This is a genomic window from Pseudoalteromonas sp. McH1-42 (assembly GCF_022347845.1).
Taxonomy (GTDB): Bacteria; Pseudomonadota; Gammaproteobacteria; order Enterobacterales; family Alteromonadaceae; genus Pseudoalteromonas; species Pseudoalteromonas rubra_D.
On the sequence record NZ_JAKRFU010000013.1, the window covers coordinates 115,344 to 230,686 of the forward strand.

Genomic DNA, 115,343 nt, shown 5'->3' on the forward strand with positions numbered 1-115,343 from the left:
CCCCTGCCCAGGCTCACTTTGCACTTCCAGATCGACCCCCATGTTTTCCAGTAGCTGCTTGCACAAGGCCAGGCCCACTCCGGCGCTATCAGCAATAGCGCGCGGCGCACCAAATGTGACAAAAGGTTCAAAGACCTGTTGTTGCTGAGCGCGACTCAGTCCTATGCCTGTATCTTTCACGGCAACCCGCAGTTGATGACGATTGGCACTCAGGGCGTAACCAAAAACGATCAGCTCAACCGAGCCGTGTTCCGTATACTTAATGGCATTAGAAAGCAGGTTTTTAATCACCAAAGTGAAGGGGTCTTTGTCTATCATGACCAGCAGATTGGCATCAACGCCTTGTATTGTCAGGGTTAGTTTCAGGTGTTTTTTCTCCGCCAGAGGCCTAAAAAAGCGGATCTGCTCCTTCAGGTGTGTCGCGAGATTGACTGGCTCCACTATGGTATTGGGCACAGCCCCCCGCGCCTGCAGCAAAATTTGATTTGCCAGATCCGACATCGACATGGCGGTGGCAATAATCACATCACAAAACTGCCCATGCTGCTGCGGTTCCCTGGGTACCCGTTTAAGTAACTCCGCATGACCAACGATGGCGTTTAAGGGCGTTCTGAGTTCGTGGCTGAGTAACGTCAAAGAGCGCTCTTTGTGCTGCGCAGCAAGTTCTGCGCGATGGCGCAATTCATGTAATTCCTGTTCACGTCGCCCGCTGCACAGTAAGCACAAGGAAAAACACAAAATCAGAGGCATAACGATAACGGACACGGAGAAAAACTGATTTACCCAGTTATTGGTAATCAGGCTGTCATGCTGCGTGTAATGATGGAGCATCAATAAACGCACCGTAAACACGATAAACAGACAGACACAGGCCAGTGCAAATGCCCAGTGTGCTGGCGAAAAACTTTGCCACTGACGCCTTTGACCCAACCACAAAGCGCGCAGGCACAGAATCATGCTCAGCGCCCAGCCCATGTAATTTAAAATCACCCTGGCGATAAAATTAGCGTCAAGGTATGTGTAATACACGTAGCCCGGAAAAAAGATCCCTGCCAGTAGCCACCAGGGCCAGCTCAACCGGGGGACTGAGAAAAACTGTTCACTGCCGCGACTCAAACAATATAAGCCAATAAAGATCAGACAATTTGAGACAAAAATGGTCCAGGTCACGGACAAAGAAAATGAGGCGATGAAGATGCAACCAAATGCAGTACAGACTGAAAAGCTGGCCCATAAACGGGTTCCCAGCAAACGGCGATGAATAAACCAGTTAACCAGCATAAACAGCGCACACACGCATGACGTCAAAGCCAGGATCTGTAAAAGTTGTTTCGGATCGCCCATACCGCATCAAACATCGTCGTAAAGAACTACTAGTATAGTATTAATTTTATGCTAGCCGGAAGCAAAATCTAATCCATCTAACATTACACGGGATTACACCTCACCCTTTACTCTTAAAAAATCACACTAAAGCAAGCCGATCCAACGTATCGGATCATCTTTTCGGCTGTCATAAGGCTTTAGCGACAACCGCCTAACATGATAAGCTGATGAAAAACTTACCGAGTTCGCTATGCGTCCCGAACAATCCTCCCTCATTAATTTGCATCTGGCAGTGCTGCTGTTTGGTGGTACCGCGTTATTTTCCAAGTTAATCTCTCTTTCTGCACTGGACATCACTGTGTATCGCACCGCCATCGCCTTTATCACTCTGGCGTGCATTCTCAAGTTTAAAGGCAGTGTATTCAAACTCAGGGAAACCAAAGACTACGCCATTGTCGTACTGTTGGGTGTCTGTGTCGGGCTACATTGGGTGACTTACTTTGCTGCGATGCAAATGGCCGGGATAGCTGTCGGGGTCATTGCCTTTTTTACATATCCGGTGATCACTGTGCTGCTTGAGCCCCTTTTTTTCAAAGGTAACATTAAACGCAAAGATATCTTTACAGCGGCGGTGGTAATGTGTGGTATTTATTTACTGGTGCCGGGCAGCGATCCAGGTAATCAAATCACTTTGGGCATAGCAACCGGAGTGTTTTCCGGGGCACTCTTTGCACTTAGAAATTTACTTCAGAAGAAACTTTTTTCCAGTTACGGCGGGCCACACACCATGTTTTATCAGACCCTGGTTGCCAGCCTCATGCTATGTGCCTTTGTTGAAGTGCCCCCCTCCGATTTAAGTACTGAAAACCTGTTCCTGATTGTCCTGGCTGGGTGTATTTTTACTGCAATCCCCCATGCGCTATTTGCGTCCAGTTTGCGTTACTTATCAGCCACTACCGCGGGGCTGATTTCTTGCTTACAGCCCTTGTATGCGACCGTGTTGGCTTATATGCTGTTGGCAGAAACCATAACACTCTCCACGCTGGCAGGAGGCATACTGGTAGTCAGTGCTGCCTGCTATGAGACGTGGTCGATCACAAGGAATAAGCTATGATCCAAGTTTTTGCACACCGAGGTGCCAGTGGAAATTACCCCGAAAACTCTCTCAGTGCCATTCAGGCTGCACTGGAGGTGGGCGTCGACGGCATAGAACTCGATGTGCAAAGTTGTCTGGATGATTACGCCATCATTCATGATACCTGGCTGGATCGCACCACCAACGGCCGGGGCAAGGTTAACGAAACCAGTCGTGAGCAGCTGTCTCTGTTAAGACTCAGTAACAACGAGCCCGTACCGACACTACAACAAGTGCTGGATACAATCGGCCAACAAACCACTATTAACCTGGAACTCAAACATACCTTCAGCCTGGATAAGTTTGTTGCCACCATAGAAGACAATGTACAGCGTGGGGTGATAGCTCGCCATCAACTGCTCTTGTCCTCTTTTGATCACCATCAGTTGTTATGGCTCAAGCAAAAGCTGCCCTGGGTCAGGATCGGGGCACTGACCGCTTCTATTCCGCTTACATTTGCCCAGTTTGCCCAGCAACTTCATGCTGAAAGCATCCATATGGACAAAAACTTCATTAACCATGAATTTGTTCAGGATGCCAAACAACGCGGCCTTAAAGTCCTGGCTTACACTGTCGATAAAGCAAAAGACATTGAATTAATGTTAGATTATGGCGTAGACGGCATATTCAGTAACTACCCCTGTTACGCAAAAATGGTCGTGCAACAACAACTCAACCATACATCTGAGGTCGATTGACAGAGCTGACCATATGCTGGATTATGCCGCTTGCTAAAATAAATTGCTTAACCTGTAAACAGTTGCACCTGCCAGGTTTACTCTATACTGTATGCTAAACGGCACAGTGAAGAGCCTAATATGAGTTTGTACATGCGCATCTATAATTTGATCGAAGAATCTTTGTTCTTCACCCTGACCCGCAAGATTTTTGGCAATCTGGGGTTTTTGTTAGTTTTTCAAATCATCACATTAGTGTGGCTGCACAGTGAACAGGCTGAGCAAAGCAGCTCTACCGGGGTTTTCTGGTTACTGGCTTTGATATCGGTTGGCGCCTTTATCTTCACCTTTTTCTATATGCGCTACCTGATTGTCCGCCCAGTACAGGCTATGCGCGACACGCTAGAACAGATCAACCGTCAGGACGGCGATCTCACTGCCAGACTGCCACAATTCACGTATGACGAATTCCGTGACCTCAGCGAGCAATACAATACCTTTACGCAGCATCTGAGCGAGTTGCTGGCTGCGACCTATCAAAGCGCCGAAGCGGCGAACCGCAGCAATCAGCAGGTCACCGACTCCATGAAGCAAACCGCTTTACTGGGTAGTCAACAAATAGATCAGGGCGACACCATTATCGCAGCCAGCGATCAGGTTACGCATAGCCTGCAAAGCATAGTGCACAACACCGATCAGGTTTATCAGGCCAATACAGAAAGTCTGCATTTTGTGCGTGGCTCTTCACAATCGTTGAGTACCCTGGTTAAAGAGGTTCAGCAAATTACCCACCTGTTGGGCAGCTTTTCATCCACCGTTGCCGGATTAAAAGAAAACAGTGAGAACATTCGCAGTATTTTGAAAATGGTCGAAGAGTTCTCCGATCAGACCAACTTGTTAGCGCTCAATGCCGCCATTGAAGCAGCACGAGCTGGAGAAGCGGGTCGTGGTTTTGCCGTGGTGGCCGATGAAGTGCGCAATCTGTCGGTCAAAGTTAACGATGCCACCCGTCAGATCAGTGATTTTATTAACCAAATGGATGTGTTAGTGGGCGAGACTCATCAGGAATCAGAACAACTGATAGATCATTCCAGCTCTGCAGAACAGGCCATCCGCACCACCTCTCAGGGGTTTGCCGATATGTCTGAGGACTTTGAGCGCAACCAGTCCCAGTTGGAAGAAATTGTCAGTGCCGTCCATCAGCTTGAATCAACTCAGCAGCACACCCACGAGTCAGTACACCGCATTGTTGAGCTCGGCCAATCCGCCAAATCACAGATTGATGCAGCATTACAAGATTGTCAGGATGCACAGCAGCGCTCCACGCAAACCCAGCAGGAACTCAAACGCTTCGTCTGAGGGCCTGCTCAGGTCCCGGCTTACGCCCTGTCGACGTCAAATGCTATCACTTCTTTAAGCTGTTTCTTTCCGGTCGCCAGCATCACCAGACGATCGACCCCTAATGCAACGCCGGCGCAGGCCGGTAATCCTTGTGTCAGCGCAGCCAAAAAGCGCGCATCTTTGGCCACAGGGGCCAGCCCCATCGCTATGCGCTGCGCATTATCTTCATCAAAGCGGGCACTTTGCTCAACGCCGTCGGTTAATTCGTTAAAGCCATTGGCCAACTCCATACCACGATAATAGAGTTCAAACCGACCAGCGACTCTGGGATCCTTATCATTGAGTTGCGCCAGCGCAGCCTGAGAAGCAGGAAAATGGTAGACAAAACAGGGCGCCTGCAGGCCAATCAAAGGTTCAATCTCCATACAAAACAGCAATTGCAGCAGCGTATCACGATGTTGCTCTTGCTCAGCAACGTGCGCATGGCCACGCTGGCTGGCCAGTTGCCTCAATTCCTCCATTGAGGCACTCAGCGGGTCCAGGCCCAGATGGGTAATAAAGGCCTGCTGATAGCTCAATGACTCGGCTTCAGGGCAACCCAGGATGGCCTGCATCAAGTCATTGACTTCCGTCATGAGCCTAAACTCATCGAACCCGGGTCGATACCATTCCAGCATCGTAAACTCAGGGTTGTGATGTCGGCCAGATTCTTCATTTCGAAAGGCTTTGCCAACCTGGTAAATTGCGCCACTGCCCGCCGCTAACAGGCGCTTCATGGCAAACTCAGGTGAGGTTTGCAGATATAACGGCGTGCCAGTGGCGTGACCCGGGCCGACAAAGGTGGTTGCGAACGACGCAAGATGTACATCCGTCACCGAAGCTTGTGACAGACTGGGGGTTTCGACTTCCAATACCTCACGCTCAGCGAAGAAAGTGCGAATTTTAGCGAGGATCCCGGCACGCTGACGCAAAGTATCAATACTGGCACTGGGTGCCCAAACAATATCAGAGACCGGATCAGGCGCTGAATGACTCATAATAACTCCAGACAAAAAATCCCGGCAATAGCCGGGATCTATAGGTAACTTGTCAGTCCCAGTCCGCTTGATTTAAGCGCGGCCAGGCCACAAAGTATATTCGCTTACTTTACACGACTCACATATTCGCCGCTGCGCGTATCTACTTTGATCACTTCACCAATTTGTACAAACAGAGGTACGCGTACCACAGCACCTGTGCTCAATGTCGCAGGCTTACCACCGGTACCGGCTGTATCGCCTTTCAGGCCAGGATCTGTTTCTGTGATTTCCAGCTCGACGAAGTTAGGTGGAGTAACGGCAATGGGGTTACCGTTCCAAAGCGTGATAGTACATACATCGTTTTCAACCAACCATTTTACCGCTTCACCCAGTGCTTTTTCATCTGCCGCGATCTGCTCAAAGGTTTCGTTGTTCATAAAGTGCCAGAACTCACCATCTGTGTACAGATAAGCCAGATCTGTGTCCATGACGTCCGCACCTTCAACCGATTCACCAGACTTAAAAGTTTTCTCTAAAACTTTACCTGAGATCAGCTTACGGATCTTAACGCGGTTAAACGCCTGGCCCTTACCGGGCTTGACCACTTCATTTTCCAGGATGGAGCAAGGTTCTCCATCGATCATAATTTTTAGGCCGCCCTTGAATTCGTTGGTGCTATAATTCGCCATCGTATCCTCTAATCTTTGTATTTCGAGTAATAAACCCGCTAATGATACAAATAAATGAAGTAAATTTGCAGACTAACTGGCAAAAAGAATTGGCGAATGTCGTCACCAGTGCGGATGAGTTGCTCAGGCTGGTTGGCCTGGAGAACCATTTTAGTGAACAGGACTTAGCCGCTAAACGTTTGTTTCCACTAAGAGTTCCACGCCCCTTCATCGCTAAAATGCGTTATGGAGATGCACAGGATCCCTTACTGCTGCAAGTGCTCCCTCAGCATCAGGAATTCCTGGCCAAAGCCGGTTTTAACAAAGATCCGCTCGACGAACAGCAGGCTGCGCTGCCCGGGCTACTACATAAATACCGTTCCAGAGTGCTGTTAATGCTGAAAACCGGCTGTGCAGTAAACTGCCGTTACTGCTTTCGTCGCCATTTTCCGTATCAGGATAATCAGCTCAACAAGCGCGCTTTGCAGCCAGTTTTCGATTATCTGAATGCACACCCTGAGATAAATGAGGTCATTTTAAGTGGTGGCGATCCGCTGATGGCCAAAGATGACATGCTGGCTTGGCTGCTTGAGCAGCTCAGTGATATTCCCCATCTGACACGCCTGAGAATACACACCCGATTACCTGTGGTGATCCCAGCCAGAGTGACAGATACACTGTGCGAAACCCTGAGTCATAGTCGCCTGAAACCCGTGCTGGTCAACCACATTAATCATGCCAATGAAATAGATGTGCACTTTTCAGCGGCCATGCAAAAGCTGCGACGCGCTGGGGTGATGTTGTTAAACCAGGCAGTCTTATTGAAAGGAATTAACGACACTCTGGATGCACAACAAGCACTGAGTGAGGCGCTATTTAGCGCGGATGTATTACCTTACTACCTGCATGTGCTGGATAAAGTGGAAGGTGCGAGTCACTTTGATGTGACGGAGCAAACCGCTATTTCGCTCATGCATGACTTGCTCGAAGCGCTCCCCGGGTTTTTGGTACCCAAATTGGTAAGAGAAATCGGCGGCGAACCAAGTAAGACGCCGATTGATTTGGGACTGAGCCCAGCCTGATACTGCACATAAGCAAAATGCTTACATATTCAAGTCGGGCGCAATCTATCAGCGCCTACACGTAGACGTTGATATTGTTGCCCATAGTGGCCGTGGTTGATTTTGCTGGTGCTGAATTACCAGCAGACTCAATTAAGGCCAGGGCGGCTTGTCCATCTGCTTTTTGCTGCTTTTTGGCTAGCTGCGCGCTCATTACTTCGCCGCTTTGCCCCGTCCCAGACATAGCAGGTAGGTTACTTCCGGATATATTCATAAGCTTATACCTGACAAGATTGATGGATCCAAGTACAATATCGGCCAATTCCCGTAAGTCTTTAGGAAAAATATGCAAGCCGTTATCGAAAAGCTGAATGAAAATCTAAAACTCGTTTACCGTCAAGCACTTGATGCCGATAAAAAATTAGACGAACTACAGCAGCAAGGTCACGGAAAATTCCAGGCGCTATTTCCTGAAGACGCCGGCTTTGATTTTGCCGCCAAACGTTTCAAGCCTTACGTGCTTGATGTTGCAGCGGACGTCGAAGCATTGGGTCAGGCGCAGCAGCTAGACGAGGCGCAACTGAAAAAGGCAGTCTTCAAGCTACAACAGCTGATCCAATTACTTGCGACTTTCAAGTAAGTGCATGTAAGTTCGGCAATGGCAGCATCATCCTTGCTCTTTTGCCGCAATCTCATTTTTGTACCACGCACTTAGCAGTCGTTTGTCGTAGTAAAACTCACTGTCTCGTCCCGTTCGCACCCGATCCATAAAAGACAGATCTTTCAGCACCTTCTCCTGCGCCTGTGCCACAACTGCGCCATTATTATCGGTCAGCGTATAGCTTATCTTAAGGCGTGGGAAGAAAATGGGCTTCACAATACGAATATCATGCATGTTGAAGCGCACATCACCCGCCAGATCAATATCATCAAAAGTGATATTTAGCTGGTAGCCATCAGGTGCCTTGGCCATCAACTTACTCAGGTGCTTTTCAAATTGTGAGGCAATCCGTTTGTGATAGCCCGCTTTACTTTCATTGGCCGGTACCACATCACGATAATCATTAAAGTCTCGCCACGTGACATTCGCTTCTCCTGCCAGCGCAGCCAACGGACTCAAGCAAACTAGCGTAATTACATGTAAACATTTCATGGTCTTCTCCTCACGATTGCCAACCCATCTGCGGTCGCATTGATACATTCAACCTCTAAATAGTCTGCATTTTTTGCTGAACGCGCAATGAAAGGTAACATTTGACGACAAATTGATACCAATCCACTGACTTTAGCGGACTGGTATCTATCTCGTGCGTTACGACTTCACCGAAATGCGATACAACAGCGCATATAACACGGGCACAACGCCTAATGTCAGTATAGTTGAAAACAACAAGCCCCCCATAATGGCCAGTGCCATAGGCTCCCACATTTCTCCACCACCCAGGTAAAGCGGCACCAGACCCAATACAGTCGTGGCTGTGGTAAGCAAAATAGGACGCATGCGCTGTTGCGCGGCCTGAATAATCGCCAGGACCGGGTCGTCTCCCTGATCCAACTCGTACTTAATCCGCTCCAGTAATACAATGGCGTTGTTAATCACAATGCCCGCCAATGAGATGATCCCCAGTAAGGTCATAAAGCCAAAAAATGACTGCCCAATCAGCAACCCAGCAACCACCCCAATAAAGCCCAGAGGAACCGTTGTCAGCACAATGGCCGACTTACGCAATGAATTGAACTGACCGACCAACAAAATCACGATAATGAAGACTGCTATTGGCATTTTCTCAGCGATAGACTGATTCGCTTTACCAGAAGATTCGGCTTCACCACCCAGCTCATAGCTGTAGCCAAACGGCCAGGATTTTTGTTGCTCCTCCAGCCAGGGCTTAAGTTTAGAAAAGCCTTCATCAGCGGTTATACCGTCCAGCTGAGCGCCCACAGTGACCGACTTCAGGCGGTCACGCCGCAAGATCTGGGCGTTCTCCCACACCACTTCAATATCAGCTACCTGCTTCAGCGGCACCGATTTACCCGAAGCCTGAGAGTACACCACCATGGCTTCCAGCTTACCGATATCCTGTCTGTCAGCAGCCACCGAACGCAAAGTGACCGGAATAAGCTCATCCCCTTCGCGATAACGGGTGAGCTCCAGACCACTGAGACCGGTTTGCAGTGAACTTGCTATGTCTTTACTAGAGACACCCGCACGCCGCGCGCGCGTCTGATTGATTTTGATCTGTAATTTCTTGATTGGCAAACCCCAATCGTCACTCACGGCTTTCAATCCCGGTGTGTTACGCATTTGTGCTTTAAGCTCATTGACCAGTCCCGTCAGCACGTCGATATCACTGCCAGATAAGCGTACTTCAACCGGGTTATCGATGGGTGAGCCGTTTTCTATCTTACGCTGCTTGATGAGCAAATCGGGATGACGCTGTAATGCATATGTCTCGATTTTTGCCATCAGCTCATCAATATGCCGATATGAGGTGGTCGAGACTATCATCAACGCATAGTTTGAGCTGGCCGGTTCCGGCGTATGCGTCAGCAGGAACCTGGGACCACCATTACCCACATACGACACCCAATCGGTAACCCCTTGTTCACGTGTTTCGTTGACTTTGAGGTCGCGCAGTAAGAAGGCTTCCATATCTTTAACCATAGCTTCAGTCGCACTCAGGCGTGTGCCAATGGGTAGCTCCAATTCGACTTTAAAGTAGTCTCGGTCTGAGGGCGGGAAAAACAACTTAGGCACCAACTGTAATCCCTGCAATGCCAGGAAAAACATCAATACACACCCGGCAAGTGTCATCCAACGATGCTTAATCAGCCCCATCAGGATCTGTTTATAAGTTAAATAGATACCTGCATCGTAATTGGCGGCTTGGGATTTAACCCGAGTAAACAGCACACACAGCATGGGGATCATAGTCATTGCCAGTAACCAGGAGCACAATAAGGTAATAGTCACCACTTTGAACAGGGATGCGGTGTATTCTCCCGTGGCGGATTCTGCCAGAAAAATCGGTAAAAACGCAGCACCTGTGGTCAACGAAGACACCAGCAGCGGCACTTTTAGCTCATCTGCCGAGTCAACCGCAGCATCAACCGCGGACTTGCCTCGTTCCATCTGCACCATGATGCTTTCTGACATCACAATCCCGTTATCAACCAGCATGCCCAGCGCAATGATCAGCGCAGCCAGCGAGATCTGATCGATGCTGATGTCAAAAAAGGACATCGCCAGTATGCCGAATACCATGCTCATTGGGATCAGGCTGGCGACTATCAACCCAGTTCGCAAGCCCAAGCTGAACAGCATCACCACGGTCACCACCAGTACCGCCTGGATCAGGTTCGACACAAAATCATCAACCTTTTGCTCAACCTCTCGCGGTAGAAATGACAGTAGCTTAAAGTCCACCCCTATCGGGTAAACAGATTCAAGATAATGGATCGCATCGAGTACTTGCTCACCCAACAGCAGGTTATTACCGCCGTGGCGCATGGAAATGGCAATCGTCATCCCCTCTTTGTCTGCCACTCGCACTTTAACCTTTGCTGGGTCGACATAATCGCGGTACACCCGGGCGATATCACTGAGCAGGATCACCTGCTCTGACCCTGTGATATTAATGATGGTACCGGCAATGTCTTCCACCGATTCAAAGTTACCACTGGGCTCAAGCGCCAAGGTTTCATCATCAATAAAAATGGAGCCGCCTGGATTAACAATATTGCGCGCTGCCAGTTGATCTTTCAGTTGTCCGGGCGAAATCCCGAGTGATGCTAGTTTGGCATTTTCAAATTCAATGAAGACGCGCTGCTCCTGTGCACCGAAAATGTCGACTTTTGCGGCTTCCGGCAACCTCAGCAGCTCATCTCTGACCTGCTCGGCCACTTCTTCCATCTCACGATAGGAGTAACCCTCCGCAGTCAGCCCGATGACAACGCCAAACACATCGCCAAATTCGTCGTTTACTATGGGTTTTTGCGCATCGCTGGGGAGGTCATTTTCGACGGTTTCAATCTTGCGGCGTAAATTATCCCAGATAGGCCGCATTTCCTTGTAGCTTTCTTTGATATTAACACTGACGATCGAAACACCGGTTTTAGAAGTACTTTTAACAAAGTCCAGCTCCGGAATTTGCTGTACCACCTTTTCAATTTTGTCGGTTACCAGTTCTTCAACCCGCTGCGGGCTTGCACCGGGAAAGTAAGTAACAACCTGTGCGGTTCTGATAATAAAGCCAGGATCATAGTCTTTAGGCATCTTATTGAACGCCACGATGCCGAAAAACACCAGGGCAAAAATCAAAACCCAGGTTGTGCGATTATTCTCTAATGCTAATCGGGTGATGTTCACTCACGACCTCCCTGGAATTTCACAACCTGCTGATCGGTCACTTTACTCATACCTGCGGTCACCACGTGTGTGCCTGCTGTCACACCGGAGATCACCGGGAAGCCCAGCGAAGAGACCTCTCCAATCTGCACCGGCGTTTTGGTCACTTTACCTTTGCCGTCACCGAGCGAGGTAACCGTCCACACATAGTGGCCTTTGTCGTCTTTCAGCACCGTAGATAAAGGCAAATAGAGGCGGGATAACGCTTCACTGGGTGCACTGGCCATGACTTTGGCCGTCATTCCCGGCAAAATGTTATATCCGGGAGGAGGTAACATGCCGAGCGTGACCTCATAGGTTTTTGTCACCTCATCGGCCTGGGTACTGACCTCTACAAAAGTCAGTTCAAAGCGCTTGCCTTCTATCGCCGCAAATTCTGCAAATACCTGCTTCGGTGTGTCTTTGCTGACGTGGATCATAATACTTTCCGGTACATTTACCTTCAGATTAATATGCTCTATGTCCTGTAAAGTCGCCACGACTTGCTTGGCCTGCACTTCTTCGAATTGTTCAACATGTGTGCGCGCAACAATCCCCGAGAATGACGCCCTGAGCTGGGTATAGTTCAGGTTGTTTCTGGCATTGGCCAGCTTCGTTTTGGCACTGGCAAATTGCGATTTAAGCAGATCATAATCTGACTGACTGATGGTCCCGGTCACAATCAGTTGCTCACCCCGCTTAAAATCGGCTTCTGCTTTTTCAAAAGCCGCTTGCGCTTCCTCCACCGCTAGTTTGTAGTCGGTATCATCTACCTTTGCTATCACATCTCCTTGCGTCACTTCCTGGCCTTGTTTTACATTCAAGTGCGTCAATTCTCCAGACACTTTGAACGACAGATCAGCGGTGCTGGCTGCATCAACCACAGCCGGAAATTCCTGAAGCGGCCCAAAATTATTAACACTGAGCTCGATCGTTCTCACTGGCCGCAATTGTGGTGCTTTATCAGCCGTGGTCTGTGGCTCAGAGCACGCGGACAGAACAGTCGCCATAACGCCGGCTAAAAGGAAGGTGTGCTTTCTTATCATAGGTGATCACCACTATATCGTTTTTGATTTACTGATTGCTGTAACAAAATTATCTATCCAGACGTCGAGTACGGCTTTTACAGCCTGGGCATTTTCATCGCCATTTTGCTTTACGACTGACTCTACCGCTTTGTGGGCAGACATCATCAGAACAGGTTCCTGACTGTCCCCCAAATAAAACATGCTCTCCAGTGACACAGATGTCACAACCTCTGACTGTTCGGTTGCCATCAGATAGGCACTTTTGCCGGCGCTATATACCAGGCGAACCGGAATAAAGTCGCGTACTTCCATTTCACTCGGTGCAAATTCAATTTGCGTAAACGCACCGCGGATCGTCAGTACATCCGGACCAAGCACCTGTGGCTGCTCAAGCAAAACCTGATAATGCACAGAGAGCTTTTGTTGCAGCTGGGCCTGCATATAGATACTTAATTTGGCCACATCTGCCGGGCTGAGCGAAACTTTGGCTTCGTCATTGAGTTGCAGCCATACTTCAAAATGTGGCAGGTAAATGGTGCGTATCTGTTTCAAAGCACCATTTTTAAGCTGTTCCGATACGTACAACGCGGTATCGGGATACGTATCAGAGGGTTTTAAACGCTGATAATCGGGTAAAAACCCTGAGCGTGTTGTCTGCTGGGTGCTGGCGCAACCGGTAATGAACAGGGCCAGGATAGCCCAGATCGCAATGTGACGCATCGCCAAGTCTCCGTTTGATATTCAATCTGTATTTAATACATCAGTCCCGCGCAACAGTCTGATCTAAGGTGTTAAATGATGTTTTCACAGCTGGGTCATGAGCCTCTTTTAAAAATAGCAGCCTTTTGCCAGTGTGTGGCAACAATTACCAATAATGGTTCAAATTACCGCGCCACTTTTCCTTATCTGGGGACGAATGATGTGGCACAGCCTTTAGTCATTTTTGTTGCCCCCAGCTCTTGCAATTCACAAAGCGCGAACCCAAAGTCCGGGACCCTGAGTCTTCTCCCACCTAAGGCTCGCGCATCCATATTATGGATTGGAATGCGAGTTAAACGCCTTCAACAATCAAACGCGTATCTGGTAAACATGCCAGATGCGGGATCGCTAAATCCGGGCGCTCCATGCGATTAAGCGCATTTAGTGCCGCAGCAATAGCCCCCTCCTGCCAACCAGGTAAAGACGAAAGCTGATCACCAACAATGAAGAAGTTGGGTTGTGTTTCACTGCCGTCTGCCGCTTTCACTGCACTGCCCTGCGCCAATACGTTGAAATGGTGTACAGCCTGATCGCCGACCACATGCCACTGGGCCCAGCCACCTTTGATATATGGCATATTTTGCCAGGCAATCGCCAGACCATGCTCCAGACCATCACCAAATGCCTGACCGAACAACTTCGCACCTTCACGCGCTTTGTCCAGACGCGCCTGCACCGGTAACTTACCCCACTCATAAGCAATTTCAGAGAAGTTATAGGCTCCGGTGAGTACGCCTTTTTGATCATGGTAGGCCGTGGAGGGATACCAGATCTGTGTAATATCGTTGTCCGTCCAGGAGATCCCGCCAAAGATAGGCACTACACCAATTTCAGAGTCCGGCACACTCAACACGTCAACGTTCGCACAATCATCATGCACTTCTTTAACCTGACTACCCTGCCATAAATAACGATCTGCCTGCCAACCCACTTTGGTCGTACATGCCAGGAACTTAGCCTTGTAGCCGCCATGATCATCGACAAACTGAGACTGATAGACAGCCTGTAATGCAGATTTAAATTCGCTGTTGAGGCCCACCTGGCTATTTGGATCCTGAAGCGTTTCTGACAAGATCTCTTTCAAGAAAGGCATGGCCATGTTGCTGAAGCAGTAATCCGCATAAACAACGTCAAGATCGTCAGTACCTACTTTCGCGATAGAAATCGCAAACTGCTGACGCGATGCATCCCAGTCAATCTGTTTTACCGGACTGTTCAACAAAATGGTGCCACCCAGAGTAGCGACTTGCTGGGCAAAGGCATGCTGCACCTGATCCATCCCGCCGACCGGCTGAAACAGCGTCGACTGCCAGAGGAAATCAACAGGCTGATAAAAACGTGTTTTGTCCCAAAACTCTGAGCCAAGTAAGCTGTCGAAACTCAAAGGCTCCGCAATCGTTCCGGCATCCACGCCTGGCAATTCAGTGTAGCCCGCACGAGAGCGGCCATTTTCCATGCCATCTTCACCCGCCGTCACAACGTATTTCCCCTCATTGGGACCACTGGGTACCAGCTCACCAAAACTGATCATTAACTCCCTCAATTGCTGGGCACGACGCTCAATATCCTGTGTGCTCACGCCACATTCAGTGGTTTTGATCAGCTGCTCAGCATTTTCAAACACCATCTGAGCCAGCCACCCCCGGGTATTGTGATCAAGACGGCGATAAACCAGCGGCAAACCCGCAAAGCTGTCTGACATCTGCACTAAGTTCGACTCGCTGTTCATGACATAGACTTCCACATCCACACTGAATTGCTTCAGATAAGACAGCAGACGTTTGTGGCTGGAGGGAATGCGGCCAGGACCTGCATTGAGATAAGGTTCTGCATCACCCTGAGGTCGGTCAAAACGCACCACCTGTGGCTGTCCGGGTTTAGAATGAAACAGCTGACTGTCAACATCTTCAATTAAGGTATCCCCAGTGCGCAGACTCAAACAACGTCCCCCGGTGCGGTTTTGTGCTTCCAGTACCGTTACTTCCATACCCGACTGTTGCGCTAACAATTCGTAGGCCGTCGTCAGGCCGGATACACCCGCGCCAATGATCACCGCTTTCTTGCCCTGATATTTGTGTTTGGTCAGGGTCACCGGACCCGGTGTGACTTTAAGCTGCTGATTGGTCGCGTCATCGAGCGCAGCATGGGCTCTGGCTTTGGGGTGCTGTTGAAAAAAACGTGCGCGTGATTGGTGTTCTGCCATGAGTTGCTCCTTAATAAACACCTGCTCCAGGCCAACTCGATACACACAATGGCAAGGTTACACTGTCGCTCCATTGAGAGCCGACCTGGAGGTCTGGAAAAATAATTTATCCCTACTACCCACAGACTCCAGTAAGGGTGACTAGCCGTGTCGCTCAGGCTGACATATTGCTAAAGACCTGGTAGCGATCACGGCTTAGTAACTCTAGTCCAGTCCGCTCAGTTCTGCTCACTCAACAGGAGAATAACTTGCCACCAGCGACGACCAACAATATGAATGATGCTATTTAAAATTGGCCATTTGTCACTATAACCCGCCCAATATGGCCATATCTATATCAGCCAAGATTGAAAAACCTATCAAATTAACCGATTAAAAATGGAATTTGCATTGCGCGTTATCGTACAGCCCCTTCAGGCAAGGATATTGAATTTTGGCTAATACGCCCTAGTGGTTGTGGTTTTGTTGGGTCTGTTGATGAGAACGCTGGTTGTGTCACTGTATAGAATGGAATTTATCCTGGCCTATTTATGCATGGCGCCAGCCTGCTATCAGAGCCTGCCATGCCTTTCTCGGTGTCCTGTTGTTTGTGCCCGTGTTTATTGTTACTCACTGCGTCATCAAACAACTGCAGGCAGACGCGTTTGGGCTAAGTGCCCTGTGCGTCTGTATAGCGGTTGATCAGTAAACTGGCGACCTGCTGCTTAACCGCACGCTTATCGTCCGGGTCAACGCCAAAACGCTGAGCCAATAAAGCAATTTCTTCATCGGTGAGATTAAACGACAGGCGTTGCCTGGTTTTTTTCGATTTAACTTCTAAATCCAGAATCTTGCGGATCATATCCGACGGCGTTAACTCTTCATCTATTGCCTGCTTCTTCAAGCTTTTCTGAACTTCTGTCGTTAAATCAAAGGCCATTTGGGTGGCCCGCAGCGCCCGTTCCTGACGCTGCCATTTGGCTTGTTTATCTGTCACGAGCTTGCTCCGGGAAACAACTCCACAATATCACTGAGCGGTCGGGTAATCGTCAGGGAAACTTCAGTCTCACCTCCGTCCCAGACCTCAATATTGATACTGTGTTTCTCGTCAGACGATATCAGTTCTATCACCTCACAGACGGCGCCACTTTCGTCCTGATAACGTGGCAATGTCTGGCCACGATAGTCCTGTTCATAATAATAAGCAACATAAGGGGCTTCACTTTGCTGGTAGCTCTGCCCCAGGAAGCGCTCAAAAGCGGCCGGCTTTGTGTGTGTTTCGAGCTGTGTCAGGAATTCTTCATCGAAGATCCGGGCAAACTCATCGAGGGTAAAAATCGCATCCACATCATCGCGCTGGATCTTCACCGAAAAGTTAGCAAACTCTTCACCATCATCCTGCTCAATCTGCAAAAAAACCGCTCTACCAGATTCTGATTCAAGCACAAATTCATAGTCAGCACTGTGCTGGTATTGATATGTCTGCACTGCGATGACCTTGAGTGTCTGGCCTTTTAGCCAGTCAGGATAAGCAAATGAATCTATCACCGTCAGCATATCACCGACTCGTAAATCGCGGGCATGATCAAGCTGACGCTCAGGAGCCTTTTTAGATTTGAAAAAACCAAACATAACTCACCTTTTAAAAAACTAGAGCAAGCAAAAAAGGAGGCCAGGCCTCCTTTTTTCACTTCGGCCGCATTACTTTGCTTGTTTAGCCTTAATGCGATCCAGAATATCATTGCTCTTTTGGGTTGTACCTATACCAGCTTCCGCCATCTTGGCTTTCAGGTCAGCACCAGTTTCAGCAGCTTCGAGCTCTTTGGCTGCGGCCAACTGATCTTGTCTGTCCAGCTGACGTTGCTTAATACGCTCCAGAGACTGACGTGCATTTACCATAGACGACTCATTGGTGTTGAGTGTGCTGTTTACTGCCATGGTGGCCTTTTGCACGCTTTCTGTGGTTTTCACCATCGTCAGTTGGCGTTGGTTTTCTTTGATCGACTTTTCTGCATCCTTCACCTGCTGCTTAAGCAGAATAACATGCTTAGTAAAGCCATCCAGCACTTGCTGATGCTCTTCTTTCTCTGTTTCAAATTCACCAATTTTCTCGGCAATTTCTACCGCCAGTGCCTCATTGCCTTGTTGCAATGCCTGACCTGCATAATCTTCATGCTCGGCAATGCTCTCGTCCAGTGCCGCCAACTTACGCTTGGTTTGCATTTCTTTCGCCATCACTTCAGTCAGGCTTTTCTTGGCTTTCGCCAGTGCGTTTTTCGCATCAGCAATTTCTTGCTCAAAAATACGGATACCATTAGCATCGACAATCGACTCACCCACTTCACGGGCACCACCACGCACTGCGGTAAATAATTTCTTTAAGATACTCATCTCACTTCTCCACTATTAATCTTTCAAATACACAGTCACAGCATCCAGGGCTTCAATGGCATTGTCTGCCAACGTGACCAGTTCGTGCGTTATCTCATCGATGGAGGAGGAAACTGCCAGTGCACCAAAGATAGCGTACTGTGCATCAATTTTAGCAAACGCACTCAAAGGGATCGGCACATTGAGTTTTAACAATGCTTCATTTAACTCGTTCAATAACTCAGGCTTCACTTCATTTTCATTAAACAGATAGCTGATACACACTAACTGCTCTTCGGTCTGAGTGACAAAGATCGGTAATTCGTCATTTCCCTCAACAATCACTTGTAATACATCCTGTTCACCTTCATTCGCGATCAGGAAGGATTCGAAGTTAGCACCTTCAGTTTCAAATGATGCCAATTTGATTGATAACTCGTTTAATTCCATCTTTCTTTACCTTTTCGTTTTGACATATTATGTCTGAGTTAAGATTTGCATGTGCGACATAATATGTCAACACTATTGCGTTAATTTTTATACAACTCATCTTCCGTTTGCCATGCCTGACGATAGTAGTCATACAGTACGCCAGTTCCTAAGCGATTGACCTCAATCTCTTTATTCCTATCAAAAAAGTGATTTGGAAAAACAAAAGAGGACAGTAAATATTTTTTGCTGACCCAGTTACTGGCAACCGGTAATGCTTCAACTGCTGCAATTCTTGCACTGGCTGACTGACCCGTTCGGGTTGCGATGGTCCATCCCCACTGACCAAATGAAGGAATATTCTGCTGATATTGTTCAACATGGCTAAATCCAGCCTGTTTTACCGTTTTTGCAATGCTGATAAAGGCATTTTTAGCGTGATAGGGAGAAGTAGACTGGATAGCCAGCGCCCCATCCGGTGCGAGTAGTTGTCTGACATGATTATAGAAGTAGTCACTATACAGTTTGTTCAGATCCGGGTGATTGGGGTCGGGTAGGTCGATGATAATGGTATCGAACTGCAGACCCCGATCCAGCATGCTTTCGATTTCCAAAAAAGCATCTGCCACAATGACTTCTGCCCTGGGATCATTCAGTGCGTTGTGGTTCAGCTGAACAAGCTTGGCCGTGATCTCTGGGCGTGATTCAAATTCCTGCCCCTGCAGGCCAAATAGCGACAGTAACTGACCATCCAGATCGATCAGGGTGGCACTGTGCACTGGCCACTTAAGTACATCACGCAGCGCCAAACCGTCTCCTCCACCAATGATCAACACCTTGTCGTGCCGGTTTGATGCCAGCATAGCCGGATAGACCAACATAGTATGATAGATTTGCTCGTCTATTGATGAGAACTGTAACCGGCCATTTAAAAATAAATCATTGATGGGTGCCGACTGCGTCCGGCTGAGGCGCTCTGTGATCACCACATGCTGATACTTAGTTGACTCTGAATAAATCACTTTGTCTTTGTATAAGACGTTACTGAGATCCTTCATCCAACCGCTACCCTGGTGCAAGATAACCGCGAAGATGCCCAACAATAAGAGATGACAGATCAACAGCAACTTTGCAAAACGTACAAACGCAAAGTAACGCCATAAAAAAATCAATCCGGCCACGATATTGAATAACGCCGTCCAGGCAGCAGCTTGCATGATCGGTAATGCCAGCATGATTGTCACCCAGATAGCAGCACCTACCCCTGCTCCGATATAGTCAGCGCCATAAATGGTGCCCGCATTATTTTCTAAAAATCGACCGTATACCTGCTGACGAATACGCGCAATTAATGGAATTTCCATGCCAATCAAAATGCCGAGAATAAGCCCAAATATATAAGGTAAAAAGCGGGCAAAATCCTGTAGCAGCTGGAGGGGCCTACCATCGAGTATGCTATCAGGCGGCAGATTATAAAGCGTAGAGAGCGTGTGTGGTAAGGTGTAGGTCAGGGCAATAATACTGGCTATGATTAAAATACTGCTCATGCCTAATAACGCAATCACACTCTCCAGCCAGGCAAAGGCAGTGAAAGGATCTTTAAACCAACGAGCTAAAAATGCCCCAATCCCCATGGCCACTATCATAGTGCCAATCATGGCATAGATGGCACTTTCCACCGAGCCAAGCACCCTGCCTGCGTAATGCGACAGTAAGTATTCATAGATCAGACCACAGCCAGCCAGAATGGCCATAACACCGATCAGTAACACATCGTGACCAAACAGCGACATGCTGCCGGTCACTTTAGATTGATTTGGCGGTACCGATACACTCAAGAATTACGCACCTAACAAGGTGGCCATGGTTACACCCACAGCAAAAGAGACAGCCGCAGAGATGGTTGCCACACCAATGTTCTTTTGACGATTAACTTCATCAGAAATATCTGTGCCCGCCAGGATCACCTTGATCATCACCAGATGCAACAAAGCAAACAACACGATACTGCCCAGTGCAGCAATACTCCAGTAAATCAGGCTACTCGCCATGTTATCAGCAACATAGGGTGCCAGACCAGACGCCGCAGTGAGCGCCAATGCAGCCCCAATGAGAAATCCGGCATAACGGATCCCGACCGCAACATTGTTATCCAGGATAGCTTGTTGCAGACAATCGCCATTACGATTAGTACGCTTGAACAGTTGCACACGATATTGACTCACCAGCAACATACACACATTGCCAATGACAAAGGCGACGACCACAATTGGCAAGCCGTACCAGCCTTCAGTCAACACCCAGAGTAACGCTGAGCGGATCACGATGGCGACACTAACCACATGACCAAAATCAATCAGGGCTGAGGTGATGTTGCCTTTAATGATTTCGCTGTGCAGATCGACTTTACGCAGTGCCACTTTATCCTGAAAAAAGTGGCCAAGCTTGATCAATACAATACCAACCAGGCCATAACCCGCCATTTGCATCGCCTCCTGGGTCAGTGTACTGGCAAAGGCACCACTGGTGATCCCCGTCAATACAATGGCCAGTCCGGTCAGGCCACCGGCAAAGCTCAGGCCAAAAGCAAAATTGTCTCGCTCGGTAATTTCATCATTGGCATGCAGGTTGGACACCCACCCTTTGATATATTTTAAACTCACGAACAGGGCAATGATCACCGCCATATCGATGAGAAGTGCCTGTAATGTCCAGGCTGTTAATCCGTTAAATTGATACATGTGTTAACTCCGCTATCTGATGCGCTACTTGCCCCGGCTCACGCCGCGAGAGGTCCGGTTTGAACTATTGCGAATTGAGCCCGAGCTCGACTTAGCTCTCGAGTAGCTGCTTCGCGATACTGCTGATGGGGTATGACTGGCACGGCTAAGACCTGAAGCGCCCGCCTTTCTTTTCGCATAAGGACTGGTAAATTGTCGTCCCTGCCGCTGATAAGATTGTCGCGTACGCTGCTCTATTGCGCTTTGACGTTTATAGCCCTGATAACTGGTATAGCGTTTACGGCCATAGTCGCTGTAATAGCTGTATTTACGGCGCTTGCTCCAGCTGTCATATTCAACATCTCCCACCAAATCACCCAGCATCCGGTACATGCCATACCACATCCAGAAACTGGTGCCATTAGAGTTGGTCTGCCATTCGCCATAGTTGGCATTACCAACCAGTTGGTTCCCTACTGCGGGTTGACCATTACTGGCAGCCTGCTCTGCAGACTGACTAATGGCACCAACCCGAGCCAGCGTCCCATTGGACATATCGGCGAGTACGTTAATGGGATCAGTCAGTGCATCATTAAACAGACTCAAAGAAGCGGCTTCTTTGAGCAAAATTGCCTGTTCGATGATCTCATCACTGCTCATGCCCGGTTGGGGAGATTTCAGCGCCTGATAGCGAGAAAGTAAGCTCTGGTACAAAGGACCACCACTGGTTGCATCCTGTGCAATCAGCTGAGCAATATTGTTCAGTTGCGGATTTTGCTGGCCCAGCACATTGCCATATTCAACCAGGAGGTTAGCATTGCGCACTTGGTTTTTATCCAGCGCATCACCTAAGGTATTGATGGCACGGGACGCGTCCTGAAGTGAGTGGGTAATTGTCTGCTGGATGCGTTCCTCTTTCGACTCACACCCGACCATTAAAAACATGATACAGAGCAGACTTATCAGTTTCCAAACTTTAAAATCGGACATTCATTGTCACCTAATCTACCTTGATACGAATTCAGGTTTTCTATTCTACATAATTGCGATGGATAACCAAGCGACAAAATTAGCTCAGGCAATAAACAACATATCCCGGATGCCGATAAAACCTATTCTAGTGGGCCATACTCTTGATTGGTCATATTAAAATGGTGACAAAATGCGAGAGACGAAAATGTAATATATCGACGATAAAACACTTCTCTCGTCTCATATAACGCGAAGCAAATCTCGCAGACATAGCATGTGGGCAGCGTAATCTTGCCCACAGCGATAGTCCGTATAGCAACCTAGAAAGTGACCAACACCTCTACATCATCGCCTGAATATAATGCGGTATAATTGATGATTGCTGGCTTTTCGGCGCCCGGACTCATCATATTGGCACTACACCAAACTTTTTGTAATGCAGTGTCCTCTGAAGACTGAGCAATCTCAGAATATCGCAAATCTTGTTGCTCAACCGCCTCATCGACAGCATCCAGCACCGTTGCCAGCTCGGTTGAACGGCCCTTCACTTCAACCGCACGCTCATATGTGATTTCGCCAGATTTACCAGCTTGTGCCAGCATCACATCAAACAACTGTGATTTGACTTCATCTTTGACGATATCATGGACCAATTCCATCACATCCTCATCGTCACATTGAGGCAATTCTGTCTGTTGTGAGTCGCTGCCACATGCAGCAAGTAGTAATAACGCCGGGATAGTTAGCAAAGAAGTGAGTGCTTTCATTATCGTCCTTATAATTATCTATAAAATAGTTAAGTGCCTGCGGCATAACTGCCGTGTTGTATGCCGCAGGCTTGGCAATAAAACCTGTCCGTTAGCAATTGTCCTCGAGCAGGTCATAAATCAGATCTTCCAGGTCCTCCAGACTATCTTTGTCGATAACCAGGCGGGCTTTTGATTCATCTAAATCGAGTGCTTCGGCAAAAAAGCCTTTGAAGCCCCGAGCTTTGCGATCAATTTCAAAAATGACCTCCAGCTGACTGCCACGGTTGAAAAAAACAATCTCTACTTCATCGAAACGGCCATGGAATTCGCCGGCAAAGGTTTTGAACTCCAGCTCCTGTACGAATGGCAGACGAGAGAAGGAAGCCTCTTCAATGCCTTCACAGTCCGACTCATACAATTTGAAACCCAGTTCTTCCATGCTATCGATAACGGCTTGTTGCAGCTCGGTGGGAACAACGCGGATATAATCTCGGTCGGACTTATCCAGCGCCATGTCGATGTCAAGATTGGTGGCAATCCAGGTTTGAGACTCACCGACGGTGATAGGCGTTTCCAGGTCTAAATCGAATGCAAAGGGGATATGTTTTTCGTCACCAGGCTCAATGGTAAAACGCTCATTAATACGAAACTTGGCTAGGGTGTGTTGCTTAGTGACCGTTTCCGACTCACCTTCATTGTTTTCTCTTTCAATGGTGTAAGTACACATCACTTTGAGATCGATTTTGTTGATCTCCTGAGCAACTTTACCTCCATTAATTTTAACTGTGCCGGAAATTTCCTCGCCAGGAGCAACCTGATGGTGATCTAACAACGTGTCTACTTTTGCTGCGCCAATACCCACAGCGCCAAGTGCTTTTTTGAAAAAAGACATATTCATCCTTATTGATCTTATTCCCCTCTATCAGTGAGGGTTTTCAGCTTCGATTATAGAAACGAATATAAAATCGTCAACCTAAGTTTTATTTCAGAAATTTTTCAACAAAAATACTCGGACCAACAAATGCTAATTAATCACGTCAATTACACCTAACATTGATAAAATACCAACAAAAATACAGTGACTTATGAAAATTAAGATGGGGATTAAACGACCCAACCTTACTCCCACACTCCAGTTATTAATTTATTTATATCACTCTAATTTTAGAATAAATCGATTTACACCTATTTAAGCAGAGATATCGCACATTGAAGATCAGTATTTTCTTCACCCTCTTATCACCGCATTTATATTCACCAGGGAATCTTACATGCATAACGTGAAAAACCCGGCAAAGCCGGGTTTTTTAAAGCATTACAAACTGAGGGTAATTACGTCATGCCGCCCAATAATTCTCAACCATATGATTTTTATGTAAAATCAAACAGCAGATATGACAACCATCCTAAAAGTGAATTGTACTTACAATACCCACCATGCTTGTTAAGAATTCAAGGTTTCACTAAGCTCTTTAAGCTTTATTCCTTTGCTATATGTCAACGTTACAGATGTTGGAGTTACGTATATACAATTTATTTCGGCGTAGTCTGGAACTGGGCTGTGGTCTTTTCGACGGCCTATGACAGCTTTAGCAAAAACATCCCTCTTTTGTTAATGGCAATTCCATTCAAAAATTGTTGCAGTTTTATGGGGGAGTTACAGTTTATTGAACAGATCATATCTTCACACGTCCCAGTCAGTTGCACAGACGCATTCACAGACGATGCAAACATGAGTGCAGATACCAACATGACACCCACCGGGAAACACGCAAGCCTAAAAGCCGCGAATATTTGACGCCTAATCATAGGAATAGCCTCCTATAAAACTGTGGGATCTGAAAAACTGTGAGAAGCCATAACGCGATTTGTACGGACAACGTTAGGTCATTCTTCGAAGGATGCGGTCTTTCAACCAGAATTGGTGATATACAACCGCCGTTAAATGCAATGCGATGAGAAAAATCAGTGCATAGCTTGCATAGATGTGGACGGATGTCATCACGGCGGCAAGGTCTGGATACATACCAAAAACAGCTGGAATCGTTACGATAGAAAAATAGCTGAATGCCACCCCATCTAAAGCCGAGCCAAGCCACCCGCTGATGGGTGTGATAAGCGCCAGTGCATATAAAGAGAAATGCGCAGCAAAAGCAACTTTTTTGAGGTGCACTGTACTATCAGCGCTTGTTGTGGAACTATTTAATGCTCTCCAAATAAGGCGTGGAAGCATTAATATTATGACTGTTAGGCCAAAGTTGGCATGCCACCCAATGAGTTGCTCGAACTGTTCCCATCCAGAGTCGGTATCAAGGTCAACCCATATCCACCAGATGCCAATAGCCATTGCTGGAATAATAAAAAAAGCACTTGCCCAGTGAAACACTTTCGCTAGTTGCCCATACCCCTGATTATCAATTTTCAATGTTGCTCTCCTTGTTAATTAGGTTGATAACCAGTCGGCGGCCACAGTTAGTGTTGTCGACTAAGTAACCACGTTATTCTGTTCATCAACGGTCGTATTAAAAATTCTGCGAGCATCACCCCATACAGCAAGCTTTGCATCGAGAACAATATGTCATTCAGGGACATTGATTGGTTGGAAGCTTGACTGCCGTAATAACCAGCCTCCACGACTTCGGTCAACGTCCAAATCACGCCAGCGGTATAGCAATAAACCAATACACGTCGTAGCACTGGCAAATGCGCCTGAACAAGCAGTTGATCTTGCGGTTGTTTGAATATCCAAACGACCGTGCCAAGCGCATTTACTGTTGCTTGAAAGCCACTGCTCATCATAGATAACCCAAAGACAGTCAAACCAATGAATAATGCATTCATCGGATTGATGAAAATCTCGGGGTTCTTCCATTCCCATGCGACAAGCAAACTGCACAAACCCACTATACTTAACAACCCAACCATCCCACCGTAGTTAAGCGTGCCATCACCCACTTTTTCAGGATAATCATGTAATAATTCGGATGGCGTCATGTTTAGGGCAGCCGCTATAGCTAGCTTTGACTCAACTGAACATTTGCCGTCTTTTTCAATGCGCTGAATGGTCCTCAGACTCAAACCTGTTACGGACGCTAGTTTTTCCTGAGACCAACCATTTTCAACTCGCATTGATTTGAGCTTGGTTGGCGACACCGTCGATTTAACCGCTTCTTGCATCACAAATACCTCACTGACCTAATTTTTATAGCTAATAAGAGTATGACAGCGTTACGACAAACGTACGTCATTGGCCGCCAAATAGACCATTCGAGACACTAAATAGGAGAAGATATTTGACTGGTAGGGGATTGATAGACGCAAACTGTATTTAAGTAGAGGTCGACGAATTCTCTCGCTCAAAATACATTCTTTTGGGCACAGTTCGAACTTCCACTATACGTACAGCCTGTGTAAAAGCTCATGTTTTTATTGCAGATATAAGTCCGGGCACGCCCATGATATTCATCATTCTTTTGAAGTTGTAAGCCAAGACCGGTGTTGTGATTCAATAAAACCGGACACTCTTTTAGGTGGTGTTATTACCACTCAACGAGAAGTGTCTATAACCAGAAAGCGTCGTACTTTTACACAGGAATTTAAGGTGGAAGCCGCCGCCTTGGTACTCGATAAAGGATAGTCAGTGCCCGAAGCATGTCGGTCTCAGGATATTGATGAAGCGGCTTTGAGGCGCTGGATCCAGCAGCTGAAGCAAGAACGTGGTGGTGAAAGACCTCGCCCCGAGGCTCTAACGCATTAAAAGCATAAGATTCAATAGTATGACGCGAAAATTAATCGTTTGGAACGTGAAAAGGCAATACTAAAAAAGACTACAGCTCTCTTGATGTCAGACGAGAAAAACAATACTCAATAGTAGGCCAGTTAAGTGAGCTTGAGCCTGTTGAGTTGATCTGCGAAACCTTTGATGTTCCACGTTCAAGTTATTGCGACTATAAACATAGAGTGAAGTCGATCAATACCGATCAACTTATGTTACGAGCCAGGATAAAAGAGCTCTTCACATTAAGCCGGAACTCAGCGGGCAGTCGAACAATCATGGCAATGCTGGCTGACTCAGGAATAAAAGCAGGCCTTTTCAAAATCAGGCGCGTTATGAAGGTTATGCAGCTCATATGCACGTAGCCTGGTTGATACAGTTAGAAAAAACCTAAAAAACACCCTAAATTTTTAAAACATAATGAAATTCTTTGAGGCGCAATGAAACATGCAAAAAACAAAAAGCCCCGTAAAACGAGGCTTTCAGCTAAATATTGAGCTTCAATGAGTTACATTGAAATATCGATGGGATGATTACATCATGCCGCCCATGCCACCCATTCCGCCCATGCCGCCCATATCTGGTGCAGCCGCTGCTTCTTCCTTCGGAATTTCAGCAACCATGGCTTCTGTGGTGATCATCAGGCCAGCTACAGACGCTGCGAACTGCAGTGCAGAACGCGTTACTTTAGTTGGATCAAGGATACCCATTTCGATCATGTCGTCGTATTGACCGTTAGCTGCGTTGTAACCATAGTTACCTTCGCCGCCTTTCACTGCGTTAACAACCACAGAGGCTTCATCACCTGCGTTTGATACGATTTGACGAAGTGGTGCTTCCATCGCACGTAGCGCAACTTTGATACCGTGGTTCTGATCTTCGTTGTCGCCAGTCAGAGATTCGATCTTGCTCGCAACGCGAACCAGTGCAACACCACCACCTGGTACCACACCTTCTTCAACCGCTGCGCGAGTTGCGTGTAGTGCATCTTCAACGCGGTCTTTCTTCTCTTTCATTTCTACTTCAGTTGCTGCACCAACTTTGATCACTGCAACACCGCCGGCCAGTTTAGCCATACGCTCTTGTAGTTTCTCTTTGTCGTAATCTGAAGTGGCTTCTTCGATTTGTGCTTTGATTTGCGCAACACGGCCGTCGATGCCTTCCTGCTCGCCCGCACCATCAATGATAGTCGTGTCATCTTTAGTGATAACAACGCGCTTTGCAGTACCCAGGTCTTCAACTGTTGCTTTCTCAAGCTCCAGGCCAATCTCTTCAGAAATAACCGTACCACCAGTCAGGATAGCGATGTCCTGAAGCATTGCTTTACGACGGTCGCCAAAACCTGGCGCCTTAACCGCTGCAACTTTTACGATACCGCGCATGTTGTTTACAACCAGAGTTGCCAGCGCTTCACCTTCCAGGTCTTCAGCGATGATCAACAGAGGCTTGCTGGTTTTTGCAACTGCTTCCAACGTTGGCAGCAATTCACGGATGTTAGATACTTTTTTGTCAACCAACAGAATGTGTGGGTTGTCCAGTTCAACCTGGCCTTTTTCCGCGTTGTTGATGAAGTAAGGAGACAGGTAACCGCGGTCAAACTGCATACCTTCAACAACGTCTAATTCGTTCTGAAGTGACTGGCCTTCTTCTACAGTGATAACACCAGACTCACGACCAACTTTTTCCATTGCTTCAGCAATGATGTCACCAATTTCTTTGTCAGAGTTTGCAGAGATAGTACCTACCTGAGCAATCGCTTTAGCGTCTGAACACGGAACAGATAGCGCTTTAAGTTCTTCAACCGCAGCAATCACTGCTTTGTCGATACCGCGCTTCAGATCCATTGGGTTCATACCCGCAGCGACTGATTTAAGGCCTTCGTTCACGATAGCTTGTGCCAGTACCGTTGCAGTGGTAGTACCATCACCCGCCGCATCGTTTGCTTTAGACGCCACTTCTTTTACCATTTGTGCGCCCATATTCTCGAACTTGTCTTCCAGTTCGATCTCTTTTGCAACAGATACACCATCTTTAGTAATGGTAGGTGCGCCGAATGACTTATCCAGTACCACGTTACGGCCTTTTGGACCCAAAGTTACTTTTACTGCGTCTGCCAGTACGTTTACGCCTTTAAGCATTTTAGTGCGGGCATCGCCTGCAAAACGAACTTCTTTAGCTGCCATGATATTTATTCCTCTAAATTCTTTCGATTAACCGTTAAATGTTGAGTGCGACGACCGGGCTTACTCTACAATGCCCAGGATGTTATCTTCGCGCATGATCAGATACTCCTGACCTTCGATTTTTTCTGTTTTCTCAACGTACGAGCCAAACAATACTGTGTCGCCCGCTTTAACTTGTAATGCTCTCACTTCACCATTGTCCAACACGCGGCCGTTGCCCACAGCAACCACTTCACCACGGGTTGATTTTTCAGCGGCAGAACCAGTTAAAACGATACCGCCAGCAGACTTTGTTTCTTCTTCAAGACGCTTAACAATAACGCGATCATGTAAAGGACGAATGTTCATGTGTTTAGTTCTCCTAACAGTTTCTGAACAATGACAGAATACATAGTGTAAGATGTTTGCCCGCTCAAACAGATTCGTTAAAAAGGGGCTAACTAATTAATTTCTAAGTTGCTTCACGTTATGGGGGTGGGCAAAACAAAATCCAAGCATTTTTTTCAATTTTTTTAGTCTTTACGCTTAAACTCACCCTCTAAGGTGGTGTTCCCTTCATCACGCTGCGATTGCTCATGACCAGAAGTACGGCCGGCAAACGGGTCAAACTGCTGCTCCTGTTGTGCCGAATGTTGATTGAACATGCCACCACTTTGCACCTGAACCGTGGCACGCTGCAACAGAGCCTTTGCCAGCTTCTGACGTATGGCCGGTGTGAGCAACATAAAGCCCAACACATCGGTCATAATACCCGGTGTCATCAGCAGCACACCGGCAATGATCACACAAATCCCGGCAAACAGATCACTGGCAGGAAGCTGACCTTGTGCCATTTGTTGCTGCACATTCGCGTAAGCACCCAGACCTTGCTGTTTCACCAAACGTGCGCCCAATACCGCTGTCAGGATCACCAGTGCCAGTGTGGCAAATCCGCCAATGACGTCACTGACTTGTAGTAACAGGGCTATTTCAGCGATGGGAATAACAATAAAGAGTAGAAAAAGGACTTTAAACATAAGATCTCCAAAATAACTGAAATAGATGTATGGGTCCTCGGGTCTTATTTCAAGCCCGCGCATCAGGTACTGCAAAGCACGCGACCAATGCGCTGAAAGAGCAGGTGAAGCGCTTGGGATACCCGGCATGTTTGGTTACACTAGAGCAAATTTAGCTCAAGTGAAAGGATAACCATGACGACGCCTTACCGATTGGTCATGACCACCTGTGGCACTCAGGCTCAGGCCCAATACATTGCCAGGCATTTGGTGGCAAATAAACAGGCAGCCTGTGTGAACATTTTGCCAAGCGTTGAGTCCATCTATGTGTGGCAGGGCGAGGTCACTCAGGACAGCGAGTACAAGTTAATGATTAAAACGCATGCTGACTTAGTCGAGGCTGTCATGGAGACCATTCACCGTTTGCACCAATACGATGTCCCTGAAATTCAGGTCATCGAAGTCTGTGCGGGATCGCGGGACTATTTTAACTGGATTGATGAGGTACTGAATTAATGCGAATGCTGACGCGCTTTTTACCCAGCGGCATACTGGCCGTTTTAACCGCCCTGTTGATGCTGATAAGCACCAACAGCCAGGCGGCAGGCAATGCCACTGTGCTCGATAGCTTGCTAGCTCCTAAGCAGCAAACGTTTTTACCCGTCGAAGAAGCCTTTAAGTTCGACTTCGACCAGCAGGGCAAAGTGCTGTTTACCGGCTGGGATATTGCCCCCGGCTACTACTTATATAAGAAGAAACTGGAGATCATTGCCAAAGGCGCTGACATCACGGTACCCGAATACAGCCAGGGGGAAATGATCGAAGATGAATTTTTTGGTAAAACCGAAGTGTACTTTGACCAATTTGCGGTGATCTCCCGGCTCAGCAATATCACCGACGGTGCGGTGGTCAAAATACGTTATCAGGGCTGTGCCGAAGCGGGGCTATGCTACCCGCCAGAAGTGATCACTGTCCCTTTAACTGCCTTAGTCAGTGCCGATGATGATGCAACCCCACCCGCCACCAAAGCAACCAGTCAGCCGGATGCCTCTTCTGGTAATGATGACGACCTGAGCTTCACTGAACGCCTGGCACAGCAATCACTACTCACCAACCTGGCAGTCTTTTTTGCGGTTGGCGTGGGTCTGGCATTTACCCCTTGTGTCTTCCCGATGTTTCCAATCCTGTCTAGCCTGATCGCCGGGCAGCAACATCTGTCGACCAAGAAAGCATTTAGCCTGTCTTTTGTTTATGTTCAGGGCATGGCCGTGACTTATGCGGCGCTTGGACTGGTTGTTGCCTATTTTGGTGGCCAGGTACAGGGCTATCTGCAACATCCAGCGGTGCTGATAAGCTTTAGTTTACTGTTTGTATTACTGGCCTTTGCGATGTTCGGCTGGTACGAAATCAAACTACCCAGCTCCATGATGAGCAAGCTGACTGAGATCAGTAATCAGCAAAGTGGCGGCAACTATGTCGGAGTGTTCTCCATGGGCGTGTTGTCAGGCCTGATTGCCTCACCTTGTACCACGGCCCCTTTGTCTGCGGCCCTACTTTATGTGGCTCAAAGTGGCGACTTTATGGTGGGCGGCCTGACACTGTACGCGCTAAGTCTGGGGATGGGTCTGCCACTCCTGTTGCTTGGCACCTCGGGCGGAAAACTGCTGCCTAAAGCCGGGGGCTGGATGGATCAGGTCAAAACCCTGTTCGGTTTTGTCATGCTGTTTGTGCCTTTGATCCTGCTTGAGCGGATCCTCGACTTTAACATTATTTTGGGCATGGCATCAGTGCTGGCAGTGGCAACCGCTCTGTATTTGCATCACTGGCAAAGCGGACAGGCTCAAGGTAAAGGTAAAACTGTACTCTGGGCAATGGCAACCAGCTTATTTATCGTCGGCTTACTCACCGCAAGAAGCGTGGTTTTTCCGGACACTAACACTGCCCCGGTCAGCATTGCGCAGAATGAAGACAAGCAAGGTTTCCGACTGCTGGACGACCTGGCTGCACTGAACGTTGCAGTCGAGCAAGCCAACAGCAAAGGCAAAATTGCCATGGTGGATCTATATGCAGAGTGGTGTGTGGCCTGTAAAGAGTTTGAGAAATACACTTTCCCAACCGAGCAGGTGCAGACCCAGTTTGCCTACTTCGATACCTTAAAACTCGACCTGACAGAAAGTAACGACACCACCATAGAGATCATGGAAGCGTTTACTGTGTTCGGTCTGCCCAGTATTTTGTTCTTTGATGCGCAGGGCAATGAGATCCCCGAACTGCGTGTTACCGGGTTCCAGGACGCTGACGAATTCGCCGCGCACCTGGAAAAAGTACGTCAATACGTCCTGTAACCTGCCTTTTTAGCGAGTGATCCGCTCCCCCAGACACAGAGGCCTGAAGATTTGCCTCTGTGTCTCGTCTCTTCTTATGCTGATTAGACCAGTATTTTGCTGCTATTTACCTTGAACTCTCTATAATAGTTCGCGAACGTGAGAAATATTTGCTATTTACTGTGCATACGCTTAAGTTAACAAGGTCTTTGCTAATAAAAGTCGCTTTGTTTTCTAAATAAAGGAATTTCACGCATTATGTCTACAAATTTAAAGATTTTAGTCCTGAATGGCCCAAACCTGAATATGCTGGGCCGACGTGAGCCGGATAAGTACGGCACCCGGACCTTAAAAGACATCATGCAGGACCTCACACAAAGCGCAGTAAATTACGATGTTGAGCTGAGTCACTTTCAAAGCAATAGCGAAGCCGAGCTGATCGATCATATTCACGCACAATATGATCGTGTTGATTGCATCATTTTCAATCCGGCGGCATTTACGCACACCAGTATTGCACTGAGAGATGCCTTATTGAGCGTCAGCATCCCGTTTTATGAAGTGCATTTATCAAATGTCTATGCACGCGAGCCTTTTCGTCACAAATCCTACTTCTCGGATGTGGCGCAGGGGGTGATATGTGGATTAGGTGCGCTGGGCTACGAAGCGGCATTGATGGCCGCCGTAGCCAAGCTGCGCAAACAAGATAACTCAAATTAACTAACAGGCGGGTCAAGTTATGGATATTCGCAAGATCAAGAAACTTATCGAATTAGTAGAAGAATCAGGCATTGCAGAGCTAGAAATCACCGAAGGTGAAGAGTCTGTACGTATCAATCGTCACAGCAGCGCACCGGTTATTGCTCAACCACAGCAGTACTCAGTACCCACTGCGGCACCAGCACCAGTAGCAGCACCAGCTGCGCCAGCTGCGCCTGCTGCCGAGGCACCTGCTGCAACCAATGACACACCAGCTGGCCATCAGGTGAAGTCACCTATGGTTGGTACTTTCTACTCAGCTTCTTCACCAACGGCTGCTCCGTACGTAGAAGTAGGCTCAAAAGTCAACGTAGGCGACACCCTGTGTATCGTTGAAGCGATGAAGATGATGAACCAAATTGAAGCTGACAAAGCCGGTGTTGTGAAGGCGATCCTGCTTGAGAATGGCGACGCGGTTGAGTTCGATCAACCTCTGTTCATCATCGAATAATGCCCCTGGAAGGTTAACACTATGCTAGATAAAGTAGTCATTGCAAACCGAGGCGAAATTGCGCTTCGCGTATTGCGTGCCTGCAAGGAGCTGGGGATTAAAACAGTTGCGGTCCATTCGACCGCCGACCGTGACCTCAAACACGTGCTACTTGCAGACGAAACCATTTGTATTGGTAAACCAGCCGCCAGTGAAAGTTACCTGGATATTCCACGCATCATTGCTGCAGCTGAAGTTACTGATGCCGTTGCCATTCACCCGGGCTACGGCTTCCTGTCTGAGAATGCCGATTTTGCCGATCAGGTTGAACAGAGTGGCTTTATCTTTATCGGTCCAAAAGGCGACACCATTCGTCTGATGGGTGATAAAGTGTCAGCGATTGAAGCAATGCGTAAAGCGGGCGTCCCGTGTGTACCAGGTTCAGATGGTCCGCTAACGGATGACAATGAGCGCAACGTACAGATCGCGAAGCGTATCGGTTACCCGGTGATCATCAAAGCTGCCGGTGGCGGTGGTGGTCGCGGTATGCGTGTTGTACGCTCTGAAGAAGAGCTACTTGACTCAATCGCACTAACACAAACTGAAGCCCAACAGTTCTTTGGTAATGGCATGGTATACATGGAGAAATTCCTTGAAAACCCTCGTCACATCGAAGTACAAGTACTGGCTGACGGACAAGGTAATGCTATCCACCTCGGTGAGCGTGACTGTTCAATGCAACGTCGTCACCAGAAGGTTGTGGAAGAAGCGCCTGCACCTGGTATTACTGCAGAAATGCGTAAGTTCATTGGTGACCGTTGTACGCGTGCGTGTATTGAGATCGGCTATCGCGGTGCAGGTACGTTCGAATTCTTGTATGAAAATGGTGAATTCTACTTCATCGAGATGAACACGCGTATCCAGGTAGAGCACCCGGTGACTGAAATGGTGACTGGCGTTGACCTAATCAAAGAGCAGCTGAAAATTGCTGCAGGTCAACCCTTGTCTATCACTCAGGATGATGTTGTGATCCGTGGCCATGCAATTGAGTGTCGTATCAATGCTGAAGATCCGGACAATTTCATTCCGTCTCCAGGCAAGATCACACGTTTCCACCCAGCCGGTGGATTGGGCATTCGCTGGGACAGCCATATTTATGCTGATTACACAGTACCGCCGCATTACGACTCAATGATCGGTAAGCTGATCACTTACGGTGAAAACCGTGACGTGGCCATTGCCCGAGCGCGTAACGCTTTGAATGAACTTGTGATTGACGGTATTAAAACCAATACCCCGCTACACAAGAAAATTCTGGCGGACGAAAACTTCCAAAACGGTGGCACAAACATCCACTATCTGGAAAAGAAACTGGGCCTGTAAGCCCGTTTACGCAGGAGCCAATGTGCTCCTGCGTGTTTTACCTTCTCCGAGCCCTCTCCTAGCCATTTTCAGAACTTACTCTTTATTTTTCATTGCATCAGGGCGTCTGTTCAGTCACTTTAAGACTATCATTTCTCTCATCCGCAGACTGGCTCTGTAAAAGGGAACCCTATGCCTTTAACCAGCTTTTTACGTTTGATCTGTTTGGCAGCAATCTGGGGCGGTTCATTTTTGTTTATGCGCATTGCCGCACCGACCTTTGGCCCTGCTTATTTAATTGAATTCAGAGTGAGCTTCGCCGCACTGGCGTTGCTCGTGATAGCTTTGTATCTGAAACAATATCTGCACTTTCGCGCCCACGCCCGTCACTATTTTATTTTGGGTTTGCTCAATACCGCGCTGCCTTTCGTACTCTTTGCCTATGCGGCACAAACCCTGACGGTTTCTATGTTGGCAATTTTGAATGCCACGGCGGCCATTTGGGGTGCCTTAATCGCCTTTTTCTGGCATCGAACACCCCTTTCCATCAAGTCCCTGATCGGCATGGTGCTGGGGATATGCGGCGTTGTCATCTTAGTTGGCTGGGACGAGACACTGGTCTCAGAAAAGCTGATTTGGCCGGTCCTGGCAGGTGTACTTGCTGCGGTCAGTTACGGGGTTGCGAGCAACTATGCTAAAAATGCGCCCCAGATCGCCGCGTTTGATAATGCCCATGGCAGCATGTGGGCCGCCGTCGTCTGGCTACTGCCACTGCTGCCTTTCATACCCATGCGGGCAGTGCCAGATAGTACCGAGGTCTCTGCTGTGATTGCCTTAGGCGTGATCTGTACCGGCATTGCTTACTTGTTATATTTTCGATTAATTTCAGAGGTAGGCGCAGCTTCTGCGCTATCGGTTACTTTCTTAATCCCCCTGTTTGGCATTATCTGGGGCTATCTGATATTAGACGAGCAGGTTGGGCTTAATACATTAGGCGGGATGGTGCTGGTATTAACGGGGACTATGCTGGTGACGGGTTTTTCACCCGCCACCTTGCAAGCAGAGCGCACTGCGCGCTCCCAGTAAAGCATATATGGCTACTGAAAGACCACGTTTTCACTGCCCGGTAAGGGCTTAAAACGACTCAGTAGCTTTTCACAGTCTTCCAGGATCTGTGCTTCAAGACGCTCTTCAGCACGCCAGCGCTGCGCATCCATTTTGTAGATCTCTTTCTTACTGTACTTTTTACGCGCCTCATGGGTTGGCATTTCTTTAACTTCTTCGTACATCTCATGCACACCCGGGTAACTCTGACTCAGCTCGACTTCTTCATCAAAGCTGTACTGAGACATCAGTACCCACACTCGCAAACAGCCCTCAGAGTACTCACACTGTTTCTGCTGCATCGCTTTGGCGATCAGGTTGATACTATCGGATAGCTTAGCATTTCGTTCCTGACGAGAACGCGCCAGCTTCTCTTTTTGCTCCTGCTGCAATTTTGCTATCGTGTCTTTCTGAACTTTCAGCTGCCACAGCAGCTTGCCGGCATAAAAGGCCAAACCGGCAATGATCAACGCGCCTACCACAATCGCGGCTATCCACATAGTTTAACGCTCCTCGTCTTCGTCTGTTAACCACTCATCAGCCAGATCATTACTCATCCACTGATCCAGCTCATCTTCCTGAGCCATATCGGCTTCTTCAAACTCATCATCAATACCCAGTAACTCGCATAACGCCTGGTGACGAGCCACCGACTTATTGAAGTACTTAGCATCTTTGCCTGTCAATAGCTCACCACGCTCATGACGCTCTAACAGCGCCATCAGACGCTCATCATTTTCCAGCTGTCGCAGCTCTTCTTCCGGTGTTAATGTCACCTGCGCCACTTTCTTCAGCTCCACCTGAGGCTTCAGGTCACGATTTAACTTCGGCTGACTTGGCTGCTGAGACTGAGGGACCAGCGCAACAGGCTTTTTACTGCCCGCACGCGGATCCTTTTTACTGCCCGTGGTTTGACTCTCCTCCACTTTGGCTTCCTGTGCATTACGCGAGCCAGGCTTTTTACCCTTATGCTTTTTAGAACGCTGATCTTTCAGTGCTCTGAGCTCCTTCAGCTTTTCTTTGCTGAGTCTGGGAGTACCTATATTACCCACTTTACGGGATTTTTTCTTTCTCGTCATACTAGTCTTTACTCATTCTTCGCTATCGCTTAGTCAAAATGATGACATCATTGCCGATCACTTCAACCTGGGTATTAAATTGCTCTGCAATATAGGCAAACGTCTCCCGGCTAAAAAACGCAATATGGGTTTGATCGTTTTTATAATGCCAGGTTGCAAAGCGTGCCGGATCTATTACCAGTTTCGTCATCAATGCTAAAGGCGCACCAGGTTTCAACATGGTTAACAGCCGATGCAGCACTGTGCCTGGCTGAGCCAGATGCTCAATCACTTCACTACACGTGATAAAGTCATACTGGTGGTCCAGCACTTTGGGCTCATCGGCATAGTATAAATCATAGACGGCCATCCGGTGTCCCGCCTCGGTCAGCATTTTTGCCAGTAAAGGGCCCGGACCACAGCCGAAGTCCAGCCCGGATTGCGCAGCTGGCAAGCGAGCACACAAGGGCTCAGCCAGTCGGGATAAAAACCGTCTGTAGCCAGGATCCATCAGGCTATTTTCATGACTATCGTAAATGGCTTTTTCCTGCTCAGCGCTCAATCGCTGTTCGGGGGAGACAGATACCAGCTTGCAGCGCTGACACTGCCAGTAGTCTCTGAATTTGTCCTGATGGTAATGCGTCAGTGAGTCGCCTTCACAAAGGCCACAACGCCATGACTGAGGATTTTGCAACTGAGATAAACCGAAATGCCTTAAAGGCTGTATTGTAACAGCAATCAATTAGTGAACAAATATGCACGAAAAAATAAAAAAGCGGCAGAGATTGCTCTCTACCGCTTACTAATCTGAGCGTCACAAACTGGACACTTCTCCCTTCGACTTTTAAGTCATTGTTATTTTTATTGTGGTATCTTCCGTTTTGTTTTTGTTGTCACTTCCGTGAACACTTTCCATATTGTTATTGTTATCAAACTTCCAATGCATTTTTTATTGTCGGTCTTCCTGACGCTTTCTTAATCATCCTGTGTATTCACAACTGAATACTCAACTATGCCACCGACGCTTCCGATACGAATTGTCCCTGTTTTTGTATTATCTGGCGACAACGAATAATCTACGCCGATCTGAAACAGTTACAACTAAACAATAACAAAATTATTACCTGAATATTTTGAAACAACATCAAATCAATTTTATTACAATAGGTTACAACTGAACACAAAATGAAATTAAGTCAAGTCGTACAGATCGCATAGGTACATATCCTACATCATCATTGAGATATATCTCACAATCCAAGATCAAAAAAAGGCAGCTCAGTTGCTGCCTTTTTTACAATACCCAGCGTTTACACTGGGTTAGTTTTTCATCTATACGACTTTAGTGTAGGCCACCCAAGTACTTAGATAATACTTCAATGTCTTTATCAGTCAGTTTCTTCGCGATATCGCTCATCATACCGTTTGGATCGTTGTTACGATCGCCGCTACGGAACTTTTCAAGCTGTGCCTTGATGTACTCAGGGTGCTGGAATGAAATTTTCGGGAACTTAGACAGTGAGGTGCCGTTACCACGTGGACCGTGACATGCGGCACAAGACGGAATACCGCGCTCAGCATCACCGGCAGTGTAAAGCTTCTGACCAACTTCAACCACATCTTCTGGTGTCGTGCCAGAAGACATTGGCAGAGACGCAAAATATGCCGACAGGTCTTTCATGTCCTGATCAGACAATGGCATTGCCATACCGCTCATCACAGGATCCATACGCCCTTCTTTACCACCAGACGTCATACCCAGCTTGAACTCTTTCAATTGCTTGTATAGGTAATCGGCATGTTGGCCGGCGATTTTCGGATACATAGTAACAGGAGCATTGCCATCCGGACCGTGACACGCCGCACAGGTTGCAGCTTTTGCTTTACCGGCTTGCGCATCGCCATCAAATGCTGCGACGTTGCTGGCTGACAAGGACCCTAGCAACATAGTTAAAGTTAATGCTATTTTTTTCATGGTAAATTCTCTGTTTCCGACCCTGTAATTTTGACCCCAGCCGAAAAAGCCTCGTTTCTTTTACTGCGTGGGCAAATCTTATTTGAGACCGACTGACCAAGCTTGCTAAATGTGCACTAATTGGCACAGCCAAAGTCAACGGACTCGAGTTTTACGTTGCAATTGCTACATTCTACACGATATTAATTTCTCTGGCACGTTTTCTGCTCACATTAAGCCCATAAATTATAGGGATTTGACCTGGATTAAGTTTCCCATCCAGGGCATAGCGTAAAAACTCACCCAGGGTGAAGATTTTATCGGCTTTTGCTTTAGCAACCAAGTATAATAAAATAGACAATAATGAGATCAATCCCCTTGAGGAGTCGAAGTGCTAAAATCCCGCATGCCGTATAACCGTGCTCAGTTTGTAACGAGTGCCCCAGATATTTCCCGATTACCCGCCGATACCGGTATTGAAGTAGCGTTTGCTGGACGCTCCAATGCGGGAAAATCCAGTGCACTGAACGCTCTGACTGATCAGAAACTGGCACGGACCAGTAAAACGCCGGGCCGTACTCAGCTCATTAATACTTTCTCGCTGGACGAAGACAAACGCCTGATTGACCTACCCGGTTACGGCTTTGCAAAAGTACCGCTTGAAATGAAAAAGAAGTGGCAAAAATCACTGGGAGAATACCTGCAAAAACGCCAGAGCCTGAAGGGCATCGTGGTATTGATGGATATCCGTCACCCACTGAAAGACCTGGATATGGACTTGATTAACTGGGCCGCAGGTAGCGACATTCCGGTACTGGCACTGTTAACTAAAGCCGATAAGCTCAAGCAAGGTAAGCGTAAAGCAGAGGTACTTCAGGTTCGTAAAGCACTAGCTGAGCTCAATGCCGATATCACCGTCCATGCATTTTCGTCGCTCAAGGGTCTGGGGCTCAAAGAACTTGCCTGGCAGCTGGACGACTGGTTCCTGGGACCATACGTCAAAGAAGACGCAGAGCAGGATACCCCTTCGGCCTAATCATAAGACTCAAAGGCCGCCCCCCCTGGCGCGGCCTAGCCAATCACAAATGACGTATTCGCCGACGTCAACACAAACTCGTCATCCCGAGACTGCGCCAACTCAGCCCACTGATAATAGACCGAACGACTAATTCGTGCCGATAAGCCATAATTGAGCATCAAATACGGAACTGGCTGACCCTGATAGGATTTAAGCACCAGAGGAAACTCACTGCAAACAGGCCATAACCGGCCCAAGTTATCCTCTGCGATTAAAGTCGTCGACAAACCCAAGGTTGGGGCCAGGTTACAATACTGCCAGCTCACAATCACAAAGGGGCTATCTGCAACTTTTACCGGGCACGTCTCTGCGGGTGATTTGAGCAGGTACTGGCCCTGCTCATAACACAACACACTGGCGAACAGCCTGACCAACCCTGCTCGGCTGATCGGGGCGCCTTCGTGAAACCAGCGACCTTGTGCATCAATTTCAAACGCGCCGACACCACATTCATCCGCATGCCAGCGCCCGGTCGGGGCATGCTGCGTGACATAGTGGTCGATCAGCGCCTCAGTTTTACTCACTGAACACCAAATTAAACGTGACAGGTACAGCGGTGGCAATGGTATTCAGACCAGCAACTTTACGCAACGTTTCGATACCTGCATCCAGACCAAAATCACGGCTGTTAATCAGTACGGCACGCAATGGCGTAACCTGAAGTTGTTGAACGCCTTTGTTGACCACCAAATCAACATTCAATGTCGCAACCTGACCATGCAAAGCAAGCGTGACGGGCACTTTACGAAGGATCTGCACACCCGGCTTTAGTGCTTTCAGGTGCTGGCTAACATTCGCAGTGATCTTAGCTTCAGGAAATTTAGCCACGTTAAACAACATTTTTTGCATGCGCTCATTGCGGATTGGGATGAGGCTTTCAATGCTGCTCAGATCTAATCGCAAATCCAGCTCGCCGGCTTTATTAATTGAGCCTGCTAGTTGTTTAAAGTGGTGGTTTTCGGCAACACTGCCCGCCTTAATTGAGGTAAAGCTCACATCGCTGTGTGTTGCATCCAGTTGCCATGCCTGGGCAAACTGAGCGGACAAGCCAAGAACAGAGAAAAGAAGAGGTTTAAGCATGACGTATTCCTTGAGAATGAAAACGCTCATATTAACTGCTTATCTTGAACAGATGCAATGCCAGTGTCCCTAATAATGGCTTGACTTTCGACGGGATTATTTGCAGATTTTGGGATGAATTAAAGAAAGAAAAATCGGCTCGCACCATTCACATTGCGAGCCGTTATAGCAATCTGGGGAGAAGCTATCAATACACTGTATCTTCACTAGGAGAGATACATCATCAACAGGATGTCCTACAGGAAGAGGACGCGCGCACTGTAGCAAATCACTTAGGGGAAATAAACCATCAAAAGCAAGTTATGCGCCAATTTGATATTTTTTAAACATCAAGCTGCGCATTTTTACCTCTGAGTTACACCAGATACATTTGCAAGGCCCGTCATTACTGGGATCTGAGCAATAAAAAACACGGCCGGGGCCGTGTTTTTTTACCAATAAGGGAGGTTAGTGGGCTTGTTCCCAGTTGTCGCCATGGTCAGCTTCTACCAGTAACGGAACATCCAACTCGGCAGCTTCACTCATCAGCTGACACACATGCTCACTATACTGCGCCACTTTGTCGGCCTTAACTTCAAAGACCAGTTCATCGTGCACCTGCATCAGCAGTTTAATGTCACTGTCCTGCTGTGTTGCCAGCCACTGAGCCACTTTGATCATGGCCTTTTTAATGATGTCTGCCGCGGTGCCCTGCATCGGGGCATTAATTGCAGCGCGTTCAGCCGCTTTACGACGTGCACCATTACGGGCTTTGATATCAGGCAGATACAAGCGTCGGCCAAAGAGGGTTTCGACATAGCCCTGATCAGCTGCCTTCTCGCGTGTTGATTCCATGTACTCCAATACACCCGGGAAGCGCTCAAAGTACTTATCCATATAATGCTGTGCTTCGTGACGCGGAATATCCAGCTGTCTGGCCAGGCCAAATGCACTCATGCCGTAGATCAGTCCGAAGTTCACCGCCTTGGCTTTGCGACGCATGTCTGACGTCACGTCTTCGAGCGGCACAGAGAAAACCTCTGAAGCGGTTGCACTGTGAACATCTTTGCCCTCAGCAAACGCTTTCAGCAGGCCTGCATCCTGAGACAGATGTGCCATGATCCGCAGTTCAATCTGACTGTAGTCCGCCGCCATGATCACATGATCCTGATCAGCCACAAAGGCCTGACGAATGCGACGCCCGGCTTCGTTGCGGATTGGAATATTCTGTAAATTTGGATCTGTCGAGCTGAGTCGGCCTGTTGCCGTCACGGCCTGATGATACGAGGTATGCACACGTTGTGTCTGTGCATTGACCATCTTAGGTAGCTTGTCGGTATAGGTCGATTTCAGTTTGGCCAGACCGCGATGCTCGATGATCAATTTCGGCAAAGGGTAATCGTGGGCCAGCTCCTGCAAAACTTCTTCAGCCGTAGACGGGGCACCTTTAGGGGTTTTCTTCAATACAGGCAGTTCAAGTTTATCGAACAAGATTGCCTGTAACTGCTTAGTCGAGCTGAGGTTAAACTCTTCTCCGGCCAGCTCGAAAGCTGCCTGTTCCAGCTCTTTGAGTCGCGTTTCAATGGTGTGACTTTGCTGCGCTAGCATGTTGCTGTCGATTTTAACACCGGTGCGTTCAATCTCAGACAACACACTGACCAGAGGCAACTCAATCTCTTCAAAGACGTTTACCAGCGTCGGATGCTGCTGTAATTGCGGCCATAAGTGCTGGTGCAATCGCAAGGTAATATCGGCATCTTCAGCGGCATAAGGTGCGGCTTTATCAAGTTCAATCTGGTTAAAGGTCAGCTGGTTTTTACCTTTACCGGCAATCTCTTCAAAACTGATATTTTTATGACCCAGATACTTCAGTGCCAGCGAGTCCATATCATGGCGCGTGCCCACACTATTGAAGACGTAAGACTCCAGCATAGTGTCAAAGGCAATACCATTGAGCTCCAGCCCGGCACGTGCCAATACGCTCTTGTCGTATTTGAGGTTTTGCCCGACCTTTTTATAGTTGGGATCCGCCAGGATCGGACCAATCAGCTCAAACACCAGCGCCTTATCCAGCTGTTCAGGTGCGCCCATATAGTCGTGACCCAGCGGCAGGTACGCAGCTTCACCTGCGGCAACAGCAAAGCTCATACCGACCAGCTCAGCCTGCATATAGTCCAGGCTGGTGGTTTCAGTATCAAAGGCAAACAGTTCAGCGTCACGCAGCTTGTCCAGCCAGCGATCCAATTGTGCTCGCTCCAGGATAGTCTCATACGCAACCTCAACCGGTGGCGTCACCAATGACGCTTGCTCTGTATCAGCGGCCGTTTCTGGTGCACTTTGACCATCCAGTAACTCAGCAAGCCAGCGTTTGAACTCACACTGTCCATACAGCGCGATCAGCTGATCTTTATCCATCTCCTGGATCTTGAACTGTTCCAGGTCCTGCTCAACCTCACAGTCCAGTTTGATGGTCGCCAACTCATAGGATAATTTAAGCTGTGCTTCATTTTCGGTCAGCTTTTTCGACATGGTCTTGGAGCCACGGAAACCCAGATCGGCGATTTTGTCCAGGTTAGCGTAAAGCTCGTCAATCGACCCCAACCCCTGAAGCATCGCCAGCGCCGTTTTTTCACCCACACCAGGCACGCCCGGGATGTTATCTACTTTGTCGCCCATCAGCGCCAGATAGTCGATGATCAATTCCGGTCCAATGCCAAATTTATCCACCACCCCTTGTGGGTCCAAAATGGTGTTAGTCATGGTATTGATCAGAGTCACATGTTCATTGACCAGCTGAGCCATGTCTTTATCACCAGTGCTGATCAGCACATGTCTTTGTTGTTCAGACGCCAAACGGGAAAAAGTGCCAATGACATCATCCGCCTCTACCCCTTCAATACTGACCAGGGGCAGGCCCATGGCACGAATAATATCGTGGATCGGCGCGATCTGGGTGCGCAGATCATCCGGCATGGGTGGACGATGTGCTTTATATTCACTGTACATCTCATTTCTGAAAGTCGGCCCTTTGGCATCAAACACCACCACCATATGGCTGGGCTGATATTGCTTGAGCAAGCTTTTCAGCATGTTGATGACACCATAGATGGCGCCTGTGGCTTCTCCTTTTGAGTTGGTCAGGTGCGGTGGCGCATGATACGCGCGAAATAAGTACGACGAACCATCGACCAGGATCAGCGGGTTTTCAGGGATCTGAGACATAGTTATTGGGATCCTAAAATTGGAAGTTTTAAATCTGGGTTAGCATGCCATAAGGGCGAGCATAAAACGAGTCTGATACAATCCAAAACGGCTCATGAAAAATGGGGATGGCCTGTGGATAACTTTGTAGATAAACAGGGGCTATCGGCCCAAACCTCAAAAAAAGATCTAGGATAGAGTTGTAAAACAATGAATATAAAAGGAAATTTCTTTTTACTCTTTTATATGCTTTAAGCTAAGATTGTGGACAGTGACTTTGGAGTCAGTTTACAGCCAGTGACTGAGTGGCTATAAATTCACCGCTTTTCCTCAGGCGGAGGCGTATACTAACACAAACGATCAAAGATCAAAGCAGATCCTTTATATTTTTTTCTTACTAGCGTAATGACAAAATTGCATATATTGAAATTTAAAGACCTTAAAAGGAGATCCCGATGAAACAAGTAGCGATCATTTTAAGCGGTTGTGGCGTCTTTGACGGTGCTGAGATCCATGAATCCGTACTCACTATGCTGCACCTTGAGCGCCAGGGCGCCCGCTATCAGTGCTTTGCACCGGACATTGAGCAGCATCATGTGATCAACCACCTCACCGGCGAAGAGCAGGATGAGCAACGCAATGTTCGAGTAGAAGCAGCACGTATTGCCCGTGGCGACGTGGCATCACTGGATACACTCGATGCCAATGCCTTTGACGCACTGATCTTACCTGGCGGCTTTGGTGTAGCTAAAAACCTCTCTGACTTTGCTTTCAAGGGCGCTCAGTCTAGCGTTCTGGCTGCAGTCAAAGAAAGTTGTCAGGCTTTTAACCAACTCGGAAAACCGATTGCTTATTTATGTATTGCACCCGCGCTGATTGGTCATATCCACCCTGCAGGCACGCTTGCTACCATTGGTAATGACGAGGCCACCGCACAGGCAGTTGAAGCTTTAGGTGCCAGTCACGTGAATTGTGGTGTCGCTGATATCGTGGTCGATGATACACACAAAGTGATCAGCACACCGGCTTACATGCTGGCAGGCTCTATCAGTGAAGCATCCGCTGGTATTGAAAAGGCCGTGCAAAAGCTACTTGAGTTCGCATAAGTCGAAGCTTAGGCGGTGACACGCCGCCTATCTCTGCGCTTTATGCTCAAAAAACCAGCAAAACTGCGAAATTTCTCCTCACTGAACCCAACGATTTTTTGCCCTAACGCAATAAATTTTATTTTTTAGTCGCTTATAATCAAGTTTACGTTTTATAAATTAGTTGGTGACGTTATAATCGGCTTAATTCCGTCATCCATCGTGATAGATCACGTTCAATTTGAAGTGAGCAAGGTAAATGAAGAAACTTTCAGCAGCACTGTTATTGCTATCTACTGCGGCAATCGCACAGCCATTCGACAATTCTTTAACTGAAGAAGCGATTAAAAAGCGCCTTGAGCCGGTTGGCTCGGTCTACTTGGCGGGTGCCGAAGATACTGCTGCAGCGGCCCCTACTGGCCCACGTACAGGCGAGCAAGTGTATCAAGCTTCCTGTTTCGCGTGTCATGGCACAGGCGCACTGGGTGCACCTAAAACAGCTGATGACTGGGCACCACGTCTTGCTAAAGGCAACGACGTACTGCTAGACCACGCGATCAATGGCTTCAATGCCATGCCTCCTCGTGGTACGTGTATGGACTGTAGCGATGACGAAATTGCAGCAGCCATCGATTTTATGATTAAGTAAATAATCATCGCTTGGGGATGGGCAATACATCCCCTTCAATAGGCGCCTCTTGTCGCAAAGTTCACGACAAATATCACCATATTGTTATTAAAATTTTGCACTTGACCCCTCATTGTAAAAATGAAAATATAAGAACAATAAATAGACAATAACAACTCTTGGTTTCATCATTGGAAGATCCCAGCGTCTTAGTTCGCAAACTGACTCGGAAAAACCACCGTTTAGAGTCCTTGCTGAAAAAATACAAACAACACTCTCACTTGCAGCATGCCCTGATCCAGTTATCCGAGCAGGCCAGCACAGTTGCGGAGTTGACGCTGCTATATCCCGCGATCCATAGCATTTTAGAGCAATACCTACCGAGCAAAAGCTTTTATGTTGTGCTGCAAAACCAATTCACTCAGGGGCTGGAGCTGTCTTATTTTGTCGATGAAAAAGATGGCATTTCAGTGCCGCTGCATGAAGCAAACCACTTCAGCCAGGGCATAACGGGCTACGTTTTTAAAAACCGACAGACTTTGTACCTCAAGCGCCAGCAGATGGAGCAAATGAGTGCACAAGGCTTGTTTAAAGCGCTCGGCACTCAGGCTGAGCACTGGGTCGGTGTGCCTATTTTCCGCGAAAAAACCATTATCGGTGTCATGGTGTCACAAAACTATGCGCCGGATCAGCATTACAGTGAGCAGCAGGTAGAATTACTCGAAGTCATGTCCCTGTACCTGGCAACCGCCATTGAACGGGTTAAAAAACGCGAGTTGTTAGAATCTGAAGTTAAAATTCGTACCCGTGCTCTAATGCAAAGTAACGAGGCACTTAATACTGAAATAGAGCAACGTAAGCGGGCACTGGAACGCCAGCAAATCCTCTTTAAAATCGCGGAGCTGGCGACTCAGTTCAGTGATATCGACGATGTATACCAGCAAGTTCACCAGATCATGCGGTCCATTACCTTTGCTGATAACCTGTTTATCGCATTGCATGACAAGGCCTCAGACTGGCTCAGCTTCCCGTACAGCGTGGATGAGATGACTCAGTACAAACCGCGTCCATTTGCCAATGGTTACAGCGAGTTAGTGATCACCACTGAACGCAGTCAACTGATAGACACCAAGCGGGCACAGGTATTGATCGACAATGAAATCGTCAAACGCCCGGACAATTATCAGCTACAAAACGCGGCAACCAGCTGGCTGGGCGCACCGCTGAAAACTGCCAAAGGGGTCATTGGTCTCATTGCCTGCCAGGCATATAACCATGAGTACGAATATAATCACGAGGATGTTGAATTAATTTCATTTGTCTCGAATCAAATCGCCTCAGTGTTACAAACGCATCTCGCCAATCAGGCGCTCAAGGCCAGTAATCTGGAACTGGAGCACCGGGTCGCGGAAAAAACCAAAGAATTGCGCCAGACCAATTTACATTTGCAGATGCAAATCGAGGAAAGAAAAAAGATTGAGCAGCAACTCTATCATGATGCCCACCATGACCCGCTGACGACGCTGCCCAACCGGTTGTTATTTTTGACTCAGCTGGAAAAAACCTTACAAAAGTACCAGCGTTATCCGGAAAATAATTTTGCCGTGCTGTTTATCGACCTGGATAAATTCAAGGATATCAACGATGAGCTTGGGCATCAGGCAGGTGATCAGTTTTTAATCTGGGTCAGTAAAGCATTTTCAGAATGTATTCGTGAGCACGACTTATTAGCCCGTCTGGCGGGAGATGAGTTTGTGATCCTGCTGGATCATCTGAGCGATCGCCAGCAAGCAGAAGACGTTGCGAAACGCCTGATCAGAGTCATGCAACAGCCGTTCTGCATGAAAGGTCTGTGCATGCAAAGTGGTGCCAGTATTGGTATTACTTATAGCAACAAAGACTACAAAGATACCGATGAGATTATCCGCGATGCCGATGCCGCCATGTACTACGCTAAGAATGCCGGTCGTGGTCGTTATGAGTTTTATCACCCACTGCTCAGCGCAGCCAGCACACAAAGCAAACAAACGGAATATCATCACCTGAGTGCCCTGCCGATCCATTTTCGCAGCACTGAGATTGTCAATATGGCCAACCATGGCCAGCACATTGTGATGCTCGAAGCCTTTGGCGAACACCCGGTTTTGGGCAGCACCAGTTTCGATATCCTTAAGAAATTTGCTGCGGCGAAGGATGAGCAGCTAAAAATAGAAATGCAATTGCTCGGCCAGGCACTCGAACAGGCCGGGCGCGTCGCCAAAGCGCACACTGCCGATGTGCTGTTTGCCTGCTCCTGTGCGATCCTCGAAAGCACCACTTTTACAGAGCTTAAACAATTATTGAGTCAACGCACCAGCCACCTGTGCCTGTTGTTTGATGAAAGCGAAATCCGCTACGCCTCCAGTATGCAGCTCGAAAACCTCAAAGAGCTGTGCAGCCTGGGTATCGCCGTGGGCCTCAATGATTTTGCCAAAGATCGCTGCGATCTGGCGCTGCTCAGTCAAATTGATTTTAAATATCTGCTGCTCAGCTCAACATTCAGCAAACGGGTACTGCAGCAAAACAGCTATGATGTGCAATTGCAGGGGATCCTTGCAGTCACGGCTCTGAAAGCCATTCAGGTCATCGCCAAGGGCCCTGCAATCCTGAACTTCAGGAGTTTACTGGAACGCCACGGGCTGAGTTTATTTTTTGGTAAACAACAGAGCTTATCAGGCACCAAGCCAAGCGAAGTGCCCTCCTCACACGAATCTCTGCCGCTTTAACGTTTCAGCATCGCACGCAGATTCGCAACCCTGGCCTGACCTTTCTCCATACGTTCAGACTGCGACTGTACGGGTTTTTTGCCCTCATTTTGAATGTCATCCTGTGGCATTTCCTGAACAAACCGGCTGAGCTCTGGTGTGATCTGCTCACCAAACTGACGACGGCTTTTGGCATAGGTCATGGTCAACGTTTGCTGTGCACGCGTTACGCCCACATAGGCCAGACGCCGTTCTTCCTCAACATTATCTTCATCGATGCTGGTCTGGTGCGGCAGTAGCCCTTCTTCCATTCCGACCATAAAGACATGGGGATATTCCAGGCCTTTCGAGGCGTGCAGCGTCAACAGTTGCACCGCATCGCTGTCGTCTTCTTCTTCGTTACGCTCCAGCATGTCTCGCAGTGTCAGTTTGCTGACCACCTCAGGCAAAGTCATGGGCGGATTATCCGCATCGCCGGTCAGCATATCACTGATCCAACGATACAGTTCTGAGACGTTCTTCATGCGCATTTCGGCGGCTTTCGCGCTGGGCGATGACTCATACAAATAAGCTTCGTAATTGATTTCTCGCACCATATCTTTGACCGCTTCGAGTGTGTCTCCCCTGGTTGCTCGGTCACTCAATTCAACCACCCAACGGGCAAATCCCATCAACGCATTCAGACCGCGACCACTGAGGCGCTGTGGTAATTCAGGCTCAAAACACGCGGCAAATAAGCTGATGTGTTTATCGTTGGCCAGACTGCCGAGTTTCTCCAGGGTAACGGGCCCTATCTCACGTCGTGGCGTGTTGACGATCCGCAAAAAAGCATTGTCATCATCCTGATTTACCAGCAGGCGCAAATACGCCATGATGTCTTTGATCTCACTGCGAGCAAAAAACGACATACCGCCGCTAATTTTATAAGGAATGCGGTTCGCCATCAGGGCTTTTTCGAACACCCTTGCCTGGTGGTTACCCCGATACAGAATGGCGTAATCACGATAGCTGGTCCGCTTCATAAACTTGTGCGAAATGATCTCGGCTACGACCCGTTCGGATTCATGTTCTTCATCTCGGGTCGCAATCAAACGCAGTGGATCCCCATAGCCCAGTTCACTGAACAGCTTTTTGTCGAATTCATGGGGGTTATTGGCGATCAGAATATTCGCCGCTTTGAGGATCCGCCCGGCACTGCGATAGTTTTGTTCCAGCTTAATGAGGCGTAACCCCGGAAAATCTTTGCTCAGCAATACCAGGTTTTGTGGCTTGGCACCACGCCATGAATAAATGGACTGGTCGTCATCCCCTACCACGGTAAAGCGGGCGCGCTCGCCCACCAACAATTTTACCAGCTGATACTGGCTGGTATTGGTATCCTGATACTCATCCACCAGCAGATAACGAAAACGGGCCTGCCAGCGTTCTCGCACTTCGACGGAACTGTTTAGCAATAAGGTGGGGATCATGATCAGATCGTCAAAATCTAACGCGTTATATGCCCTAAGCTGGGTCTGATAGCGAGCATAAAGCTGTGCAAATAACGCCTTTTGTGCCTCTCTGGCTTCTCGGATAGCGCGCTCAGGCTGGATGAGTTCGTTTTTCCAGTTGCCAATCTGCATTTTCAGCTGATTAAGCAGATCTTTGTCACGATCCAGCTCTTTTTCTGTCAATTCGGCCAGTAACTGATTCGTATCCTGATCGTCAAACAAAGAAAAACCAGGCTTATAACCCAACGTTTTCACTTCTTTTTTTATGATTTCCAGCCCCAGCGTATGAAAGGTCGATACCCACAGGCCTTTGGCTTCTTGTTTACCCAGCGTCTGTGAAACCCGCTCCCGCATCTCTTTAGCAGCCTTATTGGTAAAGGTCACTGCCGCAATGTTACGCGCCTTGTATTCACATTTTTGTACCAGATAAGCAATTTTATTGGTGATCACCCGGGTTTTACCAGAGCCGGCACCGGCCAGTACCAGACAGGGTCCGCTGATATACTTAACAGCTTCGTCTTGTTTCGGGTTCAGTTTCATATTCTGTGATCACCTTTAGTCAATAAGCTGCTAAGTTTACCGTAATGCTCAAGTGGATCCCAAGCGCTTTTAACCGGTGACCGCTTTAGGTAAGATAGAGACAATAATCAAGCTTAGAGGCCAGCCCATGATCAACCCAGCAAAAATTGAAGAAATCGCCAAGCAGATCTCCAGTAACATGCCACAAGGTGTGAAAAACCTTGCAGACACTTTTGAAAGCAAAACCAAACAGGCTATTCAGAATAAACTGGCAGAAATGGATTTTGTCAGTCGTGAAGAGTTTGATATTCAGAGCAAAGTACTGATCAAAACCCGTGAAAAGCTCACCGAACTCGAAGCAAAAGTCGCCGAACTAGAGGCTAAGCTGGCAGCACAAGACAGCGACCAGCCAGAACAGTAATCCCTACAACTGGTATCGCCTGGCCAGATCGACCAGGGCCCGTTCATAGTGCGCTGCCAGTTGCTCTTCCTGCTCTATCTGAGTATTCAGCTCTTTGAGCAAGCCATCCGCCAGACCATACACCCAACCGTGAATGGTTAACTTTTGGCCCCGCGCCCAGGCATCCTGCACCACATTGGTTCGACAGACGTTTCTGACCTGCTCTATCACATTCAGCTCACATAATGCATCACAGCGTTGGTCAGGGTGTATTTCACTGAGCATCGCCTGATGCATCTCTTTGACATCGCCGACATGGCGTAGCCAGTTATCAATCAAACCCAAACGGGCATCTTCCAAAGCAGCACGTACCCCACCACAGCCGTAGTGACCCACGACCAGTACATGTTCAACTTTCAGCACCTCAATGGCGTACTGCATCACAGACAAACAGTTATGATCGGTATGCACCACCACGTTGGCCACATTGCGGTGGACAAACAAGTCTCCCGGCATCAAATCAACAATCTGGTTGGCCGGCACCCGGGAGTCCGAGCAGCCAATCCAGAGATAATTGGGATTCTGCTGCATGGATAATTTGGCAAAAAACTCCGGATTATTGGTCTGAGTCTGTTTCGCCCACTGGCGATTATTATTGAGCAGATGTTGCAGCTGGCTGTCAGACTGGCACATGGTTTTTCCTTATTTTGCTGATTGACACCGTGTAGCCTGGATCAAGATATTTCTTGGCGTCAGTGATTTATGACAAAACTCCGAGAGGCTGACATCATACCCAGCCTGTTCAAGATATAACACCCTGTCGAGCACCAGCCACACTTCTATGGCGCGACGAAAGGCATGGCGCACCAGCTCGATGCGCTCAGTGATACGCTGACGTGCACGCCCTTGTGCCAGGTAATAGTCAGCATCAAAGTGTGCCGGTAAGTCTAACTGCTTTTGCTCAGCTGCCCAGTGACAGAAATCAACAAACGGTCCGGAAAAAATCGCCTTGTTCACGGAGGGCACACTGAGGTACTGAGTATCGCCAGTCACATCACGGCGCAGCGCATCAAAGGCTAGCCGCCACTGGACCTCTCGTTTACGTACTTTCGCGACTCTTCCTGGCGCAGTAACCGTCTCCTGCAACGCCAGTTTCATGTCACTGTGTGACAAATCCAAAGCACTGTGCGCTGCAACGTCACTCATCGGCTGGTAGGTGGGCTCAGTAAACAGATGATAACAGCAGGGTGACAGGCTGATCTGCTCGCACTGTGCAGCGCTCGCCTGCTCCATAAAGGTCTGATGCAATCGACCGCAGGCATGCAGTGCAACGGCCTGCTGTCGTGGTCGAAAATACTGTGCAATCGGATCAGTAAGTACATCGGCACAATGAAAGGTCATGGCCAACTTTTGTTGCTCGGCACTGTGCTGACCTTGCTGGCATAAGGCCGCCTGTAGCTCAACACTGTCAACATGCTCTGCGCCCAGATACGCCAGCAACCTGCCCAGGTGTCCTTTACCTGCGCACCACTCCAGCACTGGCAGCTTTGGCTGATATACCTGCGCAACGAAGTCCTGTAACTGAGTCAACTTACGGCCCTTGATACCGTTACTGAGCCAAAACGGAAACTCAGGTCGACTCGCGACCTCCAATGCCAGCGCCGTCAGCGTTGGGAGCGTGTGTAATACTGGAATATAAGGTGTAAGAAACGCTATCAGTGACTCAGGATCCCGATCCAGTGCCGTCACGTCCTCATCACTCAATGACAACAACGCCTCTTCCAGTTCAGGCCAGGGAATGTCGGTATGATCGAATGCCAGTAATTGCCAGTAGCGACGCGTGTCTGTGAGCAACGCATCCAGGGCTAAAAACTGAGAGGAAAAGGAACTGTGCATGCTGGCCACCGATACCGAACTAACTAAAGGGCGCTCATTGTATGCGCTTGCGCCCATCTCGCAAAGTACAGGCGGTTATTTTAAAGTAAAACGCCGATGACGAAAGAAGATCAAATGTATGTACATGGGCACACAGATCACACCCACTATCGCTGCAAGGGTCAACATCCAAGACCAGCTATCTTCTTCCTGATCCGGTTCGGTATAAAGAAACTGATGTTTTTGTTCATGAAAGTCAGCAAGATCGAGCCGATAAAGCTGAGCAATCCACAACCAGCGAGCCTGAGACATGGCACCCAGTGCAATGCCTGGCGCTTTGATAAAGGGCATCAGCTTATCGGCCTCGTTTGCCAGCGCAGAAATGCTCTTGGTGGTTGCATACTCAGCTTTAGTGACCGCCAGCGCTTCATCGGGGTTACTCATGGCATAGCGCCAGCCCTGTAAGGAGGCACGGCGAAAGCGGGCAACCGTTTGCGGGCGATAATTCAGGACATCTTCCGAGGTAAATAAAATGTCCGCATAGACGTTCAGACCAAAGTGCTTAGGGCAGATCTGCCGGGTGGCTGTGCCCTGCTGTGCCAGCTTAAAAGGCTCATTGGAAATATAGACCTGCAAGGCATCAAAGCGCCCGGCAACAAAGTCTTTAATCGGTTCCAGCCCGGCATACAAGGGTAACTGCGGGACGTCTATCCCCGCCCGCTCCAGCATCACCACCAGTTCAGCCCCCTCAATTCTTCCAAGGTGGCTGATCTTTTTCCCCGCAAAATCTTTGGGAACATAGATATCACTATCTGCACGTACCATCCAGCAATAAGGAGAAGACTGGAAGATAGCGGCCAGGGCCACCAAAGGCTTGCCCTGCAAGCGTTGTTGTAAAATACCTGAGTGGGTCACGCCAAATTGCGCCTGACCTGACAACACTTTAAATTGCTCATCCGGGTTATCCGGATCGGCAGGCACGATTTTAACGTTTAACCCCTGCTGGCGATAAAAACCTTTGTTGAGGGCCATATAATAACCGGCAAATTGAAACTGATGGGTCCATTTGAGTTGTAGTGTCACCTCTTCCAATGCGCTAAGCGCACTGCTCCACCACAGCGCTATGGCCAATACAAAGTGATGATAACTCATTGTGATACGCGCCCGGAGCCTGCCCTGTTACAACTATAGAAGGCGCCGGACGGAATGCAAAACTAGCTGACGCGGCGATCCGCCTGCATCATGTCATGCTGAAGGTACTGCCTGAAACACGGATTGTCGGTCTCTTCCTGGTACTGATAACCCAGACGCTGCAAATGCTCATCAAACCGGGCGCTGTCTTGTGCGCCCAGTTCAAACGCCGCCAGCACATTCCCCTGCGCGGCACCATGATTACGATAGTGAAACAAGGTAATGTTCCAGTTACTCCCTAAGGTCTCTAAAAAGCGCGCTAAAGCGCCGGGATACTCTGGAAACTCGAAGCGAAATAACCGCTCACTCAGTGCTACCGGCGGCTTGCCACCAACCATATAGCGGATATGTAGCTTAGCCAATTCGTTGTCGGACAAGTCAGTAAATTGGTAATTCGCTTCACTCAGGCTGGTTTTAAGCTCCTGCAACTCCTGTTCACCGCCACGTAAACCGACCCCTGCAAAGATCTGTGCGGTATCGCCACCGGCGTAACGATAATTAAACTCCGTGATTGCCCGGCCAGACAAAGTGTGACAAAAGCGCTTAAAGCTGCCTTTGGATTCCTCTATGGTCACACCCAGCAGGGCTTCACTGCGTGCACCCAGTGCCGTACGCTCAGCAATATACCGTAAGCGGTCAAAATTCAGATTCGCACCGGATAACACAGCAGCCAGTGTTAAGCCCCGCTCGTCGCGCTCCTGACACCACTTTTTAAGCCCGGCCGTGGCCAGTGCCCCGGAAGGCTCAGCGATAGCGCGGGTTTCAACGAAAATATCCTGTACCGCCGCACAAATTTCATCTGCACTGACCGTGACCACGTCATCACAGAACTGCTCGGCAAGACGAAAAGTCTCACTGCCAATGCGCTTCACCGCCACACCATCTGCAAAGCTGCCGACTCGCTCTAGCTCCACCGGCCGCCCGGCTTCCATCGCAGCCTTCAGGCAGGCGCTTTCTTGCGCTTCCACGCCAATCACACGGATCTCCGGACGCAAAGACTTGATATAAACCGCCATCCCAGCCAGCAAACCGCCCCCACCCACCGGAATAAAGACCACATCCAAATGATGAAGTTGCTGCATCAGCTCTCGTGCGACGGTGCCTTGACCAATGATCACCTCTTTATCATCGAACGGTGGCACAAATACACCCCCTTGTGACTGACACAAAGACTGCGCATACTCCTGAGCGGCATCAAAGTGATGACCATGCAGCACCACTTCGCCTCCCTGATTACGCACTGCATTGACTTTGATCTCAGGTGTCGTGACTGGCATCACAATGATGGCGCGATGGCCCAGGTGTGCGGCGCTCAATGCCACCCCCTGCGCATGATTACCAGCGGATGCTGTAACGACCAAACTGCCAGTAGGAAGCTTGCTCAGTTTGTTATACGCCCCACGCAGCTTGAATGAATAGACGGGTTGTTGGTCTTCGCGCTTGAGCCAGATCTGATGTCCGAGCCGGGCTGAAAGCCCGCTCAGCTCGCTGACCTCGGTTTCCCGGACCAGCGGCGAGACATTGGCCTGCACTACAGCACGAAAATAATCGAGCTCTTTTGCCACCATGATTAACTCAATGCCTCCAGCTTCTCAAAATCGCGTACTGCACCTTTGTCAGCACTGGTAGCTAATAAGGCGTAAGCTTTCAAAGCCGGGCTGACATAGCGTTGACGATCTAATGGTTTATAAGCCATTTTGCCACGGGCCGCCTGCTGCTCTTTGCGTGCCTCGAGTTGCTGTGCATCCAGCAAGACGTCGATGCTGCGTGCTGGAATATCAATGCGAATGATATCGCCATTTTCTACCAGTGCCAGCGCCCCCCCACTGGCCGCTTCAGGAGAGGCATGGCCTATCGACAAACCAGACGTCCCGCCGGAGAAGCGACCATCCGTCAATAAAGCACAGTCTTTATCCAGTCCCATAGATTTGAGATAACTGGTTGGATACAGCATTTCCTGCATCCCTGGCCCACCTTTTGGGCCTTCGTAGCGGATCACCACGACATTGCCCTTTTTCACCTTGCCACCCAGGATCCCTTCAACGGCATCGTCCTGAGATTCAAACACCACAGCCGTGCCTTCAAAGCACAGCATGTCATCTTCCACCCCCGCACTCTTAACGATACACCCGTCCAGTGCCAGGTTGCCGGTCAACACCGCCAGCCCGCCATCCTGACGAAATGCATGTTCAACACTGCGAATACAGCCACCCTCGCGATCCAGATCCAGCTCGTCCCAGCGACATTCCTGACTCATTGCCTGGGTGGTGCGTATGCCTGCGGGACCAGCACGATAGAAAGTTTGAGCACGCTCATTGGCCGGATCGGTCGCATCCCAACGCTTGATAACTTCACCCAGCGTGCCACCTGCAACATGACCCACCGCCAGATCGAGTTTGTCAGCTTTGGCCAGTTCATTAAGGATAGCCATAATGCCACCGGCCCGGTGAACATCTTCGATATGATATTGCGGCGTTGCCGGTGCCACTTTACATAAGAAGGGGGTTGTGCGAGATAAGCGGTCGATGTCAGCCATATCGAACTCAACTCCCCCTTCTATTGCAGCGGCGAGCAAGTGCAATACTGTGTTAGATGAGCCACCCATTGCAATATCTAAGGTCATCGCATTGGTAAACGCGGCCTGATTAGCAATGTTACGCGGCAGTGCCGCCTCATTATCTTTCCCATAATACTCATCACACAACGCCAGGATACGCTTTGCTGCGCCTTCATATAAGAAACGGCGATCGGCATGCGTGGCCAGCGTGGTGCCATTGCCCGGCAATGCCAGTCCCAGCGCTTCCAATAAACAATTCATTGAGTTAGCCGTGAACATCCCGGAACAAGACCCACAAGTTGGACAGGCTGAACGCTCAACTTTATCTGAGTCTTCATCACTGACGCTGGGATCGGCTCCTTTGACCATGGCATCGACCAGGTCCAGTTTAATGTCGATATCAGCCAGGCGCGTTTTGCCCGCTTCCATTGGTCCGCCAGAGACAAAGATCACCGGGATATTCAACCGCAGTGCCGCCAGCAGCATCCCCGGGGTGATCTTATCGCAGTTTGAAATACACACCATGGCATCCGCACAGTGCGCATTGACCATATATTCTACAGAATCAGCAATCAAATCTCGCGACGGCAAGGAATACAACATGCCGCCGTGGCCCATTGCAATGCCATCATCAATGGCAATGGTGTTAAATTCGCGCGGCACGCCGCCGGCTTCGCGGATAGCGTCCGCCATCAATTCGCTGAGTTGGTTGAGGTGCACATGCCCGGGCACAAACTGGGTATACGAGTTCACCACCGCCACAATGGGCTTATGAAAATCACTGTCGGTCATCCCGGTGGCGCGCCATAATGCACGGGCACCTGCTTGTTGTCTGCCTTCAGTGGTTGTTTTGCTGCGTAACTTTGCCATGTTGACCCCTTTTCCAGTTTGCGCTGCCCCATCTGGCAACGGCTTTCCTCATTCCAAAATATGTATGCCGGACCAGTCAGCCCGGCAAGTATGCGTTAATGTGCTGGCCTTAATCGTTTACGTAATCCAGCCAGCCTTGCGGATCCTCACTTTGTCCTTTCACCAGATCAAAGTAAGCCTGCTGCAATTCTGCGGTGATAGGTCCGCGCTGACCATCACCCACCTGGATCTGATCAACACTGCGCACCGGTACCACTTCAGCTGCGGTACCCACCATAAAGAACTCGTCTGCCAGATACAGACCCTCACGCGCGATTGGCTCTTCTCTGACTTCATAACCACGCGCTTTGGCCAGGTGCATAATGGTGTCACGAGTCAGACCCGGCAGAATGCTCGCCGTGGTTGGCGGGGTATAGATGATACCCTTGCGGATCACGAAGAGGTTCTCACCAGCCCCTTCACTCAAATAACCATTGACATCCAGTGCGATACCTTCAACATAACCGTGACGCTTGGCTTCTGCGGTGATCAGCTGAGACGACAAGTAGTTACCACCTGCTTTTGCTGCTGTTGGCATGGTATTCGGTGCCAGACGCTGCCAGGAGGAAACACATGCATCAACGCCATTTTCCAGGCTACCTTCTCCCAGATATGCGCCCCACTCCATCGCTGCGACAGTGACCTCGGCCCGGTGTGATTTTGGATGCACACCCAGACCAACGTGGCCTAAAAAGGCAAATGGACGCAGATAGGCATTAGTGAAGCCATTCTTTGCCACCGCGTCTTTACACGCCTGCATGATCTCTTCCTGCGTGTAAGGGATCTCAATACGATAGATTTTGGCCGAGTCAAATAAACGCTGAATGTGATCCTTCAGACGGAAAATAGCCGGACCCTTTGGCGTATCGTACGCGCGGATCCCTTCAAATACGGAGCTACCATAATGAATGGCGTGACTGAGCACATGCGTGGTTGCTTGCTCATATGGGATCAATTCGCCGTTGTGCCAAATGTATTGTGAAGTTTGTGTCATTATTTAAAACCTTATTTATTATATTGCCTGCTGTAGTGTGTGCAGATCGACTGATTGCACTTCAACAAGCTTATTTAATTGTGACGTCAATAGATAGATAGGTTTGTCACTATCTACTGTCATTTTGACGTGAAATAACTCTTCGTGGCCCTGGAGCTCTAGTTGTGTCAGGCGAAACCCGCGATGACGGGCGACGCGCAAAAAACGCTCGACTGCGATGGCTTGATTGTTTACCGCTACGGTGAGTTGATGTTTCATGGTATTCGCTCCGTCAAAGGAAATAAGTTTAGTTTTGCTGCTGCGTTTGCGTCAGCATTTCATGATTAGCCGCGCCTGGCGGTACCAATGGCCAGACATTTTCTTTGTCATCGATGCAGGCATGCAATATATAAGGTCCTGTGGAAGCCAGTAGTGCATCAACTGCACCATCGACCTCATCAGCACGGATGATGGTCTGACCCGGGATCCCAAACACAGCCGCCAGTTGCACAAAATCCGGGTTGTCTGACAAATTAGTCTCACTGTAGCGACCATCGAAAAAGAGCTGCTGCCACTGGCGTACCATACCCAGACGTTGGTTATCGAGAATGACAATTTTGACCGGTAAATTATTACGTCGTATGGTTGCCAGCTCCTGAATATTCATCATGATGGAGCCATCGCCAGAGACCGTGATCACCATGTCATCAGGCCGGGCAACCTGGGCACCAATGGCAGCCGGTAAACCGAACCCCATAGTCCCGGCTCCCCCACTGCTCAGATGGTTACTGGGGTGACTAAAGCGCATATGTTGTGCCACCCACATCTGGTGCTGACCCACATCGCAACACACCACCCCAGTATCCGGCATCAAGCGGCTCAGGCGATTGAGTAAATAAGGTGCAAACACTTTGTCACCGGGATAGTCATAGCGCCAGGCGTGCTGCTCAGCCAGTGCGCTGATATGAGCACGCCACGGCGCCGGGGCCAATTCGCCCTGCAATAAAGGCAATGAAACTTTCAAATCGGCGATCAGTGAAGCCGCGGCAGGTTTACGCTTACCAACTTCGGCCGGGTCAATATCCAGGTGGATCACTTTGGCCGCGGCGGCAAACTTAGCCAGATTACCAGTTACCCGATCGTCAAAGCGTGCACCGATACAAACCAGCAAATCACATTCTTGCACTGCCAGATTGGCAGCCTGACCACCGTGCATTCCCAACATACCCAGGTCGTAGGCATAATCAGGTTTTACACTGCCCAATGCTTTCAAGGTCGACACCGCAGGCATCTGTGTACGCTGCAAAAAGGCCATCAACTCAGCTTGTGCATCTGCACTGTGAACACCGCCCCCCACATAAGCAACCGGCTTTTTCGCCTGAGCTAACAACTCGTTAGCTTTGTCCAACTCAAAGCTCGACAGCGGAGTTGGCTGATGCGCTTCGGCCTGCCAGCCATGAACAGGGACCTGTGCCTGTTGGATGTCTTTAGGGATATCAACCAATACTGGGCCGGGGCGGCCCGACTGCGCAATGTGCATGGCCTGTTGCAACACCTCAGCCAGGTCTTCACCCCGCTCGACCATAAAGCTGTGCTTGGTACAAGACAACGACATGCCCAAGACATCGACTTCCTGAAAAGCATCTGAGCCAATCGCTGCGGTAGGCACTTGTCCGGTGATCGCAAGCAAGGGCACTGAGTCCATCATGGCATCAGCCAGCGCCGTTACCAGATTGGTTGCGCCCGGACCTGAGGTCGCAAAACACACACCCAGCTTGCCTGTACTTCTGGCGTAGCCAACCGCCGCGAAACCGGCGCCTTGCTCGTGACGCGTCAGGTAATGCTTCAGTGGCGCACCGTATAACGCATCGTAAATCGGCATGATGGCACCACCCGGATACCCGAATACTGAACTCACCCCTTGTTTTACTAACATGTCTATTACCAATTGTGCGCCTGTCATTGTTTTGCCCATTGCCCTTTGTCTTTGAATTTGGCCCTAAAACGAAAAAGCCCCCCGAACTTTTCAGTGCGGGGGGCTTTTTGCTAATACTTTTCGAACAGCACTAACCAGCCCCCGCGGTAATAATAATCACCACGTTGATAATCACGACTAGTAGAGAAACTGTTTTTAACATGTCACTGCTCTTCTGAAAAAACGAATACCTTGCACACGCGCTAAGCGCTCTGTTGTGCTCTTTTTCTATTAGTAACCCGTAGGCCCCCGACAAGTCAACCCTAAAAATTATGCTCATTTCCTTAAGCAAATCACGCAAAAACAAAATAAAATTCAAAATAACACCAAAAAAAAGGATAAAAAATACCAAAATCTAACTCCCTATCTGGAATAAACTAAAGTGAACGTTTTTTCCCACACGATTCATTCTTGCTCATCACAACATTAAATTTTTATGATTTACTCCGGGAATTGATTATGATGTGCCCAGTTTTGAACATTTGGAGGGAACCATGCCTCACTTTATTCGTCTGACACAGTTTATCTGTGCACTCTTTTTGTTGCTCCTCAGTCAGGGTGCTATCGCGCAGCCTGCACTATGGAGTGTAGAAAAAAACGGTATCACGTCTTATCTGTTTGGTACTGTGCACGTTGGAGATAGCGCAATGCACGGCCTGGATCCGCGTATAAAAGCCGCCATAAAAAGCAGCCAGACAGTGGTCGTCGAACTCAATACCGAAGCCATTAGCCCCCTGGAGCTACAACGCAAAACCTTGCCTTTTATGCAGCAAAAACCGGGGAGTACACTGAAAACCAGCCTGTCTCCGGTGACCTATAAACAAGTGAAAGATTACCTCTCTAAGCGCAAAATCGATATCGCGCTATTTGAAAGCTATCAGCCCTGGTCTGTTATGCTCACCATTCTGCAACTGGAATATCAACAAGCGGGATTCAGTGAAGATTATGGCATTGATAAGCAAATAATCGAGTATGCCACCCACATCAAAAAGCCCATTATGGAATTGGAAAGCCTGGAGCAACAACTGGGCTTATTCAGTACTTTGGGCGCTCAAAACGACGCCATGATAGCCGATACACTGAAGCAAGTTGAGGACTTTGAGCAATACTTCACCCAAATGATAACAGCCTGGAAACAAGGCAATTATCAGAAACTAAATACCTTTTATAAACTGAGTTTTGATGACTCCGAGTATGGTCAGCATGCCGAGCAAGTCATGCTCATTCAGCGTAATAACAACTGGGTAGCGACATTGACACCTAGGTTGGCCAAATCAGCGCATTTTATCGCCGTGGGTGCGCTACATTTACCCCAGCAGCATGGACTGCTTACTCAGCTAGCTGAACGAGGGTTCACCGTTCAACGGGTCAAGTGATGCACTTATAAAGCGACTTTTTTACGTCGCTTTTAAACCTTTGTGTTTTAGCCCGCGTCATACAGATATCAATACGACAGAATGGAAGAACAACAGGATGAGAAAAAAACTGATAACTGCGGCACTGTTGGTGCTAAGTGCCACCGCTCAGGCTAAAGAGTCACGCACATTAACACACTCTTTTGAACTGGCCGACAGCACAGAGCTCGAGATCCAGTTTCCGATTGGTAAATTAGAAACACACACGCATTCAGGCAAAACCATCGAGGTCACCATTGAACTCGAACCCGTCGAGCATGACATAGATAAAGTGACGGATGCACTGGAAGACTTGCAGCTGGCAAGCCACCGGGCAGGCAACGAGCTTAGCCTGCACCTCAACAGTAAATATGTAAAACAACACTGGACAGTAAAAGTCCCTGAGTCGATGGAGCTGGATGTCGAAGTGGATGTCGGCAATGTCAAACTACTCGGATTAAACAATGATGCCGATGTCGAAGTGGGAGTCGGCAATGTCACGATAGAAACAGACGCCAAAGACTTCCGACGTGTGCGATTCGATTCCGGAGTCGGCAAAACCAAGCTATCCGACTTGCCAGGTAACGCAGAAACGGAACGCAACATGGTCGGTGAAACCTTACGCTATCATGGCCAGGGTGAGCATAGCCTGGACATCGAAGTCGGTGTTGGCAACATTAAGTTGCGTCGCTAAGGGTCAGAATTTTGTGCAGGGCGCGCTCCAGCGCCCCTTTTTCAACAGGCTTAAACAAATAATCGGTCGCGCCAAGCTGCACGGCCGATTTAATGGCCTGCTCTGAGGTATTCGCAGTCAGTACCAAAATTGGCGTCGACAACATCAGCGTCTGACGGATCTCTTTAATGGCTTTAAAACCATCCATAATCGGCATATTCAGATCCATCAGGATCACATCAAAAGACTGGTGCGCCAGTACCTCTATGGCCTGTCCACCATGGCTCGCATGAATACTGGTTAGCTCCATGTTATCCAACATTTTTTCAATGATTTTGGCATTCAATTGATTGTCTTCCACCAACAACACTTTATGGCGGGCCAGTCCGCTTACCGGCTCCGGCTCCGGGAGTCGCTTCAGCGGCAAGCTCAGCGATGCTTTTGTGCCATGCGGTTCACAGGGTAAAAAAGTCAACTCACCAGACATAATCGCCAGCAACAAGTTACAACGCGCTAACCCCAGTTGCAGCCCCTGATAATGGTGCCCGTCCGGGCTAGTCCCCGATGCAGACGCTTTGATCTGCGCCACGTTAAATCCGGAGCCACTGTCTTCTACTTCACAGTAAAAACGCCAGTTCAACTCATCTTCTTCCGGATTGACTGGCTCCACGCGGGCGGACAGCCTCACCGTGCCCTGCTCGGTGAATTTAACAGCATTATCGAGTAGCTGACCAATGACCCAGCTCAGGCGTTCATGATCACAGGCAAATATTTTTTCGGTATGGCTACTAAAGTGATAGCTAAAATCCAGGCCTTTCTCTCTGGCCAACAGACGATAAGTAGCAACAGGCTGACCCAGGGTATCGGTCAGCCTGGCCGGGTGACAATTTAACTCTGGTTGCTGTTCGTCAGACAAGCGATTGTAGTCCTCCACAGACGCGATCAGCGCCTTCAGTTGCTGGGCCGCTTTATTCGCTTGGGCAAGGTAGCTGTCACGCTGTGATTCCTGATACAAATGCAGATACCCCAGCACGGCCTGCAAGGGTGTCCGCAATTCATGACTGGCACGGGCCAGAAACATGGCGCGACTTTGATTAGCATGTTCTGCTTTGAGACGCGTTTGCTGCAAGCGGTCTATCGCGCTGGTGATACTGCGTTCCATGGGGAAGAATATCCACTTAATCTCAGCGAGCAGCAAAGCCAACCCCAGTAACCACATTAGCAGCTGCAGGTTTCTCAGTTTCTCAAGCTTTTCATTGGTGAACTGCTCAAACAACAACACCGCATGATCTAAGTCCTGCAACAACAGTTGAGAGCGGGTATGGATCTCCTGGATCTGATCCAAATTAGGCTGATTGGCAACCCCGGACAACAACGCCACATATTGTCTTAGTTGCTTGTCCAAATCACCCGGCTGCGCAAAATACCATTGATAAAGCTCTGCATTCAGGTGCTTGTATTGCTCGCCATCGCGCAGGAGCAAAAAATCATGGTTCGCTTGCATAAGCTGCAGCGCATTGTTCAGTGCCTGACGATCTGCCGTCACATTGTGTTCGCGCATGATGATGACATACTCCAGATGCAATGCCGCCTTTTGCGACAACATGCGCTGCATACCTGCAACATTGATCACTCTGGCAACCTGCTTTTGCTGCTCCAGCAGATACAAGGTCAGGCCCGTCGTCATCGTCAACACCAGCAACATGATCACCAGCGCGACCAGGTACTTCAGGCGATAGCGTGTAACCAGATTGTCCAAATTATCCCTCCCAAAAACCAGCCAGATCATCCAGGCGCCAGACTCTTTCCCAGTTTAGATTAAATTTCAAACTTTTGCTGAGAGTGACTTGACACCCAGACGGCCAAAATGTTTCAATGCGCCCGTACCCTATTTTATCCAGACGGCCATGCATCTAAAAAGTGTGGACGTCTTAGGGCTGGAAGAGGTGCGTTATTCAGGTATTTGAGTGGAGGAGAGCAAACTCCCGTGAAACTCAAAGAGGGGAATTAACGCCGAGAAGCACTGCGCTTTGCTTGCGTACTGCTTCGGGCGACTGGGTTGAATCCCAGCGACTGTCACCAACACATTTGGTGGAGAGCTTCTGGTCTTAGAAACAATATGGCCAGCAGCCTATTCTTTTTAAGTCCATTGCTCTTCGAATTTTAAACGGTTCGGAGTAGGACACTTTCCTGACTACCGGACCAGCAAGAAGTTCGGTAGAGATGAAATCACACATTCAGTTATCTGATCAGTTATCTGACTACCCGTTATGGACGGCCCTTGTCACGCCTTTTGACGCGTGCGATCAGGTCGATTATCACAGTTTACAGCAACTCGTTGCTCAGCAAGTTGAGGCTAACAATGGTATTTTACTGCTTGGCAGTACCGGAGAAGGCCTGGCCCTGACTCTGCCCGAGCAGAAAAAAATCGTTGAGTTTGTCTGTGCACTTGCGCCTCAGGTACCTATTATGGTTGCCGTCGGCGGCATCAATCTGGCTGCTCAGCTGGAGTGGGTCGAGTTTTGTAATACCCAAAAGATCGACGCGCTGTTGCTCGGCTCCCCATTATACGCCAAACCCGGTGTTGTTGGTCAGACCCATTGGTTTGATACGCTGCTCAGTGCAGCAAACGTCCCCTGCATGATCTACAACGTACCAGGACGTAGCGCCGTTGCCATTGCACCTGAAGTGCTGACGAATCTGGCACATCATGACAACCTGTGGGCGCTCAAAGAAGCCAGTGGTGATATAGCCACGTTTGAAGCGTTTCGTCGCGCCTTACCCAGCCTAGCGATATACAGCGGTGATGATGCATTGCTGCCTTACTTTGCACAGGCAGGCGCAGCCGGATTGGTGTCTGTGGCATCGAATGCCTGGCCCAGCCAAACTGCCGAATTTGTCCGCCGTGCGCTCAGTGGCACCAGCCCTAACCTATTCACCACCTGGGCCGATGCCATCAGCAGCCTGTTTGCCGTTGCCAACCCTATCCCGGTAAAGACACTGATGCATTTACAGGGCACGCTGACGACGCCCCATCTGAGGCCACCGCTCACACATCTGGAATTAACCAATCATGCGGCACTGAATGCTGCGAACGAACAGATTTTATCCTGGAATTAAGAGGCTCCCTATGACCTGGTCAACACTATTAGATAATTTAGAAAATGGTTCACAACGTGCTGCAAACCAAGACGAACACGGCAACTGGCATGCTAATGTCGAAGTCAAAGAAGGTATTTTAGCGGCTTTCCGTGCGGGTCAAAATACCGAATACCCGGGTGGTTTTGTAGACAAAGACAATCTGGCTCCCCGTGGTTTTGCCGCCGAAGATGCCGTCCGTATGGTGCCCGGAGGCAGCAGCGTACGTCGTGGTGCTTATGTTGCTTCTGGCACTATCATTATGCCACCAGCCTATGTCAACATTGGCGCATACATTGATACCGGTACTATGGTCGACAGCCACGCACTGGTTGGGTCTTGCGCCCAGATTGGTAAAAATGTGCATTTAAGTGCTGCTGTTCAGATTGGCGGCGTATTAGAGCCAGTCGGTGCCAGCCCGGTCGTGGTTGAAGACGATGCGTTCATTGGTGCAGGCTGTGTGCTGGTTGAAGGCGTAGTCGTAAAACGCGGTGCAGTGCTGGCACCGGGTGTTCGCCTGTCTGCCAGCATTCCAGTGTATGACTGTGTGAATGAGCGTACCCTGGAAAAAGGGGAAGCCATTCCGCCTTTTGCCATTGTGATTCCGGGGTCGCGTCCAGCATCCAGTGACTGGGCCAAAGCACAGGGGCTGAGCATGTCCTGTGCACTAATTGTGAAATACCGTGACGAACAAAGTGATGCGTCGTTAGAACTCGAAGAGGTACTACGCTAATGACCACACTGAGTACGCCACTGCGTGAGCAACTGACTGCACTGTGCCCTGATCTGGACATCCCATTTTTCGTCTACGACCTGGATGCACTGAGCGCACATGTTAATCACCTGACCACCCAAAACGTGGTCAAGCTCTGGTATGCCGTTAAAGCCAATCCGTTATCCAGTGTCCTCAAAACACTGGACACAGCCGGCTTCAACTTTGACGTTGCCAGCCGGGGAGAGCTCACACAGGTATTGGCCCAGGACATTGCGGCCGAACGCGTACTCAACACCGGGCCGGCCAAGTCCCCGGCCCAGATCCAGCATTTTCTCGATGCTGGTGTCACCACCTTTGTTGCTGAAAGCCTGAATCAAGTGCGCTGGCTGAACGACGCAGCACAGCAGCATCAGCTGACGCTAACTGTGCTACTTCGCGTGCAGCTGCGCTGGCCGGCAGGAGACAAAAATCCACTTGGCGGCGACAGCCTGACCCCATTTGGGCTCGGCTGTGACCAATGGCAGCAACTGACTTTACGTGACTACCCTGCACTGGATTTTGCAGGTCTGCATATTTTTCAATGGGGTAACATGCTCGACGCCACCAAGCTGGCCAGCCTGTGGCAACAAATGGTGCCCCCACTGACTGAGCTGAGCCAGCAGCTGGGTATGACCCTGAGGATCTTAGATCTGGGTGGCGGATTAGGGGTGCCTTACGAGTCAGGCCAGCAGGCACTCGATTGGGATCAAGTCATCGCTAGTCTGGCCAAAATTAAAGCCGAAGCGGGCGTGCAGGAATTATGGATGGAGCTGGGTCGCTACGCCGTGGCGCAGTGTGGCTACTACCTTAACCCGGTGGTGGAACAAAAATGCAATTACGACGAACATCAGCTCATCCTTGCAGGTGGCATCAACCACCTGTTGCGACCGGCCGTGACCAGCCAGGCCTTTCCAGCGCAGGCACTACGTGCATCTGATACTGCTCAGCGCCAGTATCATTTGCATGGCCCATTATGTACAGCCCTGGATCACCTTGGTACACAAAACTTGCCTGACGATCTCGGCTATGGCGACTGGCTGGTGTTTGACCAGTGTGGTGCTTATGGCTTCACAGAAAGCATGCCGTACTTTCTGTGTCATGAGCTGCCCGCAGAGTACGTTTTCACTCAGGGCCAATTGTCCTGTATTCGTCACAGCGAAACCGCCGACTATTATCTGAGGTAACTATGAACACTATCACACAGCAACATATTCAGGTTGGTGAAATCGCCAATGGCCTGCCTTTGACTATCCCGGTCTACCGTTTGCAAGGTAATGGCACAGGCCCGAGCGTCTACATTCAGGCCAATATGCACGGCGCGGAGGTACAAGGCAATGCAGTGATTTATGCACTGCTTGAACAATTAAAGCACCTCACTCTGGCGGGTGACATCACTCTGGTGCCCTATGCCAACCCGATCGGCTGTAATCAAAAATCGGGGGAGTTTACGCTGGGACGATTTGATCCCATTACCGGCATGAACTGGAATCGCATGTACCATGACCACAGTGATCAGGTACAGCGCTGCCTTGCTGAGCACGGTGAAGCTTCCGATGCGGCACTTATCGCTACCTTCCGCGAACAACTGTGTCAGGCAACCGATGCGTTGCTTGATGCGCCGGCACATACACTAACAACTGGCAAGCGCATTGCACTCACACTGCAGAAGCTGGCGCATCAGGCTGATATTGTACTGGACCTGCATACTGGCCCTATCTCGGCGAAGCACTTATATTGCCCAGAATACGCCACAGACAGCGCGCGCTATTTTGACATTCCTCATGTGCTGCTGATCCCCAATGAATTTGACGGTGCGATGGATGAAGCCAGTTTCTGCCCTTGGTGGCAACTCAGCACAGCCTTAAAGGCACAAGGCCGAGACTTAGCCGTGCCCGTTGAAGCCTTCACTGTCGAATTAGGTTCACAGGAAAAAATTGATCTGGATGAAGCCGTGCATGATGCCAACAGCATCCTCAGCTACCTGACACACAAAGAAGTGATAACAGATGGCAACCATCAACCAAAGAACATCAAACGCTACGCCTGTGCACTGAAAGATTACCTGACCTTCTATGCGCCCATGGGTGGCATGGTGGAGTATAAAGCACAGCTCGGTGAACACATCAAAGCAGGGGAATGCATTGCGCGAATTTTGCGCATGGAGCAGTATTTATCGGAAACGCCTCTGCATAGCCTCACCTTGACACAGGATGCCATTGCGATCTTGCATTTTGCCTCAGCCAGTGTCAACCAGGGTACTGAATTATATAAATTTTTCACAAATTACTATGAACTATAGTGGATTCATACGAATTGGTCGGGGTCCAGATTAGATGACGACAGAATGAAGTAACGAATGCGTGAGAGTAGGTGAGCAAATCCTCACTTGCTAAGGTGGGGCGGCAACCTAAGTTGCCGCCGGCCTTTTTATCCCAATTTGCTTAATTAACCGTCCCATTTTGAGGCGAGAAAATATAGTCAATAACGCCGCTCCCGCGCCCTGCTATCGCTGAGGCACCTTCGTCCATATAGGTGAGGCAAAAATTTGCGAACTTATACCTTAGGTAAAGATTCTAAATGAGAAATTTTTAACACAGATAGCGCCTATTTGCTCCGTCAAATTGAAGACGTATTAAATGAAATTGGTATTAATCTGGCATGCAGATCTCAAAGCGTCCAGAATAACAATCTCGACCAGTCGGACACCCAAGGAACACCGCGGTATCACAACCTAGTGATTCACAAGCCGGATGGCCCGATGCACCACCAGCTACATGCGGTGTCTGAGCCAGGCCCAGTTGTTGGTTATTGCTCAGTTGCTTAATACTTTTTTTGTTCAATGATATTTTCATTTCAATCTCCTTTTATGCAGTGTGCCTAATTAACCTAACGCCAAGTTGAACAAAAATCAACCAACCACTCCTTGACTAAATATATTGCTGACAATTTTGCCCTTCTTAGTTTTTTCTTTGCCATGATACTATGATGATAATTTGCTTTTGACTAAGGACTGCACTGCCTATGAAACTCAGGATACTCGCTTTTTTATCTTTACTAACCCCTTCTGCCCTGCTCGCCAATGAACAAAACGCGAAGGACGATCTGGAGTTGATAAAACAATGTGTGCTGAATGAGATCATTGCGGGTGATCAACAACAAACGATTGAGCAGCTCAAACTCTACTGTCAGAAGCTGCAAGAGACACGCCTCAGCAAACTGGATCGCCGCATGGCACGAGAAATGGTCACAGAAAACAACCGCAATGTGCTGACACCGCACAATCGCAACTACATTCTGCCCGTGACTTATGTAAAAAACCCCAACTCTCGCCCATTTGATGGCTTAAAGGCCATTCAGGAAGAAGAAGGGGAGCCACTCGACCACATGGAAGTCAAATATCAAATATCGATGAAAGTGCCCCTTTATCGCCATTTTAAAGACAAAGATCAGGCGGTGTATGTCGGGGTCACATTGCAGTCCTATTGGCAGCTATACAACAAAGATATCTCCTCGCCATTCCGTGAAACCAATTACGAACCGGAGATCTTCTGGATCAACTTCCTGGATGATGACAATGTTTTGTGGGGCGATGAAATGGCCATCATTTTAGGCGCATCACACCAGTCGAATGGCCGCAGCCAGCCTAACTCTCGCTCCTGGAACCGCCTCTATGCAAACTTTATCTGGGAGTACGAAAGCTTCGTGTTTAGTTTTAAACCCTGGTACCGCCTACCTGAGGACGACAAGCCCGAGCCATTGGCTGCAAAAGGAGATGATAACCCGGATATTCACAAGTACATGGGCTATTTTGAGCTCAGTGGTGCTTATCGTCACGGCGACCATGAGTTTGGTTTTATGACCCGTAACAACTTCAACAGTGACAACCATGGTGCAGTGCAACTCGACTGGTCGTTTCCTTTGCTTGGCTCCTCACGAGTGCGAGGCTATGTGCAGTATTTTAATGGCTATGGCGAGAGCTTGATTGACTACAACGCACACATTCAGCGGCTGGGTTTGGGTATTGCGGTAACCGATCTGCTCTAAGCACAACCAAGATGGCCTGCATAGGCAGGCCATCCGCGCATTATTTGATGACCACGAACAGGCCTTCAAACTTCGCAACTAACACGTCACCGTCGTAGATGTTCACCGGCACACGATACTTAGCTTTACCCTCTTCGTTGAGCGCATTCAGTTCACCACTGCAATCAGCCAATGTGACTGTGGCACTGGGAGCCGTGGTTAAAGGTTTAAGGTACTGAATATTAGCATCTGCCAACACAATATTGCCTTCCAGAGCCAGCTCTTTGAGCGCCAGATACGTCGCGCCCCACCCGGTTAAAGTGGCCATGCTGTAAACCGATCCGGCAAACATCGAATTATGTAGGTTCAGATTCGCTTTCAGATCTGCGCGGGTTGAAAACTGCCAGTCGGTGTAACTTTCAACCTTGATCCCCATCGCATCACTGATAGGGATCGACTCTCGCCAGGTATCCTGTAACACCTGGGTCCACTGTGGATGGCGGAACCAGCCAGGCTCTGAGGGCCGTTGCTTAACCATTTTCCAATGTTGTACATCGCCATAAGACAGATGGGCTTTTTCAATCATCTGATAACCGTGACGCTCATAAAAGGCTAAAGCACGTTCACGGGCAAACAGCACCAGCTCTTCCGCCTTCTGCGTCCAGGCAATTTTCTCCAGCTCATGCAGTAATCGACTACCAAGATGATGACCACGGTGCGCTTCATCAACGGCCATATAACGGACCTGCGCTTGTTGCTGATTGTTAAAATGCAGGCGTGCCACACCCAGCACCTGACCTTCGTTATTTTTGATATAACGATGCTCCGCTTCCTGCTCCAGATCATCCTGCTCGCTGCCTCTGGGCTGATCCCAGGGTGCCCGCAAAACCTGCCATCGTAGTTGATAATACGCTTGCCAATCTTCACTGCTCTGTGGCGCTGTTATTTGAAACATGGTGACTCCTGTGCTTTTCCTGTCGCTGCGGGATGATGTGCCCGGCTCGTGCAAACTGGTCCCCCATTTTAGCGGGGAACTTTTGTCTAATTTATGGACCTTACCTTACAAGAAAAGTGTGCAACTGGGAATGATCGGCCAGATTTGGTCAATTTGTCATGTAAATTCAACGAAACGCGGTGGCAGAACTGTGAAGCCAAGCTATGCTGATGTAACTATGCAAGATTTTATAACTGAACCCGGCACCATCAGTAACGAGTTTGTGCACCAGAGTCATCAACTCGGGCACCTGCTGTATTGGCATAAGCATGGCAAAGTCAGCATACAGGTACGCCAGGAAAAAACCTTACGCTGGTTACTGATAAACGACACACTGCAATCCGTGATTGAGCTCAATCATCCGGAGCGGCTGCTTTTTCCGCATTTGCAGATATTAGCAGCGCTGTGGCAAAAATGCCCTGCCCCGGGCAAGGTGCTAGAATTAGGGCTGGGTGCAGGTGCTATCCGAGATTATCTGCACATCAGCTATCCGGATTGTCAGATTACCTCTATCGACAATAACCCTGACATTATTCATTGTTATAAGCGCTATTTTGGTGGCGATCCCATCTCAAATGTCAGTTGCAGCGATGCCTATCAGGCACTGGAGAACAACGGCCATTATGACTGGATCATCCTGGATTTGTTCAGTCAGCTTGACGCCCCCCGGTTTTTGTACGAACACAAGTTTTACACACAAATTCGTGCCACTCTCAACGAGGGGGGACGCTTGTATATCAATTTTCTTGCAGAGCACGATTCACAGCTAAAACAGCTCGAACATCTTCTTATTACTAACTTTGGTAAAAAACCCTTCGTACACAAAGTACCGGACTACGCCAATCACATTATTTCTCTGACGCGCTAAGCGCAGACCTGTTTACACCGATAAATTAAAAGTCACAGGACCATCATTGCAAAGACTGACCTGCATATCTGCGGCAAAGCGGCCGGTCGCAACACGCAACCCAGATGCCTTTGCCTGAGCCACAAAATATTCGTAAAGCGCCTCAGCCTGGGTCGGCGTCGCTGCAGAGGAAAAGCTCGGGCGCATGCCTTTTTTGGTATCCGCTGCCAACGTAAATTGAGATACCACCAGCAACTCTCCTTCTATGTCTCTCAGACTCAGATTCATTTTGCCCTGTGCATCGGTAAAAATACGGTAGTTACTGATTTTATGTAGCAAGCTGTCTGCGCTTTTTTGATCGTCGGCCTTTTCCACGCCGAGTAATACCAAGATCCCCTGGCCAATTTGACCAACACACTCACCTTCGACCACCACACTGGCCTGACTGACTCTTTGAATTAATCCCTGCACTGTTACCTCAATGGTTTGCGGATAGTTGATAAAGCCCCTAATGTGCCAGCTTGCACAGCAGCAGATCAGCGGCGCGACGTATGGCTTCGGAATATACTGCATTTGTGGCGCAGTGCCCAACTTCTTCGAGGATCAATAACCGTGCATTCAGTTGTTCCGCGAGTGCCTGCGCCATCGCAAAACGACAGACATAGTCGTGACGACTATGGATCATCCAGACAGGCAGACGCTTGAGTTTGTCAGCATACGCAAAGATTTGCTGCTCCTCGATAAAGCAGCGTGAGTGGAAGTAATGCACCATGATCCGGGCCTGCTGGACAACCGCCTGTTCATGGTCCAGCTGATAACGCAATGCCTGACTGCCAATGCTCAACTGACGGTCCCAGTCATGCCATTGTTGCGCAGCGCGCCGCACGGCGACTTCATCATTACAGTGCAACAACTGGCTATAGCGCGCCAGCACCGCCTTATAGTCCCCTTCCCCTTGGCTAAAAATTTGATAACGCTCCGGGTAAAACTGCGCGCCCACACCGCTCACACCATACAGCCACTGTAAATCGCTCTGACACCCCAAAAAGGTCGCCCAGAGGACCAAGCCCTGCACGCGCTCCGGGAAGCGCTGTGCGAACAACAGCGCTAATGTGGCACCCCAGGAGCCACCCGCCAGCACACACTGACCGATCCCTAAATAAGTCAACAAACAATCTATGTCCTGCAGTAAATGCTCTGTGGTGTTGTGGGTCAGTTGCTGGGGCGAGGACTGGCCACATCCGCGCTGGCTAAATAAGATGATCCGATAGCGTTGCGGGTTAAAATAACTGGCCGAGCTACGGCACAAGCCGCTGCCCGGGCCACCATGGCAGATCACCACAGGCAACCCGCTCTCCAGCCCAAACTCTTCAACATGTAGCTGGTGCCCATCGGACACCGCCAGGTGAAAACTACGTCGCGGAGACTCCAGCCGATATAATTGAGTCATTGCACACCTCTTTATTCTGGTGTGTCTTGTTCCTCACATTCCTTTTCGGACAAACAGGCAGTAAATTCAGCCCCTAACAGCACCACCATCCAGGACAAGTACACCCAAACAAACAGGATGGGCACTGTCGCCAGGGCACCGTAGATCACCTCATACGAGGGGAAATGGCTGATATACAGGGCAAAGCCTTTTTTAGTCAGTTCAAACAATAAAGCCGCAAAAAATGCCCCGGGTATCGCTGCCTGATAAGACACGCGTGTATTTGGTACTAAAGTATAGAGCATAAAAAAGCCTGCCATGGAAATAACATAGGGCAAAAGCTTCAATAAAAAGCCACTAAAGCCCGGGATCCCCTGATCGGCAAACGACACCAAAGACACAATATAAGAGGTCACCCCTATGCTGGCTCCCAATAATACCGGCCCCAATGTCAGTACCATCCAGTATATCGCGAAGGAAATCATCATCGGTCGGGACTTTTCCACTCGCCAGATACGATTGAGTGCTGCGTCCACGTTGCGGATCAGTAACAGGGCAACGGCCGTCAAAAAGCCAATCCCCACCGCAGTCATCTGATTGGCATTGCCGGTAAAGGCACTGATATGGGCTTTAATGGTATCAGTCGAAGTCGGAACAAAATTCGTAAAAATGAAATGCTCTATGGCGTCGCGTGTATCCTGAAAGCCCGGGAACGCCGTAAATATCGCCACCCCCACCGCCACCAGGGGGATCAAAGACAGCAAGGTGACATAAGCCAGATAGCCAGCATTGATCATGAGCTGATCTTGCTGGCAGCGCTGATAAAAGCGCAGCCACCAGAGCGGCTGAGCGTTTAAAAACAGTTTGCTCTGCTGCCTCAAATGCAACAGGCGCTGTAACCATAATTCATTCATCATTACACAGGTTTACAGAGTGAGTTTTGCACATCTTACCAATCCCAGTCATAATTCATAGAGTCTCAATTAAGTATAAGCCGTTCTGTTTCAACCGCATTAGGAAAGCCGATGAACAATTCTGTGATAAAAAAGAGCCTCGTCATCTTCACCCTGTGTTTGCTCAGTGCCTGTCAAAGCGCCTACTATGCCGCCTGGGAAAAAGTGGGTGTGCACAAACGTGAAATCTTAGTCGATCGGGTGGAAAATACCAAAGCAGCACAACAAGCCACGCAGCAGGAGTTCCAGTCTGCACTGGAGCGCCTGACGACCCTAATCAACTTTGACGGTGGCGAGTTACAAAGCGTCTATGAACAACTCAATGATGACTATCTCGCCAGTGAAGCCGCAGCGCAAGATGTCCGTACCAACATAGACAAAGTCGAGGATGTTGCCGAGGCCTTGTTTGCGGAATGGCAGGACGAGCTGACCCAGTATTCAAGTGCCAAACTGAAACGTCAGAGTGAACAAAAGCTCCGTCAGACCCAACGTCAATTTGATAAGCTACTGAGATCAATGCGTGCCAGTGAAGCAAAAATGCAGCCCGTACTGGATTCTCTAAAAGACAATGTGTTGTACTTAAAGCACAACCTCAATGCGCAGGCGATTGCTGCCATCAAAGGCGAGTTTAGTGGGTTAAAACGAGATATTCAGTCACTGATCACCGATATGAATCGCTCTATTGAGGATTCAAATGCCTTTATTGCCAGCATGAACAATGCCAACCAGCTATAAACGAAACGCCATGTTTTGCAACGGTTAACGCTGTCAGTTAACCGTTGCTACCGAGCTACTCGGCATAGATCACCTGCAAATCACAGTTAAAGATGGGGATGGCGGCATAACTGCGATGGCCCATTACCTGGTACGTGAGGGCAAGTTTCTCACCAAACATGGTTTTTACGGTATGCGAGGTCATCTGATAGGCCTGCTGCATCGCGCCACGGCCATCATTCCAAATCAGCGTTAAATAGGGGGCATTGTATTGCCACTTACCTTGCGTCACAGTCCCGGCGAGGATCCAGTCTCCGCTCGTTTTCAGCTCAATCTGAAAGGCGTCCATCTCGCAGTCGTGGGAATGGACCACGTCAGGTAAGTTCACCGACGTCATTTCCCCCGGAAAGTACAGACCGTAATTGCCCTCGCTGAACCGATGAAATTCGCCGTTAAAATCCTGCACATCGAGCCCTGTGTACCCTAACGCATGTACCACCTCAGACAATTGTGAGATCAGAACCGCATTTTGGTCCGCCGGAAAACGATTCAGGCGGACAGTATCACCATCACTGTTGTATTCTGGAGGCACCGGCAGATCATTCAGGACATAATGTATATTGGCCTGCTCTAACTGGCTGACCAATCTCTGCTGCTGTGTGTCGTCCAAAGATGCGTGGAATACGTGTACCACAGGCACAGTGCTGCAGGCGCTCAATAACACACACCCAGCCACAGACCATACTTTCATGAAATGTCCTTGTTCTTATTATTATGGTCTGAGTAAACCACAGCAGCGTGACATCTGTCCATTGTGTCGTCGCCACACTCGGTATCAGTGGCTACGCGTCAGCCAGTTTTGTACCGCCGATTTGGGATAGACAATTTCTTTAAATAAGCGATGACGCTCAAATGTCAGGTCACTTTCCTGACTGGGTAAGCCGGCCTGTACCTGGCTGTGGTGTTCATTGAATCGTGAGATCAGTGTCAATTTGTCTCGGCCCTGATTGAGCTGAGTATTGAGATAGCCACGCACATCATCTGCTGTCATTAATCCGGATGCCTCTAAGTTCATCAGATCTTTTTTTAATGCAGAACGGATCCCCATGGTGTGTCTCCTGTTGTCATAATTTACAAAAGCCGCAGCGAATGACTGCTAAAAGCGACGGCTCAAAACCGCCCGACTCCGATCGGCGTGCAAGATACACACCAAATGCTGCAATTACATTAAAGACACGGTGATCAGCGAAAAAGTTTCGTGGTTCACCGCAGCGTCGCGCTATACTGTCGCAAAACATCCAGTGAGGTTGTGATATGAATCAAGAATATATCGAAATAGAGCTTGAAGAAGAGCCAATTGAACTTTGTAACCTGTTAAAAGTATTAGACTTTGCAGAAAGTGGCGGACAAGCTAAGCAGCTGATTGCGGCTGGATTTGTAGGCGTCAACGGTGAACTTTGTACGGTTAAACGCAAGAAACTGTACGCCGGAGACACCCTCTATTTTAACGAAGAAACCTTTATGCTGACCCTGGCAGAGGGCGCCGTGCCCGCCGAGCGCAGCCAGCCCAAACCACCCGCTGCGCACCAAAGCAGTGCACCATCAGCCTCTGACAAAAGCAAAAAGCCAAGTCAATCTGGCAAAAAGAAACGCAATAAGCAAAAAAACAACGTCGACAGCGTGACGGGCCGCAAGCCCATTTCATTCGGATAACCGGGGGCATACGGCATGAGTATCTGGTACCGCCCAATTACGTTAGCACAGTGTCAGGCGCTGGATGAAGGACTTCATCAAAAAGGCACGCTTATGCAAACGCTCGGGATCGCCATCAGTGAAATTGGCGATGATTATCTGGTGGCCACCATGCCGGCGACCCCTGCACACCACAACCCGCTGGGTATGGTACACGGTGGGGCCAACGTCGCACTGGCCGAGACCGTTGCCAGTTATGCAGCCAACTTTGTGGTCGACTTCGAGCGCTTTTATTGTGTCGGACAGGAAATCAATGCGAATCACCTTAAAGCATCGCGCAATGGCATCCTCACCGCAACGGCACGGCCTTTACATTTGGGCCGCCGCACCTCCGTCTGGGAAGTGAAAATCGTCAATGCCCGTGGCGAACTTTGTTGCGTCGCTCGTATGACCGCCGCGGTCGTTGAACGGCGATAACAATAACGTCTGTTTGATGTAGCGCAACGCTTTTTATTGTTTAAAACCGCACAATAAACTTAGCCCAAACCCGGAGGCTAAGTTCATGACCACACAAAAACGTCTGATTGTTATTCTGCACTGTGTCATTGTATGTGGACTGTTGCTCATTTTTACAGGCCACACACTGCTGAGCGCTCAATGGCTGGCTGAGCAGGGACCCACAGGTTACGTATTAGGCGCGGCCTGTATTGCCATTGGCCTGATCTGCTCATTACCAACCAAGATTTACCTGACAATTTTGCTGATGCGCAGAGAAAAGCCAGACTGATCCAGGTTGCATGGTATCTTCCAGCCACACCCAGGCTTTTGCCTATGCGCAGGCATTTCGTTACACTTTTACCTTTCAGTCGCTCACTCACACAGTATCATGGACCATGTAGAAACAGTCATCATTGGCGCAGGCGTTATTGGCCTGGCCATTGCCGCACGCCTCAGTCGGACCCGCTCCGTCCTGGTCATCGACCAAATGGGACAATTTGGCGAACACACCAGTAGCCGTAACAGCGAAGTGATCCACGCCGGGCTCTATTACGACGAACACAGCCTCAAAGCACGCTTGTGTGTCCGCGGTAAAGCCTTGTTATACGCCCATTGCGCGCGTTTCCATGTGCCAGTAAAACAACTTGGTAAAATCCTGTTTGCCCGCACAGAGACAGAACACGATAAACTGGCTGCCATCGAGGCGCAGGCAAAGCGCAATGGGGTATACGATCTGACGCCGCTCAGTCAGACCCAGGTTGGGGATATAGCACCCGGATTATCTGCCAGCACCGCGCTGTTTTCTCCGTCCACAGGCATTATCGACAGTCATCAGTTTATGCTGTCACTGGTTCACCAACTAGAGCAAGCGGGTGGCAACCTGGTCTGTCACACACGCTTTGAGTCTGCCGAACACACAGCCAGTGGGTTTCACGTTACGCTGGATTGTGACGGGGAAGCCTTTGCGCTTAGCTGCGATACGCTGATCAACGCTGGAGGCCTGTTTGCACAGGATAATGCTAAACGCATCCATGGTCTGGGTGAGCACCACATTCCACAAAGCCACCTGTGTCGCGGTCAGTATTTCTCCTATCAGGGCCATCACCCATTCAGTAATCTCATCTACCCGATGCCTGAACAACATGGTTTAGGGATCCACGCAACGTTAGACATGGCCGGCCAGCTGCGATTTGGACCCGACACGCACTTTATTGATCACCTCGATTACCAGCTTGATCCTGATGCCAAGGCCCGCTTTGTTGAGGCCATACAAAGCTACTGGCCCGCATTGGACCCTGAGCGACTAAAGCCGGACTATGCCGGGATCAGGCCTAAGCTATCTCGGGACAAAGGACAGGATTTTGTGATTGAGGGACATCAGCACCATCAGATCAATGGACTCATCAATCTGTTTGGTATCGAATCACCCGGACTGACCGCCAGCCTGGCGATCGCCGAGTATGTCGAAGCGCAGCTCTGAGGCTATAGTTCCTCCAGCTTTTTACTGCGCTCCTGCATCAATTTTTCGATGTTCTGCGCGTCCTGCACCAACTTTTTGATGTCGGCCGGGCTCATGTTCGCTGGCAGATCTTTGGGAATGCGGCCGGCATCTTGCTGCACCTTAAGCTGTTTAAGAATGTCGGTGTTTTCAGCTGCCATAATGGTTATTTTGCTGGGGTCTAAAGTCATTTCTTCACTTTGTCCACGGGCATTCGGTCGATCTGAATAGTGCCAGTTGCCTTGTGCGTCCTGCCATTTATAGATTTTGCCAGGCTGCTTCTGTGGTGCCTGCGCATCTGAGCTGCTCACCATATCTACGGCTTTGTCTAATTGTTGCTTTGACTCATCGAGCATGTGCTGAGCCTGGGTTTGTGCTTTGCCCAGAATATCATCCAGGCTCAACCAGGTACGTCCATCAGGACGCTTGAGGACAAACAGTGACGCCACGCCGACCAGCATCACCATAATTAACAGATAACTTGCGTACTTCATTGCGGCACTCCTTTTATATCGAGGCCATACTTTAACAGTATAGAGTGATATTCGGTAGAGTGACGAAAACGCACAAAGAAATCACGAAATTGTGCACAGCCACGTAGCCCCTGTTTGGAGTGATTAAATTGCAATTGCAAAGGCGCGGTATCCACCACTTTATGTATCTTGAGCGCGCTGATAAATTTTGGATTACTCAATTGCAACCAGCGAATAGCAGGTAAGCTCATCAAAGCAAAGCGACGATCTTCTTTCACTGGCGACGCCAGCGCAGCCAGCATCTCTCGCTCTGAATAAAATAACTTTTGTTGCAACAGTCCCCGTGTCAGAGCCTGCTCAACGGTCGGGTAGGTGTAACCAAACCGGCCAAGCATAATGAACCCCTGATAACCCTGCTCGGGCACAGTGGCCCCCTGATGTGTGACTAATACATCCTCTACCCAATATAGGCCCTGACTCCAACACATGGGCGTATTCCCCCGGTACCAGGATTCAGACTCCATCCGTACTTGAATTTGATCATGACTGATCAGCTTTTTCGACCGCTCTTCCGGGATATACGCTACCTGAACCGGCTGCCCATCTGGAGTAAAGTGTGCCAGCAGCTCAGGTAACACACCTGGACGGGCTGGGTCACCGGTGACAAACGGTGGAAACGCGTTATAGGGCAAAGCGACACGCAATACCGGCAAGTCAGCCCCATTCAGTGACTGAGCACTGACGCTTCCCGAAGCCAGCCACCACAACAGACCAACCAGACAGTATATTGGGCGCATCTCATTTACCTGCTCATTTCCTTCATGAATCACAGTGTAGCTTTTGTGATTCAATAGTGACAAAAAAGCGGACTGAGCTAAGTGGCAAAGTCCGCTGTTTGTCTATGCTATCTGGCAATGCGTTATCAAATGCCGTCGCCATCAATGTGCAAGCCACACTCCCGATTCAGACCAAAGAAACGCGTATCTTCTTCACTCATACCCGGCTCAAGTTTACGGGTGGTATGGACATCGCCCATAGACACATAGCCCTCATCCCATAAAGGGTGGTAAGACAAACCGTGTTTAGTTAGGTACTGATACACATCACGGTTGTGCCAGTCGATGATAGGGTACACTTTCACCGTGCCACGGCTGATCTCTAAGATCTGCTTGTCCGCGCGGGTTGAAGATTGCTGTCGACGTAAACCACTAAACCAGGTCCCGGCCTGTAACTCATTCAGAGCACGAGTCATCGGTTCTACCTTGTTCAGCGTGTTATAGCGCTTAATGCCGTCTTCACCCTGCTCCCACAGCTTGCCATATTTGGCTTCCTGCCAGGCCGGCCCCTGCGCTGCGCGGTACACTTTCAGATTCAACTGCAGTTGTTCCGTCAGTTCATCAATAAAGCGATACGTTTCCGGGAACAAATAGCCGGTATCGGTCAGAACCACCGGAATATCCGGACGCTGACGGGTTACTAAGTGCAGCATCACCGCTGCCTGGATCCCAAAGCTGGACGATAAAATCGGGTTATCTGGCAAGTTTTCCAGTGCCCAGATCACGCGTTCTTCAACACTTTTTTGTGCCAGCATGCCATTGGCATCATTCAATAAAGCCTGTTGTGAAGCCTTATCCAACGTCAGGATTTGTTTAAAGTCACTCATTACTCATTCCCAGTATTCCTCCACCGCTAAAAGCCGTGGTCAGGGGCGCTGAGCGCCCACTTCATTATGCATGGAAGTCGGTTTTAGATACCTTCACTTCCGCCACAATTTCCTTACGGATCACAAAGTCACCAAAACACTCATCCGGCTGACGCTCTTTGGCCCATTGACCAATCAGCTCATCCAGCGCCGGCAGGTATACGTCTTCACCGACGTTTTCTAAATACAATTTCGGGATCCGTGTACCGGCACGGTTACCACCCAGATACACGTTGTACTTACCCGGTCCTTTACCCACAAAGCCAATTTCTGCCAGCATGGCGCGGCCACAGCCGTTTGGACAACCGACAACACGTAAAATGATGTCATCATCAGCAATTTCATGCTTCGCCAGGATCGCTTCGGTTTTTTCAATCAGGTCAGGCAGGTAACGCTCTGCTTCCGCCATCGCTAGCGGACAAGTCGGCAATGAGACACAGGCCATTGAGTTCTTGCGCTGCTCCGTATGCGCCTCATCGATCAGGCCATGTTCGCGTGCCAGTTGTTCAATTTCCGCTTTTTGCTCTGCCGGTACACCTGCAATGATCAAGTTTTGGTTTGCTGTCATGCGGAAATCCCCCTGGTGGATCTCGGCAATCTTGCGACAACCAGTCTTCAGAGGCTTATCTGGATAGTCCAGGATCCGGCCGCTTTGAATAAAGACCGTCAGGTGGTGCTTACCATCAATGCCTTCTACCCAGCCAATGCGGTCGCCACGGTGGGTGAATTCATACGGACGACTCGGTGCAAAGGTCACACCGGCACGTTTTTCTACTTCCGCTTTAAACGTATCTGTACCAAAGGTATCCAGCGTATATTTGGTTTTCGCATTCTTGCGATTCGCACGGTTACCCCAGTCACGCTGTACACCAACCACGTGTTCGGCTACCGCCAGGGTGTCGTCCAGGCTGATAAAGCCAAAGTCATCCGCCTTACGTGGATAGGTATTTACGTCACCATGGGTCATGGCCAATCCGCCGCCCACCAGGACGTTGAAGCCGACCAGCTTACCGTCTTCGGCAATGGCCACAAAGTTCAGGTCGTTGGCGTGCACATCCACTTCGTTATTCGGTGGAATAGTCACTGTGGTTTTGAACTTACGCGGTAAGTAAGTGCTACCTAGTACCGGCTCTTCTTCGGTGGTTTCCTGCTTTTCACCGTTGAGCCAGATCTCGGCGTAGGCACGGGTCTTTGGCAGCAAATGCTCAGAAATACGTGCCGCCCATTCATAGGCTTCCTGGTGCAGTTCAGACTCAACCGGGTTGGTGGTACACAGTACGTTACGGTTTACGTCACCCGCAGTGGCGATGGAGTCGATGCCCACATCGTTCAGCGTCAGGTGCATTTCTTTAATGTGTGGCTTAAGTACACCGTGGAACTGGAAGGTCTGACGCGTGGTCAGACGAATGCTGCCATACTCGGTTTTTTCTTCCGCAAATTTGTCTATCGCCAGCCACTGATGCGGCTTGATGATCCCGCCCGGCATCCGCGCACGCAGCATCACGTTGTGCATTGGCTCAAGCTTCTGTTTGATACGTTCAGCACGGATATCGCGGTCATCCTGCTGATACATGCCGTGGAAACGGATCAACTGGAAGTTGTCGGCAGTAAATCCACCAGTCAGCTGATCGCCCAGATCGGTTTTAATGGTGCCGCGCAGCAGGTTGCTCTGAGTTTTCAAACGCTCGTTATCAGACAGTTTGGCGTTTGGGTCGAGCTTACTGTTGGGTTTGTAATCGCTATTGCTCATCTTTATTCCTAAATTCTTACACTGTGACGGTGTGTACAGACTAATCCCGCAGGATTAGTACACGTCTTTTTGATAGCGACCCGCGCTGCGTAGCTCTTTGAGATACTCTTCAGCTTCCTCGTCGCTCTTACCTGCATACTGCTTAACGATGTCCACTAATGCCTGATGAACGTCCTTGGCCATACGGCTGGCGTCTCCACATACATAAAAATGCGCACCATTTTGCAACCATGTGTATACGTCCTGACCCTTCTCACGTAAACGGTCCTGAACGTAGATTTTGTCCGCCTGATCACGACTAAAGGCCAGATCAATGCGATTTAGCACGCCCGATTTCACGTACTTTTGTAATTCAACCTGATACAGGAAGTCCTGGGTAAAGTGCGGGTTACCGAAGAACAACCAGTTATCACCCTCTGCATCACGCGCTTCACGCTCTTGCAGGAAAGCACGGAATGGTGCGATACCAGTACCAGGGCCTACCATGATCACCGGTGTGTTGTCGTCTGCTGGTAAACGGAAGTTGTCGTTATGCTCGCTGAACACTTTAATTTGCGTGCCTTCCTCAACGCGATGCGCCAGGTAACCAGAGCAACCGCCCTGATGAGTTTCACCAAAAGCGTCAAATTCCACCAACCCTACGGTCAGGTGCACTTCTTCCTCGACTTCAGCCTGGCTCGATGCAATGGAGTACAAGCGTGGCTGGATCTTACGACAGCTGTCCACGAGTGCCTGTGCACTCAGCGTACCTGGCTGTTGTTTGATGATATCGAAAATCTGGCGCGCTTCGATGTACTCGCGCAGCGCCGCTTTGTCGCTCACCAGTGCACCCAATTCTTCATTACTTGTTGCAGCCGCATATTTTTCGACAAAGCCAGGGTAAGACTGCGTCAGTTCCAGTTTTTCAATCAACGCAGTGCGCAGTGTTAGCGTCTCAGTACCCAGTGTGACTTCACTGTCCCCTTCCAGCGCAAGCAAGGCAATAACTTCGTCGACACGTTGCTCATCGTTAAGGAAGAAAACGCCCATTGAATCACCTGGCTGATACGCAATGTCAGACCCTTCCAGTGAAATTTCTACATGGCGTACATCTTTGGTTGAATCACGACCAGTGATCTTTTGTACCACCGAGATTTCTGCGCTGAACGGATTCTGCTTAGTGTATTGGCTGGCATGGGCACCGGCCGTTGCCAGTGGCATAGCGACCACATTAGCACCCGCATCCGCCTGTTGTGCTTTCAGCGCAGGCTCAAACGCATCCAGGGCACTGTCAATCCAGGCTGTTGCCTGATCTTCATAATCGACATCTAAATCAGCACGTGCAACGACAGACTCGGCACCCAGTTTTTGCAGGCGCTCTTCAAAATCAATGGCAGTCTGACAGAAGAACTCATAGCTTGAATCGCCCAGACCCAGTACTGCGACTTTAACATCATCCAGTTTCGGGGCTTTTTTACCTGCCAAAAAGGCATGCAACGTCTCAGCATCTTCGGGTGGTTCACCCTCACCATAAGTGGACACCGCAACGGCAATAAACTGTTCTTTCTTCAGGGCTGAAGGTTTGTAGTCAGCCATATTAACCAGCTTGGTTTGCAGGCCACGTGCCTTTGCTGCACTCTCTAACTGCGCCGCAACGCCTTTGGCATTGCCCGTCTGAGAGCCATATAAAATGGTCAAAGGCGCCGCTTCAGAAACCGCCGCAGGCGTCTGTCCTAAACTCCCCGCAAGCGCGGCGGTGTTGGCATTGGCAGCCAGATAACCACTGACCCAGGCTTGCTGGATCGGATTAAGCTCCGCCACTAACCCCTGTAATTTTTGCAGTTGTTCTTGTGTCAGCGGACTGGCCGCGGCACTGAGTTGACTTAACAACATGATGATTGTTTCCCCATAACCCTTATATAGCTTGCCCCGCCGAATTGCCCCGGCGGTTCCACCCGCGCACATAGATGCAATTCGGTCATTTTCTTAGCATGCAGGATACGCAACTCACCGCGCGACAAAAAGAACAGTATCTGCTTTGTTATTCCATTTGGTTATGGATATTCAAAAACTCCAAATAAAACAGATTAAAAATCATTGTACCGATTTACACAATACATAAGTTAACGACAATGTAACAAAAATCCTTTAAACTCCCACTCGGTTTTTTACAACCAAACAACAATGATAAGTACAAAATAGAACACGGGAATAATAAAATGATTACAAAAAAACAGGCTTCGTGCCTGACAAAGCGTCTGGTGGGCAGTGCCTTAGGCTTGCTCAGTACCATGACATGGGGACAGGTAAATAATGGAGATTTCGAACAATGGCAGCTGGGTAAGCCCAGCAACTGGACCACCATTGACTCGGGTATCTCTTTGACTACCGAACAAAATCGCGTTCAAAGCGGACAGACAGCAGCCGCCGTCAGTGTGCTCACCACAACGCAGGGGAATACGGATCTGACACAATCAGTATCCGTAGAGGCCGGTAAGACTTACACCTTCAGTACCTGGGTGTATCATACTGAAGGCGGTGTCAGAGCTCGCCTGGTAGCCGACGGTTATCACAATTATTCAGACCCACAGCAATTAAACCAATGGCAACAACTGCGCCACGATTATACGGCCACCAGCAATGGCCAAATCACCGTGGGCCTGCGTTTTTACGATGTCAGCGGGTTTGACGGCAACGAAACCGTCTATGTCGATAACTTTCAGCCCAGTGGTGCTGCAACCACACCACCGCCAGCCGGAGGAAGCTGCCAGGATCACGCGCTCACTTTCAGCCTGACCACAGACAGGTATGGCGAAGAAACCAGCTGGGTCATTAAGAACGCGTCGAACGCGACTGTGGCCAGTGGTCAAAATTACGGGGCCAGCCAGAACTACAGTGAAGCGGTATGTTTAACAGATGGTTCATACACTTTTACGATATCTGACAGCTATGGTGACGGCATTTGTTGCAGTTATGGAAACGGTTCATATAGCCTGACAGGCCCATCCGGGACGCTGGCGTCGGGTAGCCAGTTTACTTCTTCGGCTTCGCACAGCTTCACGCTGGGCACGGACAATGGAGGTGGCGACGGCGGTGGTGATTCCCCGACTGGTTACTATAGTGCCGCAGCAGGGTTAAGCGGTTATGCGCTTAAAACAGCACTTCATAATATCATTGCCAGCCATAACAATCAGGGCTATAGCGCTATCTGGTCGTTCATCGATCAATACGAGCGTGACCGCTACTTCGAGAACAATGGTACTGTACTGGACCGTTACTCAGAAAAACCAACCGGCACCGACAGCCACGAGTTTACAGCGGTGAGCGATCAATGTGGTACCGCCCGCACGGAAGGCGACTGCTACAACCGTGAACATTCGTTCCCGAAAAGCTGGTTTGGTGGCAAGATTGAGCCAATGAACTCGGACATTCATCATATCTTTGCGTCTGATGGCTACGTGAACAATCGTCGCAGCAGCTTTCCATTTGGCGAGGTCGGCAGCAGTACGTATATCTCCAGTAATGGCAGTAAAGTAGGGAATGGTTCTGGCATCGGTTACAGTGGCACCGTGTTTGAACCAATCGACGCGTTTAAGGGAGACTTTGCCCGCGCCTACTTCTATATGGCGACCCGCTACCAGGACCGCATTGCCAGCTGGCAAAGCTACTCCACGAATGGAGATGCCGTGCTCAATGGCAGCAGTGATCAGGTATTTGAAAGCTGGGTTGTCACTATGCTCAAACGCTGGCACCTGGCAGATCCAGTTGATGCACTGGAACGAGCCCGCAATGACGGTGCCTATCAATTCCAGGGCAACCGCAATCCGTTTGTGGACCACCCTGAATTTGTAGAGAAGATTTGGTAATTTATACCAATTTATTGATATGAATGGGGTTCAGCGCACAAGGCAGTGGCTGAACCCAGCTAAAAAAGGCGGACACCTGTCTGCCTTTATTCCACTTTTAGCCCGCCACCGCGTAAAATCAGCCGGACGGTCTGAGTCACTGTCTGGGACAGTATTCCCTGACGGGTTGTCAACCAATGAAACAACGCCCCGACTAAAGCATTAAGCAATGCCTGACTCACCGCTTCTATATGCTGCGCGTTGCCTCTCGGGCCAAGCCAGTGCGCCTCATCCATATCGCCAATAAAAGCCGCGAAAGTATCTCGTGCTTTCTCTAAATCATCCTTGTCCCGTTTAAGCAATGCACTGAACTCATCAGTATATTCACACTTAAACAAAATGACTTCCTGAAAGGCAATCAGTGCTTCTGATTGTTCCAGTGTCTCAAAATAAAAGGCGATTGCATCAATCAGGTTCGCCGGGCTGGGTGTCAGGGTTTCTAGCTTTTGCTGGGCCGCCTCATCCAGTGGCAAGGCATATTCCTGAGTAATGGCCTCCAACACTTCCAACTTATTTTTGAAATGCCAGTAAAACGCCCCTTTGGTAACGCCTGCGGCCTTGGAAATGTCCATCAGGGTGGTATGCGCGACCCCTTTTTCACTGAATAATTGTAGCGCCGATTTGATCAGCGCCAACCGCGTCTGTTCGGCTTCTTCTTTGGTTCTTCTGGGCATCAGTTTGTTCCAACATAGTGTTGAGCAGGCTTTTCGGTTACTGGTCGCGAGACTAGCATGTACATTGCCGGTATGACAATCATTGCCACCAGCGTCGATGCCAGTAAGCCAAAGATAATCGCGAAGCACAACGGGAACCAGGTTGGGTCGCTTAATCCCAGTGGCACTAACCCGACTATGGTGGTGATGCTAGTACCAATGATAGGCCTCAGACGTTCCGCTGCACCACGTGCACAGGCCTCGCGCAGTACCACACCCGCTTTGATATGGCCATTGATGGTGTCGAGCATCACTATCGCGTTGTTGACCACAATACCCACCAAAGCTATCAACCCTATCATCGCCGGGAAAGAAAAGGGAATTTGAAACACCCAGAATCCGGTAAAGGTACCTATCAACGCCAATGGAATGGTAAATAGCACCACCAGAGGCTGTTTAAATGAACCCAACGCCAGGGTCAGGACTGCAAACACCATCATGATCGCCAGTACAAACACAATCCCGGCAGAGCCATAGGTTTCCTCTGCATTTTCAGCTTCTCCTGCGTAATTATAGTGATACCCCTCTGGCCAGTTTTGCTGCCAGGCACTTAGCTGTGGTTCAAGCTGTGAGATCACTTCCCCCACAGTGATGCCGTCCACCTTAGCTTTGATGGTGATGGCACGTTGGGTCTGTGCATGAGTATACAGTGGCGGCACCGCATCAATCTCATACTCTACCAGGTTGCCGCCCGGTACCAGCTCTCCACTGGGTGTGAACAGGCTGATCAGGTTGATCTCAGCATGTGATTTTGGTCCGCCTATATCTTCATCGCGACTTTCCCAATAGGTGCTAAGCCGGATTTTCAGGTCATCTTCGGTCCCTGCCAGTTTAAACTTACCGTACTCATCGGCCTCCGTCGCGAGGCGCAGTTGACTGGCAAAGTCTTGCTCCGTAATACCATGAAAATTAAGCGCTTCCCTATCAGCCGTCAACCTAACCTGACTTTGCCAGGCCCCCAGGTTGTTACGCACATCTGTCACCCCATTAATGGTTGCCAGTTGCAGCTGAAGCTCACTGGCATAGGCTGACAATTGCGCCATATCCGGGCCACTGAGTACAATTTGCAATGGATCATCATTGCTCGAACCACCCACCTCCGGCGTAAACAAGACAGTGACCCCCGCCACATCTGCCAGTGCCTCGTTGAGGCCAGCTCTGAGTTCAGGCACATACTCATAGGCTAACTGCTCGCGCGCATGCTTTGGTACAAACAAGGCTGAAAAGCCGACCAGATTAGGGTTTTCATTGAGCAACAGTTGATCACTGATAGAACTGATTGCCCGGGGGCTCTTTTTACCTACGTACATAGTCACGTTTTCGAAATATGGCCTGGTAGCGAGGTATTCTCCTGCACGTTCGGCCACCGCGCGACTTTGGGCAAGCGTTGCATTCGGCCCCAGCTCAATTGTGATCGCCAAATTTCGGCCATCCCCTTTGGGGTAAAGCAGTGAAGGCAAAGTGCTCATCAAGCCAATCGATATTACCCAGACGAGCATGCTCCCTGCGACCCAGGCACCAGCCTGACGACGGCTGCGCAGGGCAAACCGACCTAGCCAGCGCTGTAATGCCTGTCCGGCAACCTGAGTCAATGTGTCAACGGTACTCATCTGCGTCTCTTTGGCATTACGTAACAGATACTGCGAAAGAGGAATACAGATCAAAAAGGCTATCAGGTAACTCAGCACCAGGCACAATACAGCGGTAATGGGAATGAGCCGGATAAATTTACCATCCACGCCGCCAATCGCCATCATCGGGGCCATTGCCAGAATGGTGGTCAGCTGACCTGAAAACGCCGGCATGGCATAGGTTTTAACAGTTGCCAGCGCCGCGTCCTGAAAACGCAATCGTTTACTATACAAATTGTCATGCATGCCTTCCATCACCAGAATAAACACATCGACCAGCATGCCCAGTGCCAAAACCATACCAATGATCATCATGGTATTGAGGGTATAACCGAATAGACCCAGGATCATCAGCGCACCAAGAAACGTAAGTGGGATGGCTGCGCCCGCGATCAATGCTTCCCGCCAGGTGAGTAACACCATCAGAATAATGAACACAGCCAGCATAGCCTGCCAGATATTACCGAAGACATTGGCAAACGACTCATCAATCAGCGCGCTTTCATCACTGATGATCTGCACCTTCAGACCATCCGGCCAGAACCCCTGTGTCTGATAGTCAGCCATGGCTGTTTTCACTTCATTGATCAGAGTGATGGTGTCGACGCCCGGGCGCTTCTTCACTCCCAGTGACACCCCCTGCGTGAACGGCTCACCCAATTCGGAAAAGTAGGTTTCACTTTTGACTTTATCCAGCCCTTTGTAGACCAGTGCAACCTCTTCCAGACGCACTAAACGGTTATCACTAAGTCTTGCTACGGGCAGCTGTTGCAACGTTTTGATGTCATCAAAACGACCCGCAAGATAAAGACGGTGAATACGATTACCATCGTCATATTCACCCCAGCTAGTATCCAGGTTAGCCTCTTCAATGCGCTGACGAACCAGGTTAGGCGATATTTTCAACGACCTTAACCTGTCAGGTAGCATGCGCACATGCACCACAGTTTCACGGTAGCCGCCCTTATCAACCTTTTTCACCCCGGACATGGCCTCCAGGCGCTTCTCAATGGTTTTAACCACCTGACTAAAGCCCGTATCGTCCAGCGAGCCATACAGCATAAATTCTATAACCGGCGTATCATTCACCGATACCTGTTCGATCAACGGGGTTTTCACCGCACCGGGAAACTCCGCCTTCCCTTCATCCACTTTGGCTCTGAGGCGCTGCATCGCCTCGCTCATCGGTTCGTCAGACTTAAATTCCACCGCAATCACAGCGTAAGAAAACTGCGAACCACTTTGCAGCTTCTTCAGCCCCTGCAAACCATTGAGCGCATCTTCCAGCGGCTTGGTTACTTCCTTCTCAACCTGCTCGGCGGCAGCCCCTGGCCATTCCACTGTGATAATAGCCTGAGGTATTTCCAGGTCCGGGTAATTTTCTTTCAGCATACCGGAATAAGCCAGTATCCCGCCCACCAGTAAAATCGCTAGCAACAGCGTCGAGATGACTTTGTCGACAAACAACTTATACGCCAGTCTTCCCTTAATCATGAGCCGCTCCGACAATGCGTACCTGACTGCCATGCACTAACAAATGCTCACCATTCACCACCACACGCTGACCCGCAGTCAGGCCGGCCACAACTTCAACCCGATAAAGGTCTTCAATACCCGTTTCAATTGCAGTCAATTGCGCCTTATTTTCTTGATTGACTACATACACAAAGGGCTGGTTATTACGCATCATCACTGCCTGATGAGGCACACTCAATGCCAGCGGCTTTTCTGCAACGTTTATCCAGGCACTCACGTGCATACCATCTTTAAGCGTATCAGCGCCCTGGAAAGTATGCACTTTAACCTCAACGGCGCGCTTATTCAGGCTGATACTCGGACTCACCGAAAAGATTTTGCCAAGACCAATATCTCGTGTGGTAAACCCACTACGTGCGGCATTTAGCAGCTTCTCATTGCTCCAGCTCAGGTACACAGTTTGTCCCTCAGCCAGTTTATCCGCCGCGTAATAAGGAACGTTGAGCGTCACTTCGTATTGACTGGTGTCTATCACCACCATGGCCGCATGCATTTCACGCTCTTTGTCTGACATAGCGGCCGCCGGACCGGCCCAATAATCTCCCTGGCGAATGTTGACTGCTCTGAGCTGGCCATCAAACGGCGCAAAAATACCGGTTTTCTCCAGATTTACCTTACCCTGATTCAGCTGGGCCTGTGCAGCCAATTTCTGACTCCGGGCAGCAGCCAGTGCCGCTGACGCATTATTCATCGACTGCTGAGTGTTAAGCAGATCGGTTTTTGCCGCCTCATAGCGCTCTTTAGAAATGAGCTGACGCGTCCACATAGATTCGGCACGCTGAAAATTCGTCTGTGCCAGGTGATGATTATTTTGTGCCTGATGCAACTGTGCCTGAGCCTGTTCAATGCCTAATATGGCACTACGTAATGACGCCTCATACCCTTTTACCGCCTCCGCACCAGTGCGCTCGTCAACCCGGGCAAGCAGCTGACCAAAGCGTTCGCCTGCCTTGGGGCCGCTAACAAAACTGCCGGGACGCAAACGGTTACCACTGTGATCATCCGCCAGAAACACCACTTTACCGCCACTTTCAAAGTTCAGGTATTCACGGCGGATCCCCTGCGCAATCCCCTCGGCAAATGCCCAGTCTCTCACCATTTGCTTGTTCACCGGACTGACTTCAACGGCATAGGCATCCGATAGGGCCTCTGCATAAACAGGTTGAACGAACCACAGACTCATGACTGTGGTTGCAATAACTAGATAGGATTTCACATTCACTCTCACTTTACATACCCTAAGGAAGGTTTAAATTATATACATACCGGAATGTATGTAAATGATTTTGTGTGTTTTATACACGGATTATGCGATTGAATGCGCTCTGGTGTGGGAATTTAAACAAACAGGGAGATCTAACCACCTATGTCCTGATCAACCGCAGCGCTACTCAAAGCCATTGGCAACAACGGCAACACCAGTAAGCAGGTCGATGGCTTCTTCAGCTATAGCCAACCTCAGCCGCAGACAGTGCGGTTGACAGCGGTCGCAGCAATGGCACAACAAACGAAAGCCGACCTGGCGTTCAAACCACGCTTCAAGCGCTGGTGAAAAAAGAAAAAATCAGCAAGTCCTGCGCACACTGATGCAGCCATCTATTCTCACTCATACCAATTTGCTTAATTAAGTGTTCTATTTTAAGGCGAGAAAATAGTGTCGATAACATCGCTCCCGCGTCCTGCTATCGCTGAGGCACCTACATCTAAATAGGCGAGGCGAAAATTGGCGAACTTATACCTTAGGTAAAGGTTGTACATGAGAAATTTGTAACGCCGTTAGCGTGATATTTGCTCCTTCAAATAGAACAAGGTATTAAGTGAAATTGGGTTAATCACAAAACGACAGAAACAAGCGAGCCTGCACTATGGCAGGCTCGCGGGAGAATAAAAAAACCGGTCTAGTCCATTAGACCGTAACCTACTCAACGGGTTGTGAGCTTAATAAGCGAGGCAATAGACAAGCTACTGACGCTTATCTTGGCTCGATAGTTAAGGGAGATAAGGTGATTTTTGCGTTGTTGCTGGCACCCATATAACCGCTGTAATTCTGACCTTCAAATAAGGTATAGAACACATCGACGTAGTCATCGTCATTACTGAACCAGTGATCCGGCATGGCTTTAATCAACTGATTGGTCAACTGCGGAATGATCGCATAACCCTGTACATTTGGATCCGGGATAGTGCGCATTACCTGCGTCACGATATCTAAAAAGGTCGTCGCTAAATCTTTGTAATTGGTGTTGTCATCCTGCTCCATCAGCAGCACGTCAGCAGCCTGCCAACGATAACGCTCCCAGTGGATAAGGATTTGGTTAGGTGTGTAGTCTGTACCATCATGGTCCAAGTAGGGCATATCAACGATATCCAGTACGGGTTCGTCACGTGATGGGCTCACCCCGGTGACAATCCCATAGACTTCCGCTTTACCCAGCACCCAAGGTTCCTGATCATTATTAAGGCGAATACGCTTTAAAACGCTGGTTGAAATCGCGTCAGACTGAATCCGCACCTCATTGGTTTGCAACATGTCCTGTGCAAAACGCTCAACGGTCTGGGTCTGTCTGGCATGGCTGAAAATGTCCTGCATCACCGCTAATCCTTCACGGCGCACCTGCTGTTGATCTAACTCCAGAACCAACACCGGACGCTGTGGCATTTGCTGCGCATCCAGCAAGTGTAGCTGGCCCTCACTGTCATAAGCCTCAACATGGATCCAGGTTTTATCATCGCCTTTAGGGGCAAAGGCGATCAGTGGCATTTCACCTTCCTGCCATTGGTTCAGCATAGTGTCAGATGCCAGGCGCAATTGATATAAATTGCTGTCGCTTTGTGGCAACCCTTTCAATACCCGTGTCTGTGTACTTGCCTGACCAATCAGTGACTGTGCCTGAGCTGATACGCCCATTTCCTGCACAGTGAGGCGAGATTGGCTCGCCAGCGTTGATTGCCAGCGCGGACCTTGCTGTGCCAGTTCCTGAGCCAGTGATTTCGCCATCACTTTTTTGATGTCACTGACCTGAAAAGCCTGCGGGTTAAAACGGTCAATCTGCGCCAGTGGTGCTGCCAGATTATTCACAGCGTCAATCGGGGCTGCGGTTGCATTTGCCGCTGCACTCAGGCTCAAAGCCAGTGCAGATAAGGTCATCTGAGATATGCGTTTCATTGTTATAATTCTCCAGAAATAATCCTGTTCTGGCCTCACCTGAACCACGGGAAGCCGCCTCTCGTGTGCCAAATCAAGATAAAACACGAAAATCAAATTATCAACATATTAATATAGAATTTACACAATAAAATTAACATAAAGACATCAAGTTAATGTTTTAAAAGGATTTTAAATGTTAAAATTAAAATAGTTTTTAGATCTAGATTTAAACAAGAGCGAAGACTCTATTTTGTTTGATTCATTATTTTTTGTTGGGAAACAGTGACAGGCAGACGGTACAATTACAACCAAGGCCTGTGCAACTGAACAGGCCCGGCTCTCTAAACGAGTGAAGGTAATTAATAGACGTTGTTATTTTTCAACAGGGTAAAGCGTAATTTCCATACCCGCACCGATGGCGGAGATACGTAACAAGGTGTCTGCATGCAGCGCCTGAGAATAGCACTTTGGCTGCTCCCCACTGCTGAAGCCGATATCAAAGGTGCGCTTAGAACATCCCAGCCACTGCTTGAGCGCTGCTTTAGAGCATGATTCGATCAATTCACACAAGTGATTGATGGCTTTATCCGGACTCGTCACTTCGGCACTGGCCTCAATTCTGGCCAACTGGCGATACTCATCCTTATCGTAATGCAGTATCACTGCGTTCTTTTTAAGATCCGCAACCAGGGCAGAAATATCCTGCTTGGATTCTAACTCTAAATCGACATTTAAAAACTGGATTTCTGACATGACGGGACATTTACCTTGTATCTTTATGAGTGGTTCGCTGCCATACCTGCGCCATGTTCAAGCGCCAGAACACATTCGATTGGCAGGTGCGACAATATGTCACTATTGATTTTACGCGAATTCTCATAAGCTATCAGCAATTTTGACGAAAAAACAGCACTATGAATAAATCCCGCTTCAAACCCATCCGAAAATTCCATAAGCTGACAGGCTACCTGCTGGCATTACAGATCTTTGCCTGGCTGCTCGGTGGTCTGGTCATGAGTGCCATACCACTGGACATGGTACATGGTAAGCACCTGGCCAAACGTGCGCTGGATAACCCGTTTAGCCAGACTGATTATCGCGCCGACCTTAATCACCTGGCACACTCTGTTAAAGGTTTTAACACACTGACATTTAGTCACTTTCTTGATCAACCCATGATCATTGCCAGTGGTGAAGAACGCGCCTATTTCACCGCCACAGGAGCGCCGTTTCCTGCCCCCACCGAAGCGCAGATCCGTGCTAATGCACAGGCCCACTTTCTCGGTGACAGCCCCGTCGGCTCTGCACAGTTGCTCACTACAGGTCCCCGGGAAGTGCAATATCGCCCTCACATATGGCAGGTCACCTTTGCCGACACACTCAGCACAACCCTGTATCTGGATGCCCTTAGCGGCCAGGTGATCACGGTCAGAAGCACGTTGTGGCGCATTTTCGACTTTTTTTGGATGTTACACATCATGGATTATGACGAGCGGGATGATTTCAACAACCCTTTGCTGATCACCTTTGCAGCCTGTAGTGTCGCGTTTTGCCTCAGTGGTATGATGCTGTTGTTGCAATCCCCTCCCTGGCGCAGGCGCCGCCAACACGCCCGTTAAGCGTCCTGTATAACATCTGACCGGGGCCGGACAAAGAGTATGCGAAAGCGCGCTCGCCTCTGACTCCTGCCTGTCGGTCGTGTCATGTTGTCGCTTTATTCTTGCCTTAGCTGGCTCTGTTAAGCTTTAATGACAACTTACAGTAAACGCACTAATTTATTGGGTTTCATTTTGGCTGAATTGTATGGATACACACCAATTGACACCTGCGCTTACTTTAACTTGCACCTTTGTTATAAAGGAAATAACACCCAGAGGTGATGTAGCAATTTAATAAAAGTAAAACGGAATTCGAAGATGTGCAGTTATGTATCGGATAACCAAGCGAAGCTCAGTATCTGGCTTCAGTCTTTTTATCATATTGCGCTCAGTGGTAGCTTTTCCAAAGCTGCAAAAAAGTTAGGCCAATCGCGCAGTACCCTAACAAATCATGTGTTTGAACTTGAGTCCTTGTATTCCGTTCGGCTTATCAACAGAACCACAAGAAGCTTTTCCCTGAGCCGTGAAGGCGATGCCCTATTTGAGCAATGCAAACGGCTCAATCTGGCCATTTCAGAGAGTCACGAAATGCTCCGTGATTTTTCACAAAACAGCGAAGGGCTACTCAGAGTTAAAATCCCCAGCGTCCTCGATAACAAAGTCTTTCATGCCCTCCTCAGTCAATATAAAAAAAGCCACCCCAACGTCATTTTAGATATTATGGTCGACAACAACCTGGGAGACCTGGTCGCAGAAAAAGTGGATGTTGCTTTACACCTGGGAGAGTTACCCGACAGCAACTATATTTGCAAACGCCTTACGACATTTAATACTTATGTTGTTGCCAGTAAAGAGTACTGGCGCAGCCACCCAAAACCCAGTCATCCAAGTGAGTTAATTAATCACCCGTGTATTCGCTATCGCCACTGTAAAACCGGTAATAAGTGGAGTTTCAGTGATATTGGAAAGCAGTTTTTAGTTGATATAGGGACGTCCCATATCTGTGACAGTGATGAAATGCTGATCTCTTTCGCACTAGACGGCTCAGGTATTGCCACCGCGTTAGACTTTACATCGAAGCAATACATTGAAGACGGGACGTTAGAGACATGTCTTGAGGAGTGGACACACGAAGTGCAGCTCAATGCCTTGTTGCAGCACAGAGACAATATGTCGAGCCGCGTAAGAAACTTCATCGATGCACTTATCACACTGATCCCGAGTCTAAATACTTAACTGGCCAGGAGTGATAATTATATCACTCCGCAACATGATTATTTTTTTCTCTTTATAACACAAAAATTTAACACAAGATAATATACTATATCATCGGTATATCATGCCTCCTCGCCTTTTCTTGTCTGTACATATATTCCACTGATTGTTCCACTTAGTAACATCTGATGTATGAGATTCTGAACATTACTTCAAGTACCCTTAACCTCAACATACAAGCTCATAATTGAGAATTAACATCATTGGAGGTTAAGGCAATGAGTATCAGCGCAGTTCCAAAAGGACGAGGATTGGAACTTAACTTCAGCAAAGGGCTGACCAGTTCAAATGCCGTGCACAGTTATTTGCAAAGCAACTTGAGCAATTATGATCAGGAAATAGAGCCTTACGTTATTAGTGAAATTGCAAAGCACGTAATACGGCAAAAACTATTTGAAAATCAGTCTATCTTACAAAAAGTAGAAAACTTTGCTGAAGACAATGAATATGACTGGATAATCTTTAACAACTGTTTTGATACATCAGGTATACCATCGACGCCTTGCAATGATAATCCACCTGAACATAAAACATGGAAAATGCCAGCGGCAACATTAATGGGATTAATTTCTCTAACTGGACACAAAGTTGCCAGTTATAAAGGTGAAATGAATGGGCGTTTAGCCCACATGGTGATGCCAGCAAAAAATAACCCGTTATATCAAAGCCGCTCAACAAAACAGCTCAAACCACACACCGAAGTGGTGAATGGGCTTTGGCCTGAAGAAATAAAAACCAATACAGACAAACACTGTATTGCACCCGACATATTTGGTCTGGCCAGCATCAGGAACCCAACCAATTGCGCTACACGGGTTTGGTATTTGCAAGATCTGTTGGATAGCCTGCCCTACTCAACCATTCGCAATTTAATGCGGCCCGAATTTAGAACCACCAGCCAGTCTAGCTTCGACATTAACTATGTAAACGAAGGGGTGAGCGTCATCGCGGAAATCAATGGCAAGCTCAACATTCGCTTTAGCTATAGCAAGCTGGAAGGGTTAACGCCACGTGCCAAATCCGCACTGACGGAACTCAAGGCATACCTTGATGATGAGCGTACCGTCACACGTCTCGTGCTCAAACCAGGACAAGTCCTCATTCTCAATAACAGAACACTCCTGCATGGCAGAGACAACCTCACCAACCACGCCCTGTACGATGGCAATGACAGGTGGCTAATCCGAATGTATGGGTTTAGTTATGATGGCTGGAGAAAACTGCCGAAAAATGAACGCCTTCAACATGTAGCAACCGTATAAAAAGAGAAGAAAAGGGAAAAAAATGATTTCACCGTTAGTAGGAAGTGATAGGTACTTTGCCAAAAATGATGCACCTATTTTATTTAAAAAGGCAAAGAACTACACAGTGACAGACCAGAATGGCAACCAGTATATCGACTTCATTCTGGGCCTGGGACCCGTCATATTAGGCCATTCTGATGAAGAGTTTGTGCGCAGAGTATCAGAACAACTGAGCAATGGCCTGTCATTTCCTGGTTTTGCCGATGTGCATAGCGAACTTGCCAAAGTGTATGAAGCCCAGTATCAGGATATGCGAGTTGTTACCCTATTCAAAACCAGTTCAGAAGCCGTAACCGCAGCAATGCGCTGCGCCATGCTGGAAACAGGTCGCAGTAAATTCATCCGTTGTGGTTTCTTAGGATGGCACGACAGCCAGATTGCCAACACACCAAGCTGGCACGAATGGCCAGGCAGTGAAAAGCGCGAAGCACTGAGATTCTCACAAGGTATGCGCGGGATTGATGGTGAGCAGGGCGTATTTAACTGGACGGATGGTGATATCGCGAGCCTGACAGCACTGTTGAGCGAACACGGCGACACCACAGCCGCCTTTGCCATTGATGTCTACCAGCTGGCATTCATGACCACTGAAACATTACAACAGGCAACCGCGCTGTGTCGCCAATATGGCATAAAAATCATCATCGACGAAACCAAAACCGCCGGCAGAACAAACCCGGCAGGCATGCTTGATACGCAAGCGATCCCAGCAGATTACATCATCCTTGGTAAAGCCGTGGGCAATGGATTACCACTGGCGGTGCTGCTCGGCAAGCCAGAGCACATCAAGATTTATCAAAGCGCGAGGATTGGCGGTACCCACACCAAAGAAGTCCTGTCAGCGCACGCCGGGATCATAGTCGCAGACATAATGCAGCAACGAGAAGGCTATGCGCGCCTGCCGCTCATCTGCCAAAAGATTGTTGCAACCATCAATGCCGCCATCACCCACTCGGCCACAACCGAGTTACTCAGCGCAACCAGCTTATTAAACGACACCCTGTTTGATCTGCGCTTTTCAGACCCTATGCTGAACAACTTTGCGGCCAGAGAGCAGCTGAAACAGACCATGATCGCTGAGGGTATTTTCATGCTGCAGGGGCACAACTCATTCGTGTGTCTAGCCCATGAGCAAATCGATTTTAGCCAACTGGAAGACAAGTTAACCACCTCGCTGCGTAACTGGTCAACACAACTGTAAGCATACCAAGGACGACTCATGAACAAAGAAAATACAATCAATGAATTACAAGGTTTGTTGGAAAACTACGCGACAACATACGAGATAGAGGCACAGTATCGGGAGCATATGTTGTCATTCCTGAAAAGCAGTGACGACCCCATTTACAGTAGCAATCAGGCAGGGCACTTTACCGCTTCTGCCTGGGTCTTGTCGCATGATCGCCAGCACGTGTTGCTCACTCAGCATGCTAAAATTGGCAAGTGGTTTCAGCTTGGTGGCCACATTGAGCCAGAAGACAGCTCTTTTATTGATGCCTGCTTGCGCGAAGCAACCGAAGAAAGCGGCATCACCTCATTGTCATCAGCAAACACCTTTGTGCTCGACATCGATATTCACGATATCCCGGAATACAAAGGAATACCGCAGCATCCGCACTATGATGTGACCTGCTACTTTGTTGCCCCGGCGCAGGCAAAAGCGATTAAAAATGCGGAATCAAAACAGTTGCAATGGATACCGCTCGAGCAAGTAAAAGCACTCACCGACGATCCGGCGATCCACAGAATGGTCGAGAAAACACTCGAATTAGAGACCTATAAAGACCATGCTTAAATACCATTTAAAAGGTATATCCGCAAACGTCATTTGGGGTTCTCTGCCTTTATATTTTTATTTCTCTGGCGAGTATCCCCCGCTTTTCTTCTTGCTGGCACAAATTATCAGCACCTTTATATTGCTGGGTCTGTACCTAAAGTTAATGAGAGCAGAGGAAACGCAGCGCTTTAGCTTAAAGCTAAACCTGATCCCCGCATTATTATTAATGCTGAATTGGGGTGGATATGCCGTAGCAATAAAGTCGGGTTATGTAATTGAGGCAAGCTACGCCTATCTTTTACTGCCGATTTTATTGCTGTCAGTGAGTATTTTTAACGGCGAGAGTAATCAGAAAAAGGACTGGTTCTTTTTCTCGCTCTCCCTTTTTATCGTTTTTCTTGAGTTCTATATTAGCGGCAATTTTCCATTTATAGGTCTGCTGATCTCCGTGCCATTTGTGCTGTATTTACTGTGGCATAAGAAGCATAACCTTGATCCATTAACAGGGCTATTTAATGAAACCAAAGCGATGCTGCCGCTGTGTTGTTTATTGTGGTTCTTCATTGATTTTGGGTTTATAGAAAGTGTGAAATTAAATGACTGGGCAATGCTATTAATACTGGGCTTCATTACCCTTTTACCACTCACACTGTTTGTGAGTGCAAGTAAAAAAGTGAGCTTTAATGTGTTGTCTTTATATCAGATTATGTCTCCTATTTTAGGCATGATTATCGGGTTTCATTTATACCACCAGGACATAAGCACTTATAAATTTATCCTGTACTCATCACTGGCTTTGACCTTGATCGTGTACAACATGACAAATCAAATTGGGACAAAAAATGAATCTTACTGATTTACTTGATGAAGTGGTGAAAATTGCAAAGGAAGCAGCACAAATAATAGAGAAATCTAAGCTCAATGCTGAGTTCTCTATGAAAAGTGATAATACGTTTGTCAGTAAAGTGGACATTAACGTTGAGGAGTTCATTAGCCTGGCGCTTAAATCCCTTGATTACAATATCCCCGTGTTTGGCGAAGAGCTGGGTGTATCAGGGATGGAGACACAAGACACTTACTGGCTAATCGACCCCATTGACGGCACAGCCTGGTACCGATTGGGAGTGCCTATTTATGGTTCACTAATCAGCCTGATTGATAAGGGCGAACCCATATTAGGATGTGTGGCGTTACCCGGGATCAATGAAGTGTGCTATGCAGCTAAGGGACACGGCTGTTTTATTGAAACACCTTATCAAGCGGCCACCAGAGTCACCATTAAGGATCCAGTCACCTCAGTCAAAGAGGCGGTGATCACTGCATCGGGTATTCATGGCACCAACCTGTGGCTTGAAAATGGCAAGTATCCGTGGCGGATCGATAACGTATTTCACGAAGCGCGACTCTTTAAACTGTCAGGTGATTGCATTCAGCATGTCCAGGTCGCCTGCGGCCGAGTCGATGCAGCCATCGATACCATCATGAAGCCGTGGGACAGCGCCGCACTGATTGTGTGTTTGCAAGAAGCCGGTGCTGTGGTCATGGACTTACACGGCAATCAGGATCAGTTATTAAAACGCGACTCTCTGTTGTCAGCGGCTTCCCTGCCCCTGGCACAAGAACTATTAGAAAAACTTTCATATCAATAAGCGAAAAGCAGCGCGGACAGTGTGTCCAGCGCTGCCACCCCAGATCATAAAACATAACAAAAAACTCTTAGAGACGAGGTTGGAATGAACAAGGAAATTTTAGAACTAGCGCAACAGCAACAATGGACTCAGCTAACCACACTTTTGCAAGCAGACAACGTAGCGGTCAATGTGCAAGACGAAAAAGGCTACTCCCCCTTACATTATGCGGCGATTCAGGGGCAGTGTGAGGTCATCGATGCCCTGGTCGCCAAGGGCTGCGCGCTTGAGACGGCGACAGGCAACGGCAGTACCGCACTGCATAAAGCTGCTACCTTTGGTCAGCTTGATGCCATCCATACCTTACTCACGCTGGGCGCCGATTTAGAAGCCAGAACCAACAACCCGGATGTGCCTTCTTTTAGTGCACGTACCCCTTTGCATGAAGCCGCAGTCGAAGGCCATGCCGACGCAGTCACGCTGTTACTTTCACTTGGCGCTGATCAAAACGCCCTGACAGACGCACAGGAAACCGCGCTTGACCTGGCCGTATATTATAAACATACCGACGCCACAGCGGCCTTGTCGCGTTCTTAATTTAAAGTGAACGCATTATGCTTACAGAAATAAAAGCCAGACATTGGCTGTTTGACATTGACGGCACAATCGCCTTTAACAACCAACCCGTCAGTACAGCGTTGACCGACGCCCTGGTCGAATTAAGTGATGACAGCGACGTGATCTTCGCCACAGCCAGGCCGTTTCGGGATGTGTTACAGGTGCTGCCAACCGAGCTACGCAACAATACTATCTCTTGTACCAATGGGGCTTTGCTATTTAAGCAGCACAAAGTTTACGCTGAACAACATTTCACTAAGAACACCAGCATCCGATTGATACATTTGCTCGAGGATCTGGATACGCCCTATATTCTGGATTGTGCGCAGGGGTTTTACCTAAGTCGCACCAGCCACCCCTTTTTTGAGTACACCCAGGGGAGTTACAAAGCACCCAAAATCTCCCAGCAAGCGGCGTTAGCCCAGGGTATCAATAAAATTCAGGTGTTTGATACCCAGCTCATTGAACTGTTGAACAGAGATGCTGAGCAACTTGGGATCACGGTCTACCCTTATGCTGACGTCGACTTTTTTGATATCTCTCCAACCGGGTGTTGTAAATCCAACCTGTTTCAGCAACTCGATATCGATCCCCTTAATAGTATCGCCTTTGGCAATGATTCAAACGACCTGCACCTGATCAAACAAGCACAAGTGGGCGTCTGCATCGGGTCGCACCCGCAACTCAACCAGGCTGCTGACCTGACGCTTAACCAGACCTGCCCGGAGCAAGCATTAATTAACATCATCAGGGAGAGAGCTTTTGAAAACCTATAAGCTAGTCACGTTTGATTTTGATGGTACCTTGTGTGACACCGCACCTGCCATTATCAGCACACTTCAGCAGCTGTTTCCGGGTACTGAACAGACACAGATAGACGCGCAGTTATCCGTGGGTACCCCGCTTAAATCTGTGATTGCCCAGTTACATCAGCACCCACTGTCTGCCACTGAGCTGGATGCACTGTGCCACCAATATCGGGCACTATACAATCAGGAACACCATCAGTTACAAGTACCATTTCCTCATGCCAGAGACACCATAATGGCGTTCAGACAAGCCGGTGCGCAGTGCCTGATCGTCAGTAATAAAGGCGAAGCCGCACTGAATGCCTTCGTACAGCAGTACGCATTCACGTCGCTCTTTGACGATGTGATAGGAGAGCGCGTCGGCATAGCAGGCAAGCCACACCCGGATGTCTATGAGCAAGTGATCCGCCCGGCTTACCCGGACATTAAACCCGAGCACATATTGCATATTGGCGACACCACAGCAGATCTGGCATTTGCTCATGCCATCGGTGCCGACAGCGCCTATCTGACCCATGGCTTTGGCGATGATGAGGCAGCCCTGGCGATGCAGCCGACCTGGTATTGCAGTCACTTCGAAGCACTTTCACAACAGTTAGCATTAGGAGGGCAGCATGTTTGATTATAGCCCTGCTAAGCTGCCGTTTGTAAATCAAGCTGACAGAGTGCTTAAGCATAACCATTTCGTCAAATCGTTATTCTGGCAAAGCTGGCATGATTGCTTCGAGCAGCATGCATTGCCTAAGCTGCCTGAGCCGATTGCAAAATTATGGACACACTCCAGGGAAATATTCCAGCTGGCCTTTATCGCCCACCGTTATGGCATGATCTTTTTTGCTTCCCGACGTGAAGTCTCCGCACGGTTGGCAACAATCACAGCAAAGAGCCAACAAATCGATGAGGTTTACCGAGTTTTGTCACAGCGACAACTGCTCAATACCATTTACAACCTGACCATCAATCAGTTTGTCTTTAACTGGCCCAGTAAAGCAGCGTGTGCGCAGATGATTGCACCAAACCAGTTTCAGCTCAGCAAAGAACAGGTGCTGTACTATCGCGATGACGCATTTTACAGACACAGTGAACAGGTCAAGCGGCTCGGTGATGAGGTGGTGTATGATCTGCATGATTTTGCACACCTGGTCAGCACCCTGTGTAAGCCCACACTATACGGTTGCTATTATCACGACTTGAGTGCCAAGATCACCAACAAGCAATTTCGCAGTATGATTTCTCTGCCGGGAAAACGCGACCTGGACAGTCAAATTGTCGCAGACGGGTTTGTCTACACCTGCCTGACCCGACATCTGTACGACACCCTGGTGACTGAGCCATTTTCAACCCCGGATGATCTGGTCGAAGCCATCGCAGAACAACTCAGCCGCTACTATCTGGCAGAGCAACCCCTCACCAGCGCGCAAGATGGTAAAACCTACCGGTTAAATGCCCCCATTGAAACCGGTCAGCTTGTGATATTGGCCCTGAATAAGCTCTATGAACACTCAGCATCAGAAGTCGAGCACTCCGTATTTATCCGGGCAGAACAAGACAGCGGGGTGCTTGAGCTCTCCCCGTCAAACCGCTTACAGGCACTGGCCGCACCGCTAAAGTGGCTGTACCCAGAAGCGCGCAATACCATTCGTCATCGTGCCCATGCACTGTCTTACATTAAAACAGCCAAAGCGCTGATCCCCATGCGCCCGGCGGAAGCCTCAATTTTAGACCAGGTTGTGCAATTGCTCGGTGCCGACCCTGCGGCACTGCGCACAATTTTAGAGTTGCTATCACTTAACTCCACACTCAATAAGGAAGAATTACTATGATCTCACAACACATTGCCATCGTGCAGGACCACCCAAAACCAGGCATTAAATTTCATGACATTACGTCTTTGTTGAGTAACGCCCATGAACGAGACCGGGCTATCACGCAGCTCACCGAGCACTACCGGGGCAAAGTGAACTGTGTGGCAGCCATTGACGCACTGGGCTTTATCATTGGAGCCATGGTGGCAGATCGATTGAATTTAAAATTTGTGCCGATCCGAAAGCCCGGCAAACTACCGCGTGAAACCATCAGCACCGATTACAGCAGTGAATATGCACACAACAGCCTGCACATTCACAAAGATGATATTGATCAGGATGATCACATCCTGCTGATTGATGATGTATTGGGTACGGGCGGGACCTGCCTGGCTGCCATCAAGCTGTGTGAACAACTGGGTGCACATGTCGTGGGTACCGGCTTCTTGCTTGAACTGCCCAGTCTTGGCGGACGCAACACCCTGGAAGGCTATCATCCTGTTTGCTGCGCCCAGCTGTAATTTAGTGACACCATGACTATGTATGATCATTACACTTTGCCAGAGCACCACCAGCATTTAATCCTCGCCGCGATGGCACAGCGCATCGACCAGGCAAGCCCGGCGACGATTGGCGAGCTCATCGCACAGATGCAATCACTAAACTGGTCGGTGTTTATCTCAGGCGGAGCACCAAGAGATTGGGCTGAAGGCCAGCAAGCACAAGACATTGACCTGTCTGTGAACACCAGCTTTGCCGACCTGTACGCATTTTGCCTTAGTATATTTCAGCCCCATCAACTGCTCACTGACCCAGATTTTGGGTTAGTGACCGTGCTCGGTTCTGAATATAAATTAGACATCAATATACTGCGCGAAGCCGCTTTCTCCATGCCCGTGCCGCCCAGAGTCGGCCTGTCTCAGTCACACCAGCATGACGAAGTGAAGCAGTCAGCAACCACCGCTCTCGCACGCCTGCAAGCCGATATCCTGTCACGGGACTTCGCCGTCAATGCGCTCTACTATTGCTGTGACAGCGGGCATATTCTCGACCCTTCACAGCAGGGCTTGTCTGATCTCAAACATCGCCGTTTGTCATTTGTCATGTGCACGCAGCGACTGGCCCACGACAATGTGGTCTGTATCAGGATTTTACAGTTCATCGCACGCGGCTTTGAACCCAATGAGGAAGTAAAAACCTTGCTTTGTGCGCGGCTGGAAACCGCCGTCATGCAACAGCAAGAGTTTCAGGCATGGCTGGCAGTCTATATCGGGACGGATAAAGCATACTACCCACAGTTTAAAGCCTGCGCCTATCACTATGCTGCCAGTAAAACCGTCAAAAACCGACTTCAACACTATTTTAGCAATATGGAATCCAAGTCGTGAGTAGTCTCTCTAAACGCAATAAAGCCATTGCGGTGTTTATTTTTATCCTGATCACCACAACCACAGTCTGGGCAGTTGCATACAGCCGACTGTACCTGACCATAGACAATGCCCGGGTCAGTGCGGATCTGATCACTATCCGCAGTGAAAGCGATGGTCGCATTGTGATGGCGGATGCGGCACTACGCTCAGAGCGGGTGCCCAAAGGTCAGCAGATCATCGCTCTGGACGCGCGGGAAATTCGCTTGCAACTACAAGTTTCTGACGCTGAAATCGCTCAGATTGAAGCCGAAAAACAACTCAACCAGCAACGCTATGAGGTCGCCATTGCCAACAACAAAGAGCAGGCAACACAGTTTATCTGGCAGCAGGAGCTACTCAACCGGGAACTGGCGCTCAAGCAAGAAAGCACCCGCTTACAAATGGAGAAAACAGACAATATTCAGAACCTCGCAACCACGGCAGCTGTCTCCAGGCAAGATAAACTCACCGCCCAGTCAGCACTTCAGCAGGCGCTACTAGACATAGATATTCATCAAGCCAGAATTGCGGAACACGCCGTCAATCAGGCCTTGCTGAGTAATGAAAAGCGCCAGGCCGACTTAATTTTGCATGAGATTTCCAGGTTAGAGAGTCAAAAGCAAGCCGCTCAGGCACAACGCGCGCTGCTGGAATATCAATTGGAAAAATTGACCTCTTCGGCACCCTTTGATGGCGTGATTGATGAAGTCTTTGTCCGTCATGGTGAATATGTCGAAGAAGGCCAGCGTCTGTATATGATGCATGATCTCAACAGCCTCAAAGTCGAGGCCAACATACTGGAAAGTGACCTTGGCAAAGTGCATCTGGGGCAACAAGTTGAAGTGCAGTTAAGCTATCAGCCCGGACAGACGATTTCGGGAGTGATCACCCGAATTGCGTCAGTCAGCAATGACAAACTGGCGCTGATCCCCACCAGTCAAATGAGCAGCGATTTTGTCAGAGTAAAACAAAGGTTCACGCTGGATATCAAATTAGATAACACCACCTCATCCATGGTCGCACCGGGCATGATGAGTACCGTGATTATTCCACTGTAAAGGATCCCTATGTTTAACAGGCAAACCGTTGCATGTATTTTTACGGTTGGACTCGGCAGCTTTTCCACCTTACTCAGCAGTACCACCATTGAGGTCGCTTTTGTGCAGGTGATGGGAGAACTGGCCATGGACCTGAGTGAAGCGCACTGGACCGTATCGCTATACATGGTGGTGATGACCATTGCAATGTTATTAACCGCGGACTTGGTGAATCGCATTGGTTGCAGATACACGTTTATAGTCAGTTTCATCATCATGATCTCAGGCTCACTGATCGGCGCTTTGGCAGATGGCCTGTTCAGCTTGTTGTGCGGCCGTGCCTTGCAAGGGTTTGCGGCCGGATTGCAGGCCCCACTGGCTACCATTATTTTGGGGCGCATTTTTGCCAGAGAAAAAATGGGCATTGCGATGGGCTTTTTTGGCGCGATTATGCTGTTAGCCCCTGCGCTTGGTCCGGTGATCGGCGGCTATTTAATCGATTTTATGTCATGGCGCGGCCTGTTTGCGTTTCAAATTCCGATGGCAGCCCTGTCACTGCTATGTGCATTGATCTTTTTAAATCCAGATAAACCGCACCAGGCCGCGTACGCTTACGACTGGGCGGGTTTGTGTATTTTGACTGGCGTATTGTCTGGCTTTTTCATCAGTTTACAGCTGGTTGAAGAGGTCGGCGTGTATGCCACCGAGTTTGCAATAAGCTGCGGCGTCAGTGCCCTGCTGGCGCTGATGTTCTATTTTTTTGAAAAACAGACCGCTCAGCCTCTGGTCAACTTCGCACTGTTTAAAGACACCGTGTTTAGCGTCAACATCGTGGTGATCTGCGTACTGGGGATCTTTTTGTTCAGCTCCATTTTAATCGTGCCCCTTTACTTACTTGAGATCAGAGGGCTCAGTGCCCGCCAGGCTGGCGAAGCCCTGCTCATTCCGGGTCTTATCATGGCCTTTATGGCGCCTTTTTCGGGCTGGCTATCCGATCGCTTCCCACCCAGAGAAATTATCTTATGTGGTTTGCTGATCAATGCATACGCCATCTGGCTCACCGCACAACAAGATGTTTCAAGTGCGATTATTGCCATTGTGGTGGCCACATCCCTGTCACGCATTGGCATGTCAGTTATGCTTCCCAGCTTATATGTGAGTTCGCTCAGGCACCTTGAAGGACCGATGCTGGCTTATGGTTCAAGCATGATCAATTTTGCCCGACAAATAGGGGGAGCGCTGGGTGTGATGCTCTTTAGTCTGTTATATGAACGCAGCAAGCTCATTGCATCAGACCAGCTGTGGCAATCCGCAGGCAATGCCATGGAATCAACAGGCTACTTAAGCTTAGATGCCACGAGCAGAGAATATAGCAGGATAGAACAAGGGATCCATGCGTTGTCGGGAACTACCGCATTTCAATCCGTTTTCTATTTGAACCTGCTGATGAATATCATCTGCCTGGGACTGCTGCTGTTGACTTACTTACCCGCCTGGCGGGCGACGTTGCGCAAGTCTCAGATCTCCGACGGCCCCGCTTCGCCCTAGCTGGCATGGGCAACATATTGCGCAACCAGACACCTACTCTATACTCAAAATAAGGGATAAATTGATTATTTTTGCTGCTGTTGACATTAATTAACAGTCAACCCGGTCTATCTATTGTATTGTAGGAATAGTGTTGATAGTTTTTAGCGCAATGAATATATAGGATAAAACCATGATGCAATTCAGCAACTTACACCTTGCCATCGGATTGGCTTTAACCCTCACAGCGCTCTCAGGATGCGGTGGCGGCGGTACCGAGAGCGGCAACGGCGGTGATTCAGGTACTGTGACTACGCCGGATAACAACAATAATAACGGTTCAGACTCAGGGGGCAGCAGCACCGAGCCCAGCTGGCAGGCCGGTGTGTTTCCACCTGCCACTAACTTCATCAACTACTGCGCTAATCCGCGTACCGGGCAGGATGAATTTAACAATAACCAGCCTTTTCCGGACAGAGCTGGAACGGCCATGCACGAAAAAATGTGGCTTCGCTCATTCAGCCATGAAACCTATTTATGGTACGACGAACTTGCTGACAACGATCCGCAGGACTTCAGCTCAGTGGCTGATTATTTTGCCCAGCTAAAAACCACCCAACGTAATCCGGATGGATCGCTGAAAGATCAGTTTCACTTTTCTAATACCTACGAAGAATATCAAAAAGAGCAACAGTCCGGTGTGACCACCAGCTATGGTATTCACTGGTCTGCTATCAAAACAGCCTCACCGGATCGTAACTTTACCATTGCTTATATCGAGCCAAACTCGCCGGCCGCAGCCACAGGGCTGAGCAGGGGTGATCGCCTGATCAGCATCGACGGTGAGGATTTCGTGGACGGCGACAACGTCACGCTATTCAATGAGGCCTTGTTCCCCGATGATCCAAAAGCTTATACCTTTGCTTTTCGATCTGTCGAAGGCGAAGAAAAGTCGGCCACAATGACCGCTGCCGATTTTGAACAAACGCCGGTACAACACACTAAAGTCATAGCTCATGGAGACAAAACCGTAGGTTATGTGCAATTTAATCAGTTTATTCCTACAGCACAGGAACCTCTGATCGCCGCATTTGAGACCTTCATTGACAGAGGCGTCAATGAGCTGGTGCTGGATATGCGCTATAACGGTGGTGGGCTTATCCACAGCGCGGCACAGCTTGGTTATATGATCGTCGGCGATGGTTCACTCAGCCGCAATTTCGGCGTCACGACCTACAATGATAAGCGCCAGGGTGAGAACCGAATATATACCTTCGAGCCTCGCCGGATAGACTGGACACGGGATGTATTTCTCAACGACACCACATTACCGAGCCTGAATCTTTCTAAGGTATACGTACTGACCACCGATGACACGGCCTCTGCCAGTGAAATGGTGATCAACGGCTTGCGTGGTATTGATATTGAGGTGATCCAGATAGGCACCACCACACGTGGTAAACCCTACGGTTTCTTGCCAGCCCCTAACTGTGGCATGGTGTATTACACCATTCAGTCAAAGTCAGCCAATGAAAAAGGGTTTGGTGACTATGCCAGTGGTTTTATGCCAACGCTAGCCAGCCAGATAAACGGCGAAACCGGATTAGATGGAAAAGTACCGGGTTGCCAGGTGAGTGATGATTTGAGTCGTGCTTTAGGTGACGAAAACGAACAGCTGCTGGCCACGGCACTGCATCATAGCGCTACCGGTACCTGTCTGGTCAACGAAGCGGCGGGGGTCTCTGCCAGACCAGGCGACAATGAACAGGCGGATGAGCATAACACTGTGACGCTGCCGTTCAGACCACTGCGTGATGGCGCAATCCACTCTACACTGAAAGGACAATAATGATGAAATGTTCGGGCTGGTTTGCCACTTTACTAACCTTGCTGCTCAGTGGTTGCCAATACAGCAAGGCAGCGCCTGTGCGTCCGGCTTTAATTGAGCAAACCACACCGGACATGATCCGTGAAATACAACATGCCATCGTCGCCCTCAAGGGCGGCAAGGCGCCCAAACTAGCCAATAATGTGTTTATGCAGCGCTCCACTTTGTTCCTTGAAAAAGGCAATATACTCGATGCCTATGGGCAACCCATCCTCGGCAGCAGAGAAGGTGGCGTAACGGGCTTCGAATTGCAAATACGTGGCGAGCAATGTGTCTTATTTTACCCTAAGACAGGCGAATATCGGGTCTTGCCTGGCATACCTTGTGTGCCCAACCCACAGCAACCGTAGTCCCCTTAATTTTATTCCAGGCTTTGCCCCTGAGTGTGCTTGCAACCCTTCCTTATATCGGTAAACTGGCTGGCACTAATAGAGGGAGCCGTATGTCGTTAACACCAGTCGAACTATTTACACCCCAGCTGCCATTCGTCAGTCACAGCAGTGCTTTTCGCGTTGCCGCGTATCAGGACAGCGACTTTGCCCGTTACACCCAGCCACTGCCGGATAAACTCAGCCGTGCTGTCGCCAAGCGCAAAGCGGAGTACCTGGCCGGACGTCACTGCGCCAGTCAGGCACTCAAAGCGCTGGGACGACCCCATACCATAGTTGCCAGTGCAGACAGTCGTGCCCCCATATGGCCAGAGGGCATTCAGGGCACCATTACCCATACTCAGGAGCTGGCTATGGCCATGGTCAGTGATGATCCATTAGTGCTGGGATTAGGCATCGATCTGGAAAGAAAAATGTCGGATAAGCAAGAGCAGGAGCTACAAAAACAGATCCTGGCAAAGGAAGAGCAAACTGCGTTTGAGCAACTGAGTCAGGTACAGGCTTCCCCGCTTACCCTGATCTTCTCCGCCAAAGAAAGTATTTTTAAAGCGCTGTACCCGGTCGTACAACGCTTTTTTGGCTTTGAGGCCGCCTGTCTAAACGACTTCAGTCACAACCAATTGCATTTAACGCTCACAGAGACACTCCATGAAACCCTGCCACAGGGCACTCAAATCAGTGTCTATTACCAGCTCAACGATGAGTTGGTCCTGACCGAGTGCTGCCTGCGCGCTGGCCGTTAAGCCAGCGCTGAGTGTTGTTTCGGCGTCTTAGCACTCGCAGTGATGAGCGGTTCACTGAGACAGCCGTTATCCATTTTCAGTAGCCTGTCGGCCAGGTCAAAATACTTATCATCATGGGTGATCACCAGCACGGTTTTACCCTGAGCGCTAAGCTCTGGCAGCAGCTCGCGATAAAAGACATCTTTAAAGACCGGATCCTGATCTGCCGCCCATTCATCAAAGATATAAAACGGTCTGTCTTCCATGTACGCCACCACCAGCGCCAGACGTTTGCGCTGTCCTTGCGACAGCTTCTGGGTGGTAAACGCGCCGTCTTTAATGGCCACTTTATGATGCAGGTTGAGCTTGCGGATCAAGGTATTGCCTTTGTCTTCCAGCGCCTGCCCCTCACAGCCCAAGACTCGATCAAAGAGATAAAAATCACTGAAAACCGTACTGAATAACTGACGATAATCATCAAACTGCGCTGCTTGTACTGCTTTTCCATCCACTGAGACTTGCCCCTGCTGCGCCTCAAACAGACCGCACAACAGCTTGGCAAAAGTGGTTTTACCACTGCCGTTACCACCAACCAGATAGATCAGCTCACCTTTGCGCAAGGTCAGGTTGATGGGTGTCAGGGCAAACACCTCATCACTTTGTTCATGGTAATAACCGTGGCTGATGTCCGACAGGGCCAGTTCATTAAAGTCATTCATGGCCTCATTGCTGCGTGGCATCAACGCCATTTCTTCCGTTAACGTGGCAATGGTATTGGCCGAGGCCTTCGCAGCGGCGGCCTTTGGAATAGCGGCCAGCATCACTTCCAGCGGTGTCAGCATGTACAGGAATAACAGCGCAAAGCCCGACATAACTTTTCCGCTATCCGCACCTGGCGAAGAGAGATAAAACAGGGCACCGCCGATAAAGGCAAACACACTGAAGCCCCCCCAGGATGCCGCATAGTGATACATGCTGGCACCCTGCACACGGCGCTTTTGCAGCAAAGTAATGGTGCTGCCAATTACATCCTGAAAGAAAGTCTCACGTTTTTTGCGGTGCAGCTTAAGCTCTTTTGCACCGGCATAAATGGCATCGAACTGATCGTACAGAGAGTCCTGAATTTTTGCCGCCTCTGTCACTTTACGAAAGGCATTGGCATTGGCCAGGCTGTAACCCACAGAACCCAGCACCAGAGTCAGCAGTGCGAACAAAAACACCTGCCAGTCGAGCCAGGCCATATATACAAAGCTGCCCAGCACCACCATGGCATTACTGAGAATGTTTGGCAGGCTCTGGAAGAACTCCGCGACTTTGAGGCTGTGCTCGGTCAGACACGATTTAATCTTACCGGCCCCCTGCGCTTCTACATGACTGAATTGCGCGCCGATGACATGCTCTGCAACCTCGCGGCGCACGGTCGCCTGACTTTGCTGGCTGAGTTGCTCTGCGAGTAATTTAGAAGCCAGTTGCAAGCTCACCCCCAGGCAGGCCAGTACGGCAAACCAGACAAACTGCTCAGAGCGGCCATCCTGATTACTGTTAATGATTTCGTTGATCAGCGCGACCAGCGACACGCTGATCAGACCAAACAAAACACTGCTGAGTGCGGTCGCGATAAATCGCCACCAGGTATTACGGATCAATTTTGCAAGCACGGGGTCTCTCTTCTATGCTGACGTGGATTTGCTTTAGGTGGTGACGAACAGAGAGTAAAAAAATTCACCCACAAAACGTCTATGACTAGGTATTTGTAGCAAATCAACCACGAGGTACGCTTGCTTCCAACATTACAGCCGTTTTTTCAGGGGCCCTTCAGGGAATATGGCGAAGCCGTCACTTTGTCACACACCCCGGACTTACCGACTCTGGCACACCAATTTGCCGAGGTGAATGCGTTAAAAAACGCCATCACCCACTGGGCGCTGCACGAAGGGATTGACTCACCCCGGGCACATGCTTCCGTGTGGCATATGCGCTACTGCGTCAGAGTACTCCCAACGATGTTACTGAGCCACAGTGTGCTCAACCGGGGTCTGCCCATTGCAGCGCAGGACGTGCAACTGTGTTTAATCACTCAGCGCCTGATGCTGCGTACCTGTGGCCAGCCATTTACCCCAGGCAGCAGCACAGGGACCAAATATCACCCGATGATCTTTGCCCACTTTGCCCCACTTCATATCTTTCTCTCAACCCAGTTTGGCATCGCTGAGCGTGTGCTGTGGAGCAATCTGGTGTTTCGCCTGCGCCAGATCAGCACGACTGTTGCCAATGTGCTACCGGATGCCTCTGGGCTGCAACAGGATGTCCGTACCCTGCTGCACCGTGATTGCTGGCAAGACCAGCCTAACCCGCTGTTCAGAGCACAGCGCAATGAATACATGGCAGGTGGAAAACGTGTACGAGGTGCCTGTTGCTTACTTCACGCTCACCCGCACAAAGACTATTGCGGTGACTGCCCTAAGCGCCCGGAATTCATGGCGGCACGAAAAACAGCCCGCAAGCAAATGGCCTGCAGCACTAAATCTTTTTCACAATGAGTCGTCTTGGTCACATCTCGCTGAACGCAGTTTGCATCAGCGTCGCTACAGACAGAGTTAACAGAGGAAAGTAAATCCATGCATGCTGGTCAATTATCCGAACCTACCCAAACGCACCAACTTGGCGAGTTCCGGCCCGAGCAGGACTGTTTATTTGTTTCCGGACAGTCATGCCTGGTAAGTCGTGGTATGGCCAAACGTTTTACTTTGGCCATTAATGATAACGAGGCGCTGGCAAGTCAGCTGCAACAACAATTAGATGCGCACGCAGCCAGCCACCAGGATCATGCTATCGCCTTTGGAGTGATACCGTTTTGTAAGCAGCAGCAGGCTCAGTTTATCATCCCGGAGCAGGTCAGCACGCTGGATAAACAACTCTTCGCACAATGTCTGAGTGCACAGCATACGAGTGCTCAGACACCGAATCGCTTGCAGTCCGTGCACTACAAACAAGACCGGGCACACTTTGAGCAAACCGTGCGCGATGCCAAAGCCTTATTTGCTGACGGTGAGCTGGATAAAATCGTACTCAGTAAACAGGTTGAATTACAGTTTGAGCAACCACTGGATCAGGTTGGCGTACTCGCTCAATTGCTGGCACAAAGCCCCAGTGGTTATCACTTTTCGATCCCCAGTCAGTTGCATGATGCTGATACTGAGCAAGCAGCTGGGGTATTAATGGGCGTCAGCCCTGAGCTATTACTACGCAAATCTGACGGACAAATTTTTAGCAACCCGCTGGCCGGTTCAATCCCCCGGGATCCTTGCCCCAGCGTCGAAGCACAGCGCCGTTCAACCCTGTTCGCATCGAAAAAAGACCGCTATGAACATGCTGTGGTTTTACAGGACATGGCACAGATCCTCGGCCCGTTGTGTACCCAATTGCATATACCCGAGCAACCCGATCTGCTTAGCACAGCCACCATGTGGCATCTATCAACGGTTATCGAAGGCACACTCACAACCCCACAACAGCCCGCAATCGCGCTGGCCAACCGCCTCCATCCAACGCCGGCACTGTGTGGTAAACCCACAGCACTGGCGTACCAGCACATCGACACGCTGGAAGGTCACGGCCGCGGCTTATTCTCAGGGATCGTTGGCTGGTGTGACAACCAGGGC

At 49.1% G+C, this 115,343-nt stretch carries 108 protein-coding genes and 1 riboswitch (2 of these 109 cut by a window edge); of the genes, 50 read left to right on the forward strand and 58 right to left on the reverse strand.

The window, feature by feature from the left end; genetic code table 11:
- Positions 1-1,344 carry the 5' portion of an ATP-binding protein gene (locus MHN31_RS13295; protein WP_239444472.1) on the reverse strand. It extends 837 nt beyond the left edge of the window, so 1,344 of the gene's 2,181 nt are visible here — the first part of the coding sequence; it begins with the start codon at positions 1,342-1,344; its stop codon lies beyond the left edge, outside the window.
- Positions 1,345-1,576: 232 nt separating this feature from the next.
- Between MHN31_RS13295 and MHN31_RS13300 the strand changes: the two genes are divergently transcribed.
- From MHN31_RS13300 to MHN31_RS13310, 3 genes are all read left to right on the forward strand, one after another.
- A complete protein-coding gene (locus tag MHN31_RS13300; protein WP_125558855.1) occupies positions 1,577-2,440 on the forward strand; it encodes a DMT family transporter in 864 nt (287 codons plus the stop codon).
- The gene (locus MHN31_RS13305; RefSeq protein WP_138537381.1) at positions 2,437-3,159 is read left to right on the forward strand and encodes a glycerophosphodiester phosphodiesterase family protein; all 723 of its coding nucleotides are present in this window, start codon (positions 2,437-2,439) and stop codon (positions 3,157-3,159) included. Before MHN31_RS13300 ends, MHN31_RS13305 begins: the two co-directional genes overlap by 4 nt.
- A gap of 120 nt (positions 3,160-3,279) precedes the next feature.
- Complete coding sequence (locus MHN31_RS13310) at positions 3,280-4,497, forward strand: methyl-accepting chemotaxis protein (RefSeq protein WP_239444473.1); 1,218 nt, start codon at positions 3,280-3,282, stop codon at positions 4,495-4,497.
- A gap of 20 nt (positions 4,498-4,517) precedes the next feature.
- Here MHN31_RS13310 and epmA read toward each other — a convergent pair whose 3' ends face one another.
- Together epmA and efp are read right to left on the reverse strand one after the other, a co-directional pair.
- Positions 4,518-5,516 (reverse strand): elongation factor P--(R)-beta-lysine ligase, encoded by a 999-nt coding sequence (gene epmA / locus MHN31_RS13315; RefSeq protein ID WP_239444474.1) that lies wholly within the window; start codon positions 5,514-5,516, stop codon positions 4,518-4,520.
- Positions 5,517-5,620: 104 nt separating this feature from the next.
- Positions 5,621-6,187 carry an elongation factor P gene (gene efp / locus MHN31_RS13320; protein ID WP_010383714.1) on the reverse strand — a complete coding sequence of 189 codons (567 nt, stop codon included), beginning with the start codon at positions 6,185-6,187 and terminating at the stop codon, positions 5,621-5,623.
- 41 nt (positions 6,188-6,228) lie between these two features.
- Between efp and epmB the strand changes: the two genes are divergently transcribed.
- Positions 6,229-7,248 carry an EF-P beta-lysylation protein EpmB gene (epmB, locus tag MHN31_RS13325; protein WP_239444475.1) on the forward strand — a complete coding sequence of 340 codons (1,020 nt, stop codon included), beginning with the start codon at positions 6,229-6,231 and terminating at the stop codon, positions 7,246-7,248.
- 55 nt (positions 7,249-7,303) lie between these two features.
- On the opposite strand, the gene MHN31_RS13330 is transcribed toward epmB, so the two are convergent.
- Positions 7,304-7,501 carry a hypothetical protein gene (locus MHN31_RS13330; protein ID WP_040644570.1) on the reverse strand — a complete coding sequence of 66 codons (198 nt, stop codon included), beginning with the start codon at positions 7,499-7,501 and terminating at the stop codon, positions 7,304-7,306.
- Between the two features lie 72 nt (positions 7,502-7,573).
- Between MHN31_RS13330 and MHN31_RS13335 the strand changes: the two genes are divergently transcribed.
- A complete protein-coding gene (locus MHN31_RS13335) occupies positions 7,574-7,867 on the forward strand; it encodes a hypothetical protein (protein ID WP_010383718.1) in 294 nt (97 codons plus the stop codon).
- 27 nt (positions 7,868-7,894) lie between these two features.
- On the opposite strand, the gene MHN31_RS13340 is transcribed toward MHN31_RS13335, so the two are convergent.
- The 19 genes from MHN31_RS13340 to MHN31_RS13430 form a co-directional block, all read right to left on the reverse strand.
- Positions 7,895-8,380, reverse strand: coding sequence for a DUF3016 domain-containing protein (locus tag MHN31_RS13340; protein ID WP_010383719.1), 486 nt, complete (start codon positions 8,378-8,380; stop codon positions 7,895-7,897).
- Between the two features lie 159 nt (positions 8,381-8,539).
- Complete coding sequence (locus MHN31_RS13345; RefSeq protein ID WP_138537373.1) at positions 8,540-11,596, reverse strand: efflux RND transporter permease subunit; 3,057 nt, start codon at positions 11,594-11,596, stop codon at positions 8,540-8,542.
- Positions 11,593-12,660 (reverse strand): efflux RND transporter periplasmic adaptor subunit, encoded by a 1,068-nt coding sequence (locus MHN31_RS13350; protein WP_228553263.1) that lies wholly within the window; start codon positions 12,658-12,660, stop codon positions 11,593-11,595. Before MHN31_RS13350 ends, MHN31_RS13345 begins: the two co-directional genes overlap by 4 nt.
- Positions 12,661-12,672: 12 nt before the next feature.
- Positions 12,673-13,362 carry a DUF3313 family protein gene (locus MHN31_RS13355; protein ID WP_125558844.1) on the reverse strand — a complete coding sequence of 230 codons (690 nt, stop codon included), beginning with the start codon at positions 13,360-13,362 and terminating at the stop codon, positions 12,673-12,675.
- A 331-nt stretch (positions 13,363-13,693) separates the two neighbouring features.
- Positions 13,694-15,604, reverse strand: coding sequence for an FAD-dependent oxidoreductase (locus MHN31_RS13360; RefSeq protein ID WP_239444476.1), 1,911 nt, complete (start codon positions 15,602-15,604; stop codon positions 13,694-13,696).
- A 649-nt stretch (positions 15,605-16,253) separates the two neighbouring features.
- A complete protein-coding gene (locus MHN31_RS13365; protein ID WP_010383726.1) occupies positions 16,254-16,580 on the reverse strand; it encodes a hypothetical protein in 327 nt (108 codons plus the stop codon).
- A complete protein-coding gene (locus MHN31_RS13370) occupies positions 16,577-17,215 on the reverse strand; it encodes a DUF4178 domain-containing protein (protein WP_239444477.1) in 639 nt (212 codons plus the stop codon). The genes MHN31_RS13365 and MHN31_RS13370 overlap by 4 nt, the downstream gene beginning before the upstream one ends.
- Before the next feature lie 69 nt (positions 17,216-17,284).
- Entirely contained in the window at positions 17,285-17,974 is a 690-nt protein-coding gene (locus MHN31_RS13375; RefSeq protein WP_010383728.1) for a PspA/IM30 family protein, read from the reverse strand.
- 15 nt (positions 17,975-17,989) lie between these two features.
- Entirely contained in the window at positions 17,990-18,403 is a 414-nt protein-coding gene (locus MHN31_RS13380; RefSeq protein ID WP_138537368.1) for a DUF2170 family protein, read from the reverse strand.
- 80 nt (positions 18,404-18,483) lie between these two features.
- Positions 18,484-20,220, reverse strand: a complete 1,737-nt coding sequence (locus MHN31_RS13385) for a polyamine aminopropyltransferase (protein WP_275446803.1) — start codon at positions 20,218-20,220, stop codon at positions 18,484-18,486.
- Positions 20,221-20,223: 3 nt separating this feature from the next.
- Positions 20,224-21,123, reverse strand: coding sequence for a DUF350 domain-containing protein (locus tag MHN31_RS13390; protein ID WP_010383731.1), 900 nt, complete (start codon positions 21,121-21,123; stop codon positions 20,224-20,226).
- Positions 21,124-21,147: 24 nt separating this feature from the next.
- Positions 21,148-22,092 (reverse strand): CHAD domain-containing protein, encoded by a 945-nt coding sequence (locus MHN31_RS13395; protein WP_239444478.1) that lies wholly within the window; start codon positions 22,090-22,092, stop codon positions 21,148-21,150.
- Between the two features lie 302 nt (positions 22,093-22,394).
- Positions 22,395-22,841 (reverse strand): hypothetical protein, encoded by a 447-nt coding sequence (locus tag MHN31_RS13400; protein ID WP_125558835.1) that lies wholly within the window; start codon positions 22,839-22,841, stop codon positions 22,395-22,397.
- Between the two features lie 91 nt (positions 22,842-22,932).
- Complete coding sequence (locus tag MHN31_RS13405) at positions 22,933-23,715, reverse strand: sporulation protein (protein WP_239444479.1); 783 nt, start codon at positions 23,713-23,715, stop codon at positions 22,933-22,935.
- Positions 23,716-24,705: 990 nt separating this feature from the next.
- Positions 24,706-25,248: a cytochrome b gene (locus MHN31_RS13410; protein WP_239444480.1), complete on the reverse strand. Its 543-nt coding sequence runs from the start codon at positions 25,246-25,248 to the stop codon at positions 24,706-24,708.
- Between the two features lie 47 nt (positions 25,249-25,295).
- Positions 25,296-26,000: a helix-turn-helix transcriptional regulator gene (locus MHN31_RS13415; RefSeq protein ID WP_239444481.1), complete on the reverse strand. Its 705-nt coding sequence runs from the start codon at positions 25,998-26,000 to the stop codon at positions 25,296-25,298.
- A 1,131-nt stretch (positions 26,001-27,131) separates the two neighbouring features.
- The gene (gene groL, locus MHN31_RS13420; RefSeq protein ID WP_010383738.1) at positions 27,132-28,781 is read right to left on the reverse strand and encodes a chaperonin GroEL; all 1,650 of its coding nucleotides are present in this window, start codon (positions 28,779-28,781) and stop codon (positions 27,132-27,134) included.
- A 60-nt stretch (positions 28,782-28,841) separates the two neighbouring features.
- Positions 28,842-29,129, reverse strand: coding sequence for a co-chaperone GroES (locus MHN31_RS13425; RefSeq protein ID WP_010383739.1), 288 nt, complete (start codon positions 29,127-29,129; stop codon positions 28,842-28,844).
- A 164-nt stretch (positions 29,130-29,293) separates the two neighbouring features.
- A complete protein-coding gene (locus MHN31_RS13430) occupies positions 29,294-29,797 on the reverse strand; it encodes an FxsA family protein (RefSeq protein WP_138537360.1) in 504 nt (167 codons plus the stop codon).
- Positions 29,798-29,971: 174 nt separating this feature from the next.
- On the opposite strand from MHN31_RS13430, the gene cutA reads away from it, so the two are divergent.
- The 6 genes from cutA to MHN31_RS13460 all read left to right on the forward strand — a co-directional run bounded on the left by cutA (position 29,972) and on the right by MHN31_RS13460 (position 35,737).
- A complete protein-coding gene (cutA, locus tag MHN31_RS13435; protein ID WP_239444482.1) occupies positions 29,972-30,292 on the forward strand; it encodes a divalent-cation tolerance protein CutA in 321 nt (106 codons plus the stop codon).
- A complete protein-coding gene (locus MHN31_RS13440) occupies positions 30,292-32,121 on the forward strand; it encodes a protein-disulfide reductase DsbD (protein ID WP_239444483.1) in 1,830 nt (609 codons plus the stop codon). The genes cutA and MHN31_RS13440 overlap by 1 nt, the downstream gene beginning before the upstream one ends.
- 237 nt (positions 32,122-32,358) lie before the next feature.
- A complete protein-coding gene (gene aroQ / locus MHN31_RS13445; protein WP_010383744.1) occupies positions 32,359-32,820 on the forward strand; it encodes a type II 3-dehydroquinate dehydratase in 462 nt (153 codons plus the stop codon).
- A 19-nt stretch (positions 32,821-32,839) separates the two neighbouring features.
- A complete protein-coding gene (gene accB, locus MHN31_RS13450) occupies positions 32,840-33,310 on the forward strand; it encodes an acetyl-CoA carboxylase biotin carboxyl carrier protein (RefSeq protein WP_239444484.1) in 471 nt (156 codons plus the stop codon).
- Positions 33,311-33,331: 21 nt separating this feature from the next.
- Positions 33,332-34,672, forward strand: a complete 1,341-nt coding sequence (gene accC, locus MHN31_RS13455) for an acetyl-CoA carboxylase biotin carboxylase subunit (RefSeq protein WP_125558820.1) — start codon at positions 33,332-33,334, stop codon at positions 34,670-34,672.
- A gap of 171 nt (positions 34,673-34,843) precedes the next feature.
- Positions 34,844-35,737, forward strand: coding sequence for a DMT family transporter (locus tag MHN31_RS13460; RefSeq protein ID WP_125558818.1), 894 nt, complete (start codon positions 34,844-34,846; stop codon positions 35,735-35,737).
- 11 nt (positions 35,738-35,748) lie between these two features.
- On the opposite strand, the gene MHN31_RS13465 is transcribed toward MHN31_RS13460, so the two are convergent.
- The 4 genes from MHN31_RS13465 to MHN31_RS13480 form a co-directional block, all read right to left on the reverse strand.
- Positions 35,749-36,255 (reverse strand): DUF2489 domain-containing protein, encoded by a 507-nt coding sequence (locus MHN31_RS13465; protein ID WP_125558816.1) that lies wholly within the window; start codon positions 36,253-36,255, stop codon positions 35,749-35,751.
- Between the two features lie 3 nt (positions 36,256-36,258).
- Positions 36,259-36,834: a Der GTPase-activating protein YihI gene (gene yihI / locus MHN31_RS13470; protein WP_239444485.1), complete on the reverse strand. Its 576-nt coding sequence runs from the start codon at positions 36,832-36,834 to the stop codon at positions 36,259-36,261.
- A gap of 22 nt (positions 36,835-36,856) precedes the next feature.
- The gene (locus tag MHN31_RS13475; protein ID WP_239444486.1) at positions 36,857-37,507 is read right to left on the reverse strand and encodes a class I SAM-dependent methyltransferase; all 651 of its coding nucleotides are present in this window, start codon (positions 37,505-37,507) and stop codon (positions 36,857-36,859) included.
- Between the two features lie 648 nt (positions 37,508-38,155).
- Positions 38,156-38,788 carry a c-type cytochrome gene (locus MHN31_RS13480; RefSeq protein WP_010383752.1) on the reverse strand — a complete coding sequence of 211 codons (633 nt, stop codon included), beginning with the start codon at positions 38,786-38,788 and terminating at the stop codon, positions 38,156-38,158.
- A gap of 370 nt (positions 38,789-39,158) precedes the next feature.
- Between MHN31_RS13480 and yihA the strand changes: the two genes are divergently transcribed.
- Positions 39,159-39,803 (forward strand): ribosome biogenesis GTP-binding protein YihA/YsxC, encoded by a 645-nt coding sequence (gene yihA, locus MHN31_RS13485; protein WP_049866241.1) that lies wholly within the window; start codon positions 39,159-39,161, stop codon positions 39,801-39,803.
- 35 nt (positions 39,804-39,838) lie between these two features.
- Here yihA and MHN31_RS13490 read toward each other — a convergent pair whose 3' ends face one another.
- From MHN31_RS13490 to polA, 3 genes are all read right to left on the reverse strand, one after another.
- A complete protein-coding gene (locus tag MHN31_RS13490; RefSeq protein ID WP_138537348.1) occupies positions 39,839-40,369 on the reverse strand; it encodes a DUF1285 domain-containing protein in 531 nt (176 codons plus the stop codon).
- Positions 40,362-40,925 carry a YceI family protein gene (locus MHN31_RS13495; RefSeq protein WP_239444487.1) on the reverse strand — a complete coding sequence of 188 codons (564 nt, stop codon included), beginning with the start codon at positions 40,923-40,925 and terminating at the stop codon, positions 40,362-40,364. Before MHN31_RS13495 ends, MHN31_RS13490 begins: the two co-directional genes overlap by 8 nt.
- 447 nt (positions 40,926-41,372) lie before the next feature.
- Positions 41,373-44,126: a DNA polymerase I gene (polA, locus tag MHN31_RS13500; RefSeq protein WP_239444488.1), complete on the reverse strand. Its 2,754-nt coding sequence runs from the start codon at positions 44,124-44,126 to the stop codon at positions 41,373-41,375.
- Positions 44,127-44,560: 434 nt separating this feature from the next.
- On the opposite strand from polA, the gene elbB reads away from it, so the two are divergent.
- The 3 genes from elbB to MHN31_RS13515 all read left to right on the forward strand — a co-directional run bounded on the left by elbB (position 44,561) and on the right by MHN31_RS13515 (position 48,583).
- Positions 44,561-45,211 (forward strand): isoprenoid biosynthesis glyoxalase ElbB, encoded by a 651-nt coding sequence (gene elbB / locus MHN31_RS13505; protein ID WP_125558802.1) that lies wholly within the window; start codon positions 44,561-44,563, stop codon positions 45,209-45,211.
- A gap of 238 nt (positions 45,212-45,449) precedes the next feature.
- On the forward strand, positions 45,450-45,839 hold the full coding sequence (locus MHN31_RS13510) for a cytochrome c5 family protein (protein ID WP_010383759.1): 390 nt from the start codon (positions 45,450-45,452) through the stop codon (positions 45,837-45,839).
- Positions 45,840-46,009: 170 nt separating this feature from the next.
- Complete coding sequence (locus MHN31_RS13515) at positions 46,010-48,583, forward strand: diguanylate cyclase (protein ID WP_194867478.1); 2,574 nt, start codon at positions 46,010-46,012, stop codon at positions 48,581-48,583.
- On the opposite strand, the gene rep is transcribed toward MHN31_RS13515, so the two are convergent.
- The gene (gene rep / locus MHN31_RS13520) at positions 48,580-50,592 is read right to left on the reverse strand and encodes a DNA helicase Rep (protein WP_194867477.1); all 2,013 of its coding nucleotides are present in this window, start codon (positions 50,590-50,592) and stop codon (positions 48,580-48,582) included. The genes MHN31_RS13515 and rep overlap by 4 nt on opposite strands.
- A 127-nt stretch (positions 50,593-50,719) precedes the next feature.
- On the opposite strand from rep, the gene MHN31_RS13525 reads away from it, so the two are divergent.
- Positions 50,720-50,992 carry an accessory factor UbiK family protein gene (locus MHN31_RS13525; protein WP_010383762.1) on the forward strand — a complete coding sequence of 91 codons (273 nt, stop codon included), beginning with the start codon at positions 50,720-50,722 and terminating at the stop codon, positions 50,990-50,992.
- 3 nt (positions 50,993-50,995) lie between these two features.
- Here MHN31_RS13525 and can read toward each other — a convergent pair whose 3' ends face one another.
- The 8 genes from can to ilvG all read right to left on the reverse strand — a co-directional run bounded on the left by can (position 50,996) and on the right by ilvG (position 60,439).
- Entirely contained in the window at positions 50,996-51,664 is a 669-nt protein-coding gene (gene can, locus MHN31_RS13530) for a carbonate dehydratase (protein ID WP_125558795.1), read from the reverse strand.
- Between the two features lie 9 nt (positions 51,665-51,673).
- Entirely contained in the window at positions 51,674-52,867 is a 1,194-nt protein-coding gene (locus MHN31_RS13535; RefSeq protein ID WP_194867476.1) for a methyltransferase, read from the reverse strand.
- Between the two features lie 75 nt (positions 52,868-52,942).
- Complete coding sequence (locus MHN31_RS13540; RefSeq protein WP_239444489.1) at positions 52,943-53,998, reverse strand: ABC transporter substrate-binding protein; 1,056 nt, start codon at positions 53,996-53,998, stop codon at positions 52,943-52,945.
- A gap of 62 nt (positions 53,999-54,060) precedes the next feature.
- Positions 54,061-55,605, reverse strand: a complete 1,545-nt coding sequence (gene ilvA, locus MHN31_RS13545) for a threonine ammonia-lyase, biosynthetic (RefSeq protein ID WP_010383769.1) — start codon at positions 55,603-55,605, stop codon at positions 54,061-54,063.
- Between the two features lie 2 nt (positions 55,606-55,607).
- Positions 55,608-57,464 (reverse strand): dihydroxy-acid dehydratase, encoded by a 1,857-nt coding sequence (ilvD, locus tag MHN31_RS13550; protein ID WP_239444490.1) that lies wholly within the window; start codon positions 57,462-57,464, stop codon positions 55,608-55,610.
- Between the two features lie 109 nt (positions 57,465-57,573).
- Positions 57,574-58,497, reverse strand: coding sequence for a branched-chain amino acid transaminase (locus tag MHN31_RS13555; RefSeq protein WP_125558785.1), 924 nt, complete (start codon positions 58,495-58,497; stop codon positions 57,574-57,576).
- A gap of 18 nt (positions 58,498-58,515) precedes the next feature.
- Positions 58,516-58,755 (reverse strand): acetolactate synthase 2 small subunit, encoded by a 240-nt coding sequence (gene ilvM, locus MHN31_RS13560; RefSeq protein WP_010383772.1) that lies wholly within the window; start codon positions 58,753-58,755, stop codon positions 58,516-58,518.
- 28 nt (positions 58,756-58,783) lie between these two features.
- Complete coding sequence (gene ilvG, locus MHN31_RS13565) at positions 58,784-60,439, reverse strand: acetolactate synthase 2 catalytic subunit (RefSeq protein WP_239444491.1); 1,656 nt, start codon at positions 60,437-60,439, stop codon at positions 58,784-58,786.
- Between the two features lie 506 nt (positions 60,440-60,945).
- Between ilvG and MHN31_RS13570 the strand changes: the two genes are divergently transcribed.
- A complete protein-coding gene (locus tag MHN31_RS13570; protein WP_194867473.1) occupies positions 60,946-61,827 on the forward strand; it encodes a TraB/GumN family protein in 882 nt (293 codons plus the stop codon).
- 97 nt (positions 61,828-61,924) lie between these two features.
- Complete coding sequence (locus MHN31_RS13575; protein WP_239444492.1) at positions 61,925-62,539, forward strand: hypothetical protein; 615 nt, start codon at positions 61,925-61,927, stop codon at positions 62,537-62,539.
- Here the strand turns inward: MHN31_RS13575 and MHN31_RS13580 are convergent.
- Positions 62,523-64,277, reverse strand: a complete 1,755-nt coding sequence (locus MHN31_RS13580) for a response regulator (RefSeq protein WP_239444493.1) — start codon at positions 64,275-64,277, stop codon at positions 62,523-62,525. The genes MHN31_RS13575 and MHN31_RS13580 overlap by 17 nt on opposite strands.
- Before the next feature lie 174 nt (positions 64,278-64,451).
- A riboswitch (Lysine riboswitch) is annotated at positions 64,452-64,628 on the forward strand.
- Positions 64,629-64,741: 113 nt separating this feature from the next.
- On the opposite strand from MHN31_RS13580, the gene dapA reads away from it, so the two are divergent.
- From dapA to MHN31_RS13600, 4 genes are read left to right on the forward strand one after another with little or no spacing between them, the layout of a single operon-like run.
- Complete coding sequence (gene dapA, locus MHN31_RS13585) at positions 64,742-65,638, forward strand: 4-hydroxy-tetrahydrodipicolinate synthase (protein ID WP_125558773.1); 897 nt, start codon at positions 64,742-64,744, stop codon at positions 65,636-65,638.
- Between the two features lie 10 nt (positions 65,639-65,648).
- Positions 65,649-66,389: a 2,3,4,5-tetrahydropyridine-2,6-dicarboxylate N-succinyltransferase gene (locus tag MHN31_RS13590; protein ID WP_010383780.1), complete on the forward strand. Its 741-nt coding sequence runs from the start codon at positions 65,649-65,651 to the stop codon at positions 66,387-66,389.
- Positions 66,389-67,594, forward strand: a complete 1,206-nt coding sequence (locus MHN31_RS13595) for a PLP-dependent decarboxylase (protein ID WP_239444494.1) — start codon at positions 66,389-66,391, stop codon at positions 67,592-67,594. Before MHN31_RS13590 ends, MHN31_RS13595 begins: the two co-directional genes overlap by 1 nt.
- 2 nt (positions 67,595-67,596) lie before the next feature.
- The gene (locus MHN31_RS13600) at positions 67,597-68,709 is read left to right on the forward strand and encodes a succinylglutamate desuccinylase/aspartoacylase family protein (RefSeq protein WP_239444495.1); all 1,113 of its coding nucleotides are present in this window, start codon (positions 67,597-67,599) and stop codon (positions 68,707-68,709) included.
- Positions 68,710-69,058: 349 nt separating this feature from the next.
- Here MHN31_RS13600 and MHN31_RS13605 read toward each other — a convergent pair whose 3' ends face one another.
- On the reverse strand, positions 69,059-69,262 hold the full coding sequence (locus MHN31_RS13605; protein WP_125558767.1) for a hypothetical protein: 204 nt from the start codon (positions 69,260-69,262) through the stop codon (positions 69,059-69,061).
- 169 nt (positions 69,263-69,431) lie between these two features.
- Here MHN31_RS13605 and MHN31_RS13610 point away from each other — a divergent pair, with 169 nt between their 5' ends.
- Positions 69,432-70,454 (forward strand): phospholipase A, encoded by a 1,023-nt coding sequence (locus tag MHN31_RS13610; RefSeq protein ID WP_239444496.1) that lies wholly within the window; start codon positions 69,432-69,434, stop codon positions 70,452-70,454.
- 40 nt (positions 70,455-70,494) lie between these two features.
- Here the strand turns inward: MHN31_RS13610 and MHN31_RS13615 are convergent, their stop codons facing one another.
- Complete coding sequence (locus tag MHN31_RS13615) at positions 70,495-71,388, reverse strand: bifunctional GNAT family N-acetyltransferase/hotdog fold thioesterase (RefSeq protein WP_125558763.1); 894 nt, start codon at positions 71,386-71,388, stop codon at positions 70,495-70,497.
- Positions 71,389-71,605: 217 nt separating this feature from the next.
- On the opposite strand from MHN31_RS13615, the gene MHN31_RS13620 reads away from it, so the two are divergent.
- Positions 71,606-72,295 carry a methyltransferase gene (locus tag MHN31_RS13620; protein ID WP_040644601.1) on the forward strand — a complete coding sequence of 230 codons (690 nt, stop codon included), beginning with the start codon at positions 71,606-71,608 and terminating at the stop codon, positions 72,293-72,295.
- A 12-nt stretch (positions 72,296-72,307) separates the two neighbouring features.
- Here the strand turns inward: MHN31_RS13620 and dtd are convergent, their stop codons facing one another.
- From dtd to MHN31_RS13635, 3 genes are read right to left on the reverse strand one after another with little or no spacing between them, the layout of a single operon-like run.
- Positions 72,308-72,745, reverse strand: a complete 438-nt coding sequence (gene dtd, locus MHN31_RS13625) for a D-aminoacyl-tRNA deacylase (RefSeq protein ID WP_125558761.1) — start codon at positions 72,743-72,745, stop codon at positions 72,308-72,310.
- Between the two features lie 37 nt (positions 72,746-72,782).
- The gene (locus MHN31_RS13630) at positions 72,783-73,724 is read right to left on the reverse strand and encodes an alpha/beta fold hydrolase (protein ID WP_125558759.1); all 942 of its coding nucleotides are present in this window, start codon (positions 73,722-73,724) and stop codon (positions 72,783-72,785) included.
- An 11-nt stretch (positions 73,725-73,735) separates the two neighbouring features.
- On the reverse strand, positions 73,736-74,617 hold the full coding sequence (locus MHN31_RS13635) for a virulence factor BrkB family protein (RefSeq protein ID WP_040644575.1): 882 nt from the start codon (positions 74,615-74,617) through the stop codon (positions 73,736-73,738).
- 111 nt (positions 74,618-74,728) lie between these two features.
- On the opposite strand from MHN31_RS13635, the gene MHN31_RS13640 reads away from it, so the two are divergent.
- Positions 74,729-75,391, forward strand: coding sequence for a DUF2959 domain-containing protein (locus MHN31_RS13640; RefSeq protein ID WP_239444497.1), 663 nt, complete (start codon positions 74,729-74,731; stop codon positions 75,389-75,391).
- A 55-nt stretch (positions 75,392-75,446) separates the two neighbouring features.
- On the opposite strand, the gene MHN31_RS13645 is transcribed toward MHN31_RS13640, so the two are convergent.
- Positions 75,447-76,121 carry a hypothetical protein gene (locus tag MHN31_RS13645; protein ID WP_239444498.1) on the reverse strand — a complete coding sequence of 225 codons (675 nt, stop codon included), beginning with the start codon at positions 76,119-76,121 and terminating at the stop codon, positions 75,447-75,449.
- Positions 76,122-76,205: 84 nt separating this feature from the next.
- The gene (locus tag MHN31_RS13650; protein WP_010383794.1) at positions 76,206-76,478 is read right to left on the reverse strand and encodes a hypothetical protein; all 273 of its coding nucleotides are present in this window, start codon (positions 76,476-76,478) and stop codon (positions 76,206-76,208) included.
- A 206-nt stretch (positions 76,479-76,684) separates the two neighbouring features.
- Between MHN31_RS13650 and MHN31_RS13655 the strand changes: the two genes are divergently transcribed.
- The 4 genes from MHN31_RS13655 to MHN31_RS13670 all read left to right on the forward strand — a co-directional run bounded on the left by MHN31_RS13655 (position 76,685) and on the right by MHN31_RS13670 (position 79,040).
- Complete coding sequence (locus tag MHN31_RS13655) at positions 76,685-77,083, forward strand: RNA-binding S4 domain-containing protein (protein WP_010383795.1); 399 nt, start codon at positions 76,685-76,687, stop codon at positions 77,081-77,083.
- Between the two features lie 15 nt (positions 77,084-77,098).
- Entirely contained in the window at positions 77,099-77,539 is a 441-nt protein-coding gene (locus MHN31_RS13660) for a PaaI family thioesterase (RefSeq protein WP_239444499.1), read from the forward strand.
- An 85-nt stretch (positions 77,540-77,624) separates the two neighbouring features.
- Positions 77,625-77,849: a hypothetical protein gene (locus tag MHN31_RS13665; protein ID WP_239444500.1), complete on the forward strand. Its 225-nt coding sequence runs from the start codon at positions 77,625-77,627 to the stop codon at positions 77,847-77,849.
- A 99-nt stretch (positions 77,850-77,948) separates the two neighbouring features.
- On the forward strand, positions 77,949-79,040 hold the full coding sequence (locus tag MHN31_RS13670) for an NAD(P)/FAD-dependent oxidoreductase (RefSeq protein ID WP_239444501.1): 1,092 nt from the start codon (positions 77,949-77,951) through the stop codon (positions 79,038-79,040).
- Between the two features lie 2 nt (positions 79,041-79,042).
- Here MHN31_RS13670 and MHN31_RS13675 read toward each other — a convergent pair whose 3' ends face one another.
- The 5 genes from MHN31_RS13675 to MHN31_RS13695 all read right to left on the reverse strand — a co-directional run bounded on the left by MHN31_RS13675 (position 79,043) and on the right by MHN31_RS13695 (position 84,855).
- Complete coding sequence (locus tag MHN31_RS13675; RefSeq protein ID WP_010383800.1) at positions 79,043-79,552, reverse strand: DUF4124 domain-containing protein; 510 nt, start codon at positions 79,550-79,552, stop codon at positions 79,043-79,045.
- Positions 79,549-80,328: an amino acid ABC transporter substrate-binding protein gene (locus MHN31_RS13680; RefSeq protein ID WP_239444502.1), complete on the reverse strand. Its 780-nt coding sequence runs from the start codon at positions 80,326-80,328 to the stop codon at positions 79,549-79,551. Before MHN31_RS13680 ends, MHN31_RS13675 begins: the two co-directional genes overlap by 4 nt.
- Before the next feature lie 125 nt (positions 80,329-80,453).
- Positions 80,454-81,194 carry a phosphoadenylyl-sulfate reductase gene (locus MHN31_RS13685; RefSeq protein ID WP_239444503.1) on the reverse strand — a complete coding sequence of 247 codons (741 nt, stop codon included), beginning with the start codon at positions 81,192-81,194 and terminating at the stop codon, positions 80,454-80,456.
- A 64-nt stretch (positions 81,195-81,258) separates the two neighbouring features.
- The gene (cysI, locus tag MHN31_RS13690) at positions 81,259-82,983 is read right to left on the reverse strand and encodes an assimilatory sulfite reductase (NADPH) hemoprotein subunit (RefSeq protein WP_138537304.1); all 1,725 of its coding nucleotides are present in this window, start codon (positions 82,981-82,983) and stop codon (positions 81,259-81,261) included.
- Positions 82,984-83,037: 54 nt separating this feature from the next.
- Positions 83,038-84,855, reverse strand: coding sequence for an assimilatory sulfite reductase (NADPH) flavoprotein subunit (locus MHN31_RS13695; protein WP_239444504.1), 1,818 nt, complete (start codon positions 84,853-84,855; stop codon positions 83,038-83,040).
- Between the two features lie 398 nt (positions 84,856-85,253).
- On the opposite strand from MHN31_RS13695, the gene MHN31_RS13700 reads away from it, so the two are divergent.
- Positions 85,254-86,828, forward strand: a complete 1,575-nt coding sequence (locus MHN31_RS13700) for an endonuclease (protein WP_239444526.1) — start codon at positions 85,254-85,256, stop codon at positions 86,826-86,828.
- Positions 86,829-86,914: 86 nt separating this feature from the next.
- Here the strand turns inward: MHN31_RS13700 and MHN31_RS24245 are convergent, their stop codons facing one another.
- From MHN31_RS24245 to MHN31_RS13725, 5 genes are all read right to left on the reverse strand, one after another.
- Positions 86,915-87,541 (reverse strand): TetR family transcriptional regulator, encoded by a 627-nt coding sequence (locus tag MHN31_RS24245; protein WP_275446805.1) that lies wholly within the window; start codon positions 87,539-87,541, stop codon positions 86,915-86,917.
- Entirely contained in the window at positions 87,541-90,705 is a 3,165-nt protein-coding gene (locus MHN31_RS13710; RefSeq protein ID WP_239444505.1) for an efflux RND transporter permease subunit, read from the reverse strand. Before MHN31_RS13710 ends, MHN31_RS24245 begins: the two co-directional genes overlap by 1 nt.
- Positions 90,698-91,963 carry an efflux RND transporter periplasmic adaptor subunit gene (locus MHN31_RS13715; RefSeq protein ID WP_138537296.1) on the reverse strand — a complete coding sequence of 422 codons (1,266 nt, stop codon included), beginning with the start codon at positions 91,961-91,963 and terminating at the stop codon, positions 90,698-90,700. Before MHN31_RS13715 ends, MHN31_RS13710 begins: the two co-directional genes overlap by 8 nt.
- Before the next feature lie 756 nt (positions 91,964-92,719).
- Positions 92,720-93,913, reverse strand: a complete 1,194-nt coding sequence (locus MHN31_RS13720; RefSeq protein WP_138537292.1) for a DUF3103 family protein — start codon at positions 93,911-93,913, stop codon at positions 92,720-92,722.
- A gap of 354 nt (positions 93,914-94,267) precedes the next feature.
- Positions 94,268-94,648, reverse strand: coding sequence for a hypothetical protein (locus MHN31_RS13725; protein ID WP_010383815.1), 381 nt, complete (start codon positions 94,646-94,648; stop codon positions 94,268-94,270).
- A gap of 161 nt (positions 94,649-94,809) precedes the next feature.
- Between MHN31_RS13725 and MHN31_RS13730 the strand changes: the two genes are divergently transcribed.
- The 18 genes from MHN31_RS13730 (at position 94,810) to MHN31_RS13815 (ending at position 111,702) form a co-directional block, all read left to right on the forward strand.
- Positions 94,810-95,514 carry a hypothetical protein gene (locus MHN31_RS13730; protein WP_239444506.1) on the forward strand — a complete coding sequence of 235 codons (705 nt, stop codon included), beginning with the start codon at positions 94,810-94,812 and terminating at the stop codon, positions 95,512-95,514.
- A 297-nt stretch (positions 95,515-95,811) separates the two neighbouring features.
- Positions 95,812-96,729 carry a LysR family transcriptional regulator gene (locus MHN31_RS13735; RefSeq protein ID WP_010383817.1) on the forward strand — a complete coding sequence of 306 codons (918 nt, stop codon included), beginning with the start codon at positions 95,812-95,814 and terminating at the stop codon, positions 96,727-96,729.
- Between the two features lie 257 nt (positions 96,730-96,986).
- The gene (locus MHN31_RS13740) at positions 96,987-98,030 is read left to right on the forward strand and encodes a TauD/TfdA family dioxygenase (RefSeq protein ID WP_010383819.1); all 1,044 of its coding nucleotides are present in this window, start codon (positions 96,987-96,989) and stop codon (positions 98,028-98,030) included.
- 22 nt (positions 98,031-98,052) lie between these two features.
- Complete coding sequence (locus tag MHN31_RS13745; RefSeq protein WP_138537288.1) at positions 98,053-99,273, forward strand: aminotransferase class III-fold pyridoxal phosphate-dependent enzyme; 1,221 nt, start codon at positions 98,053-98,055, stop codon at positions 99,271-99,273.
- A gap of 18 nt (positions 99,274-99,291) precedes the next feature.
- On the forward strand, positions 99,292-99,867 hold the full coding sequence (locus tag MHN31_RS13750) for an NUDIX hydrolase (protein WP_239444507.1): 576 nt from the start codon (positions 99,292-99,294) through the stop codon (positions 99,865-99,867).
- Positions 99,860-100,705: a hypothetical protein gene (locus tag MHN31_RS13755; protein WP_239444508.1), complete on the forward strand. Its 846-nt coding sequence runs from the start codon at positions 99,860-99,862 to the stop codon at positions 100,703-100,705. The genes MHN31_RS13750 and MHN31_RS13755 overlap by 8 nt, the downstream gene beginning before the upstream one ends.
- Positions 100,692-101,498, forward strand: a complete 807-nt coding sequence (locus MHN31_RS13760; RefSeq protein WP_239444509.1) for an inositol monophosphatase — start codon at positions 100,692-100,694, stop codon at positions 101,496-101,498. The genes MHN31_RS13755 and MHN31_RS13760 overlap by 14 nt, the downstream gene beginning before the upstream one ends.
- An 84-nt stretch (positions 101,499-101,582) precedes the next feature.
- Positions 101,583-102,074 carry an ankyrin repeat domain-containing protein gene (locus MHN31_RS13765; protein WP_125558718.1) on the forward strand — a complete coding sequence of 164 codons (492 nt, stop codon included), beginning with the start codon at positions 101,583-101,585 and terminating at the stop codon, positions 102,072-102,074.
- Positions 102,075-102,091: 17 nt separating this feature from the next.
- Complete coding sequence (locus MHN31_RS13770; protein WP_239444510.1) at positions 102,092-102,871, forward strand: HAD family hydrolase; 780 nt, start codon at positions 102,092-102,094, stop codon at positions 102,869-102,871.
- Complete coding sequence (locus MHN31_RS13775; protein WP_239444511.1) at positions 102,858-103,526, forward strand: HAD family hydrolase; 669 nt, start codon at positions 102,858-102,860, stop codon at positions 103,524-103,526. The genes MHN31_RS13770 and MHN31_RS13775 overlap by 14 nt, the downstream gene beginning before the upstream one ends.
- A complete protein-coding gene (locus MHN31_RS13780) occupies positions 103,519-104,727 on the forward strand; it encodes a hypothetical protein (RefSeq protein ID WP_125558712.1) in 1,209 nt (402 codons plus the stop codon). Before MHN31_RS13775 ends, MHN31_RS13780 begins: the two co-directional genes overlap by 8 nt.
- Positions 104,724-105,230: an adenine phosphoribosyltransferase gene (locus tag MHN31_RS13785; protein ID WP_010383830.1), complete on the forward strand. Its 507-nt coding sequence runs from the start codon at positions 104,724-104,726 to the stop codon at positions 105,228-105,230. The genes MHN31_RS13780 and MHN31_RS13785 overlap by 4 nt, the downstream gene beginning before the upstream one ends.
- A gap of 12 nt (positions 105,231-105,242) precedes the next feature.
- Positions 105,243-106,097 carry a hypothetical protein gene (locus MHN31_RS13790; RefSeq protein ID WP_239444512.1) on the forward strand — a complete coding sequence of 285 codons (855 nt, stop codon included), beginning with the start codon at positions 105,243-105,245 and terminating at the stop codon, positions 106,095-106,097.
- Positions 106,094-107,176, forward strand: coding sequence for an HlyD family efflux transporter periplasmic adaptor subunit (locus tag MHN31_RS24395; protein WP_125558708.1), 1,083 nt, complete (start codon positions 106,094-106,096; stop codon positions 107,174-107,176). The genes MHN31_RS13790 and MHN31_RS24395 overlap by 4 nt, the downstream gene beginning before the upstream one ends.
- Positions 107,177-107,185: 9 nt before the next feature.
- Positions 107,186-108,703 carry a DHA2 family efflux MFS transporter permease subunit gene (locus tag MHN31_RS13800; protein WP_239444513.1) on the forward strand — a complete coding sequence of 506 codons (1,518 nt, stop codon included), beginning with the start codon at positions 107,186-107,188 and terminating at the stop codon, positions 108,701-108,703.
- 172 nt (positions 108,704-108,875) lie between these two features.
- Positions 108,876-110,531 carry a S41 family peptidase gene (locus tag MHN31_RS13805; protein WP_239444514.1) on the forward strand — a complete coding sequence of 552 codons (1,656 nt, stop codon included), beginning with the start codon at positions 108,876-108,878 and terminating at the stop codon, positions 110,529-110,531.
- The gene (locus tag MHN31_RS13810) at positions 110,531-110,920 is read left to right on the forward strand and encodes a hypothetical protein (RefSeq protein ID WP_125558702.1); all 390 of its coding nucleotides are present in this window, start codon (positions 110,531-110,533) and stop codon (positions 110,918-110,920) included. The genes MHN31_RS13805 and MHN31_RS13810 overlap by 1 nt, the downstream gene beginning before the upstream one ends.
- Before the next feature lie 92 nt (positions 110,921-111,012).
- On the forward strand, positions 111,013-111,702 hold the full coding sequence (locus MHN31_RS13815; protein ID WP_239444515.1) for a 4'-phosphopantetheinyl transferase superfamily protein: 690 nt from the start codon (positions 111,013-111,015) through the stop codon (positions 111,700-111,702).
- On the opposite strand, the gene MHN31_RS13820 is transcribed toward MHN31_RS13815, so the two are convergent.
- A complete protein-coding gene (locus tag MHN31_RS13820; RefSeq protein ID WP_239444516.1) occupies positions 111,699-113,339 on the reverse strand; it encodes a cyclic peptide export ABC transporter in 1,641 nt (546 codons plus the stop codon). The genes MHN31_RS13815 and MHN31_RS13820 overlap by 4 nt on opposite strands.
- A 120-nt stretch (positions 113,340-113,459) precedes the next feature.
- Here MHN31_RS13820 and fhuF point away from each other — a divergent pair, with 120 nt between their 5' ends.
- Both fhuF and MHN31_RS13830 read left to right on the forward strand, forming a co-directional pair.
- Positions 113,460-114,221, forward strand: coding sequence for a siderophore-iron reductase FhuF (fhuF, locus tag MHN31_RS13825; protein WP_239444517.1), 762 nt, complete (start codon positions 113,460-113,462; stop codon positions 114,219-114,221).
- A gap of 78 nt (positions 114,222-114,299) precedes the next feature.
- Positions 114,300-115,343, forward strand: partial view of an isochorismate synthase gene (locus MHN31_RS13830; RefSeq protein WP_239444518.1) — the 5' portion only. Its footprint extends 195 nt past the window's final position; only the first 1,044 of its 1,239 coding nucleotides appear in the window; its start codon is at positions 114,300-114,302; its stop codon lies beyond the right edge, outside the window.

Excerpts from the sequence above, each read along its gene's own strand:
- MHN31_RS13300 (WP_125558855.1), top strand. The coding sequence starts at position 1,577 with ATGCGTCCCGAACAATCCTCCCTCATTAATTTGCATCTGGCAGTGCTG.
- MHN31_RS13305 (WP_138537381.1), top strand. The coding sequence starts at position 2,437 with ATGATCCAAGTTTTTGCACACCGAGGTGCCAGTGGAAATTACCCCGAA.
- MHN31_RS13310 (WP_239444473.1), top strand. The coding sequence starts at position 3,280 with ATGAGTTTGTACATGCGCATCTATAATTTGATCGAAGAATCTTTGTTC.
- epmA (WP_239444474.1), bottom strand. The coding sequence starts at position 5,516 with ATGAGTCATTCAGCGCCTGATCCGGTCTCTGATATTGTTTGGGCACCC.
- efp (WP_010383714.1), bottom strand. The coding sequence starts at position 6,187 with ATGGCGAATTATAGCACCAACGAATTCAAGGGCGGCCTAAAAATTATG.
- epmB (WP_239444475.1), top strand. The coding sequence starts at position 6,229 with ATGATACAAATAAATGAAGTAAATTTGCAGACTAACTGGCAAAAAGAA.
- MHN31_RS13330 (WP_040644570.1), bottom strand. The coding sequence starts at position 7,501 with ATGAATATATCCGGAAGTAACCTACCTGCTATGTCTGGGACGGGGCAA.
- MHN31_RS13335 (WP_010383718.1), top strand. The coding sequence starts at position 7,574 with ATGCAAGCCGTTATCGAAAAGCTGAATGAAAATCTAAAACTCGTTTAC.
- MHN31_RS13340 (WP_010383719.1), bottom strand. The coding sequence starts at position 8,380 with ATGAAATGTTTACATGTAATTACGCTAGTTTGCTTGAGTCCGTTGGCT.
- MHN31_RS13350 (WP_228553263.1), bottom strand. The coding sequence starts at position 12,660 with ATGATAAGAAAGCACACCTTCCTTTTAGCCGGCGTTATGGCGACTGTT.
- MHN31_RS13355 (WP_125558844.1), bottom strand. The coding sequence starts at position 13,362 with ATGCGTCACATTGCGATCTGGGCTATCCTGGCCCTGTTCATTACCGGT.
- MHN31_RS13360 (WP_239444476.1), bottom strand. The coding sequence starts at position 15,604 with ATGGCAGAACACCAATCACGCGCACGTTTTTTTCAACAGCACCCCAAA.
- MHN31_RS13370 (WP_239444477.1), bottom strand. The coding sequence starts at position 17,215 with ATGTTTGGTTTTTTCAAATCTAAAAAGGCTCCTGAGCGTCAGCTTGAT.
- MHN31_RS13375 (WP_010383728.1), bottom strand. The coding sequence starts at position 17,974 with ATGAGTATCTTAAAGAAATTATTTACCGCAGTGCGTGGTGGTGCCCGT.
- MHN31_RS13380 (WP_138537368.1), bottom strand. The coding sequence starts at position 18,403 with ATGGAATTAAACGAGTTATCAATCAAATTGGCATCATTTGAAACTGAA.
- MHN31_RS13390 (WP_010383731.1), bottom strand. The coding sequence starts at position 21,123 with ATGTATCAATTTAACGGATTAACAGCCTGGACATTACAGGCACTTCTC.
- MHN31_RS13395 (WP_239444478.1), bottom strand. The coding sequence starts at position 22,092 with ATGTCCGATTTTAAAGTTTGGAAACTGATAAGTCTGCTCTGTATCATG.
- MHN31_RS13400 (WP_125558835.1), bottom strand. The coding sequence starts at position 22,841 with ATGAAAGCACTCACTTCTTTGCTAACTATCCCGGCGTTATTACTACTT.
- MHN31_RS13405 (WP_239444479.1), bottom strand. The coding sequence starts at position 23,715 with ATGTCTTTTTTCAAAAAAGCACTTGGCGCTGTGGGTATTGGCGCAGCA.
- MHN31_RS13415 (WP_239444481.1), bottom strand. The coding sequence starts at position 26,000 with ATGCAAGAAGCGGTTAAATCGACGGTGTCGCCAACCAAGCTCAAATCA.
- groL (WP_010383738.1), bottom strand. The coding sequence starts at position 28,781 with ATGGCAGCTAAAGAAGTTCGTTTTGCAGGCGATGCCCGCACTAAAATG.
- MHN31_RS13425 (WP_010383739.1), bottom strand. The coding sequence starts at position 29,129 with ATGAACATTCGTCCTTTACATGATCGCGTTATTGTTAAGCGTCTTGAA.
- MHN31_RS13430 (WP_138537360.1), bottom strand. The coding sequence starts at position 29,797 with ATGTTTAAAGTCCTTTTTCTACTCTTTATTGTTATTCCCATCGCTGAA.
- cutA (WP_239444482.1), top strand. The coding sequence starts at position 29,972 with ATGACGACGCCTTACCGATTGGTCATGACCACCTGTGGCACTCAGGCT.
- MHN31_RS13440 (WP_239444483.1), top strand. The coding sequence starts at position 30,292 with ATGCGAATGCTGACGCGCTTTTTACCCAGCGGCATACTGGCCGTTTTA.
- aroQ (WP_010383744.1), top strand. The coding sequence starts at position 32,359 with ATGTCTACAAATTTAAAGATTTTAGTCCTGAATGGCCCAAACCTGAAT.
- accB (WP_239444484.1), top strand. The coding sequence starts at position 32,840 with ATGGATATTCGCAAGATCAAGAAACTTATCGAATTAGTAGAAGAATCA.
- accC (WP_125558820.1), top strand. The coding sequence starts at position 33,332 with ATGCTAGATAAAGTAGTCATTGCAAACCGAGGCGAAATTGCGCTTCGC.
- MHN31_RS13460 (WP_125558818.1), top strand. The coding sequence starts at position 34,844 with ATGCCTTTAACCAGCTTTTTACGTTTGATCTGTTTGGCAGCAATCTGG.
- MHN31_RS13465 (WP_125558816.1), bottom strand. The coding sequence starts at position 36,255 with ATGTGGATAGCCGCGATTGTGGTAGGCGCGTTGATCATTGCCGGTTTG.
- yihI (WP_239444485.1), bottom strand. The coding sequence starts at position 36,834 with ATGACGAGAAAGAAAAAATCCCGTAAAGTGGGTAATATAGGTACTCCC.
- MHN31_RS13480 (WP_010383752.1), bottom strand. The coding sequence starts at position 38,788 with ATGAAAAAAATAGCATTAACTTTAACTATGTTGCTAGGGTCCTTGTCA.
- MHN31_RS13495 (WP_239444487.1), bottom strand. The coding sequence starts at position 40,925 with ATGCTTAAACCTCTTCTTTTCTCTGTTCTTGGCTTGTCCGCTCAGTTT.
- polA (WP_239444488.1), bottom strand. The coding sequence starts at position 44,126 with ATGTCTCAGATCCCTGAAAACCCGCTGATCCTGGTCGATGGTTCGTCG.
- elbB (WP_125558802.1), top strand. The coding sequence starts at position 44,561 with ATGAAACAAGTAGCGATCATTTTAAGCGGTTGTGGCGTCTTTGACGGT.
- MHN31_RS13510 (WP_010383759.1), top strand. The coding sequence starts at position 45,450 with ATGAAGAAACTTTCAGCAGCACTGTTATTGCTATCTACTGCGGCAATC.
- rep (WP_194867477.1), bottom strand. The coding sequence starts at position 50,592 with ATGAAACTGAACCCGAAACAAGACGAAGCTGTTAAGTATATCAGCGGA.
- MHN31_RS13525 (WP_010383762.1), top strand. The coding sequence starts at position 50,720 with ATGATCAACCCAGCAAAAATTGAAGAAATCGCCAAGCAGATCTCCAGT.
- can (WP_125558795.1), bottom strand. The coding sequence starts at position 51,664 with ATGTGCCAGTCTGACAGCCAGCTGCAACATCTGCTCAATAATAATCGC.
- MHN31_RS13535 (WP_194867476.1), bottom strand. The coding sequence starts at position 52,867 with ATGCACAGTTCCTTTTCCTCTCAGTTTTTAGCCCTGGATGCGTTGCTC.
- MHN31_RS13540 (WP_239444489.1), bottom strand. The coding sequence starts at position 53,998 with ATGAGTTATCATCACTTTGTATTGGCCATAGCGCTGTGGTGGAGCAGT.
- ilvA (WP_010383769.1), bottom strand. The coding sequence starts at position 55,605 with ATGGTGGCAAAAGAGCTCGATTATTTTCGTGCTGTAGTGCAGGCCAAT.
- ilvD (WP_239444490.1), bottom strand. The coding sequence starts at position 57,464 with ATGGCAAAGTTACGCAGCAAAACAACCACTGAAGGCAGACAACAAGCA.
- MHN31_RS13555 (WP_125558785.1), bottom strand. The coding sequence starts at position 58,497 with ATGACACAAACTTCACAATACATTTGGCACAACGGCGAATTGATCCCA.
- ilvM (WP_010383772.1), bottom strand. The coding sequence starts at position 58,755 with ATGAAACATCAACTCACCGTAGCGGTAAACAATCAAGCCATCGCAGTC.
- ilvG (WP_239444491.1), bottom strand. The coding sequence starts at position 60,439 with ATGACAGGCGCACAATTGGTAATAGACATGTTAGTAAAACAAGGGGTG.
- MHN31_RS13570 (WP_194867473.1), top strand. The coding sequence starts at position 60,946 with ATGCCTCACTTTATTCGTCTGACACAGTTTATCTGTGCACTCTTTTTG.
- MHN31_RS13575 (WP_239444492.1), top strand. The coding sequence starts at position 61,925 with ATGAGAAAAAAACTGATAACTGCGGCACTGTTGGTGCTAAGTGCCACC.
- dapA (WP_125558773.1), top strand. The coding sequence starts at position 64,742 with ATGAAATCACACATTCAGTTATCTGATCAGTTATCTGACTACCCGTTA.
- MHN31_RS13590 (WP_010383780.1), top strand. The coding sequence starts at position 65,649 with ATGACCTGGTCAACACTATTAGATAATTTAGAAAATGGTTCACAACGT.
- MHN31_RS13595 (WP_239444494.1), top strand. The coding sequence starts at position 66,389 with ATGACCACACTGAGTACGCCACTGCGTGAGCAACTGACTGCACTGTGC.
- MHN31_RS13600 (WP_239444495.1), top strand. The coding sequence starts at position 67,597 with ATGAACACTATCACACAGCAACATATTCAGGTTGGTGAAATCGCCAAT.
- MHN31_RS13605 (WP_125558767.1), bottom strand. The coding sequence starts at position 69,262 with ATGAAAATATCATTGAACAAAAAAAGTATTAAGCAACTGAGCAATAAC.
- MHN31_RS13610 (WP_239444496.1), top strand. The coding sequence starts at position 69,432 with ATGAAACTCAGGATACTCGCTTTTTTATCTTTACTAACCCCTTCTGCC.
- MHN31_RS13615 (WP_125558763.1), bottom strand. The coding sequence starts at position 71,388 with ATGTTTCAAATAACAGCGCCACAGAGCAGTGAAGATTGGCAAGCGTAT.
- MHN31_RS13620 (WP_040644601.1), top strand. The coding sequence starts at position 71,606 with ATGCAAGATTTTATAACTGAACCCGGCACCATCAGTAACGAGTTTGTG.
- MHN31_RS13630 (WP_125558759.1), bottom strand. The coding sequence starts at position 73,724 with ATGACTCAATTATATCGGCTGGAGTCTCCGCGACGTAGTTTTCACCTG.
- MHN31_RS13635 (WP_040644575.1), bottom strand. The coding sequence starts at position 74,617 with ATGAATGAATTATGGTTACAGCGCCTGTTGCATTTGAGGCAGCAGAGC.
- MHN31_RS13640 (WP_239444497.1), top strand. The coding sequence starts at position 74,729 with ATGAACAATTCTGTGATAAAAAAGAGCCTCGTCATCTTCACCCTGTGT.
- MHN31_RS13645 (WP_239444498.1), bottom strand. The coding sequence starts at position 76,121 with ATGAAAGTATGGTCTGTGGCTGGGTGTGTGTTATTGAGCGCCTGCAGC.
- MHN31_RS13650 (WP_010383794.1), bottom strand. The coding sequence starts at position 76,478 with ATGGGGATCCGTTCTGCATTAAAAAAAGATCTGATGAACTTAGAGGCA.
- MHN31_RS13655 (WP_010383795.1), top strand. The coding sequence starts at position 76,685 with ATGAATCAAGAATATATCGAAATAGAGCTTGAAGAAGAGCCAATTGAA.
- MHN31_RS13660 (WP_239444499.1), top strand. The coding sequence starts at position 77,099 with ATGAGTATCTGGTACCGCCCAATTACGTTAGCACAGTGTCAGGCGCTG.
- MHN31_RS13665 (WP_239444500.1), top strand. The coding sequence starts at position 77,625 with ATGACCACACAAAAACGTCTGATTGTTATTCTGCACTGTGTCATTGTA.
- MHN31_RS13670 (WP_239444501.1), top strand. The coding sequence starts at position 77,949 with ATGGACCATGTAGAAACAGTCATCATTGGCGCAGGCGTTATTGGCCTG.
- MHN31_RS13675 (WP_010383800.1), bottom strand. The coding sequence starts at position 79,552 with ATGAAGTACGCAAGTTATCTGTTAATTATGGTGATGCTGGTCGGCGTG.
- MHN31_RS13680 (WP_239444502.1), bottom strand. The coding sequence starts at position 80,328 with ATGCGCCCAATATACTGTCTGGTTGGTCTGTTGTGGTGGCTGGCTTCG.
- MHN31_RS13685 (WP_239444503.1), bottom strand. The coding sequence starts at position 81,194 with ATGAGTGACTTTAAACAAATCCTGACGTTGGATAAGGCTTCACAACAG.
- cysI (WP_138537304.1), bottom strand. The coding sequence starts at position 82,983 with ATGAGCAATAGCGATTACAAACCCAACAGTAAGCTCGACCCAAACGCC.
- MHN31_RS13695 (WP_239444504.1), bottom strand. The coding sequence starts at position 84,855 with ATGTTGTTAAGTCAACTCAGTGCCGCGGCCAGTCCGCTGACACAAGAA.
- MHN31_RS13700 (WP_239444526.1), top strand. The coding sequence starts at position 85,254 with ATGACATGGGGACAGGTAAATAATGGAGATTTCGAACAATGGCAGCTG.
- MHN31_RS24245 (WP_275446805.1), bottom strand. The coding sequence starts at position 87,541 with ATGCCCAGAAGAACCAAAGAAGAAGCCGAACAGACGCGGTTGGCGCTG.
- MHN31_RS13710 (WP_239444505.1), bottom strand. The coding sequence starts at position 90,705 with ATGATTAAGGGAAGACTGGCGTATAAGTTGTTTGTCGACAAAGTCATC.
- MHN31_RS13720 (WP_138537292.1), bottom strand. The coding sequence starts at position 93,913 with ATGAAACGCATATCTCAGATGACCTTATCTGCACTGGCTTTGAGCCTG.
- MHN31_RS13725 (WP_010383815.1), bottom strand. The coding sequence starts at position 94,648 with ATGTCAGAAATCCAGTTTTTAAATGTCGATTTAGAGTTAGAATCCAAG.
- MHN31_RS13730 (WP_239444506.1), top strand. The coding sequence starts at position 94,810 with ATGAATAAATCCCGCTTCAAACCCATCCGAAAATTCCATAAGCTGACA.
- MHN31_RS13735 (WP_010383817.1), top strand. The coding sequence starts at position 95,812 with ATGTGCAGTTATGTATCGGATAACCAAGCGAAGCTCAGTATCTGGCTT.
- MHN31_RS13740 (WP_010383819.1), top strand. The coding sequence starts at position 96,987 with ATGAGTATCAGCGCAGTTCCAAAAGGACGAGGATTGGAACTTAACTTC.
- MHN31_RS13745 (WP_138537288.1), top strand. The coding sequence starts at position 98,053 with ATGATTTCACCGTTAGTAGGAAGTGATAGGTACTTTGCCAAAAATGAT.
- MHN31_RS13750 (WP_239444507.1), top strand. The coding sequence starts at position 99,292 with ATGAACAAAGAAAATACAATCAATGAATTACAAGGTTTGTTGGAAAAC.
- MHN31_RS13755 (WP_239444508.1), top strand. The coding sequence starts at position 99,860 with ATGCTTAAATACCATTTAAAAGGTATATCCGCAAACGTCATTTGGGGT.
- MHN31_RS13760 (WP_239444509.1), top strand. The coding sequence starts at position 100,692 with ATGAATCTTACTGATTTACTTGATGAAGTGGTGAAAATTGCAAAGGAA.
- MHN31_RS13765 (WP_125558718.1), top strand. The coding sequence starts at position 101,583 with ATGAACAAGGAAATTTTAGAACTAGCGCAACAGCAACAATGGACTCAG.
- MHN31_RS13770 (WP_239444510.1), top strand. The coding sequence starts at position 102,092 with ATGCTTACAGAAATAAAAGCCAGACATTGGCTGTTTGACATTGACGGC.
- MHN31_RS13780 (WP_125558712.1), top strand. The coding sequence starts at position 103,519 with ATGTTTGATTATAGCCCTGCTAAGCTGCCGTTTGTAAATCAAGCTGAC.
- MHN31_RS13785 (WP_010383830.1), top strand. The coding sequence starts at position 104,724 with ATGATCTCACAACACATTGCCATCGTGCAGGACCACCCAAAACCAGGC.
- MHN31_RS13790 (WP_239444512.1), top strand. The coding sequence starts at position 105,243 with ATGACTATGTATGATCATTACACTTTGCCAGAGCACCACCAGCATTTA.
- MHN31_RS13800 (WP_239444513.1), top strand. The coding sequence starts at position 107,186 with ATGTTTAACAGGCAAACCGTTGCATGTATTTTTACGGTTGGACTCGGC.
- MHN31_RS13805 (WP_239444514.1), top strand. The coding sequence starts at position 108,876 with ATGATGCAATTCAGCAACTTACACCTTGCCATCGGATTGGCTTTAACC.
- MHN31_RS13810 (WP_125558702.1), top strand. The coding sequence starts at position 110,531 with ATGATGAAATGTTCGGGCTGGTTTGCCACTTTACTAACCTTGCTGCTC.
- MHN31_RS13815 (WP_239444515.1), top strand. The coding sequence starts at position 111,013 with ATGTCGTTAACACCAGTCGAACTATTTACACCCCAGCTGCCATTCGTC.